The 112518-nt window shown below is 72.8% G+C and carries 104 protein-coding genes, 4 tRNA genes and 1 pseudogene (2 of these 109 only partly in view); 57 read left to right on the top strand and 52 right to left on the bottom strand.

Features of this window, described 5'->3' with window-relative positions; translation table 11 throughout:
- The 3 genes from GXW83_RS08050 to GXW83_RS08040 all read right to left on the bottom strand — a co-directional run.
- Positions 1-301, bottom strand: partial view of a Zn-dependent alcohol dehydrogenase gene (locus GXW83_RS08050; protein WP_182442312.1) — the 5' portion only. 776 nt of this gene lie to the left of the window's left edge; the window shows 301 of its 1077 coding nt (coding positions 1-301); its start codon is at positions 299-301; its stop codon lies off the left edge, out of view.
- 51 nt (positions 302-352) lie between these two features.
- The gene (locus GXW83_RS08045) at positions 353-1219 is read right to left on the bottom strand and encodes a MaoC/PaaZ C-terminal domain-containing protein (protein WP_182442308.1); all 867 of its coding nucleotides are present in this window, start codon (positions 1217-1219) and stop codon (positions 353-355) included.
- Between the two features lie 345 nt (positions 1220-1564).
- Entirely contained in the window at positions 1565-2761 is a 1197-nt protein-coding gene (locus GXW83_RS08040) for a Nonspecific lipid-transfer protein (protein WP_182442299.1), read from the bottom strand.
- 264 nt (positions 2762-3025) lie between these two features.
- Here GXW83_RS08040 and GXW83_RS08035 point away from each other — a divergent pair, with 264 nt between their 5' ends.
- Entirely contained in the window at positions 3026-5083 is a 2058-nt protein-coding gene (locus GXW83_RS08035) for a phosphocholine-specific phospholipase C (RefSeq protein ID WP_182442297.1), read from the top strand.
- Positions 5084-5163: 80 nt separating this feature from the next.
- On the opposite strand, the gene GXW83_RS08030 is transcribed toward GXW83_RS08035, so the two are convergent.
- Genes GXW83_RS08030 through GXW83_RS08020 form a run of 3 tightly spaced genes read right to left on the bottom strand, consistent with a single transcriptional unit; the run spans position 5164 to position 7194 of the window.
- Positions 5164-5784: a DJ-1/PfpI family protein gene (locus GXW83_RS08030; RefSeq protein WP_182442295.1), complete on the bottom strand. Its 621-nt coding sequence runs from the start codon at positions 5782-5784 to the stop codon at positions 5164-5166.
- A 59-nt stretch (positions 5785-5843) separates the two neighbouring features.
- A complete protein-coding gene (locus GXW83_RS08025; RefSeq protein ID WP_225446834.1) occupies positions 5844-6821 on the bottom strand; it encodes a GlxA family transcriptional regulator in 978 nt (325 codons plus the stop codon).
- 43 nt (positions 6822-6864) lie between these two features.
- Positions 6865-7194, bottom strand: a complete 330-nt coding sequence (locus tag GXW83_RS08020; RefSeq protein WP_182442291.1) for a putative quinol monooxygenase — start codon at positions 7192-7194, stop codon at positions 6865-6867.
- Between the two features lie 187 nt (positions 7195-7381).
- Here GXW83_RS08020 and GXW83_RS08015 point away from each other — a divergent pair, with 187 nt between their 5' ends.
- The 6 genes from GXW83_RS08015 to GXW83_RS07990 all read left to right on the top strand — a co-directional run bounded on the left by GXW83_RS08015 (position 7382) and on the right by GXW83_RS07990 (position 13209).
- A complete protein-coding gene (locus tag GXW83_RS08015) occupies positions 7382-8047 on the top strand; it encodes a class I SAM-dependent methyltransferase (RefSeq protein WP_182442288.1) in 666 nt (221 codons plus the stop codon).
- Positions 8048-8135: 88 nt separating this feature from the next.
- Positions 8136-9302, top strand: a complete 1167-nt coding sequence (locus tag GXW83_RS08010; RefSeq protein ID WP_182442286.1) for a hypothetical protein — start codon at positions 8136-8138, stop codon at positions 9300-9302.
- Positions 9292-10353: an N-acetylmuramoyl-L-alanine amidase gene (locus GXW83_RS08005; RefSeq protein ID WP_182442284.1), complete on the top strand. Its 1062-nt coding sequence runs from the start codon at positions 9292-9294 to the stop codon at positions 10351-10353. Before GXW83_RS08010 ends, GXW83_RS08005 begins: the two co-directional genes overlap by 11 nt.
- Positions 10354-10442: 89 nt before the next feature.
- Positions 10443-11693 (top strand): hypothetical protein, encoded by a 1251-nt coding sequence (locus GXW83_RS35280; RefSeq protein ID WP_182442282.1) that lies wholly within the window; start codon positions 10443-10445, stop codon positions 11691-11693.
- A gap of 131 nt (positions 11694-11824) precedes the next feature.
- Positions 11825-12835, top strand: coding sequence for an LLM class F420-dependent oxidoreductase (locus GXW83_RS07995; RefSeq protein ID WP_182442280.1), 1011 nt, complete (start codon positions 11825-11827; stop codon positions 12833-12835).
- A gap of 101 nt (positions 12836-12936) precedes the next feature.
- Positions 12937-13209, top strand: coding sequence for a hypothetical protein (locus GXW83_RS07990; protein ID WP_182442278.1), 273 nt, complete (start codon positions 12937-12939; stop codon positions 13207-13209).
- Here the strand turns inward: GXW83_RS07990 and GXW83_RS07985 are convergent.
- The 3 genes from GXW83_RS07985 to GXW83_RS07975 form a co-directional block, all read right to left on the bottom strand.
- Positions 13206-14294, bottom strand: a complete 1089-nt coding sequence (locus tag GXW83_RS07985) for a prenyltransferase (RefSeq protein ID WP_182442277.1) — start codon at positions 14292-14294, stop codon at positions 13206-13208. The genes GXW83_RS07990 and GXW83_RS07985 overlap by 4 nt on opposite strands.
- Positions 14291-15064, bottom strand: coding sequence for a class I SAM-dependent methyltransferase (locus GXW83_RS07980; protein WP_182442274.1), 774 nt, complete (start codon positions 15062-15064; stop codon positions 14291-14293). The genes GXW83_RS07985 and GXW83_RS07980 overlap by 4 nt, the downstream gene beginning before the upstream one ends.
- A gap of 98 nt (positions 15065-15162) precedes the next feature.
- Positions 15163-16500, bottom strand: coding sequence for a glycosyltransferase family 4 protein (locus tag GXW83_RS07975; protein WP_182442272.1), 1338 nt, complete (start codon positions 16498-16500; stop codon positions 15163-15165).
- Between the two features lie 290 nt (positions 16501-16790).
- On the opposite strand from GXW83_RS07975, the gene GXW83_RS07970 reads away from it, so the two are divergent.
- On the top strand, positions 16791-17384 hold the full coding sequence (locus tag GXW83_RS07970) for a TetR family transcriptional regulator (RefSeq protein ID WP_182442270.1): 594 nt from the start codon (positions 16791-16793) through the stop codon (positions 17382-17384).
- 38 nt (positions 17385-17422) lie between these two features.
- Here the strand turns inward: GXW83_RS07970 and GXW83_RS07965 are convergent, their stop codons facing one another.
- Entirely contained in the window at positions 17423-17656 is a 234-nt protein-coding gene (locus tag GXW83_RS07965) for a ferredoxin (protein ID WP_182442268.1), read from the bottom strand.
- Positions 17656-19167, bottom strand: coding sequence for an aldehyde dehydrogenase (locus tag GXW83_RS07960; protein ID WP_182442266.1), 1512 nt, complete (start codon positions 19165-19167; stop codon positions 17656-17658). Before GXW83_RS07960 ends, GXW83_RS07965 begins: the two co-directional genes overlap by 1 nt.
- 279 nt (positions 19168-19446) lie before the next feature.
- On the opposite strand from GXW83_RS07960, the gene GXW83_RS07955 reads away from it, so the two are divergent.
- The 4 genes from GXW83_RS07955 to GXW83_RS07940 all read left to right on the top strand — a co-directional run bounded on the left by GXW83_RS07955 (position 19447) and on the right by GXW83_RS07940 (position 22552).
- Positions 19447-20493, top strand: coding sequence for an MBL fold metallo-hydrolase (locus tag GXW83_RS07955; protein WP_225447453.1), 1047 nt, complete (start codon positions 19447-19449; stop codon positions 20491-20493).
- A gap of 180 nt (positions 20494-20673) precedes the next feature.
- Positions 20674-21006, top strand: coding sequence for a hypothetical protein (locus GXW83_RS07950; RefSeq protein ID WP_182442264.1), 333 nt, complete (start codon positions 20674-20676; stop codon positions 21004-21006).
- Positions 21007-21065: 59 nt separating this feature from the next.
- The gene (locus tag GXW83_RS07945) at positions 21066-21872 is read left to right on the top strand and encodes an alpha/beta fold hydrolase (RefSeq protein WP_182442263.1); all 807 of its coding nucleotides are present in this window, start codon (positions 21066-21068) and stop codon (positions 21870-21872) included.
- Positions 21869-22552: a hypothetical protein gene (locus tag GXW83_RS07940; protein WP_182442261.1), complete on the top strand. Its 684-nt coding sequence runs from the start codon at positions 21869-21871 to the stop codon at positions 22550-22552. Before GXW83_RS07945 ends, GXW83_RS07940 begins: the two co-directional genes overlap by 4 nt.
- A 41-nt stretch (positions 22553-22593) precedes the next feature.
- Here GXW83_RS07940 and GXW83_RS07935 read toward each other — a convergent pair whose 3' ends face one another.
- Positions 22594-23763, bottom strand: coding sequence for a steroid 3-ketoacyl-CoA thiolase (locus tag GXW83_RS07935; protein ID WP_182442259.1), 1170 nt, complete (start codon positions 23761-23763; stop codon positions 22594-22596).
- A 171-nt stretch (positions 23764-23934) separates the two neighbouring features.
- Here GXW83_RS07935 and GXW83_RS07930 point away from each other — a divergent pair, with 171 nt between their 5' ends.
- The 4 genes from GXW83_RS07930 (at position 23935) to GXW83_RS07920 (ending at position 28574) form a co-directional block, all read left to right on the top strand.
- The gene (locus GXW83_RS07930; RefSeq protein WP_182442257.1) at positions 23935-25167 is read left to right on the top strand and encodes a cytochrome P450; all 1233 of its coding nucleotides are present in this window, start codon (positions 23935-23937) and stop codon (positions 25165-25167) included.
- A gap of 138 nt (positions 25168-25305) precedes the next feature.
- Positions 25306-27111: an MDR family MFS transporter gene (locus GXW83_RS07925; RefSeq protein WP_225446833.1), complete on the top strand. Its 1806-nt coding sequence runs from the start codon at positions 25306-25308 to the stop codon at positions 27109-27111.
- Positions 27108-27326, top strand: a complete 219-nt coding sequence (locus tag GXW83_RS33870; protein ID WP_225446832.1) for a hypothetical protein — start codon at positions 27108-27110, stop codon at positions 27324-27326. The genes GXW83_RS07925 and GXW83_RS33870 overlap by 4 nt, the downstream gene beginning before the upstream one ends.
- Before the next feature lie 123 nt (positions 27327-27449).
- A complete protein-coding gene (locus GXW83_RS07920; protein WP_182442256.1) occupies positions 27450-28574 on the top strand; it encodes a peptidoglycan-binding protein in 1125 nt (374 codons plus the stop codon).
- Positions 28575-28619: 45 nt separating this feature from the next.
- Here the strand turns inward: GXW83_RS07920 and GXW83_RS07915 are convergent, their stop codons facing one another.
- Positions 28620-29204 carry a TMEM165/GDT1 family protein gene (locus GXW83_RS07915; protein ID WP_182442254.1) on the bottom strand — a complete coding sequence of 195 codons (585 nt, stop codon included), beginning with the start codon at positions 29202-29204 and terminating at the stop codon, positions 28620-28622.
- 310 nt (positions 29205-29514) lie between these two features.
- Between GXW83_RS07915 and GXW83_RS07910 the strand changes: the two genes are divergently transcribed.
- From GXW83_RS07910 to GXW83_RS07900, 3 genes are all read left to right on the top strand, one after another.
- The gene (locus tag GXW83_RS07910) at positions 29515-30501 is read left to right on the top strand and encodes an aldo/keto reductase (protein ID WP_182442252.1); all 987 of its coding nucleotides are present in this window, start codon (positions 29515-29517) and stop codon (positions 30499-30501) included.
- Between the two features lie 139 nt (positions 30502-30640).
- Positions 30641-32236, top strand: a complete 1596-nt coding sequence (locus GXW83_RS07905; protein WP_182442250.1) for a glycosyltransferase family 39 protein — start codon at positions 30641-30643, stop codon at positions 32234-32236.
- 46 nt (positions 32237-32282) lie between these two features.
- Entirely contained in the window at positions 32283-32900 is a 618-nt protein-coding gene (locus tag GXW83_RS07900; RefSeq protein ID WP_182442248.1) for a DUF1697 domain-containing protein, read from the top strand.
- Positions 32901-32941: 41 nt separating this feature from the next.
- Here GXW83_RS07900 and GXW83_RS07895 read toward each other — a convergent pair whose 3' ends face one another.
- Together GXW83_RS07895 and GXW83_RS07890 are read right to left on the bottom strand one after the other, a co-directional pair.
- The gene (locus tag GXW83_RS07895) at positions 32942-33490 is read right to left on the bottom strand and encodes a methylated-DNA--[protein]-cysteine S-methyltransferase (protein ID WP_225446831.1); all 549 of its coding nucleotides are present in this window, start codon (positions 33488-33490) and stop codon (positions 32942-32944) included.
- A 24-nt stretch (positions 33491-33514) separates the two neighbouring features.
- Positions 33515-34360 (bottom strand): patatin-like phospholipase family protein, encoded by an 846-nt coding sequence (locus GXW83_RS07890; protein ID WP_182442243.1) that lies wholly within the window; start codon positions 34358-34360, stop codon positions 33515-33517.
- Between the two features lie 168 nt (positions 34361-34528).
- Here GXW83_RS07890 and GXW83_RS07885 point away from each other — a divergent pair, with 168 nt between their 5' ends.
- The 3 genes from GXW83_RS07885 (at position 34529) to GXW83_RS07875 (ending at position 36188) form a co-directional block, all read left to right on the top strand.
- Entirely contained in the window at positions 34529-35137 is a 609-nt protein-coding gene (locus GXW83_RS07885) for a helix-turn-helix domain-containing protein (RefSeq protein ID WP_182442241.1), read from the top strand.
- Positions 35138-35162: 25 nt separating this feature from the next.
- Positions 35163-35309, top strand: coding sequence for a DUF6126 family protein (locus tag GXW83_RS07880; RefSeq protein WP_182442240.1), 147 nt, complete (start codon positions 35163-35165; stop codon positions 35307-35309).
- 147 nt (positions 35310-35456) lie between these two features.
- A complete protein-coding gene (locus tag GXW83_RS07875; RefSeq protein WP_182442238.1) occupies positions 35457-36188 on the top strand; it encodes a hypothetical protein in 732 nt (243 codons plus the stop codon).
- Positions 36189-36223: 35 nt separating this feature from the next.
- Here the strand turns inward: GXW83_RS07875 and GXW83_RS07870 are convergent, their stop codons facing one another.
- Positions 36224-36634, bottom strand: a complete 411-nt coding sequence (locus GXW83_RS07870; RefSeq protein WP_182442236.1) for a nitroreductase family deazaflavin-dependent oxidoreductase — start codon at positions 36632-36634, stop codon at positions 36224-36226.
- Positions 36635-36946: 312 nt separating this feature from the next.
- Here GXW83_RS07870 and GXW83_RS07865 point away from each other — a divergent pair, with 312 nt between their 5' ends.
- A complete protein-coding gene (locus GXW83_RS07865; RefSeq protein WP_182442234.1) occupies positions 36947-37918 on the top strand; it encodes a glycoside hydrolase family 25 protein in 972 nt (323 codons plus the stop codon).
- 289 nt (positions 37919-38207) lie between these two features.
- Here the strand turns inward: GXW83_RS07865 and GXW83_RS07860 are convergent, their stop codons facing one another.
- A complete protein-coding gene (locus GXW83_RS07860; protein WP_182442232.1) occupies positions 38208-38867 on the bottom strand; it encodes an alpha-ketoglutarate-dependent dioxygenase AlkB in 660 nt (219 codons plus the stop codon).
- A gap of 178 nt (positions 38868-39045) precedes the next feature.
- Positions 39046-39564 carry a methylated-DNA--[protein]-cysteine S-methyltransferase gene (locus GXW83_RS07855; protein WP_182442230.1) on the bottom strand — a complete coding sequence of 173 codons (519 nt, stop codon included), beginning with the start codon at positions 39562-39564 and terminating at the stop codon, positions 39046-39048.
- Between the two features lie 296 nt (positions 39565-39860).
- Between GXW83_RS07855 and GXW83_RS07850 the strand changes: the two genes are divergently transcribed.
- Together GXW83_RS07850 and GXW83_RS07845 are read left to right on the top strand one after the other, a co-directional pair.
- Complete coding sequence (locus GXW83_RS07850; RefSeq protein ID WP_304940983.1) at positions 39861-40376, top strand: SigE family RNA polymerase sigma factor; 516 nt, start codon at positions 39861-39863, stop codon at positions 40374-40376.
- A complete protein-coding gene (locus GXW83_RS07845; protein WP_182442225.1) occupies positions 40373-40975 on the top strand; it encodes a PASTA domain-containing protein in 603 nt (200 codons plus the stop codon). Before GXW83_RS07850 ends, GXW83_RS07845 begins: the two co-directional genes overlap by 4 nt.
- Here the strand turns inward: GXW83_RS07845 and GXW83_RS07840 are convergent.
- Positions 40938-42002 (bottom strand): LacI family DNA-binding transcriptional regulator, encoded by a 1065-nt coding sequence (locus GXW83_RS07840; protein ID WP_182442223.1) that lies wholly within the window; start codon positions 42000-42002, stop codon positions 40938-40940. The two genes, GXW83_RS07845 and GXW83_RS07840, sit on opposite strands and share 38 nt — an antisense overlap.
- Positions 42003-42230: 228 nt before the next feature.
- On the opposite strand from GXW83_RS07840, the gene GXW83_RS07835 reads away from it, so the two are divergent.
- The 4 genes from GXW83_RS07835 to GXW83_RS07820 all read left to right on the top strand — a co-directional run bounded on the left by GXW83_RS07835 (position 42231) and on the right by GXW83_RS07820 (position 46701).
- Positions 42231-44438, top strand: coding sequence for an RICIN domain-containing protein (locus GXW83_RS07835; protein WP_182442221.1), 2208 nt, complete (start codon positions 42231-42233; stop codon positions 44436-44438).
- Positions 44439-44559: 121 nt separating this feature from the next.
- The gene (locus GXW83_RS35040; RefSeq protein WP_182442220.1) at positions 44560-45363 is read left to right on the top strand and encodes a trans-aconitate 2-methyltransferase; all 804 of its coding nucleotides are present in this window, start codon (positions 44560-44562) and stop codon (positions 45361-45363) included.
- 103 nt (positions 45364-45466) lie between these two features.
- Positions 45467-46138, top strand: a complete 672-nt coding sequence (locus tag GXW83_RS07825; RefSeq protein ID WP_182442218.1) for a VOC family protein — start codon at positions 45467-45469, stop codon at positions 46136-46138.
- A gap of 101 nt (positions 46139-46239) precedes the next feature.
- Entirely contained in the window at positions 46240-46701 is a 462-nt protein-coding gene (locus tag GXW83_RS07820) for a GNAT family N-acetyltransferase (protein WP_182442216.1), read from the top strand.
- A 232-nt stretch (positions 46702-46933) separates the two neighbouring features.
- On the opposite strand, the gene GXW83_RS07815 is transcribed toward GXW83_RS07820, so the two are convergent.
- Positions 46934-47005: transfer RNA gene (locus tag GXW83_RS07815), tRNA-Val, on the bottom strand.
- Between the two features lie 134 nt (positions 47006-47139).
- On the opposite strand from GXW83_RS07815, the gene GXW83_RS07810 reads away from it, so the two are divergent.
- Together GXW83_RS07810 and GXW83_RS07805 are read left to right on the top strand one after the other, a co-directional pair.
- Complete coding sequence (locus tag GXW83_RS07810) at positions 47140-48390, top strand: hypothetical protein (RefSeq protein WP_182442214.1); 1251 nt, start codon at positions 47140-47142, stop codon at positions 48388-48390.
- A gap of 55 nt (positions 48391-48445) precedes the next feature.
- Positions 48446-48667 (top strand): zinc ribbon domain-containing protein, encoded by a 222-nt coding sequence (locus GXW83_RS07805; RefSeq protein ID WP_182442212.1) that lies wholly within the window; start codon positions 48446-48448, stop codon positions 48665-48667.
- A 92-nt stretch (positions 48668-48759) separates the two neighbouring features.
- Here the strand turns inward: GXW83_RS07805 and GXW83_RS07800 are convergent, their stop codons facing one another.
- From GXW83_RS07800 to GXW83_RS07790, 3 genes and pseudogenes are all read right to left on the bottom strand, one after another.
- Positions 48760-49599, bottom strand: a complete 840-nt coding sequence (locus tag GXW83_RS07800) for an HAD family hydrolase (RefSeq protein WP_182442210.1) — start codon at positions 49597-49599, stop codon at positions 48760-48762.
- Positions 49596-52175: a phosphoribosyltransferase gene (locus GXW83_RS07795; RefSeq protein ID WP_182442209.1), complete on the bottom strand. Its 2580-nt coding sequence runs from the start codon at positions 52173-52175 to the stop codon at positions 49596-49598. Before GXW83_RS07795 ends, GXW83_RS07800 begins: the two co-directional genes overlap by 4 nt.
- 65 nt (positions 52176-52240) lie before the next feature.
- Positions 52241-53421 (bottom strand): annotated as a pseudogene (locus GXW83_RS07790) (HpcH/HpaI aldolase/citrate lyase family protein).
- 232 nt (positions 53422-53653) lie between these two features.
- Between GXW83_RS07790 and GXW83_RS07785 the strand changes: the two are divergent.
- Positions 53654-54493 (top strand): TerD family protein, encoded by an 840-nt coding sequence (locus GXW83_RS07785; protein WP_182442205.1) that lies wholly within the window; start codon positions 53654-53656, stop codon positions 54491-54493.
- A gap of 62 nt (positions 54494-54555) precedes the next feature.
- Here the strand turns inward: GXW83_RS07785 and GXW83_RS07780 are convergent, their stop codons facing one another.
- Positions 54556-55284, bottom strand: a complete 729-nt coding sequence (locus GXW83_RS07780; protein WP_182442203.1) for a Tellurium resistance — start codon at positions 55282-55284, stop codon at positions 54556-54558.
- 376 nt (positions 55285-55660) lie between these two features.
- On the opposite strand from GXW83_RS07780, the gene GXW83_RS07775 reads away from it, so the two are divergent.
- The gene (locus tag GXW83_RS07775; RefSeq protein ID WP_182442201.1) at positions 55661-56656 is read left to right on the top strand and encodes a DUF2637 domain-containing protein; all 996 of its coding nucleotides are present in this window, start codon (positions 55661-55663) and stop codon (positions 56654-56656) included.
- Positions 56657-56689: 33 nt separating this feature from the next.
- A complete protein-coding gene (locus tag GXW83_RS07770) occupies positions 56690-57886 on the top strand; it encodes an ROK family transcriptional regulator (RefSeq protein WP_182442199.1) in 1197 nt (398 codons plus the stop codon).
- Positions 57887-57949: 63 nt separating this feature from the next.
- Here GXW83_RS07770 and GXW83_RS07765 read toward each other — a convergent pair whose 3' ends face one another.
- From GXW83_RS07765 to GXW83_RS07740, 6 genes are all read right to left on the bottom strand, one after another.
- A complete protein-coding gene (locus tag GXW83_RS07765) occupies positions 57950-59053 on the bottom strand; it encodes a DUF475 domain-containing protein (protein ID WP_182442198.1) in 1104 nt (367 codons plus the stop codon).
- Between the two features lie 99 nt (positions 59054-59152).
- The gene (locus GXW83_RS07760) at positions 59153-59731 is read right to left on the bottom strand and encodes a TerD family protein (RefSeq protein WP_182442197.1); all 579 of its coding nucleotides are present in this window, start codon (positions 59729-59731) and stop codon (positions 59153-59155) included.
- 164 nt (positions 59732-59895) lie between these two features.
- Positions 59896-60471, bottom strand: a complete 576-nt coding sequence (locus tag GXW83_RS07755) for a TerD family protein (RefSeq protein ID WP_182442195.1) — start codon at positions 60469-60471, stop codon at positions 59896-59898.
- A 234-nt stretch (positions 60472-60705) separates the two neighbouring features.
- Positions 60706-61164 carry a peroxiredoxin gene (locus tag GXW83_RS07750; RefSeq protein ID WP_182442193.1) on the bottom strand — a complete coding sequence of 153 codons (459 nt, stop codon included), beginning with the start codon at positions 61162-61164 and terminating at the stop codon, positions 60706-60708.
- A 136-nt stretch (positions 61165-61300) separates the two neighbouring features.
- On the bottom strand, positions 61301-62254 hold the full coding sequence (locus tag GXW83_RS07745; protein WP_182442191.1) for a hypothetical protein: 954 nt from the start codon (positions 62252-62254) through the stop codon (positions 61301-61303).
- Positions 62255-62477: 223 nt separating this feature from the next.
- Positions 62478-62924: a DUF3052 domain-containing protein gene (locus GXW83_RS07740; protein ID WP_182442188.1), complete on the bottom strand. Its 447-nt coding sequence runs from the start codon at positions 62922-62924 to the stop codon at positions 62478-62480.
- A 594-nt stretch (positions 62925-63518) separates the two neighbouring features.
- On the opposite strand from GXW83_RS07740, the gene aceE reads away from it, so the two are divergent.
- The 3 genes from aceE (at position 63519) to GXW83_RS07725 (ending at position 68272) form a co-directional block, all read left to right on the top strand.
- Positions 63519-66269: a pyruvate dehydrogenase (acetyl-transferring), homodimeric type gene (aceE, locus tag GXW83_RS07735; protein ID WP_182442186.1), complete on the top strand. Its 2751-nt coding sequence runs from the start codon at positions 63519-63521 to the stop codon at positions 66267-66269.
- Positions 66270-66550: 281 nt separating this feature from the next.
- Positions 66551-66727 (top strand): hypothetical protein, encoded by a 177-nt coding sequence (locus tag GXW83_RS07730; RefSeq protein WP_182442183.1) that lies wholly within the window; start codon positions 66551-66553, stop codon positions 66725-66727.
- A gap of 333 nt (positions 66728-67060) precedes the next feature.
- Positions 67061-68272: an alpha/beta hydrolase gene (locus GXW83_RS07725; RefSeq protein WP_182442181.1), complete on the top strand. Its 1212-nt coding sequence runs from the start codon at positions 67061-67063 to the stop codon at positions 68270-68272.
- A gap of 47 nt (positions 68273-68319) precedes the next feature.
- On the opposite strand, the gene GXW83_RS07720 is transcribed toward GXW83_RS07725, so the two are convergent.
- Positions 68320-69345 (bottom strand): aldo/keto reductase, encoded by a 1026-nt coding sequence (locus tag GXW83_RS07720; RefSeq protein ID WP_182442179.1) that lies wholly within the window; start codon positions 69343-69345, stop codon positions 68320-68322.
- Complete coding sequence (locus tag GXW83_RS07715; RefSeq protein WP_182442177.1) at positions 69342-69767, bottom strand: MerR family transcriptional regulator; 426 nt, start codon at positions 69765-69767, stop codon at positions 69342-69344. The genes GXW83_RS07720 and GXW83_RS07715 overlap by 4 nt, the downstream gene beginning before the upstream one ends.
- A 110-nt stretch (positions 69768-69877) precedes the next feature.
- Between GXW83_RS07715 and GXW83_RS07710 the strand changes: the two genes are divergently transcribed.
- On the top strand, positions 69878-70705 hold the full coding sequence (locus GXW83_RS07710) for a serine hydrolase (protein WP_182442175.1): 828 nt from the start codon (positions 69878-69880) through the stop codon (positions 70703-70705).
- A 34-nt stretch (positions 70706-70739) separates the two neighbouring features.
- Here GXW83_RS07710 and GXW83_RS07705 read toward each other — a convergent pair whose 3' ends face one another.
- Entirely contained in the window at positions 70740-71495 is a 756-nt protein-coding gene (locus tag GXW83_RS07705) for a pirin family protein (RefSeq protein ID WP_182442173.1), read from the bottom strand.
- Between the two features lie 235 nt (positions 71496-71730).
- Here GXW83_RS07705 and GXW83_RS07700 point away from each other — a divergent pair, with 235 nt between their 5' ends.
- The 6 genes from GXW83_RS07700 (at position 71731) to GXW83_RS07675 (ending at position 77582) form a co-directional block, all read left to right on the top strand.
- Positions 71731-72927: a CdaR family transcriptional regulator gene (locus tag GXW83_RS07700; protein WP_182447159.1), complete on the top strand. Its 1197-nt coding sequence runs from the start codon at positions 71731-71733 to the stop codon at positions 72925-72927.
- A 103-nt stretch (positions 72928-73030) separates the two neighbouring features.
- Complete coding sequence (locus tag GXW83_RS07695) at positions 73031-73975, top strand: ACP S-malonyltransferase (RefSeq protein WP_182442171.1); 945 nt, start codon at positions 73031-73033, stop codon at positions 73973-73975.
- Positions 73972-75036 carry a beta-ketoacyl-ACP synthase III gene (locus tag GXW83_RS07690; protein ID WP_182442169.1) on the top strand — a complete coding sequence of 355 codons (1065 nt, stop codon included), beginning with the start codon at positions 73972-73974 and terminating at the stop codon, positions 75034-75036. The genes GXW83_RS07695 and GXW83_RS07690 overlap by 4 nt, the downstream gene beginning before the upstream one ends.
- Positions 75037-75126: 90 nt before the next feature.
- Positions 75127-75369 (top strand): acyl carrier protein, encoded by a 243-nt coding sequence (locus GXW83_RS07685; RefSeq protein WP_182442167.1) that lies wholly within the window; start codon positions 75127-75129, stop codon positions 75367-75369.
- A 155-nt stretch (positions 75370-75524) separates the two neighbouring features.
- On the top strand, positions 75525-76790 hold the full coding sequence (gene fabF / locus GXW83_RS07680) for a beta-ketoacyl-ACP synthase II (protein ID WP_182442165.1): 1266 nt from the start codon (positions 75525-75527) through the stop codon (positions 76788-76790).
- Positions 76791-76943: 153 nt separating this feature from the next.
- Positions 76944-77582: a TetR family transcriptional regulator gene (locus tag GXW83_RS07675; RefSeq protein WP_182442163.1), complete on the top strand. Its 639-nt coding sequence runs from the start codon at positions 76944-76946 to the stop codon at positions 77580-77582.
- A 96-nt stretch (positions 77583-77678) separates the two neighbouring features.
- Here the strand turns inward: GXW83_RS07675 and GXW83_RS07670 are convergent, their stop codons facing one another.
- The 3 genes from GXW83_RS07670 to GXW83_RS07660 form a co-directional block, all read right to left on the bottom strand.
- A complete protein-coding gene (locus tag GXW83_RS07670) occupies positions 77679-79667 on the bottom strand; it encodes a protease pro-enzyme activation domain-containing protein (protein WP_182442161.1) in 1989 nt (662 codons plus the stop codon).
- Between the two features lie 451 nt (positions 79668-80118).
- Entirely contained in the window at positions 80119-80613 is a 495-nt protein-coding gene (locus GXW83_RS07665) for a DUF3145 domain-containing protein (protein WP_182442159.1), read from the bottom strand.
- Between the two features lie 304 nt (positions 80614-80917).
- Positions 80918-81940, bottom strand: a complete 1023-nt coding sequence (locus GXW83_RS07660) for an NADP-dependent oxidoreductase (protein WP_182442157.1) — start codon at positions 81938-81940, stop codon at positions 80918-80920.
- A 195-nt stretch (positions 81941-82135) separates the two neighbouring features.
- Here GXW83_RS07660 and GXW83_RS07655 point away from each other — a divergent pair, with 195 nt between their 5' ends.
- From GXW83_RS07655 to GXW83_RS07640, 4 genes are all read left to right on the top strand, one after another.
- Entirely contained in the window at positions 82136-82564 is a 429-nt protein-coding gene (locus tag GXW83_RS07655) for a MarR family winged helix-turn-helix transcriptional regulator (RefSeq protein ID WP_225447451.1), read from the top strand.
- Positions 82565-82692: 128 nt separating this feature from the next.
- Entirely contained in the window at positions 82693-84066 is a 1374-nt protein-coding gene (locus GXW83_RS07650) for a glycosyltransferase 87 family protein (protein WP_182442154.1), read from the top strand.
- Between the two features lie 119 nt (positions 84067-84185).
- Positions 84186-84259, top strand: a tRNA-Ile gene (locus GXW83_RS07645).
- A 151-nt stretch (positions 84260-84410) separates the two neighbouring features.
- The gene (locus tag GXW83_RS07640; protein ID WP_182442152.1) at positions 84411-84683 is read left to right on the top strand and encodes a DUF3253 domain-containing protein; all 273 of its coding nucleotides are present in this window, start codon (positions 84411-84413) and stop codon (positions 84681-84683) included.
- 29 nt (positions 84684-84712) lie between these two features.
- On the opposite strand, the gene GXW83_RS07635 is transcribed toward GXW83_RS07640, so the two are convergent.
- The 3 genes from GXW83_RS07635 to GXW83_RS07625 all read right to left on the bottom strand — a co-directional run bounded on the left by GXW83_RS07635 (position 84713) and on the right by GXW83_RS07625 (position 85472).
- Positions 84713-85225: a type II toxin-antitoxin system PemK/MazF family toxin gene (locus tag GXW83_RS07635; protein WP_182442150.1), complete on the bottom strand. Its 513-nt coding sequence runs from the start codon at positions 85223-85225 to the stop codon at positions 84713-84715.
- A gap of 73 nt (positions 85226-85298) precedes the next feature.
- Positions 85299-85371, bottom strand: a tRNA-Asn gene (locus GXW83_RS07630).
- 28 nt (positions 85372-85399) lie between these two features.
- Positions 85400-85472: transfer RNA gene (locus GXW83_RS07625), tRNA-Asn, on the bottom strand.
- Between the two features lie 348 nt (positions 85473-85820).
- On the opposite strand from GXW83_RS07625, the gene GXW83_RS07620 reads away from it, so the two are divergent.
- Positions 85821-86120, top strand: coding sequence for a YtxH domain-containing protein (locus GXW83_RS07620; protein WP_182442148.1), 300 nt, complete (start codon positions 85821-85823; stop codon positions 86118-86120).
- Between the two features lie 51 nt (positions 86121-86171).
- Positions 86172-87605, top strand: coding sequence for an FGGY family carbohydrate kinase (locus GXW83_RS07615; protein WP_182442146.1), 1434 nt, complete (start codon positions 86172-86174; stop codon positions 87603-87605).
- 15 nt (positions 87606-87620) lie between these two features.
- On the opposite strand, the gene GXW83_RS07610 is transcribed toward GXW83_RS07615, so the two are convergent.
- From GXW83_RS07610 to GXW83_RS07590, 5 genes are all read right to left on the bottom strand, one after another.
- Positions 87621-88865, bottom strand: coding sequence for an RNA polymerase sigma factor (locus GXW83_RS07610; RefSeq protein ID WP_225446829.1), 1245 nt, complete (start codon positions 88863-88865; stop codon positions 87621-87623).
- 90 nt (positions 88866-88955) lie between these two features.
- Positions 88956-90887 (bottom strand): DNA primase, encoded by a 1932-nt coding sequence (dnaG, locus tag GXW83_RS07605; RefSeq protein WP_182442144.1) that lies wholly within the window; start codon positions 90885-90887, stop codon positions 88956-88958.
- Positions 90888-90937: 50 nt separating this feature from the next.
- Positions 90938-92197 (bottom strand): NAD(P)/FAD-dependent oxidoreductase, encoded by a 1260-nt coding sequence (locus tag GXW83_RS07600; RefSeq protein WP_182442142.1) that lies wholly within the window; start codon positions 92195-92197, stop codon positions 90938-90940.
- Between the two features lie 142 nt (positions 92198-92339).
- Positions 92340-93596, bottom strand: coding sequence for a deoxyguanosinetriphosphate triphosphohydrolase (locus GXW83_RS07595; RefSeq protein WP_182442140.1), 1257 nt, complete (start codon positions 93594-93596; stop codon positions 92340-92342).
- 59 nt (positions 93597-93655) lie between these two features.
- On the bottom strand, positions 93656-94576 hold the full coding sequence (locus tag GXW83_RS07590; RefSeq protein ID WP_182442138.1) for a serine protease: 921 nt from the start codon (positions 94574-94576) through the stop codon (positions 93656-93658).
- Positions 94577-95052: 476 nt separating this feature from the next.
- Between GXW83_RS07590 and GXW83_RS07585 the strand changes: the two genes are divergently transcribed.
- Entirely contained in the window at positions 95053-96150 is a 1098-nt protein-coding gene (locus GXW83_RS07585) for an esterase family protein (protein WP_182442136.1), read from the top strand.
- 54 nt (positions 96151-96204) lie between these two features.
- On the opposite strand, the gene GXW83_RS07580 is transcribed toward GXW83_RS07585, so the two are convergent.
- A complete protein-coding gene (locus GXW83_RS07580; RefSeq protein WP_182442134.1) occupies positions 96205-97185 on the bottom strand; it encodes a proteasome assembly chaperone family protein in 981 nt (326 codons plus the stop codon).
- 413 nt (positions 97186-97598) lie between these two features.
- Here GXW83_RS07580 and GXW83_RS07575 point away from each other — a divergent pair, with 413 nt between their 5' ends.
- Complete coding sequence (locus tag GXW83_RS07575; RefSeq protein ID WP_182442132.1) at positions 97599-98282, top strand: GNAT family N-acetyltransferase; 684 nt, start codon at positions 97599-97601, stop codon at positions 98280-98282.
- A gap of 263 nt (positions 98283-98545) precedes the next feature.
- On the opposite strand, the gene ppdK is transcribed toward GXW83_RS07575, so the two are convergent.
- The 3 genes from ppdK to GXW83_RS07560 form a co-directional block, all read right to left on the bottom strand.
- A complete protein-coding gene (gene ppdK, locus GXW83_RS07570) occupies positions 98546-101299 on the bottom strand; it encodes a pyruvate, phosphate dikinase (protein WP_182442130.1) in 2754 nt (917 codons plus the stop codon).
- A gap of 392 nt (positions 101300-101691) precedes the next feature.
- A complete protein-coding gene (gene dusB / locus GXW83_RS07565) occupies positions 101692-102855 on the bottom strand; it encodes a tRNA dihydrouridine synthase DusB (RefSeq protein WP_182442127.1) in 1164 nt (387 codons plus the stop codon).
- Positions 102856-102971: 116 nt separating this feature from the next.
- Entirely contained in the window at positions 102972-103859 is an 888-nt protein-coding gene (locus GXW83_RS07560; RefSeq protein ID WP_182442126.1) for a helix-turn-helix transcriptional regulator, read from the bottom strand.
- 108 nt (positions 103860-103967) lie between these two features.
- Here GXW83_RS07560 and GXW83_RS07555 point away from each other — a divergent pair, with 108 nt between their 5' ends.
- On the top strand, positions 103968-105437 hold the full coding sequence (locus GXW83_RS07555) for an MFS transporter (RefSeq protein WP_182447157.1): 1470 nt from the start codon (positions 103968-103970) through the stop codon (positions 105435-105437).
- A 135-nt stretch (positions 105438-105572) separates the two neighbouring features.
- On the opposite strand, the gene GXW83_RS07550 is transcribed toward GXW83_RS07555, so the two are convergent.
- The gene (locus tag GXW83_RS07550) at positions 105573-106547 is read right to left on the bottom strand and encodes an isopenicillin N synthase family oxygenase (protein WP_182442125.1); all 975 of its coding nucleotides are present in this window, start codon (positions 106545-106547) and stop codon (positions 105573-105575) included.
- 331 nt (positions 106548-106878) lie between these two features.
- Between GXW83_RS07550 and GXW83_RS07545 the strand changes: the two genes are divergently transcribed.
- The 3 genes from GXW83_RS07545 (at position 106879) to GXW83_RS07535 (ending at position 108680) form a co-directional block, all read left to right on the top strand.
- A complete protein-coding gene (locus tag GXW83_RS07545; RefSeq protein ID WP_182442123.1) occupies positions 106879-107454 on the top strand; it encodes a TerD family protein in 576 nt (191 codons plus the stop codon).
- A 44-nt stretch (positions 107455-107498) separates the two neighbouring features.
- Positions 107499-108089 carry an NADAR family protein gene (locus GXW83_RS07540; RefSeq protein ID WP_182442121.1) on the top strand — a complete coding sequence of 197 codons (591 nt, stop codon included), beginning with the start codon at positions 107499-107501 and terminating at the stop codon, positions 108087-108089.
- Positions 108090-108206: 117 nt separating this feature from the next.
- Positions 108207-108680, top strand: a complete 474-nt coding sequence (locus tag GXW83_RS07535) for a hypothetical protein (protein ID WP_182442119.1) — start codon at positions 108207-108209, stop codon at positions 108678-108680.
- 141 nt (positions 108681-108821) lie between these two features.
- Here GXW83_RS07535 and GXW83_RS07530 read toward each other — a convergent pair whose 3' ends face one another.
- Entirely contained in the window at positions 108822-110210 is a 1389-nt protein-coding gene (locus GXW83_RS07530; protein ID WP_182442117.1) for a glycine--tRNA ligase, read from the bottom strand.
- 329 nt (positions 110211-110539) lie between these two features.
- On the opposite strand from GXW83_RS07530, the gene GXW83_RS07525 reads away from it, so the two are divergent.
- The gene (locus GXW83_RS07525; protein WP_225446828.1) at positions 110540-110959 is read left to right on the top strand and encodes a Fur family transcriptional regulator; all 420 of its coding nucleotides are present in this window, start codon (positions 110540-110542) and stop codon (positions 110957-110959) included.
- A 119-nt stretch (positions 110960-111078) separates the two neighbouring features.
- Here the strand turns inward: GXW83_RS07525 and GXW83_RS07520 are convergent, their stop codons facing one another.
- Positions 111079-111918 carry an isoprenyl transferase gene (locus GXW83_RS07520; RefSeq protein ID WP_182442115.1) on the bottom strand — a complete coding sequence of 280 codons (840 nt, stop codon included), beginning with the start codon at positions 111916-111918 and terminating at the stop codon, positions 111079-111081.
- Between the two features lie 74 nt (positions 111919-111992).
- On the bottom strand, positions 111993-112518 hold the 3' portion of the coding sequence (gene recO, locus GXW83_RS07515; protein ID WP_182442113.1) for a DNA repair protein RecO. Its footprint extends 221 nt past the window's final position; only the last 526 of its 747 coding nucleotides appear in the window; its start codon lies beyond the right edge, outside the window; it ends in the stop codon at positions 111993-111995.

The raw sequence follows: 112518 nt of genomic DNA, 5'->3' as shown, positions 1-112518 counted from the left end.
GGCCGCGCCGACAGCTGGGACAGGCCCCGCAGGGCGGCATCCAGCAGACGACCACGTGGTCGCCGACGGCCAGGCCCTCGACGTCGGCGCCGACCTCGGTGATCTCCCCCGCGCCCTCGTGGCCCGGGACGAACGGGGCGGGCTGCGGCAGGACGCCGCTCATCGCCGACAGGTCCGAGTGGCACAGGCTCGCGGCGCGCATCCGCACCCGGACCTGGCCCGGCCCGGTGGCCGGGAGTTCCACCCCGTCGTGTACTTCGAGCTTCTCCTGGCCGGTCTCGTGCAGGACTGCTGCGCGCATCTCGACTCCCTGTGCGGGTGGGCTGGTGTGCGGGCGTGCGGTTCGCCGGGGCTACTGCTGCCGGTGGGTGACGACGGTGTCGGCGAGGACGGGGGCGTCGGCGCGGTCCGCCGAGGTCGCGCTGACGAGAAGGCGCGCGCCCTCGTCCCAGATCCGCACGCGCAGCGTCTCCCCGGGGAAGAAGACCCCGGCGAAGCGGGCGGCACAGCTGAGGACGCGGTCGGCGTCGCCGCCGAGGACGGTGTCCACGACGGTCTTGAGGGTGATGCCGTAGGTGCACAGGCCGTGCAGGATCGGGGTGTCGAACCCGGCGAGCTTGGCGAAGTCCGGGTCGGCGTGGAGCGGGTTCCAGTCGCCGGAGAGCCGGTACAACAGGGCCTGGTCGTGCCGGACCGGGATCTCGCGCTGCCAGTCGGGGGCGCGCTCGGGCGGGGCGGTCCGGGTACTGGCGCCGCGCTCGCCGCCGAAGCCGCCCTCGCCGCGCGCGTAGATCTCGGTGTCGCAGGTCCACAGCGGTCCGTCGGCGTCGGCGGCCTCGCTGCGCATGATCAGCACCGCCGCCTTGCCCTTGTCGTACAGCCCGGCGAGCCTGCTGGTGAGGGTGGCGCGGCCGGATGCGGGGACGGGCCGGTGCAGGTCGATGCGCTGGCCGCCGTGCAGGACCCGGGCCAGGTCGATGTCGAGCCCGGGCAGGGTGAAGGCCCCCGCCTTGGCGAGCCCGCCGCCCGCGACGGTGACGAAACTGGGGAGGACCTGGAGGTCCTTCTCATAGGTGTAGCGCAGCTCATCGGGATCGGTGGCCGGGCGGTGCGCGCCCGCGCCCACGCCGAGGTGGTAGAGCAGGACGTCCTTCTGCTCCCAGGCGATGTCGGTGCTGCGGGGCGGGGCCGCGAGGGCGGCGGCGGGATCGATGGGCATCGCGGGTGTCTCCTTGCTGCGGCTCGGCGCGGAGGGGCTGCGGTCTGGTGGACCCCGACGCGGTCGTCCGCACAGCCGACTGCGCCGGGGCCGCTCGACGCGGGATCCGACTCAGCCGTACGGCCGGCCCCCGCGGGCTGGGTGGTGGAGCCGATGGGTGGTGAAGCTGGCGGATGGAGCGGAGCGGTAGAACTTGTTCTAGGTTTCTGCCCGACAGGTATAGCAAACCCCTCCGGCGTTGGCCATGCTTTCGGCACCGCGCGCCGCGCGCCGCGTCTCGACCCGCGGCCCCGCCGCACACAGCCTGCCGCCCGCGCAGCCCACCGCCCGCGCAGCGAGGCCGCGTTACGGCCGGACCAGCAGAGTGACCACGGCCGCGCCGCCGAGTCCGATGTTGTGCGCGAGCCCCACCCGCGCCCCGGCCACCTGCCGTCCCTCGGCCTCGCCGCGCAGCTGCCAGACCAGCTCCGCGCACTGCGCCAGGCCGGTCGCGCCGAGCGGGTGCCCTTTGGAGATCAGCCCGCCGGAGGGGTTCACCACCCAGCGTCCGCCGTGGGTGGTCGCCCCCTCGGCGACCAGCTTGCCGCTCTCGCCGTCCGCGCACATGCCCAGCGCCTCGTAGGTGAGCAGCTCGTTGACGGAGAAGCAGTCGTGCAGCTCGATCACGTCCACGTCCTCGATGCCCAGGCCCGACTGCGCGTAGACGGCCCGGGCGGCGGCCCGGCTCATGGGTTTGCCGACGACGTCGATGCAGGAGCCGGAGGCGAAGCTCTCCTCGGTGTCGGTGGTCATCGCCTGCCCGATGATCTCGACCGCGCGGTCCTCCAGGCCGTGCTCGCGGACGAAGCGCTCACTGGCGACCACGGCCGCCGCCGCCCCGTCCGAGGTGGGCGAGCACTGGAGCTTGGTCAGCGGCGCGTGGATCGTCCGGGAGCCGAGCACCTGCTCCAGGGTGTACTCGTCGCGGAACTGGGCGCGCGGGTTGGCGGTGGAGTGGCGGTGGTTCTTCACCCCGACCAGCGCCAACTGCTCGGCGGTGGTGCCGTAGCGCTCCATGTGCTCACGGGCGGCGTTGCCGAAGATCTGCGCGGTGGGCGGGGTCGCCGCGAAGCCGTGCCGGGCTGCCATCACGCCGTAGTGCCGCGCCACCGGGCTGGCGGCGAAGCCCTCGGCTCCGGCGCCGGAGCCGAGCGCACCCGGCCTCATCTGCTCGAAACCCAGCGCCAGCACGCAGTCGTTGAGCCCTCCGGCGACGAACTGACGGGCCATCATCAGGGCGGTCGATCCGGTGGCGCAGTTGTTGTTGACGTTGTAGACCGGGATGCCGGTCAACCCGAGCCCGTAGACCGCCCGTTGGCCCGCCGTGGACTGCTGCTGGCAGAAGCCCGCGGCGGCCTGCTCGACCAGGCCGTAGCCGATGCCGGCGTCGGCGAGGGCGGCTGCTCCGGCCTCCTTCGCCATGTCCCCGTAGTGCCAGTCCCGGGACTGCGGCTTCGCAAAACCGGTCATGCCGACGCCGACGAGATACGTTTTCTGAGCCATCGTCAACTCGCTCTCCCAGTGGGCGGACAGGGTTTTACTGACGCACCATCAGATTAGAACCTGTTCCACTCCTGCGACAGTCCCCGCCGCCGGGCCGCAGGCCGCACCCGGCACGCAAGATTCACCTGCTGATACCACGCAGCCTTGTTCCGTTCACGCCATCCATACGCCACAGTTTCCGGCATGGCACACCGTGCTACTGGCCCGTAACCACCTGGTTGCCGGGCTGCTCCTGCCTGCCCGCCCCCACAACCTGGAGACCGCGTGTCCCCCCTCTCACGCCGTACGTTCCTCGGCTCCGCCGCCGCTCTGGGCGCCACCCTCGGCCTTGAGGTCCTGCCCGGCAGTGCCCCCCGTGCCGCAGCCGCGACCGGCACCACCGGCACCATCGCCGACGTCAAGCACGTCGTGGTACTGATGCAGGAGAACCGCAGCTTCGACCACTACTTCGGGTCGCTCCAGGGCGTGCGCGGTTTCGCCGACCGCTCCGCGATCGCGGTGGCCGGCGGGTACTCGGTGTTCAACCAGGCCAACGGCTCGGGCAGGCAGTACCCGTGGCAGCTCAGCGCCACCGACACCTGGTACTTCGGGACCAGCGGCGAGACCCTGGCGCAGTGCGACGGCTCGCTGGACCACGGCTGGGCCACGCAGCACTCCGCCTGGAACAACGGCCTCATGGACAGCTGGGTCTCGGCCAAGGGCTCGGTCCGCACCCTGGGCTACATGAACCGGTCCGACATCCCGTTCCACTACGCGCTGGCCGACAACTGGACCATCTGCGACGCGTACCACTCCTCCATCATCAGCGCGACCGGCCCCAACCGGACGTACCTGTGGAGCGGCACGATCGACCCGGCCGGCACTGCGGGCGGCCCCGCCTACGACGGCGGTTCGGAGAGCGGACTGGGCTGGCAGACCTACGCCGAGGCGCTGCAGAACGCCGGCGTCAGCTGGAAGGTCTACCAGAACGCGAGCGACAACTTCGGCGACAACGCCCTGGCGTACTTCAAGCAGTTCGCCAACGCCTCCACCAGCAGCACGCTGTACCAGCGGGGCATGGCCTCGGTGCCGGGCAGCGGCGCCACCCCGGACGACATCGCCGCCGCGATCAAGGCCGACGCGCTCGCCGGAACGCTGCCCCAGGTGTCCTGGGTGGTCGCCGACCAGGCCCACTCCGAGCACCCCGACGCCCCTCCCGGCAACGGCGCGTACTTCGTCAACGAGGTGATCCAGGCGCTGGCCGCCGACAGCGACACCTTCAACTCGACCGTGGTGTTCCTGAACTACGACGAGAACGACGGCTTCTTCGACCACGTGCCGCCGCCGGTCGCGCCCGCCGGAACCGCCGGGGAGTCCTACGACAACACCGCCATCGGCCTGGGCTTCCGCGTCCCGATGGTGGTCATCTCCCCCTGGTCGCGCGGCGGTTGGGTCGACTCCCAGGTCTACGACCACACCTCGGTGATCCGCTTCCTGGAGACCTGGACCACCGCCCTGGGCACCCCCGCCGCCTGCCCCAACATCAGCGCCTGGCGCCGCCAGGTCTGCGGCGACCTCACCGGCGCCTTCGACTTCACCAAGCCGGTCTACGGCCTGCCGTCGCTGCCCGCGGCGCCCGCCACCACCTCGCAGGCCACCTGCAACGTCATGGTGAACCCCTCCCCCGGCAACAACGCCATGCCCACCCAGGAGAGCGGCACCCGCCCGGCCCGGGCCCTGCCGTACCAGCCCAACGGCAGCGTGGACCGGCTGGAGTTCGACGCCGACAACCAGATCCTGCTGTGGATCGACATGCAGAACCAGGGCGCCGCCGCGACCAGCGCCGCGCACTTCGCCATCTACGCCAACCAGTACCGCACCGGCGGCCCGTGGCAGTACACCGTCCCGGCCGGCGGCAGCACCAGCGACTTCTTCAACATCGGCAACGGCAACGGCAACGGCGCCTACGACCTGACCCTGATCGGCCCCAACCGCTTCCTGCGGCACTTCGCCGGCAACGCCACCACCATCGGCGCCAACCTGGAGGCCAAGAGCAGCTACGCGGTGGCCTCCGGCACCGGCAAGCTCGCGGTGTGGTTCACCATGACCAACGCCGCCGCCTCCGGCAAGACCGCCGTCTTCACCATCACCTCCACCAACTACCGCAGCGACGGCCCGTGGACGTACAGCGTTCCGGCAGGCGGCAGCACCAGCGACTTCTTCAACGCGGTCGCGTACGACAACGGCTGGTACGACTTCACCGTCACCAACAACCTGGACCCGGCCTGGTCCCGCCGCTTCACCGGCCACCTGGAGACCGGCAGCGCCAGCGTCACCGGCTGACCGGCCAGGACCCCGCACGCCGACCCGGACCGGAGGCTTCCCGGTCCGGGTCGGCGCACGTCCGGCCCCGGCCCGAGGGCCTAGCGCCGGGCCGCCACGTAGTCCCTGACCTCCTGCGGGGCCTTGGCGTACGAGCCGGAGTCGAACGGCGGCTGCGGGTCGTACTCGATGGCCAGCTGGATCGCCTCGGCGACCGTGCGCCCGGCGATCATCCCGGCCAGGGTGAGGGCCATGTCGATGCCGGAGGAGACCCCGGCCGCGGTGACCGTCGTGCCCTGCACCACCACCCGCTCGGCGGTGTAGCGGGCGCCGTACGCCTCCAACAGCTCGACCGCGCTCCAGTGGGTGGTGGCGTCCAGGCCCTCCAGCAGCCCGGCCGCCCCGAGCAGCAGCGAGCCGGTGCAGACGGACGTGGTCCAGGCGGTGGTCGCGTCGATGCGGCGGATCCAGTCCACCAGGGCCGGGTCGTCCACGCCGCGCCGGGCGCCCGGGCCGCCGGGGACCAGCAGGATGTCGGCGGAGTCGACGTCGGCGAAGGCGGCCCCGGCGGTCAGCGTCAGCTGCCCGGCCCCGTCCACCACCGGCCCGGGGGCGGCGGCGGCGAAGACCACGTCGGCGTCCGGCAGCATGCGGAGGACCTCGTAGGGGCCGACCGCGTCGAGTGCGGTGAGGCCGTCAAAGATCGGAATGACGATACGCATGGCGAAGTCCCTCTGTTCGGTTCGTGCACAACGGAGTTGGTGTGGGGACGGCGTCGGCTTCAGCCGGTGCCGGAGGAGGAGAAGCGGCGGCGGTACTCGGCCGGGGTCGCCCGGACGGTCCGCCGGAAGCTGCGGTGCAGGGTCTCCACCGTGCCGAAGCCGCAACTGCGGGCGATGGCCTCGATAGAGGTGTCGGTGGTCTCCAGCAGGCGGCGGGCGGCCTCGATCCGGGCGGTCTCCACGTAGGCGGCCGGGGTACGGCCGGTCTCCGCATGGAACACCCGGGCGAAGTTGCGCTCGCTCATGGCGGCGCGCGCGGCCAGCGCGGGCACCGTCAGATCGGCGTCCAGATGGTCCGCCAGCCAGGCCTGCAGCTCGCGCAGCGGGGCCCGGGGCGGGCGCTGCGCCGCCAGCTGGGTACTGAACTGGGCCTGTCCGCCCGGGCGTTGGACGAACATCACCAGCTGCCGGGCGACCGCCCGGGACAGCTCCGGCCCGTGGTCGGCCTCGGCCATGGCCAGTGCCAGGTCGATACCGGCGGTGATCCCGGCCGAGGTCCAGACGTCGCCGTCGCGGATGAAGATCGGGTCCGGATCGACCGTGATCCGGGGGTAGCGCTGCGCCAGCTCCCCGCACCTGGACCAGTGCGTGACCGCCCGCCGCCCGTCCAGCAGCCCGGCCTCCGCCAGCAGGAACGCCCCGCTGCAGACCGAGGCGGTACGCCGGGCCCGGGCGGCGGTCCGCCCGAACCAGCCCACCAGGCGGCTGTCCTCGCAGGCCGACAGCACGCCCCTGCCGCCGACCGCCACCAGGGTGTCCACCGGCCCGGTGACCTCGTCGATCGTCCCGGTCGGCAGCACCGCGATGCCGCCGGTGGCGGCGACCGGCCCGGGCGCGGCGGCCACGACGTGGATCTCCACGCCCCTGCCGCCGCCCTCGGTCAACCGTCCGACCTGCGCGAACACCTCGTGCGGACCGGTCAGGTCAAGGATCTGGAAGTCCGGGAAGACCACGAACACGATGCGTCGGCTGCTCACCCGTCCATCATCGGCCGCCGCGTCCCTGGCTGCCATGACACGCCTATGACGATTCCTGCCACCGCCCGCCCGAACCGGCCACCGCCTCCAGGAAGGTCACCTCCACGCCGCTCAGGTACTGCTCGCGCTCGGCCAGGAACCGCACGGTGTGCGGCTGCGCCTCGTGCGCGTCGAACGCCCGCCGATCCGCGTACAGCTCGTAGAAGATCCGCAGCAGCGGCTCACCGGGCACCGCGTGCACGGTGTAGACGAGCGTCCCCGGTTCGTGCGCCCCGATCTCCGGCAGCGTCCGCGCCACCAGCGCATCGAACCCGGCCGCCGCCTCCGCATCGCGCAGCGCGAACCGCACCACCAACCCGAACCCGCCACTCATCAGCTCTCCTCTCCCCCGACCGGACCTGTCGCCCAGCAGTATCCGTGACCAGGCCTGCTGCCGTGCTGCCGTCCACCGAGTCGGGCGGCTGGGGGAGATGTGGTGATCCGTACCGTCGAGTAGGGTCCACTCGGACGGCTACGTCCTCATGGCGTTCACAGGCGCACCAGACCAGGGAGAGCAGCGGATGACGGACACGGCGCAGGTGGCAGGGGTACCGGCGGCGCCGTCGCCGGGGGCCGGGGTGCTGGCGGCGTTCGAGGCGGCGACCGGTTTCATGCCCGTGGACGAGGGGCTGGCGCTGTACGCGGCGGCCGTCGAGGCCGCGCAGCGCACGGGCCTGCCGCTGCTGGAGGTCGGCAGCTACTGCGGGCGCTCCACGATCCTGCTCGCCGACGCCGCCCGGCAGGCCGGGACGCTGGCGCTGACCGTCGACCACCACCGGGGCTCGGAGGAGCAGCAGCCCGGCTGGGAGTACCACGACGCCTCGCTGGTCGACCCGGAGGTGGGCCTGATGGACACCCTGCCCCGGTTCCGCCGGACCCTGCACGCCGCCGGGCTGGAGCCGTACGTGATCGCGCTGGTCGGGCGGTCTCCGCAGGTCGCGGCCGTGTGGGGGGCGCCGCTGGGGCTGGTGTTCGTCGACGGCGGGCACACCGACGAGCACGCCACCGCCGACTACGAGGGCTGGGTTCCGCACCTGGCGCCGGGCGGGGTGCTGGTCGTCCACGACGTCTTCCCGGACCCGGCGGACGGCGGGCAGGCGCCGTACCGGATCTATCTGCGGGCGCTGGCCGAGGGCTTCACCGAGGTGTCGGTGCACGGATCGCTGCGGGTGCTCCGGCGGGACTGACCCCGACCTTGGGCCAACCCGGGGCCCCCGCACGCGCGGTTCGGTACCGTGGCCGGAACAGGGCGGGTAAGAGGGGTGAGGTCCAGTCGTGTCCGACACGGAAGACAGCACGCCGGCGGTATGGGATCCGTCGGCCCGCGACGGCGCGGGCGGCTGGGTGCGCCGCCGCGACCCGGCGCGGCCGGGCGTCCCCGCGCCGTCGCCCGCGCCTGCGCCCTCGCCCTCGGCGGAGCAGCCGTCGTCGTCGGAGAGCGCCGGCGGCCCGGTCGGCGGGGGCGACGAGGAGCCGACGGCGCTGCTGCCGAGGATCCCCGAGCCGCCGAGGGTCCGGCCGTACCTGTCGGCCTCGCCGTCGCTGCCGACGCCTCCCCCGGCTGCCGGGCCGCACGAGCCCGCCGGGGGCGGGCTGCCGCTGTTCCGCCCGGATCCGGCGCAGCCGATCCAGGCCGTCCAGCCGCAGCGACCGCCCCTCTACCCTCAGCCCGGCGGGTACCCGTACCCGCAGCCCGGGCCCGGACCGGTCCAGGCGGCCGAGGAGCCGGGGCGGCGGATCAGCAGGCCGCTGCTGGTGGCGGCCGTGATCGTGGCGGCTGCCCTGCTGGGCGGGGTCGCCGTGTGGGCGCTGGGGCCGAGCGGCTCGTCCGGGCACCCGGCCGCGAGCGGCTCCCGGCCGCCGGTCGGCGCGGCGACGGGCAGCGCCCCGGCCCAGGGCTCCCCGGGGGCGCCGGGCGGTGCGCCCGGCGGCGGCTCGGGCAGCGCCGCGCCCAGCGGCTCGGCGAACGCCTCCCCCGGCGGCGGTCAGGCCGAGGCCGCAGCGGTGGACCAGCTGCTGGCGCAGAGTTCGTCGTCCCGGCAGCAGGTGGTGGACGCGGTGGCGGCAGCGGCGCAGTGCGCTACCCCGGCCGACGTGTCGGCGGCGCAGACCGCCCTCACCCAGGCGGCGTCCGCGCGCCAGGCGCTGGTGAGCCGGCTGGACGCGCTGGACGTCACGCAGGTGCCGGGCGGGGCTGCCGCGGTGCAGGTGCTCGCCAAGGCGTGGACGGAGTCGGCCGCCGCCGACACGGCCTACGCGGCCTGGGCCGGTGACCTGGCCGCCTCCGGCTGCACCCCCGGCAACGCCCCGCAGAACGCGGACTACGCCAACGGCGGTACGCAGAGCGGTCTGGCGACCACCGACAAGAACACGTTCATCGACCTGTGGACGCCGATCGCCATGCAGTACGGCCTGCCGACGAGGACTGCGGATGCCATCTGACCAGCCCTTCGACTCTCCCCTCGATCCTCCCCTGGACCAGTCGTCCGACCGTCCGTCCGACCGCTACGACTCCGGTTCCGGCAGCGGGCCGGGCGGGCGGCAGCGCGGCATACGCGCGGCCACGCTGGTGATCGTCCTGGCCGCGCTGGTGCCGGTCTGCTTCGCCGGGTGGCTGGGCTGGCGGGCGCTGCACGGCGGGGGCGGCGGCTCGGGGACGGTCGCGGTGGCGTCCACGGCCGGGGCGTCGGCGAGCAGGCGGTCGGGCTCCGACGCGGCGGCCTCGGCATCCGCGTCGGCTTCCGCCAAGGCACCGGTGGCGGGAACGGCGTCCGGCGCGGCGTCGGCCTCGGCCGGTGCCGGGAGCGCCGCGCTGCCGCTGGCCGGGAAGGTCGTGGTGATCGACCCGGGCCACAACCCCGACAACTACCAGCACCCCTCGCAGATCAACGCGCTGGTGAAGGTCGGCAACGGCAGCAAGGCGTGCGACACCACCGGCACGGAGACCGACGCCGGATACCCGGAGGCGGACTTCACCCTGGACGTCGCCCGGCGGGCCCGTGCCCTGCTGGAGGCCGAGGGCGCGAAGGTGGTCTTCACCCAGGACGGCAACCTGCCCTGGGGGCCGTGCGTCACGCAGCGGGCGGCGATCGGCAACCTGGCCCACGCCGACGCGGCGATCTCCATCCACGGCGACGGCGCCGGGGCCGACCAGTACGGCTTCCATGTGATCCTGCCCGCGCTGGTGGACGCCGGCGGGGCCGACACCGGACCGATCGTCGGGCCCTCGCGCACGCTGGGCCTGGACGTGCGGTCGGCGTTCCACAGCGCGACCGGCGAGCCCTTCGCCACCTACATCAACAACGGGACCGGCCTGGACGTCCGCAGCGATCTCGGCGGACTCAACCTCTCCACCGTGCCGAAGGTCTTCATCGAGTGCGGCAACATGCGCAACTCCACGGACGCGGGCCGGATGACCTCGCCCGCCTGGCGTCAGCGCGCCGCCCAGGGAATCGCCTCCGGCCTCAGTGCCTTCCTGCTGCACCCGAACTGACACGCTTGCTCAGCTAGCACTATCTTTACCGCTCACGCCGTACGCTATGGCCGGTCTTACCATCATCACTCACGAGAGGGCTCGACTCGGTGAACCTCCGAACCGTTACCAGGGGGGACGCCGCGCTCGCGTTTGCGGCTCTCCTGCTGCTGATCTCCTCGTTCCTGCCCTACTACACGGTGAACTCGTCGCTGTGCTCCCTCGCCAACACCAGCTGCTCCGAGAGCGCGTGGAGCACGGACGGGATCACGCTGCTGGCGTCGGTGTTCCTGCTGGGGATCATAGGTGCGCTGCTGGTGCTCGCCGGTCGGCTGCGCCCGGTGGACGTCAAGGTCGTGGGCATCCAGGTGAGCCACTGGGGGACCGTGCTGACCGTCGCCGCGCTGTGGTCGGCGCTGTGGGGCCTGTTCAGCGGTAACGGCAACGTCGGCATCGGCGCGGGGGCCTTCCTCGGCTTCCTCGGCGCGCTGATCGCCGCGGGCGCGGCGGTGGCGACGCCGCTGGTCCCGGCGCTGGCCGTGCCGGTGGCGCCCGCGCAGAGCCAGCCGGGCGGTTACCCGCAGGGGCAGCCGGGGGCGTACTTCCACGGCCAACCGGTGCAGCAGGGCCAGCCCGGCCAGCCGTTCGGCGCGCCGCAGGCCGGGCACCCGGGCCAGGCCGGCGGCTACGGCTACCCGGCCCCGGGCGCCAACCAGCCCGAGGGGCAGCCGGGCGGCTACGGGTACGGCCAGCCGCAACAGGGGCAGCCGTTCGGCGGCCAGTTCCACGGCGGCCAGCCGTCGTTCGGGGGCCAGCCCGCCGCACAGTCCCCGGAGGCAGCCGCGCCCGCCGCACCCGCCGCCGCGGCGCAGCAGTCGGCGGCCCCGCAGGACGCCGCCCCGCAGGCCGACCGCCCGACGTCGCTGCTCAAGCCGGTGACGCCGGAGCCGGCGCCGGAGACCGAGGCCGCCGCCGAGTCCGGCGCCGAGCCTGCTGCCGACCGGGCCGCCGCCGAGCCCGCCACTGCCGAGCCGGTCCGCGCCGGGTCGCCGGACGAGCCCGCCGCCGAGCCGGTGTCCAACCCCACGGTGCAGTTGGCCGCGCAGCCGCAGGCCCAGCCGCAGCCCGCCGACGCCGCTCCGGCGGCAGCGGCCGCGCCCGCCTTCGCGCCGTTCTGGTTCGCCGTCCCGGCGGTCCGTTCGCTGGCCCCCGAGCAGGGCCAGGGCGGGGCGCCGGTCGGCGAACTCGTCCCGGGCACCTGGTACCTGGCGATCGCCCAGGCGGGCGACGCCCTGCTCACCCAGACCCAGGAGGGCAAGCGCGGCCTGCTCACCGACGTCTCGGGGATTCAGCGCGGCTGACCCCGCACAGCTGCCGCACGTGCGGGCCGGGACGGCAACCGTTCCGGCCCGCACGGCCGTTGTGGTCCGGCGGTGCGCGGCCTAGGCTCGACCCGGTGATCTGACACACCATCAGAAATGGGGTCTGCGCCATGCGCCTCGGACTCGCACTCGGCTACTGGGGCGCCGCGCCCACGCCCGGGTTCGTCGAACTCGCCCAGGAGGCCGAGCGTCTGGGCTACCACTCGGTGTGGACCGCCGAAGCCTGGGGCTCCGACGCCTTCACCCCGCTGACCTGGATCGCCGCCCACACCAGCCGCATCCGACTGGGCACCGCCGTGGCGCAGATGGCGGCCCGCACACCCACGGCCACCGCCATGCACGCGATGACCCTGGACCACCTGTCCGGGGGCAGGTTCATGCTGGGCCTGGGCCTGTCCGGGCCGCAGGTCGTCGAGGGCTGGTACGGCCGCCCCTTTCCGCGCTCCCCGCTCAGCTCGGTCCGTGCGTACGTCGATGTGGTCCGCCAAGTGCTGCGCCGGGAGCGACCGGTGGCCCTGGACGGCGCCTACCACCCGCTGCCCTACACCGGCGCCGACGGCACCGGTCTGGGCAAGCCGCTGAAGCCGATCCTGCACCCGCTGCGCGCGGACCTGCCGATCCTGCTCGGGGCCGAGGGCCCCAGGAACATCGCCCAGACCGCGCGCATCGCCGACGGCTGGCTGCCGCTGTACTTCTCCCCCGAGCACGCCGACGCGCACGCCGACGCCCTGGCCGCCGCCGGTCCCGGCTTCACCGTCGCCCCGTTGGTCCAGGCCCGGGTCTGCGACGACGTCGCGGCCGGACTGGCGCCGATCCAGGCCATGCTCGGCTTCTACATCGGCGGCATGGGCGCCCGCGGACGCAACTTCCACGCGGACCTGATGGCCCGGATGGGGTACGAGGCCGAGGCCCGCCGCATCCAGGAGCTGTTCCTGGCCGGGAGGCAGGCGGAGGCGGTCGCCGCCGTCCCGGCCGCGTTCGCCGACGAGATCTCCCTGGTCGGGCCGCGCGAGCGGATCGCCGAACGGCTGGAGGCGTGGCGGACCGGCCCGGTGACCGACCTGCTGGTCACCGCCCGCGACCCGGGCACTCTGCGCGCCCTGGCGGAGCTGGTGCTCTGACCGGACCGGCGTTGCGCCCCCGGCTGCCTGACGGACGTGAACAGCCGCCACTGACAGCCCCCGTACGGTTTCCGGCCGGTGGTGGCGGGCAAGCGACTGCCATGAGTGGACTAACCCGTCTGATCGCACTAGCAGCCAACCTGGCGGCACTGATACTGGTCGCCTGGATCGTCCTCTACCTCTTTGACGCCAGCACTGGGAACAGTGTCGTGCACTGGTTCCAGCAGGCGGCCGACTGGCTTGCGACGTGGTCGAGGAGCCTCTTCGACGGCGTCCACAACAACAAGCTGCACGCCCTGCTGGTCTTCGGCATCCCGGCGCTGGTGTATGCCGCTGTCGGCAACGGCATCCACCAGACCGCCAACCGGGCCTAGCCCTGGGCTTCCTGGACGCAGCAGTCGTCGGCCAGGCCCGCGGGCAGGCCGTCGCCGCCGAACACCGTGGTGGTCGCCTCGTCACCGCCGAGCGCGGCCACCGCGAGCAGCAGCGCGCCCGCCGTCCAGGTGGTGCGCTCCTCGGGCCAGACCGCGTCGTCCTCGAAGACGAAGCCCGTCCAGTAGCCGCCGTCCGTGTGGCGGAGGTGCTGGATGGAGCGGAGGATCTCCACGGCGCGGTCGGACTGGCCCACCGCCCAGAGCGCCAGGGCCAGTTCGGCGCTCTCGCCGCCGGTGACCCAGGGCCGGTCGTCCACGCAGCGCACGCCCAGGCCGGGGACGACGAAGCGGTCCCAGTCGCGCTCGATCCGCTCCTTGGCGGCGACCCCGCGCAGCGCCGTGCCCAGGACGGGGTAGTACCAGTCCATGGAGTAGCGGTCCTTGTCGAGGAACCGCTCGGGGTGGCAGGCGATCGCGTGGCCCAGCTGACCGGCCGCCAACTCCCAGTCGGGCTGCGGTTCTTCGAGGTAGTCGGCGATGGCCAGCGCGCAGCGCAGCGCGTGGTGGACGCTGGAGCTGCCCGTGAGCAGCGCCTCCTCGGGGGCGGTGCCGTCCTCGTCGCGGCGCCAGGCAACGGTGCCGTCGGTGCGCTGGAGGTCGACGACGAAGCCCATGGCGCGGACGACCGTGGGCCACACCTCCTCCAGGAAGGCGTCGTCGCCGGTGGTGAGGTGGTGGTGCCAGGCGCCGACGGCGATGTAGGCGCAGAAGTTGGACTCCCGGCTGCGGTCGGTCACCACGCCGTCGGTGTAGGCGGAGTACCAGGAGCCATCCGGGTTCTGATGACGCATCAGCCAGCGGTAGGCGGCTTCGGCGGCGGCGTGCTCGCCCGCGACGTCGAGCGCCATGGCGGCCTCGGTGTGGTCCCAGGGGTCGAGGTGCCCGCCGGTGAACCAGGGGATGGCTCCGTCGGCGCGCTGGTCCGCGAGGATGCTGCGGACGGTCGCGGCGGCCTGCCCGGCGTCCAGGACCCCGGGCAGGACCAGGACCTCGGGGACGGCGACGGGGCCCGTGCCCGCCGTCACCCGAGCCCCTCGGGGGCGTCGAGCCCGGCGGCCGTGCCGGACGCGCGGTTCTGCGGCTTGGTCGCGTAGGCCACGAAGCTCTTGCCGATCAGCGGGTTCAGCGCGGCCTCGGCGGCGCGGGTGAGCCGGCTGACGACGGGGGTGCCGACGATGTCCCAGACCAGCAGCTGGTGGTAGGCCTTCACCGGGAGCGCCTGGTCGTTGTCGACGCCCATGGCGCACTTGATCCACCAGTACGGCGAGTGCAGCGCGTGCGCGTGGTGCTGCCCGTAGGGGGTGAGCCCGGCCTCGCGCATCTTCTCGACCAGCTCGTCGCCGCGGTAGATGCGGATGTGGCCGCCCTCGACCTCGTGGTAGGCGTCGGAGAGCGCCCAGCAGATCTTCTCCGGGAGCCAGCGCGGCACGGTGACGGCGATGGATCCGCCCGGCTTGAGCACCCGGACCATCTCGGCCAGGACGCCCTTGTCGTCCGGGATGTGCTCCATCACCTCGGAGATGATGACCTTGTCGAAGCTGTCGTCCGGGAAGGGCAGCGCCAGCGCGTCGCCCTCCATGGCCACGGCGGCGGCGCCGGCCGGGGCCTCGCCCTCCTGCTCCATGGCCGCGAACCAGCGCTTGACCTCGCGGATCTCCTCGGCGCTGCGGTCCAGGGCGACGACCCGGCCGCCGCGCCGGTACACCTCGAAGGCGTGTCGGCCGCCACCGCAGCCCAGGTCGAGCACCCGGTCGCCGGGGGCGATCGGGAATCGGGAGAAGTCGACGGTCAGCACGGTCGTGGGACTCCATTCACTTCGACGGGCAAGGCGGTGCGGCTGCGGTCACGGCACGGAGGGGAGGGCGGACGGGCGCGGGGCTGCGCGGGCCGGGACTACACGTAGCGCCAGCCGTCGCCCGACCGGGCCCGTTGCCCGGCTCCGGTGGCGATCGCCTCGCGGTAGCGCTCGGCGGTGAGTTCCGCCGCCCGCTCCCAGGTGAAGCGGTCCAGGACGCGTTGCCGCCCGGCCGCGCCGATGCGGCGGCGCAGCCCGGGGTCGTCCAGCAGCCGTCCCAGGGCGGCGGCGAGCGCGCTCGGGTCGGCCGGGGGCACGGCCAGGCAGGTCTCGCCGTCGGGCCCGGCGACCTCGGGGATGGCCCCGCCGGTGCTGGCGACCAGGGGCGTGCCGGTGGCCATGGCCTCGGCGGCGGGCAGCGAGAAGCCCTCGTACAGGGAGGGGACGCAGGCCACCTGGGCGCTGCGGACCAGGTCGACGAAGGCCGCGTCGTCGATGCCGCCGCGGAACTCGACCGCGCCCTCCAGGCCCAGCCGCCGGATGGCCTCGGCGACCGGCCCGTCCTCGCGGCGCCTGCCGACGACGACCAGGTGCGCGTCCCGCTCGGTGCGGACCTTGGCGAGCGCCTCGACCAGGTGGATCAGGCCCTTGAGCGGGACGTCCGCGCTCGAGGTGGTGACGATCCGTCCGGGGACCTCGGCGACCGACGGGTCCGGCGACCACAGCCGTACGTCGGCGCCGATCGGCACCACGTGCACCCGCTCCGGGCGGACGCCGAGGTGTTCGGTGATCTCCCGGCCGGAGCTCTGCGAGACCGTCAGCACCGAGTCCAGCCGCCGGGCCACCCGCTTCTGCATCCGGGTGAAGCCGTACCAGCGGCGCACCGAGAGCTGCTTGGTGATGCCGTGGGCGGCGGCCAGCTCCAGCTCGCGGTCGACGGTGACCGGGTGGTGGATGGTGGTGACCAGCGGGAAGCCGATCCGGTCCAGGCCGAGCAGGCCGTAGCCGAGGGTCTGGTTGTCGTGGACGACGTCGAAGCGGCCGCGGTGCAGGGCCAGGTGGCGGCGGGCGCGCAGGCTGAAGGTCAGCGGCTCGGGGAAGCCGCCGGTGCGCATGGTGGCGTACTCCAGCAGGTCGACCGGGCCGCGGAACTCGCCCGGTCGCGGGTTGCGGAACGGGTCGGGGCTCCGGTAGAGGTCCATGCTGGCGATCTTGGTGAAGCCGAGGCGTCCGGACGCGTCGCCGTCGACCGGGTCCAGCACCGGGTAGGGCTGGCCGCCGAGGACCTCGACGTCGTGGCCCAGCCGGGCGAGTTCGCGCGACAGGTGGCGGACGTAGACGCCCTGGCCGCCGCAGAAGGGGTTGCCCTTGTAGGAGAGCAGGGCGATCCGCAGGGGCCGGTCAGCGGGCACCGAGTCCCGCGCAGCACTGGTCACCTAGGGTCGTCTCCTCTACAAAGTCCTGCAGGAACCGCTGAAAGCACTGCCGTCGTCCACCGCCACCAGCCCCACGTACTCCCGGCAGCCACCCCAGTCAGGGTAATCTAGAACACGTTCCAATGATGGAGCGCCGGAGACTTGAGGTTACCGGCACGTAGTGGAACGCCTGGTGGCAGGGCAGGTGATTCGCGCCACCCCGCCCTCCTGCGCCATCATGACGAACACCGGGCGGCCCGGGAGACCGGGCGCCCGTTCGTCCCAGGGCACCGGCAGACGGGGGATCGCACGTGACCACCAACCCCAGACCGTCCGCACCCCCGCTCACCGAGCGGCAGGAGGCCCGCCGCAGGCGCATCCTGCACGCCGCGGCGCAACTGGCCTCGCGCGGCGGCTTCGACGCCGTGCAGATGCGCGAGGTCGCCGAGCTCTCCGGCGTGGCCCTGGGCACGCTGTACCGGTACTTCCCCTCCAAGGTGCACCTGCTGGTGGCGACCATGCAGGACCAGCTCCAGCTCACCCAGGACGCGGTGCGCAAGCACCCGCCGCTCGGCGACACGCCCGGCGCCCGGGTCACCGAGACGCTCATGCGCACCTTCCGCAGCCTGCAGCGCGAACCGCAGCTGGCCGAGGCCATGGTCAGGGCGCTGACCTTCGCCGACCGCTCGGTGAGCGCCGAGGTCGACCAGGTCAGCCGGCTGACGACGGCACTGATCGCGGACGCCATGGGGCTCGACCGCCCGCCGACCCGCGAACAGCTCGCGGCCGTCCGGGTGATCGAGCACACCTGGCACTCGGCCCTGGTCACCTGGCTCTCCGGCCGGGCGTCGATCGCGCAGGTCCGGATCGACCTGGAGACCGCCTGCCGGCTCCTCGGGGAGTAGGCGGCGGCGCGGAGGCGTCGGCGGTCCTCGCTCAGCCGTCAGTCCTCCGGCGGGAAGACCGGCTCGCCGCTCCCGGCCAGCAGCAGCGTGATCGCCTCGACCGGGCAGCCCTCGGCGGCGGCCAGCAGCGCCTCCGAGGCGTCCGTCTCGGCCTCGGCCGGGTGCGACTGGCGGGCCCCGTCCAGCCGGAAGCCGTCCGGGGCGGCGGCGGCGCACAGGCCGGAGCCTATGCACACCGACCGGTCCACCTGCACCGTCCAGCGGTCGCCCATCAGACCCCCTCCCCCTCCCCCTCCGGCGCCGGGGCCTGCTCCGGGGCCTTCTCCGGAGCCTGGTAGCCCTGCGGGAGGTGCACGGTCTGGTACTCCAGGAACCCGGTCAGGCCCTCGGGGCCGAACTCGCGGCCGATGCCGGAGTTCTTGAAGCCGCCGAACGGGCCGTTGAAGTCCAGCCCGAAGGTGTTCACCGAGTAGGTGCCGGTGCGGACCTGACGGGCCACGTCGATGCCGTGCTCGACGTCGCTGCACCAGACGCTGCCGGACAGGCCGTAGTCGGAGTCGTTGGCGATCCGCACCGCGTCCGCCTCGTCCTCGTACCCGATCAGGCAGACGACCGGGCCGAAGATCTCCTCCCGGGCGACCCGCATCCGGTTGTCGACGCCGCCCAGCAGCGTCGGCTCGACGTACCAGCCGGTGGGCCGGTCGGCGGGCACCCCGCCCCCGGCGAGGACCTTGGCGCCCTCCTCCTGGCCGATCCGGATGTAGTCCAGGCTGCGCTGCTGCTGGCGGCGCGCCACCAGCGGGCCGACCTGGGTGGCCTCGGCCAGCGGATCGCCGACGACCAGCGCGTCCACCGCGGCGGCCAGCCGCTCGGCGGTCTCCTGGTAGCGGCTGCGGGCGACCAGGATCCGGGTCTGGGCCACGCACGCCTGACCGTTGTTCATGTAGGCGGAGCCCATGAGGCCGTCGACGGCGGCGTCCAGATCGGCGTCGGGCAGCAGCAGCGCGGCGGACTTGCCGCCCAGCTCCAGGGTGATCCGGGTGAGGTTGCGCGCCGCCACCTCCATGATCCGCTTACCGGCCGGGACCGAGCCGGTGAAGGAGATCTTGTCGATGCCGGGGTGCGCCACCAGGTACTCGCTGACCTCGCGGTCGGCGGGCAGGATGCTGAGCACCCCCTGCGGCAGACCGGCGTCACGGCAGATCTCGGCGAGGATGTAGGAGTCCAGCGGGGTCTCCGGCGAGGGCTTGAGCACGACCGCGCAGCCGGCGATCAGCGCCGGGGCGAGCTTGGCCGCCGCGACGAACTGCGGGACGTTCCACGGGATGACGGCGGCGACGACGCCGACCGGGGCGCGGCGCACCAGCAGCGGGTTCAGCACGCCGGCCCGGTGCTCCTCGAAGGCGAAGCCCCGGGCGGTGGCGATGGCCGAGTCCCAGATCATCATCGGACCGTATGCCTGGGCGAGGATGGACCAGGAGTAGGGCGAGCCGTTCTCGGAGCTGATACAGCGCGCTGTCTCCTCGGCGCGGGCCGCGATGCCGTCCTTGATCCGCCCGCACACGGCCAGCCGCTCCTCCAGCGGCATCCGGGGCCAGGGGCCGGAGTCGAAGGCCCGGCGGGCGACGGCGACGGCGCGGTCGACGTCGGCGCGGGAGGCGTGCGGAACCCGGCCGATGACCTCCTCGCTGTGCGGGGAGACCACCTCGATGACCTCCCCGCCGGCCGGGGCCACCAGTTCCCCGCCGATGACGAGCTGGCTGTACTCCACTACCTCGGTCATGCCCGGGCTCCCTACTGACGGGGTGTCAACTCTGACACTGCATAGAACTGATACCAGTTCTACTTATCGGGGGCAACGGCCATGCAGTAGGCTCCCCGACGAGTTGCACTGTGGACAGAACGCGTTCTCGTCGGCGTGGCGGGAGAGGACGGCACCGTGCCCACCCAGGACCAGCCCCCGCAGCAGAGCACGCAGCAGCCCCCGCCGCCGAGCACCCCCGGGGCGGCCCCCGGACGGCCGGCGGACCCGGCCCCCGTTCCGGGCGGGCCCGCCCCGGAGGTGCTCGCCTGGCGCTCCCGCGTCCTCCCCCGGGCCCGGGACCTCGGCGGCGGGGTGTGGAGCATCCCCGTCCCGATCCCGGACAACCCCCTGCGCTACACGCTGGTGTACGCGCTGGAGACCCGGCGCGGCCCGGTCCTGGTAGACACCGGCTGGGACGACCCCGGCGGGCGCACCGCCCTCGCCGACGGGCTCGGCGCGGCCGGATTCACCCCCGCCGACGTGCACGGCATGCTGGTCACCCACCACCACCCCGACCACCACGGCCTGTCCGGGCACGTCCGGGAGGAGTCCGGCGCATGGATCGCCATGCACGGCGCGGAGGCCGCCGTGGTCCGGGCGATCGGGAGCATCCCCGCCGCCCGCTGGGGCGACCGGATGGCGCACTCGATGCGCGGCGCGGGCGTGCCGGAGGAGCACCTGAGAGCCCTCAGGGGCCTCGGCGGCAGCCCGGGACGCACCGGCGTCGCCCTCGCCGGCGCCCTGCCCGACCGCGAACTCGTGCACGGCGAGTCCGCCGGCGTCCCCGGGCGCGAGGTACGCGTCCTGTGGACCCCCGGCCACACCCCCGGCCATGTCTGCCTCTACCTGGACGAACCCGGCCACCCCAGCCGTCTGCTGTCCGGCGACCACCTCCTCCCCACGATCAGCCCCGTGGTCAGCCTGTATCCGGAGAACCCCGGCGACGAGCCCACCGACCCCCTCGGCGACTACCTGGACTCGCTGGAACGCATCGCCGCCCTGGCGCCGGAGGAGGTCCTGCCGGCGCACCAGTACCGCTTCACGGACGCGCCCGCACGCGTCCGCGCGCTGCTCGACCACCACGCGGACCGGCTGGCCGAGCTGCACGCACAACTCAAGCACGGCCCACTGACACTCTGGCAGGCCGCACAGGGCATGCACTGGAACCGGCCCTGGGAGGAGCTGGGATTCCTGGCCCGCCACCTGGCCCTGTCCGAGGCCGCCGCCCACCTGCGGCGGCTGGTCAAGACCGGCCTCGCCGAGGAGGTCCCGGGCACGGACCCGGTCCACCACCGAGCACTCTGACCCGCGCCCGGCGCGGGAGCATCCGCAGGCCGAGCGTCGCCCGCGCCCGCCCGGACCGACCCGGGCGGCGCGCGCAGGGCGGCGTGCGGGGGGCGGCCAGTACAGTGACCGGGCGACCCGGTCGCGTCCGGCAGGGCCCCATGTCGAGGGCCCCACCGCTCCTGGAAAGGCTCACCCGCCATGCTCACCGCCGCCCGCCTGGGCGCTGTCGCGCTGACCGCCGCCCTGCTCGCGGTCCCGGCCGCGCCCGCCCTCGCCGCAACCGCAACCGCAACCGCGCCTGCCCGGGCCGCCACCGCTCCGGCGACCGCACCCGGTGCCGTCCGGCCCGCCGCCGCCCTCTCCGCCCCCAGCGCGAGCGCCGACAGCACCAGCCCCAGCCCCGGCGCCTCCGCGCCCGGCGTGGCCCCCGGGCCGCACAAGAACTCCAAGGCCGCCGGGTGGGTGCTCGGCGCGGTGATCATCGCCTTCGTCGCCGCCATCGGCTTCCTGCAGAGCCGCCGCAGGCGCTGAGGGGACAGCAGCCGCTGACCGTTTGGTCGGCACGCGCGGCCGTCCTTACGATGATCAGCATGGCCACCGCAGCAGTGAACGGCGTCACCCTCGCCTACGACGACCAGGGCGACCGCGACGGCGCCCCGGTCGTGCTGGTCCACGGCCACCCCTTCGACCGGACGATGTGGGCGCCGCAGGCCGCCCGGCTCACCGCGGCCGGCTACCGGGTGATCACCGCCGACCTGCGCGGATACGGCGAGAGCCAGGTCGTCCCCGGGGTCACCCCGCTGGAGGCGTTCGCCCGGGACACCGCCGCCCTGATGGATCACCTGCGGCTGGCGCGGGCGGTCGTCGGCGGCCTGTCCATGGGCGGCCAGATCGTCATGGAGTTCTACCGGCTGTTCCCGGAGCGGGCCGCCGCCCTGGTCCTGGCCGACACCTTCCCCCGGGCCGAGACGCCGGAGGGCAGGGCCGCCCGCAACGAGATGGCCGACCGGCTGCTGCGCGAGGGCATGGACGGCTACGCGGGCGAGGTGATCGACCGGATGGTCGCCCCGTACAACGTCGCCGAGCTGCCCGGGGTCGCCGAGCACGTCCTGCGGATGATGCGGTCCGCGCCGCCGCAGGGCGCGGCTGCGGCGCTGCGCGGGCGGGCCGAGCGCCCGGACTACTGCGCGCTGCTGGCCGAGGTGGCCGTGCCCGCGTTGGTCGTGGTCGGCGCGGACGACGCGTACACCCCGGTGAGCGACGCCGAGTACATGCACGAGCAGCTGCCGGACTCCACCCTGGTGGTGGTCGAGGGCGCGGCGCACATGCCCAACCTGGAGCGGGCCGATGCCTTCGATGCCGCGCTGCTCGCCTTCCTGGAGCGGCTGCCGGCATGAACGACAGCACGGCGACCACCGCATCCGGGCCCGGCGATCGCCCGCACCCGCTGCTGCGGCTGCTGCTGGACGCGGCGGACGGCCGGTTCCCGCCGGTGGACGGCGCGGTGACGGTGCTGCCGGGGCTGGGGCGCGGCATCGAGTGCTCGGTGGCGTTCACCGGTCACGCCGTGGTGGCCACCGACCTGCCCGAGGCGGCGGTGCGCGCCCAGGGCCCCAACGGCTTCGGCGGCTCGCTGGCGCCGGACTTCCTGCGCTGGCTGGCCGGGCCACAGGGCACCATCGGCGAGATCGACGTGGTCCTGGTCGCCCGTGGCACCCGAGTACCGCACAGCACAAGCAGATTGACGCTCCGTCGGGATGTCGAGCAACACCCCCGGGTACGCTATGCCCGCGCCGTGCGCACCCGGGTCGAGGTGTACGGGGACGCGCGCGGCTATGTCACGCTGGCCCAAGGGCTGGCCGGGCGGCGCGAGTTGAGCATCGAGGTGGACGATCCGGGCTCCGCGGCGGGCGCCGGCCGGTCGCTGCTGGCGGACGCCCTGGCGCTGGTCCCGCAGGGGGAGCCGGTGTTCGCCGCGGTCTCCCCCGGCAACGCCCGCTCGCTGCGGGCGTTCCTGGCAGCCGGCTTCGTCCCCGTGGGCAGCGAAACCCTGCTGCGCCCGGCCCGCACCAACTGACGGCCCGCACCAACTGGGCGCGGCGGCCCGGGCGGTGGCGGCTACAGCCGCTGCAGGATCGTCGCCGTCGCCAGCGCGCCCCCGGCGCACATGGTGACCAGCGCGAACTCCTTGCCCGTGCGCTCCAGTTCGTGCAGTGCCGTGGTGATCAGCCGGGCGCCGGTGGAGCCGACGGGGTGGCCGAGCGCGATGGCGCCGCCGTTGACGTTGACCCGGTCCATGTCGGCGTCCATGACCTGCGCCCAGGAGAGGACGACGGAGGCGAACGCCTCGTTGATCTCGACCAGATCCATGTCGGAGAGGCGCATCCCGGCCTTGCCGAGGACGGCCCGGGTGGCGTCGATCGGCCCGTCCAGGTGGAAGTGCGGGTCGGTGCCGACGACGGCCTGGGCGACGATGCGGGCGCGCGGGGTGAGCCCGAGGGCGCGCGCGGCGCGGCGCGAGGCCCACATGACGGCCGCCGCGCCGTCCGAGATCTGCGAGGAGTTGCCCGCGGTGTGGATGGCGGTGGGCATCACCGGCCGCAGCCCGGCCAGGGCCTCGGCCGAGGTGTCGCGCAGCCCCTCGTCCCGGTCGAACAGCCGCCACATGCCCTGCCCGGCGAGCTGTTCGGGCTCGGTCGTGGGCACCTGCACGGCGTAGGTCTCCCGCTTGAAGCGCTCCTCCGCCCAGGCCTCGGCGGCGCGTTGCTGCGACTGCAGGCCGAGCCGGTCGACGTCGGCGCGGGTGATGCCGCGGCGGCGGGCGATGCGCTCGGCGGCCTCGAACTGGTTGGGCAGGTCGACGTTCCACTCGTCCGGGAACGGCCGCCCGGGGCCGCCGGCCGAGCCGCTGCCCAGCGGCACCCGGCTCATGGACTCGACGCCGCAGGCGATGCCGACGTCGATGACGCCCGCCTGCACCATGTTGGCGACCATGTGGTTGGCCTGCTGCGAGGAGCCGCACTGGCAGTCGACGGTGGTCGCGGCCACCTCGTAGGGCAGGCCCATGGCGAGCCAGGCGTTGCGCGCCGGGTTCATGGACTGCTCGCCCGCGTGGGTGACCGTCCCGCTGACGATCTGCTCGACGACGTCGGGCTGGACCCCGGTACGGGCGAGCAGCTCGCGGAAGGTCTCCCCCAGCAGGTAGGCGGGATGGAGGTTGGCAAGGGCCCCTCCACGCTTGCCGATGGGGCTGCGCACTGCTTCGACGATGACGGGTTCAGCGGCCATGACTCGTCCTCCGGGCGCCCATTGAACTCAAGAGAACTGATACACGTTCTACTTCTGCACACCTTTCTATTCTCCGCACGCGGGCCCGCGCAAGGCTCTTGCACCGACTAGAACGCGTTATTACTGTCGAGCAGGACATCTGACATAGCGTCAGTTGACCGGAGGCCACCGATGACCTGCCCCGCGCTGCCCGAAGGCTTCGACTTCACCGATCCGGACATCAACCAGGCCCGGGTGCCGCTGCCCGAGTTCGCCCTGCTGCGCCGGACCGAACCCGTGCGCTGGATACCGCAGCAGCCGGGGACGACCGGTTTCGACGACGGCGGCTACTGGGCGGTGACCCGGCACGCCGACGTCAAGGAGGTGTCCGTCCACCCGGAGACCTTCTCCTCCACGCTCAACACCGCGATCATCCGCTTCCACCCCGACATGGACCGCTCCGGCATCGACGGCCAGCGGCTGATCATGCTCAACATGGACCCGCCCGAGCACACCCGGCTGCGGCAGATCGTCCAGCGCGGCTTCACCCCGCGCGCCGTCAACGCCCTGCAGGGCGCGCTGCGCGACCGCGCCCGGCAGATCGTCGCCGCCGCGCGCGCCGAGGGCAGCGGCGACTTCGTCCGCGACATCGCCTGCGAACTGCCGTTGCAGGCCATCGCCGAACTCATCGGCGTACCGCAGCAGGACCGCGCCCGGATCTTCGCCTGGACCAACATGATGATCTCCTACGACGACCCCGAGCTGTCGATCACACCACAGGCCGGAACCGAGGCCGCGATCGAACTGATGATGTACTCCATGGGCATCGCCGAGCAGCGCAAGAGCTGTCCGGCCCACGACATCGTCACCCAGCTGGTCAACGCCGAGGGCCAGGGCAACCTCAGCTCCGACGAGTTCGGCTTCTTCGTCCTGCTGCTGGCCGTCGCCGGGAACGAGACCACCCGCAACGCCACCAGCCACGGCATCCACGCCCTGCTCACCCACCCCGAGCAGTGGGAGACCTACAAGGAGCGCCGCCCGCAGACCGCGGCCGACGAGATCGTCCGCTGGGCCACCCCGGTGATGTCCTTCCAGCGCACGGCCACCCGGGACGTCGAACTGGGCGGCGCGGCGATCTCCAAGGGCCAGCGGGTCGGCATCTTCTACAGCTCCGCCAACAACGACCCCGAGGTGTTCGACCGGCCCGAGGAGTTCGACATCCTCCGCGACCCCAATCCGCACCTGGGCTTCGGCGGCGGCGGACCGCACTTCTGCCTGGGCGCCAACCTGGCCCGGCTGGAGCTCGACCTGGTCTTCAACGCCATCGCCGACGCCGTCCCCGGCATCCGGCTGCTCGGCGAGCCGCGCCGACTGCGCTCCGCCTGGCTGAACGGCATCAAGGAGCTGCGGGTCCAGTACGCCTGAAGGGCGCCTGAAGCACGCCTGACGCCCGCACAGCCCGGCAGCCCGGCCGCCCGCTCGCCCGTTCGGACCCGCCGGAAGGCACGCCGCACCCTCCGCTGAAACCCTGGGGACCAGTCCACCAGGCACCCGGAGGGGTCGATGGCCCAGCAGCAGGTAGCAACGGCAGACAGGGCACCCATCGAGGAGGAGGACGGCAAGGTCAGGCTGGTCTTCCTCGGCGTGATGCTCGGGATGTTCCTCGCCGCCCTGGACCAGACGATCGTCTCCACCGCCCTGCCGACCATCGTCGGCGACCTCGGCGGAGCCGCCCACCTGTCCTGGGTGGTCACCGCCTACCTGCTGGCCGCCACCGCCACCACCCCGCTGTGGGGCAAGCTCGGCGACCTCTTCGGCCGCAAGTACGTCTTCGTGGTCTGCATCATCGTCTTCCTGGTCGGCTCCGCGCTCTGCGGCATCTCCCAGAACATGATCCAGCTGATCTCCTTTCGGGCCCTGCAGGGCCTGGGCGGCGGCGGGCTGATGGTGCTGGCCATGGCCGTGATCGCCGACGTCGTGCCGCCCCGCGACCGGGGCCGCTACCAGGGCGTCATCGGCGCGGTCTTCGGCGTCTCCTCGGTCGTCGGCCCGCTGCTCGGCGGCTTCCTGGTGGACAACCTCAGCTGGCACTGGGTGTTCTACGTCAACCTGCCCATCGGCGCGGTCGCGCTGGCGGTGATCCTGGTCGCGCTCAAGGCCAAGAACCCAGAGACCCGCCCGCGGATCGACTACCTGGGCACCTTCCTGCTGGCCGCCGCGTCCACCTGCCTGGTGCTGATCGCCAGCCTCGGCGGCACCACCTGGCAGTGGAACTCGATCGAAGTCTGGGGCTGCGGCATCGGCGCCGTGCTGCTCATCGGCGCCTTCATCGCGGTCGAGGGCCGGGTCGAGGAGCCGGTGCTGCCGCTGCGGCTGTTCCGCAATCCGGTCTTCAGCATCTGCTCCGGCATGGGCTTCGTGGTCGGCCTGTGCATGTTCGGCGCGCTCTCCTACATCCCGCTGTACATGCAGGTCGTCAACGGCAACTCGCCCACCACCTCCGGGCTGCGGCTGCTGCCGCTGATGGCGGGCGTGCTGGTCACCTCCATCGGCACCGGCCAACTCATCAGCCGCACCGGCAAGTACAAGATCTACCCGATCGTCGGCACCGCGCTGATGGCCGCCTCCCTGGTGCTGCTGGCCCAGGTGGACGAGAAGACCAGCTCCACCGTGATGGGCCTGTACATGCTGGTGTTCGGCCTGGGCCTGGGCCTGGTCATGCAGGTGCTGATCATCGCGGTGCAGAACTCCTCGGACTTCGCCGACCTGGGCACGGCCACCGCCGGCGTCACCTACTTCCGCTCCATCGGCGGCGCCTTCGGCGCGTCCATCTTCGGCACCGTGCTCAACAACCGGCTCAGCTCGAAGATCAGCACCGCGCAGGCCAACGGCACGCTGTCGCCCCGGTTCCCGGTGAAGCAGGTGCTCGCCGACCCGACGATCGTGCAGAAGGCCCCGACCGCCGACAAGCCGCTGATCCAGCCCTTCCTGCACCTGTACGCGGTCTCGCTGCAGACGGTGTACCTGGTCGCCGCCGGCATCGCGGTGATCGCCTTCGTCCTGTCGCTGTTCCTGCGCGAGGTACCGCTGCGCACCTCCAACCGCTCAGCCGAGCCGGGCGAGGCGGCCGGGCTACCCACCTTCCGCAGCTCGGCGGACGAGATCGAGCGCATGGTCACCCGGCTCTCCAGCCGGGAGAACATCTGGGAGCGCTACGGCAGGGCGATCGACAAGGCGGACGTGGACATCAGCGTCCCGCAGGCGTACGGACTGTTCCGGCTGCACCAGGCCGGGCCGATCACCGAGGCGGACATCTGCCGCCGCATCAAGACCACCCCGAGGAGGTCCGGCCCAAGCTGGACGCGATGATCGCGTCCGGACGCATCCAGGAGGACGCCTCCGGGCTGATCACGCTCACCCCGGCCGGGCAGGAGGTCATCACCAAGCTGACCGAGGCCCGGATCGCGCTGCTCAACCAGAAGCTGGAGGGCTGGTCGCCGGAGCAGCACGCCGTCCTGGTGCAGATGCTGCGGGAGCTGGCGGACAACTCCATGGACGCCCCCGGACGCGTCATGTCGCTCTGACCCCGCCGCACCGGGCCCCAGCCGAGCCCCACCCGGGTCCTGCCCGGGCGCGGACACCCCTGCACAAGCGGACGATCTTCCTGCATAATCGTCCACCGTTCGACCAACGGTGGGGGCAGAGAGATGACGGGTCAGCACTGCGGCCGCTGCGGCGAGCCGCGCACCCCGGCGGGGTGCGCCTGCGGCTGGGCCGACGGGCCCGGCGGCAACGACGAGGAGACAGCGGTCATCCCGGTCGTCGGCGGCCCCGAACTGGTGCGCCCCTACTTCCGACCCGGCGACGCCCAGGGCGCGGAGCAGGACCCCCTCGAGGTCGAGGTGCTGGACGCCGAGGTGCTGGACAGCACCACCGTCCTGCGGACCGTCGCGCCCCACAGCGCCCACAGCCCCTCCGGCTCCCCGGGCTCCCCCGGTTCCCCCAGCTCTCCCGGCTTCTCCGGCCCGACGGCCTCCCCGCCGGGCGGGTACGGACCGGCCGCGGCGCAGACCCGGGTCCTGCCCGCGCACCTCGGCGCGCACCTTCCGGCGCAGCGCCCCGCCGAGCAGCTCGGCAGCCTGGTCGTCACCGGCGGGCGCGGCGGCGCAGGCAGCGGCCGGCGCCGCAGGCCGTCGCGCGGGGCGGTGCTGATCGGCGCGGGCATCGCGGTGATCGCCGGGATCGGGGTCGCCGCCGCGCTGGTGCCGCAGCTGCTGGGCGGCGGGCCGGTGGACGTCTCGCTGCCGCAGCCCGGCGTGACCGCGCCGCTGCCCACGCAGAGCAGCGTCAGCGCCGAGCCCAGCTCCGCCGTCAGTGCCACCCGCACCCACCCCGCCCCGGTCGTCCGGCCCACGCGGACGGCCCCGCCGTCCAGCCCGCCCGCGTCCGCCCGGACCAGCGCCCCGCCGACGGCCGCGCCCACGACCGCCGCGCCGACCGGCTCCGCCCCGCCCGCCTCGGCCAGCGGCGCCCCGACGGCGACGGCCTCCCCCGACAGCACCGCCGCGGCCGGCGGCGACGGGTCGCTCTCCCTCGGCGACAGCGGCCCGGCCGTGGTGACGCTCCAGCAGGAGCTGAGCGACCTCTACATCGACCCCGACCTCGACGCCAACGGCACCTACGGCCGCCGCACCGAGAACGACGTGGCGACGTTCCAGATGTGGTACGGCGTCGAGGGCGACCCCACCGGCGTGTTCGGCCCCAACTCGCAGGCCAGGATGGATCAGCTGATGAACCAGCAGGGCGACGACGGCGGTGACGACGACCAGTGACCGCCGCCGCCTGACTCCCCCGCCGTCCCCCGCAGGCCCTGCGGCTCAGCCGGTGATCGCGCCGACGATGCTCACCCCGGCCATCACCAGCATCACCACCGCCGCGATCCGGGTGATCAGCCGCAGCGGCACATGCTTCATCAGCTTCTTGCCGCCGACGATGGCGACCCCGGCGACCGCGCACAGCGCCAGCCAGGAGCCCAGCCCGACCGCCAGCGGATCGGTGTACTTGGCGGCCAGGTTGGCCGTGGTGATCTGGGTCAGGTCGCCGAACTCGGCGATCAGCACCGTCACGAAGCCGGTGGCGGCGACCCGCCAGAAGCCCGTGGAGGCGGGCTCCCGGACCTTCTCGCCGTCCTCGTCCTCGTCCTTCTGCAGCAGCAGCATCAGCGCGCCGCCGAGGAACAGCAGCCCGACGACCGCCTCCACCCAGCGGTGCGGGAGCAGCGACAGCAGGCTGCCCGCCGCGATGGCCAGGGCAACGTGGACGGCGAAGGCGGCGGCGATCCCGGCGAAGACGTAGCCGGCCCGGTAGCGGGTGCCCAGGACCAGGCTGGCCAGCGCGGTCTTGTCGGGCAGTTCGGCCAGGAAGATGATCCCGAAGGTGATCGCGGCGACGGTGATGCTCACGTCTGGGTTTCCTCAAAGGTCGGTGGCACCGCCGCGCCTCGGGAACCCGGCTGCGGGGACGCCTCGGCACGTCAGTGCTCGGGCGGCTTGCGGGCAAGCTGGAGCAACTGCGGCCGAAGGTCTCACCAGCACCGCCACTGCGGTGCCCCGGGCGCCGGGCGGACCTCGCGTGAACGAGGGACGCCAGCATGTCGACGGTCCGGTGGGGGCTACTCCCCTTCGCTGCCCGCCAGCCTACCGCATGCTTCATGTCGGGCCGACGATATGGGTCGCCCTCGACAACGGCACCTCCGAGGAGAAGGCTGGGGTCATGGAGTACACCTCTCTCGGCCGTACCGGCCTGTCCGTATCCCGCCTGTGCCTGGGCACGATGAACTTCGGCCCGCTCACGCACGAGGCCGACGCCCACACGATCATGGACACCGCACTGCAGGAGGGCATCAACTTCTTCGACACCGCCAACGTCTACGGATGGGGCGAGAACAAGGGCCGCACCGAGGAGATCATCGGCACCTGGTTCGCCCAGGGCGGCACCCGCCGCGAGCGCACCGTGCTCGCCACCAAGCTGAACGGGGCCATGCCCGGCTACGGCGGCGAGTCCTGGCCCAACAGCGGCAAGCTGTCGGCGCTGAACATCCGCCGCGCCTGCGACGCCAGCCTCAAGCGGCTGCAGACCGACTACATCGACGTCTACCAGATGCACCACGTGGACCGGGCGACCCCCTGGGACGAGATCTGGCAGGCCATGGAGGTGCTGGTCGCCCAGGGCAAGATCCTCTACGTGGGCAGCAGCAACTTCGCGGGCTGGCACATCGCCGCCGCGCAGGCCGCCGCCGAGCGCCGGCACTTCCTCGGCCTGGTCGCCGAGCAGTCGCTGTACAACCTGCTGGCCCGCACGGTCGAGCTGGAGGTGCTGCCCTCGGCGAGCCACCACGGCCTGGGCGTCATCCCCTGGTCGCCGCTCCAGGGCGGCCTGCTCGGCGGGGCGCTGCGCAAGGCCGGCGAGCAGGGCGGCCGCAGCGCGGGCCGGGTCAAGGACCTCACCGCCGCCCAGCGCGAGCAACTCCAGGCGTACGAGGACTTCTGCGACAAGCTCGGCGAGGAGCCCGGCACGGTCGCCCTGGCCTGGCTGCTGCACCAGCCCGCGGTGACCGCGCCGATCGTCGGCCCGCGCACCTCGGGACAGCTGGACACCGCGCTGAAGGCGCTGGATGTCAAGCTCGACACGGACGCCCTCACCCGTCTGGACGAGATCTTCCCGGGCCACAAGACCGCCCCCGAGGACTACGCCTGGTAGTCCCGGCCTGATCCGGGCGGCCGCGCCGGGCTCCGGCCCGTGCGCGGCCTCACCCCGCTCACACCCTGCTCCTGCCGTCTGCCTGTACCATCCGGTTGCGCTCTCAGCACCCGGAACTGTGACGGATCAGTAGGTAGACGTGACCCCCTCGGCCCAGCTCCAGCCGTCCGCACCCGTGTCGGGGAGGCCCGCGGCCACGGCCCCGGCCGGGCGCCGCGCCGGCTGGCTCTGCCTCTGGCCCGGCCTGCTCACCCTGGCCCTCGGCCTCTACCAGGCCGGACGCCCGCAGCTGTGGCGGGACGAGTTCGCCAGCGCAAGCGCCGCCTCCCGCAGCTTCGGCCAGCTGTTTGACCTGCTCGGCAAGGTCGACGCCTCCACCGGCTTCTACTACCTGCTGCTGCACCTGTGGATCTCGGTCTTCGGCAGCTCGCCGACCGCCCTGCGGACCCCCTCCGCGCTGGCCATGGCCGGGGCGGCGGCGCTGATCACCCAGATCGGCGTCCGGCTGTACGGCAGGGCCGCCGGGGTGGCCGGCGGCCTGGTCTTCGCGCTGATCCCGGCCGTCTCCCGGTACGGCCAGGAGGCCCGGGCCTACGCGCTGGCGCTGTTCGCGGTGGCGCTGGCCACCCTGCTGCTGCTGCGCGCACTGGACCGACCGGGCCGGGCCCGCTGGATCTGCTACGCGGCCTCGCTGGTCCTGGTCTGCGCCGCGCACGTGATCGCCATCAGCTGCCTGCTCGGGCACGGTGTCGCGGCGCTGCTGCGCTGGCGCAGGCACCGCGAGCGCGCGCCGCTGCTCTGGTTCTCCGGCGCCGCGCTGCTCGGCCTGGCCGTCGCCGCGCCGCTGATGCTGCTGGCCCACTCCCAGGTGAACAGCCAGCTGTCCTGGCTCGGCCCGCCCGACCTGGCCAACCCCGTGCACATAACGCTCGACCTGTGGATCGACCTGTACGCCTCCCGGGTGGCGGCGCTGATCGCGGGCGTCCTGGTGCTGGCGGCGCTGGTGGTCCCGCTGCTGCGCAAGGAGCAGCGGGAAGCCACGGTGTTCCTGCTGGCCGCCGGGGTGCTGCCGGTGATCGCGGTGGCGGTGGTGTCGCAGTTCGGCACCTCGTACTTCCTCGGCCGGTACCTGCTGTTCACCGACATCGCCTGGTCGGTGCTGGCCGGGGCCGGGGTGGCGGGCGCGGCCCGGCTGCTGGGCGAGCGGGTCCGGCTGCCGCGCCCCGGACTGCTCGTCCCGGTGGCCGCGGTGGCCGCCGCCGCGCTGGGGCTGCTGGCGGTCCTGCCCAACCAGCAGGGCGTGCGGACGTACGGCGCGCACGAGTGGACCCATTACCCGCGCGGCAAGAACCCGGGCTACTACTCCTACCAGGGCGCGGCCGACCTGCTGGTCAAGCAGGCGCACCCCGGTGACGGCGTGGTCTACCTGGGCTACAAGCCGATCATGCTCGACCTGGGCGTCCAGTACTACCTCGGCGCCCGGATGCCGCTGGACGAGGTCTTCGTCACCCGGACGGCCGTGCAGAACGACAGCTACTTCCCCACCTTCTGCGGCGCCCCGGCCGCCTGCCTGGCCAAGGCGCCGGAGCGGGTCTGGGTCGTCGAGCTGGTACCCGCCAACGGCGAGCCGTCGGCGGAGCGGAAGCAGAAGAAGCTGCTGCGCGCCCAGTACCGGGCCGCCACCGAGTACCGGCTCTCCCAGGTCGAGGTGACGCTGATGGTGCGCAAGAGCTGAAGGTGCACAAGAGCTGATGATCCGCACGCGCTGAGGAGCCCCGCCGATGGCACGCACATCGCAGACACCGCCGACACCGCCGACGACGACTCCCGCGTCGCCGCCGGAGGGCGGGCAGACCTGGATCGCGTTCCTGCGCGCCGTCAACGTCGGCGGACGCAAGGTCGAGATGGCCCGGCTGCGGGAACTCCTGGGCGCCATGGGCCTGGGCCGCGTACGCACCTACATCGCCAGCGGCAATGTCTTCTTCGACGCCGCGCTGGACACGCCCCAGCAGCGCGCGGAGCTGACCGGGGCGATCCAGGCCCGGCTGCGCGAGGAGTTCGGCTTCGAGGTGCCGACGATCCTGCGCAGCATCCCCGAAGTCGAGGCCGCGCTCGCAGCCGCGCCCTTCGACCAGGTGGAGATCGATCCGGACGTCCGGCTGAACATCGTCTTCCTCTCCGGACCGCTGACCGGCCTGAAGCCGCCGCTGCGCTCGCCCAAGGACGACTGGGAGTTGCTGGACGCCACCGACGGCGAAGCGTTCGTGGTGGCCTGGCGGCTGAACGGCCGGGTGGGCAGCAACCCGGTCGCGGCCATCGAGAAGGCGTACGGGGTCCAGGCCACCGGTCGGTTCTTCCACACCACCGCGAAGATCGTCGAGGCAGCCAAGAAGCCCTGACTGGCTGACCGGGCCCGGTCAGCCCCACCTCGTCACCCCGCTCAGCCCGGACCGTTCCAGTCGAAGGTCGGCGGCAGCACGCCCTCCAGGGTGAGCAGCCAGCGCTTGACGTCCATCCCCCGCGCCCCGCCGCCGTAGCCGCCGAGGCCGTCGGCGGCCACCACCCGGTGGCAGGGCACCAGCAGGAACAGCGGGTTCGAGCCCATGATCGAACCCACAGCCCGCGCCGCCTGCCCCAGCTGCCCGGCCGCGATCTCGGCGTCGAAGACCCCGCTGCGCACCGCCAGCTGCCCGTAGGCCAGGGTCTGCCCGTAGCCGACCGTGCGCTGCAGGGTCTGCAGCACGGTGCGCTGCGGGCCGGCGACGGTGCGGCTCCAGTCCAGCGGCAGGCCGAGATCGCGGCGGGTGCCCGCGAAGAACTCGGCGAACCGCTGCGCCACCAGCTCCGCCTTGGGCTCGTCGCCCGGCCGTACCGCGTCCGGGGTGGTGCCCTCCGCCCCGACGGCGTGCTCCGCCCCGAAGCCTGCGGACACCACGCCGTCAGCGGTGATCCCGACCCGGACCGGGCCGGTGGGCAGGGGTGTGGGCACGGTGAACCAGGAGACCGGCACGCGTCAGCCCGCCTCCGCCGGGAACAGCGGGGCTATCCGCCCGGCGGCGGCCAGCCCCTGCCTGCGGCCCTCACGACCGGCCGGGGTGCGGGTGCCGGGGGCCAGCGGATCGGCGCCGAAGGCCGCCAGCGCGCCCTCGTCCGGCACGATCAGCTCGACCCGGCCGCTCGCGGCCAGCGCCGCCACCTCCGCGTCGAGCGCGGGATCGCTCCAGGGCGCGATCACCAGCACCCGGGCGTAGCCCGCCGCCAGATCGGCATTGCTGCCGCTGCGGGCACCGCCGTCGACGTAGCGGGCGCCGCCGATGGTGACCGGCGGCCAGATCCCGGGCACGGCGCAGCTGGCGGCGACCGCGTCCACCAGGGCCACTCCTGCTTCCCGGTCGAACACCCGGGCCTCACCGCTGTCGGCCTGCACGGCGGTGACGGCCAGTCGGCGCCCGGGCCAGTCGTGCACGGGCAGCCGCCCGGCGATCACCGCGCGCCGCGCCGCCTCGGGCACGGTGTCGGCGGCCAGACCCAGCGCCCCCATCCGGCGGCGGCGTTCCAGCGGATCGGCGACGGTGGTGGCGAGCAGCACCATCTGCTCCATCACCGCGGCGACCGCCTCGGACGACGGCGTCAGCTCGGCGCACTGCAGCTCCGGCTCCACCTGCCGCCGGTACAGCTCGGCGATCGGCAGCCCGCTGCCGATCTGCGCGGCGACCGTGGCACCGGCCGAGGTGCCGAGCAGGAAGTCCGCCCCGGTGGCGTCCGCCCCGGCCTCCGCCAACCCGGCCAACACCCCGGTCGTCCAGGCGATCCCGGCCAGCCCGCCGCCGCCCAGCACCAGCGCACTCTCTCCGGACATACCGCTCACCTCGTCCTCCCCCGGGCCACCCCGACGCCTCGTGATGCAGAGTGCCGCAACCCTATCCCCGGCCACTGACAATCCCCCGGGCCCCGATCACCGACCCTGCGATTTGCCTCTGAGGCAAACTTCTTGCCCCAGAGGTTGGAGGGGGTGTGGACTGAGGCCATGGAGAACCATCCCGACCTTCCGGCCGAGGATCTGCCCGGGCTCGGCGCGCGCCTGCGCGAGCGCCGCCTGAGCAGCCACCTCACCCTGGAGGCTGCCGCCGCCCGGGTCGGCCTGTCGCCCGCGCACCTCTCCCGCCTGGAGACCGCGAAGCGCCAGCCGTCCCTGCCGGTGCTGCTGGGCCTCTCCCGAGCATACGGCGTCCCGGTCGAGTCGCTGCTGCTCGGGCCGGAGGCGCCCGGGGCGGCCTCGCCGGTCGTCCGGGGCCAGTCCGGGCCCAGCGGCGGCGAGGAGGGGCTCGCGGGCGGCTGGACCTACCGGCCGGCCGGCGCCCCGGGGCGGGCCATGCAGGCGCTGCGGGTGCACATCCCGGTACGGGTGCAGGACGACGTCGTCCGGGTGCACCCCGGCGAGGAGTGGCTGTACGTCCTGCACGGGCAGCTGCAGTTGACCCTCGACCGGGAGCAGTACCGGCTCGACCCCGGCGACGCCGCCCACTTCGACTCCATGCGCCCGCACCGCCTGGTCGCGGTCGACCGGCCGGGCGTGGACCTGCTGTTCCTGCACACCCTGCTGCAGACCCCGACCGCCGATCTCTTCCCCCACTGACACGTCCCCACCCGAGGAGCCAGCCATGGCAGTACTCCACCAGCCCACCGAGGACGGCAGCACCCTCACCGAGCGCCGCGTCAACATCCGCGTCTTCATCTACGTGATCGGGCTGCACCTCTTCGCGGCCTTCGTGATGCTGCTGATCCTCCTCGGCCACCGCGGGTCCTGACCGCCCCGGCGCGGCGGATCGCGCAGGCGTGCGGGCGGATCGAACGCCGCGTCACCATCCGGCAAACCCCGCACGGCCTGTCAACCGGCGGTGACATGGTGTGCCCATCCGGACCGCCATCGCCACCGTCGCAGGGGGAGCACCGCCATGCCGCAGCACACAGCCGAGCCCGAGCCGCCGTCGGAGCAGCAACAGCCCCATGGCAGCGCGCACAGGCCCAGGTCGCGCGTCCTGTGGATCGGCGGCGGGGTCGCCCTGCTGCTGGCCGTGGGCGGGGCCACCGCGGCGGTCGTCGTCCCCTCGGCGAAGGCCGGTGCCACGGCAGGCGCGGCCTCCTCCGCCGCCGCGCCGTCCGCCCGTGCCTCGCGGGCCGCCGGGGGCGGTGCGGTCGGCCGCGCCCACGGCGCGGGCGCGGGCGGCGGTTCGGCGGCGGGCGGCGTGCACATCGCCGCCACGGCGGTCGCCTCCGCCGGGACGGTCGCGCTGGTCCACCCCTCCGTCCGGTCGGCCCCGGCGGCGGCCAGGAGCAGCGCCGCAGCCGTGCTGGCGGCGGACGACAGCCACTACCGGCAGCAACTCGCCACCGGCGAGGGCCTGGTGGGAAAAACCGGCTTCGCCGCCTGGGCGGCTCGGGCGCTGGCGGACACGGCCGACCAGTCCGACTTCACCAAGGCCCAGGGGGACTTCACCGCCAAGGACCAGCCCCCGGCGCTCATCGCCTGGCGCGCCGACGAGGCCCAGGCCGTGGACGCGGTCCAGCAGTTCGCCCGGGACAGCAGGGGCGGCCCCAGCATCGCCGGGCGCACCGACGCCGCCAACGCCCTGACCTACCTGGACGACGCCGACCAGCTGGCCCGGCAGGTGGACGCGGGCCAGTAGCCCGGCGTCCCGACGTCCTTGCCGCGCAGGGGAGTTCAGGCGCTGCGGCGTTCCAGGGCGACCACCGGGATGACCCGGCTGGTCTTGTCCTGGTACTCGCCGAACCCGGGGTACCGGCGTACCTGCTCGGCGAAGACCCGGTCGCGTTCGGCGGCGTCCAGGACGGACGCCGTGACCTCGACGGTCTCGGCGCCGACCTCGATCACGACGTCCGGGTGGGCGACGGCGTTGTGGTACCAGGCCGGGTTGGCGGGCGCCCCCGCATAGGAGGCGAACACCAGCCAGCGGTCGCCGTCCGGCATGTACATCAGCGGAGTGGTGTGCTGTCGGCCGGACTTGGCCCCGGTGGTGGTCAGCAGGAGCAGCGGGGCCCCTTCGAAGGTGCCGCCGACCTTGCCACCGTGCGACCGAAACTCGGCGATGATCGCATCATTGTACGAACTCATCCCTGACTCCATCCCTGTGACACCCCATCAGTTCGCCTGCATCGCCAGCCTAGGCCGAGGGAACCGCCGGGCACCCGACCCCGCCCGCCGTGTCGGCCGCCCGCCCCGGGCGCGACCCAAGCGCGGCAGCCGCCGTCCTCCGATCGCCCGGCCAAACATCCGACCGGTTGCATGCGAACCGACGCGCAACCGATTCCATCGCGGCCCTCGGACGCCATGCCGGGCGAAGGGGCTACCGTTTTCCCAGGGGCGCCCACCCGGCACGACGGCGGGCGCCCGCACCAGCACGACCCGGCAAGGACGGAGGCTCAGGTGGGCATCTACGGTCAGGACTGGTCGTCCTACCAGTCAGCGGCTCCCGACACGTCAGGGCTGGCCTTCGCCTTCGTGAAGGTCACCCAGGGCCTCGGATACACCAACCCCAACTGGCAGGCCCAGCGTGCGCACGCGGCATCGGCCGGACTGGTCGTGGGCCTGTACCACTACCCGGACATGGCCAACTCGGCCCAGGCGGAGGCAGAACACTTCCTCTCCGTGGCCCAGCCCCGGGCCGGGGAGGTGCTGGCACTGGACTGGGAGGGCTACGACACCGCCAACCTCAGCGTGCCCAAGGCCCAGCAGGCGAGCTTCAAGGACGCCTGGATCTCTTACGTGCAGAGCGCCATGACGCAGCATCAGGTCGGCCTGTACTGCAACAAGGACTACTGGCTGAACGTCGACACCACCTCGGACTGCGGCGACTTCCTCTGGATCGCCACCTCCGGACTGCCCGCAGGCCAGCCCGGCATCCAGCACCCGTGGATGTTCCACCAGTTCAGCGCCACTCCGGTGGACCAGGACTACTGCGCCCTCGCCGATCAGCAGGCCCTCAAGCAGTGGGCGCTCGCCAAGGCCGCCCCGACCCCGACCCCCCAGCCACCGGAGGAACCCGTGACCCCCGCAGACGCCGAACTCTTCGTCGAGACCCTGATGGGCCACGTCCTGCCCGACATGGGCATCACCAACGCGGACGGCTCCCAGGCGACCCGCACCGTCGCCGACTTCTTCGAGTACCTCGACCTGCACAACCGCACCCTGCTGAACCAGATCTCGGCCCTCTCCGCCCAGGTCACCGCGCTGTCGGCGGCAGTCACGGCGCTCTCCCAGAGCGGCGGCACCGGCACCACCCCGGAGCAGGTGCACGCGGCCGTCAGCGCCGCCCTCACCGCCGCCGGGCACACCCCGGCGCCCGCCGTCGGCGGCACCGCGACCGTACCCGCGCCCAGCAGACCGGCCGGCGCCTGACCGGCGGCGCGGCCTACTCCGGCCGCGCCGCCGCGTCCAGGTGCGCCGACAGCGCCTGGACGCTGTTGCTGACGGACGAGGGGATCGGGGCGGACGCCCCGACCGCCGCGGCGTACGACGCTCGGAGCCGAGCGGGTCGAGCCGGAAGGCCGGTCCGGCGGACGCGGCCGATGCCTGTGGTGTCCCGCCTGCCATACCGACCCCCGTAGCAGAAGCAGCTGTTGATCGTGCGTCAGCATTCTTCCGCCGCAATGGCGCTACCGCGCCCCCGTGCGCGGAGCCGTGGGCCTCAGCCGGTCAGGCCGGTGACCCGCAGGGTCAGGTTCAGTCGGCCGCCCGCCATGCCGGTGGCCGGATCGCCGCTTCCGGCAAGGACCTTGGGGACGCCGTGGTACGCCAGGCGGGAGGGCCCGCCGAAGACGAAGAGGTCCCCGGAGGCGAGCTGCACATCGGTGTAGGGCCGACCACGGTTCTCCGTGTTGCCGAACCGGAAAGTGCAGGTGTCGCCGATGCTCAACGAGACCACGGGAGCGCCGGAGTGCTCGTCCTTGTCCTGGTGCATGCCCATTCTGGCGTCGCCGTCATAGAAGTTGATCAGCGCGGTGTCCGGGGTGTATGCCTCGGCCGCCGCCCGGTCCCGGTAGGCGTCGGCGAGCGCGCGCCGCCCCAGCGCGAGCAGCCACTCCGGGAACTCCGCCACCCGGCGGCCGTTCACGTCACCGGCGGTGCGGGTGTACGCGTACGGCTGCCAGTGCCAGCCGACGCACACCGTCTGCACCGACATGACCCCGCCCCGGGGGAGCCGGGTGTGCCGCATCGGCACCGGCCCGGCCGCCCAGCCCCGGCACGCCCGGACCAGCTCCCGCTGCTGCTCCGGGGACAGCCACTCGGGCACATGCACCGCGCCGGGGGCGACCTCCAGCCGCGGCCGCGGCAGCAGCGCGCTCACTGCGGCGCCCCGGGTGCCGACGGCCTCGGTTCCGGCCGGGCCGGCGCCCGGCCGTGTCCGCGCGGCTGCGCAATCATCCGATCTCCTCCGCCTCTCCCGACTGCGCCGACCCCTCCATCCTGCTCCGGTGCGCGGCGCACCGCCGCCGGAGCGTGCGGCCTCCAGCTGCCCGGTCGCCTCAGCCGTGGTGCGCGCCCTCGTGCGCGCCCTCGTGGCGGAGCAGGTAGCGCTTGCGGTCCAGGCCGCCGGCGTAGCCGGTGAGCGCACCGTCCGCGCCCACCACCCGGTGGCACGGGCGCACCACCAGCAGCGGATTGGCGCCGACCGCCGTCCCCACCGCCCGGACCGCCGTACGCGGCGCCCCGATCCGCCGGGCCAGCTCGCCGTAGCTGACCGTAGCGCCGCTGGGAATGGCGTCGACCGCCCGCCAGACCCGCTGCTGGAACGCGGTGCCACCGGAGGAGAGCTCCAGATCGAAACCGGCCGTGGCAGCGTCGTCGAAGTACGCCCGGAACTGGCGGACGATCTCGGCGAACGCCTCCGGATCGCGCCGCCAGCCGGGCCGGACGACGGCGGCGTTGCGCTGCCCTGTCATCGACACCGACGCCAGCGCCGCCCCGCCCCCGGCGGTCGCCGACTCCTCACCCACCAGCAGCAGTGCGCCCAGCGGGCTCTCCATGGTCATGTGGACGGTCATCGGACGTGCCCCTCTCCGTGTGATTCCGCTCGACGGCTGTCGTGCTCCCTTCCCCACGATTCTGCTGCGTCCGCCCGGGCCGTACCGGCGGGCATCGGACACGGCCCTCACCCGCGCTGCCGGCCTTTCGCTGAAATCCTGTCAGCGAGAGTGATGCCCGTCACATTCATGCGGTCCGTGCAGCATCGCTCCGGCAGCGGCAGTCAAAGGGACAAGAACCATCCAGGGGAGGACATCATGAGCGGATCGACGGTCGGCGGGTGAGGGCGCACCGAGCCGGTACCGGCACCGAGGAGATCGACTTCGTGGAGTTCGTGCGGCAACGGTCCGCCACCCTTTTCCGCACCGCCTATGTACTGACCGGCAGCCAGGACGCCGCAGAGGACCTGGTTCAGGAGGCATTGGAGAAAGCATGTCGACACTGGCGCCGGATCTCGGACGCCGAATCACCGGAGGCCTACGTGCGCCAGATCCTGGTGAACCTGGCCAACGACCGCTGGCGGCGGCTCGGCAGGGTCCGGGAGACCTCGGCCCTGCCGGACCGCGCCGATCCGGGTGACGCCTATCAGCGGGTCGATCTGCACGACGAGGTGATCCGAGCCCTGCAGACGCTGCCCATGGGCATGCGCACGGTGGTGGTCCTGCACTACCTGCACGACATGGGCGACCAGCAGATCGCCGGCATGCTCGGCGTCTCCCCCAACGCCGTGCGCTCACAACTCGCCCGAGGGCTGGCCAAACTGCGCGCGAACGCCGGCCCGAAAGGCCGGGCGGCCCTCCTTCCGCTTCCCCAGATCGAAGGTACGCGATGACCGCGCTCCCCCCCGAAGGCCGCCATGACGACCTCTCCGACGACCTGCTCTTCGCAGCCGTCGGCACCTCCGGCATCACCGATTTCGAACAGCGGCTGGTCCAGGCGATGGAGGACTTCGCCGACCGTTCGCAACCCCCGATATACGACGGCAGCAGCATCCTGCGGCGCGCCCGACGCCGCCGGGCCGGGTTCGTCCTCACGACAGCGACGGCGGTAGTCCTGGCCTGCGCGGGCGCGGCCGTCGCCCTGCGTCCGCCGGACCGCTGGCACGAGTCGTCCCCGGCGACGGTGACGACCCGGTTCTCCACCACCGTCCACCAGCCCGCCTCGCCGACTGCCCCGTCGTCCGCCTCGCCGCCCGCTCCGGTGTCGATGGAGCCCCGCACGGCCGTCGTGCCGTCCGTCTCCGCCGTGAGCGTGGGCCGCGCCGTCCAGGAGTTGTCCGCGGCCGGTCTGGCGAACGGGCCGGTACGGCTCGCCCACTCGCGCACCGTCGCGGCCGGCCTGGTGATCTCCCAGACGCCCGGGCCAGGCACCGCCGTGGCGCCGGGGTCCACAGTCACGCTGCTGGTGTCCCAGGGCCCGTCCCAGCGCTGACTCCGGAGCCGGGCACAGGGCCGGTGGAGTCGCGGGCGACGAGGTGGGTGGCGAGCTCCACGTGAAGGGTGTCCACGGTGTGCGCGTCCAGCAGCCGGACCAGCAGGGAGACGGCCATCCGGCCCATCTCCTCCAGCGGCTGGCGGACGGTGGTGAGCGTGGGGAGGGTGCTCCGGCTGAGGTCGCTGTCGTCGAAGCCGGTGACGGACAGGTCCTGCGGGACGCGCAGCCCGCGCTCATGGGCAGCGCGCAGGATGCCGACGGCGACCTTGTCGTTGAAGGCGACCAGCGCGGTCGGCCGGTCGCCCAGATCGAGCAGCTCGCAGGCGGCCCGGTAGCCGTTCCCGGTGGTGGGCTCGACGCTGCGGCGCAGCTCCGGCGTGGACAGCAGGCCGGTGTCGGCGAGCGCCGAGACATGCCCGACCATGCGCGATTCGCTGGTGAGCCACTCGGTGGGGCCGCCGATGACGCCAATGCGCCGATGGCCGAGCGCGGTGAGATGAGCGGTGACGCTGCGCGCCCCGGCGACGTTGGCGGCCGAGACGGAGGCGATCTCCCGGGGCAGTGCCGTCCGGGGATCGACCACGACGAAGGGGAAGCCGGCGGTCCGCAGCCGCTCGATCTCCTCTCCCGGCTCGGGCGGAAGGATCAGCACGGCACCGGCGATCGAGCGGTCCTGCGCCAGCGCCGTCAGCACGTCCCCCTCCCGGGCGGACTCCCCCGCCCCGAGCACCAGGCCGCGCCCGTGCAGGGCGAGGGTGTCGGCGACCGAGGTGACGATGACGCCGAAGTAGTCGGTCAGCACATACGGGCAGTAGACGTACACCGCCCCCGGTCGGGCGGGGCGTGGCGCACCCGCCCGGGCGGCGGGCGGCTCCAGCCGCTCCAGCGCCCGGCGCACCAGTTCCCGGGTCTGCGGGGCGACTTGCGCGTGCCCGTTGATGACCCGGGAGACAGTGGCGATGGAGACACCGGCCTCCGCCGCGACCGCCCGGACGGTGACGTGGTTCGCCCGCGGTCTAGCCATGCGTTACAGGGTTTTGTTTCATCGGCCGATCTGCCCCCTCGACAGCGCGCCAGTTCCGGAACCCAGCCAATCCCTTGACAGTGTACAGCCGTTGACGTTTACCTGTGAGGCGCGAATGCGGCGTTTGTTTCCTTTTGTTTCAGCCCTGCCGAACCGGACGCCGCGCCCGCCGCACGGACGACGGGCCCGCCACGGGCCCGGACCACCTCACTCAGGGAGGGGCACCCCATGTCCCGCATGTCCCGCACCACCTTCGTCCCGGCCTCGCTGGCAGCGGCCGCGCTGCTGTCCGGCTCGCTGCTGGGGTTCGGCCCCGCCGCCCATGCCGCGACCGGCGGCGCCGCCGTCTCGGTCTGGGAGACCACCGCCGACCAGAGCCGGCTCCTGGCGCCCCAGACCGGCGCGGTCTTCGCCCCCGGCGCAGGCAGCGGCAGCCAGACGATCACCGTGGATCCCACCACCAGCTACCAGAGCATGACCGGCTTCGGGGCCTCGCTGACCGACTCCTCGGCCTGGCTGATCGCCAACTCCCCGCAGCGCAACGCCATCATGACCAAACTGTTCGACCCCAGCCAGGGCATCGGCCTGGACTTCCTGCGCCAGCCGGTGGGGGCCTCCGACTTCGCCCTGTCCAGCTACAGCTACGACGACATGCCCTCGGGCCAGACCGACCCGTCCCTGGCCCACTTCTCCACCGCCCACGACAACGGCTACATCCTGCCGCTGCTGCAACAGGCCCTGAAACTCAACCCGTCCACCACCGTCATGGCGACCCCGTGGAGTCCGCCCGGCTGGATGAAGACCAGCGGCTCCATGGTCGGCGGCACCCTCAACACCGCCGACTACCAGGTGTACGCCGCCTACCTGGTCAAGTTCCTCCAGGCGTACCAGGCGGCGGGCGTCCCCGTCTCCCTGCTCAGCCCGCAGAACGAGCCCGAGTACTCCCCCTCGAACTACCCGGGCTCGACGTTCACCGCGGCCCAGGAGTCCGACTTCATCGCCGACGACCTCGGCCCCGCGATCAAGGCGGCGGGCCTCGGCACCGGCATCCTCGACTACGACCACAACTGGAACGACACCGGCTTCCCCGAGACCGTCCTCGGCGATCCGTCGGCGGCCCAGTACGTCGTCGGCACCGCCTGGCACTGCTATGCGGGGGACCCCAGCGCGCAGACCACCGTCAACAACGCGTACCCCGGCAAGGGCACGTACTTCACCGAGTGCTCCGGCAGCCAGTCCGCGAACACCGCGAACACCTTCTCCGACACCCTGGACTGGGAGACCGAGAACCTCATCATCGGCGCGACCCGCAACTACGCCAAGTCGGTGGTGACCTGGAACCTGGCGCTGGACCCCAGCGGCGGGCCGTCCATGAACTGCACCACCTGCACTGCCGTGGTCACCGTCGACAACAGCGCCGACACCGCCGGCTACAACGCCGAGTACTACGCGCTCGGACAGGCGTCGAAGTTCGTCAAGCCCGGCGCGGTGCGCATCGGCTCCAACACCTTCGGCTCCGGCAACATCGAGGACGTCGCCTTCCGCAACCCGGACGGCACCGTCGCCCTGGACGTCCTCAACGCCGACGCCTCCAACGCCCACACCTTCAACGTCTCCGAGAACGGCCAGGCGTTCACCTACACCCTGCCCGCCAAGGCCGTCGCCACCTTCACCTGGAACCCGTCCTCGACCGGTGACACCACCCCGCCCAGCGCACCGACCGGGCTCACCGCCGGCGGCACCACCGCAAGCTCCACCACGCTCTCATGGAGCCCGTCCACCGACAATGTCGGCGTGACCGGCTACGACATACTCCGCGACGGCGTCCAGATAGCCACCACCGCCACTACCGGCTACACCGACACCGGCCTGAGCGCCTCGACGGCCTACAGCTACACGGTCAAGGCGTTCGACGCGGCCGGCAACGTCTCAGCGGCCTCCAACACGGTCACCGTCACCACCGGCGCCGCCGGTTCGGGCGGCGGGATCAACCCGAGCAGCTGGTACGAGGTGGTCAACGCCAACAGCGGCGCCTGTGTCGACGCCACCAACGGCGGCACCGGCGACGGCACCGCCGTCCAGCAGTGGGCATGCGGCAGCGGCAACACCAACCAGGAGTGGCAGTTCCAGCCGACCGACAGCGGCTACTACAAGGTGGTCAGCCGCAACGCCACCACCGAGGCCTGGGACGTGACCGGCGGTGCGGGCGCAACCGGCAACGGCGTCCCGATCCAGCTGTGGACCTACGGCGGCGGCACCAACCAGCAGTGGAAGCCGGTCCAGAACGCCAACGGCAGCTACACCTTCAACCCGCGCAACAACACCGGTGAATGCCTGGACGTCACCGGGCAGTCCACCGCCAACGGCGCCCGCCTGCAGCAGTGGAGTTGCACCGGCGGCAGCAACCAGAGCTTCACCCTGACCCCGCAGAGCTGACCCGGCAGCGCCGAACGCAGCCGCCCCCATGCGCTGTCCCCCACGCGCCGGGGACGGCTGCGCCCCGGCCCCCGCCACGGATATCGTTGGCCTCCGATCATTCCCGACGTGATGGGTGACGATGACTGAGATACGAGAGCGCCGCGGCGTGTTCGGCGAAGCAGTGGACGCGTACGAGGCCGCCCGCCCCGGCTACCCCGACCAACTCGTCACCGACGTCATCGAGTTCGCCCGACTGGACGGAGCGCCCGTCCTCGAGGTCGGTGCGGGGACGGGCAAGGCCAGCGTGGCCTTCGCCCGCCGCGGCCTGGCCCTGACCTGCGTCGAGGCCGATGCACGGATGGCCGCCGTCCTGGCCCGCACCTGCGAGGGCTACCCGAACACCTCCATCGTGGTCTCCGGTTTCGAGCAGTGGCGTCCCCCCGCCGACCGCTTCGGCCTGCTCTTCTCCGCCCAGGCATGGCACTGGATCGACCCGGCGTCCCGCTGGTCCCTGGCGTTCGAGGCCCTGCGGCCCGGTGCCGCGATCGCCCTATTCTGGAACCGCTTCAGCGTGGCCGACCCGGCCCAGCACGCAGCGCTGACCGACGTCCACGCCCGGCACGGCGCGGCAGACCTCGCCCCGGCCACCCTGGGCGAACCCGCCTCACCCGACGACGACCCCTCCGCCCACTGGCCGGAGCCCGACGTCTCCGCCGACGGCCGCTTCCAGGACTTCGAGACCCGCACCTACTCCACGGCCCACACCTTCACCGGCGCCCGCTACGCCGACCTCCTGGCCTCCATCTCCGCCTACCGCCTCCTCCCGGAAGCCCAGCGCACCCCCCTCCTCACCGACATCGCCCACACCGTCGACGCCCTCCCCACCCCCTTCACCCTCACCACCCACCCCCTCCTCCACCTGGCCCGCACCCGCACCCCCTGACCCACCAGGTCACGGTCTACAGCTGCCGTGCGGCCACCGCGCCTCGACGAAACGACCGAGTAGGGTGCAGGGAAGCCACGACGACACTGGAGAGCATGGCCGCATGGCTGACACGATTCTGACCGAAAGCGAAGCGTCGCTGGCAGTTGAGGACCTCGGCTGGCGGTACCTCCTCGACTGCCTCACCACCGCGGTCACGGTCGACTCCCTCCTCGACGCGTGCGAAGTCATCCGCACTGCGGTCGACGTCGCCGGCCCGCACGCCAACGACCATCTGCGCCTGCGCGCGACCGCCGACCGTGTGGAACTCACTCTGGAGACGCGTGGCACATGTCGAGTGACCACGCAGGACGTCGAACTGGCCCGCTCTATCACGAAGGCTGTTCGCGCGGCCGGTTACCAGACGGTCGCGCACCCTGCTCATCATGCGGTTCAGTCGCTTGCAATCGCCATCGATGCGATGGACATCCCCGCAGTGCGTCCGTTCTGGAAGGCGGTACTCGGGTATGACGACGTCACTGCGCCCGCCGACCTCATGGACCCGTCCTATGGCGGTCCGTCTCTCTGGTTCCAGCAGATGGACGAACCGCGCACGCAGCGCAACAGAATCCATCTTGACCTGACTGTTCCGCACGACGATGCCGTTGCCCGGGTCGAAGCCGCCCTCGCGGCCGGCGGTCGGCTCGTCAGCGACGACCGTGCGCGAGCTTTCTGGGTCTTGGCAGACTCCGAGGGCAATGAAGTCTGCGTGTGCACATGGCAGGACCGTGACTGACGCGACATAGGCGGCAGAACGCGGGGCCGGCGCGGTGACCGCGCAGGTTCACCGGGTTCTGGCTATGTCAGTCGTGAGCCCGGCCCCGTAGCCTCGGCCCCATGACTGACCATGCCCATGCCCTGGTCCCGGACGACTTCGTCGTCCCCACTGAGTTCAACACCGCACAGTTCCGGTTGGAGCCTCTGGGGCCTCAGCACAACGCCGCCGACCACGCCGCTTGGACCAGCAGCATCGAGCACATCCGGGCAACGCCGGGCTTCCAGGGGAAATGGCCTCCTGCCGACGGGATGACCCCGGAGGCCAACCTCATCGACCTGCAGCGTCACGCGGACGACTTCGTCCAGCGTCGCGGATTCACCTACACCGTCATCGAGCCCGTCGGCGGCGAGTTGATCGGGTGCGTCTACATCTACCCGTCCCGCAGCGATGGCCACGACACCGACGTGCGCTCCTGGGTCCGTGCGGACAGAGCCGAGCTGGACGTGCCCTTGCACGTGGCCGTCAAGGGCTGGCTGTCCGCACACTGGCCCCTGAGCGGCGTCAACTACCCGCTTCGCTGAAGCCCTCTGTCCAGCAGCCCCCCGGGTCGGGACCGCGCCGTCGCGGACAGGCTCGGCGAGATGATCCGCAAGGAGCACCAGCCGAAGCATTCGCCGGGGGAGACACCCGACGATTGCGTGGCACGGCGGTGACCAGCGGCTTGGTCGTCGCCGGGAACGACGAAGGCCCAGTTCGCGGGATCACCCCCGCTGAACTGGGCCTTCGTCGTACTCTGCGATCACTCGCAGCAGGTGGGCACAGACGGTTTCGAACCGCCGACATCTGCTTTGTAAGAGCAGCGCTCTACCGCTGAGCTATGCGCCCTGGGCGAGCTAACAATACCCGCTCGCGGAAGTGATCCGGGCCGGGCTGGGTGCGCTGGGGCTGGGCGTGGTGCGAGGATGAGGTCACGGGGGCCGTGGCGGCCCGGTGGTGCGGGCTGTGGAGCGGGAGACGACGTGGCGGCGGGATCGGCGCGGTGGCGGCGCAGCGAGGGGGTGCGTGCGGACGCGCAGGCCGCCAAGGACGCTGCTGCTCAGGCGTTCTACGAGCTGGACATGGTCCAGCGCGATGTGCGGATCTCGGTGGAGGCGGTCACGGCGGCGGACGGTTCGCCCGGCGCGCAGCGGGCCATCGCGGATTTCGCCGCGCTCGGCACCCGTATCGACCAGATCAGCAGCGCGTACATCAGTGCCTTGGACGCCACCGATCTGGACGCGGCGGAGCTGGACACCGGGGCGGCCGCGCGGGCCCGGCAGCAGCTGGAGCAGTCACGGCAGCAGCTGCTGGCCGCCAAGGCGGATCTGGAGCGGTTCGCCTCGTTCCTGGAGCCGCTGGTGGCCGCCGCCGAGACCCAGCTGGCGCAGGTCGGCCCGGCGGTGGCGCGGGCCAAGCAGTCCTGGCTGGAGGCGAGCAACGCGCTGGACGCCGTGCGCGCCGCCCGGCTGAGCGCGGACGACCTGCGGCGGCGGCTGGCGGCACTGTCGCCGCAGCTGACGGTGCTGGGCGAGGGCGCGGGCAGGCACGGGGTGCAGAAGCTGCTGCAGACCTCGGCGGAGGTGCAGCGCGCCGCCGAGGCGATCCGCGCCGAGGCCGAGCGGCTGCCGGAGCAGGCCCGGGAGATCGACCAGCGGCTGTCGTCGCTGCGCACCCGCACGCAGGGCCTGGAGACCAAGGCGGGCGGGGTCGAGCCGACCCTGAGCGAGCTGCGCCGGCGCTTCAGCGCGGCGTGCTGGCAGGACCTGCAGCAGGTCCCGCAGCAGACGCAGGACGCGGTGCGCGACGCCCGGACCCGGATCGCCGAGGCTGAGAAGGCCCGGAACGAGCAGCGCTGGCAGGACGCCGTGGGCATCCTGGCGAGCACCCGGACGCTGCTGAACACCGCCGACGGCGCCCTCTCCATGGTCAATGACCGGCTGCACTCGCTGAACGAGGCCCAGCGCGCACCGCAGGCCGAGATCGAGCGCACCCGCTTCGCGCTGCGCGACGCCCAGCGCTTCGCCATGGCCGGCCGCAGCGCCCCGGAGCCGCGTCACGCCGCCCCGCTGGACGCCGCGCTGGCCCGGCTGGACCGGGCCGCCGAGGCGTTGACCGGCCGCCACCCGGACTACTGGCTGTTCCTGACCGAGATGGCGGCGGTCCGGGAGACGGCGGCGCGGGTGGTGCAGCAGATCCGCGAGGAGCGCGGCGGCCCGGCGGCGACCCGCTGACCGGCCCGTCGATCCAACCGCTGACGCCACGCTGATCTGCCCGTAAGCTTCGGGCATGCCTCGCTATGACTACCGCTGCCGTTCCTGCGGAACCACGTTCGAACTGCGTCGTCCGATGTCCCAGGCCAACGCCCCGGCGATGTGCCCGGCCGGGCACGAGGACGCCGTGAAGCTCATGTCCATGGTCGCCGTGACCGGCGCGGCCGGGGCAGGCGCGCCCGCCCCCAGCCAGGGCGGCGGCGGGGGCGGTTGCTGCGGCGGCGGCTGCTGCGGCTGAGCAGCCGGACGGGCTGAGCAGCCGGGCGTGCCCGGCAGGGCAGGCACCGGCCGGGCGGTGCTGCGCCGGGCGCCGCGACCGCCCGGACGCTGCTAGCGCACGGCCGTGGGGACCTGGACGCGGGCCAGCAGGCGGCGGACGATCTCCTCGCCTGCCGCGACGCCCACCTCCGTCAGGGCGGTGACGCCCGGCGCGGCCCAGCCGGTGTCGGCGAGTTCGCCGTGTCCGGGGCGGTAGCCGCCGTCCGCCGCCAGCAGGAGTTCCGCGTCCAGCAGCGAGTCGCCCGCGGTGAGCACGGTCGAGGCGCCGGTGCGGCGTTCGACCTCGGCGAGCGCCGTGGACTTGGTCAGCGGCTGCGGCACCAGGTAGACCTTGCGGCCCTGGAGCGACAGGGTGTAGCCGCGCTCCGCCGCCCAGCCGGTCAGCTCCTCGATCCAGCCGGCCGGCAGCTGCTCGCGCTCGACGACCAGATAGGCGAACAGATCCTCGGCGACACGGCGCTTGAGCGTCCATTCGGGGTCGGCCGCCAGCGCCAGGTGGTGCACGATCTCGTCCAGCGGGGCGCAGTTCTGCGCCAGGGTGGCCTGGATCTGCGCGTGCCAGTCCTGGTCGGTGACGCCGTCGACCAGCAGGTGGCCGCCGTTGGCGCAGATCGCGTAGCGCGGTGCCCAGCCGGGGACCGGTCCGGGCAGGTGGACCCGCTGGTACTGGCTACGGGTCCGAGTGGTGACCGGGACGAACTCGGCCGCCGCGATCAGCCGCACCAGCAGCTCCGCGCAGTGCTCGGTCATGAACGACAGCGGCCTGCCGTGGTGCACCTCCACCGTCAGCAGCCGCGGCGCCAGCTCGTCCGCCATGTCCAGGGCGAGCGCGCGCGGTGAGTAGATGAGCGTGCGGTCCAGGTCGCTGCCGACCAGGAAGCGTTCCTTCATACGGCCGTGCCCTCGTCTCCGGTAGCCCCGCGGGTGTACTGGGGGTGGATCAGCCCGACGCAGCTGTACGGCAGCTCGTCGACGGTCTCGACGGGTACGCCGCGCTGCTCGGCGAGCAGCCGCACGTGCCCCAGGTCGGCGTCGGCGCCGCGGCGGACCAGGACCCGCCAGGGGACGCGGCGCAGCAGCACCCGGGTGGTCTCGCCGACGCCCGGCTTGACCAGGTTGACGCTGTGGATGCCGTACTCCTCGCTGATGCGTTCGACGGCGGCCCAGCCGGACCAGTCGGGTTCGCGGCCGGAGTCGTCCAGCGCGGTGCGGGCGTCGGTCCGGACGTCCGGGAAGCGGGCGGTGACGGCGTCCAGGAACTGCCCGGACACGTCGGTGGGGGCCAGGTCGCGGTAGTACTTGGCGCCGTGAAAGTCGTCCGGGCCGATCAGGCCGGGGCGCAGGACGGTGCGCGAGATCAGGCCGGAGACGGTGGAGTTGAGGCAGGCCGAGGGGATCAGGAAGTCCTCGCGGGTGCCGAAGGTGCGGACGCAGTGGGCGGGGTCGGCCAGGACCGCCATCTCCGGGTTGAAGCCGGGCGGGTTGGCGCCGGTGTCGGCCAGGGCCGCGGCCAGCTCCCGGGTGATCGCGCCCTTGCCGGTCCAGCCGTCGACGAACAGCACGTCGGCGGGGTCGTGGTGGGCCGCGAGGTAGCGCAGGGCGACGCTGTCGATGCCGCGGCCACGGACGATGGACACCGCGTAGTGCGGCAGCTCCAGGCCGTGCGCGTACTGCGCCCAGCGGCGCATCAGGATGCCGACGGGCGTACCGGCCCGGGCCAGGGAGGTGAGGACGACGCCCGGCCCGCGCTCGGCGAGGACGGTCTCGGTGACGGTGGCGACGGCCTCGGCGATGCGCCCGGCGGAGTCGCGCAGCGCCTGCTGGAACAGCTCCTGGTAGGCGGCGGTGGGCTGGTACTCGACCGGCAGCGACTCGGCGTAGTGCGCGCCGCCCTGCTGGACGGCCTCCTCCCGCTCCTCGGTGGGGGCCTCCAGGGCCACCCCGGAGAGGTCCTTGAGCAGCCAGGACACCTCGTCGGCGGCATAGGACGAGAACGCCGGGCCGTACAGCGGCGCAGGCAGCGGCCGGCCGGGGGCCGGAGCGGACACCGGCCCGACGGCGGCGGCCCGGTCGGGGGCGGCGGCGCGGTCGCGGGGGGTGGGGCGGCTGGGGGTGGGGCGGTGTGCGGGGACGGCGGCGAGGAGGACCAGGTCGGTGATGGCGCGCAGTCGGTCCAGCAGGCCGCGTCCGGGGGTGTGCAGCTGCGGCCGGTCGCCCTCGGAGTCCACGACCAGGACGACGGCGTCGAAGCGCCGGTCGGCGTCGCGGCCGGGCGCGATGTTGTAGGCGTAGCGGGTGCCGTCGCCGTCGGCGGGCGCGTCGTGCGCGGGGAAGGCGAGGCGGGTACGGATGGCGTACCCGGGGTCGTCCACGGCCAGCACGGGCGAGCGCGTGGTCGTCGAGAACAGCACCTCAGCGGTGGCCTCGACGCCGTCGAGGGCGGTCTGGAGCGCGGCGGCGAGGCGGAGCGGGGTGTACATCAGCTCCTCCGTGCCGAGGACCAGGACGCGGCGCGGCCGGTCCGTCCCGGTCGCCGGGGCGCCGAGGGCGCCGAGGCCCTCGGCCAGGCGGTGGGCCATGCCGGGCAGGGCGGCGTCCAGGCGGGCGCGGTCGGCGGAGGTGTAGCCGTGGCGGCCGCCGTCGGGCAGGCCGAGCGGCCAGCCGAGGTCGATCCGCCGCAGCGGGGCGGGGGCGGCGGCAGTCGGCGAGCCGCAGGGCTGGCGGGCCTGCTCGGCGGCGACCAGGGCGGCGCCGCGCGCGAGGCCGTCGTCCGGCAGGCCGACGGTCCCGGTGACGGTGGCGACGACGTCGATGCGCGCGCCCAGCTCCGCGGCGGTCTTGGCGAGCTGCTCGCGGTCCCGCTCGTCGCGCAGGTCGACCAGGGCGGCGACCACGTAGCGGGCGCGCGGGTGGCGGGCGTGCAGGTCGGTGATGGTGTTGACGACGGTCCGGCCGGTGGACAGCTCGTCGTCGACCAGGACCAGCGCGCCGTCAGTGGCCAGGAAGGCCGGGTCCTCGGGAAGCAGCAGGTGCGTGGTCGCGTGCGAGTGCTCCTCCTCGAAGCCGCCGACCGGCTCCAGCCCCGGCACCGGGCGGCGGGTGGAGTGCAGGTACGGCGCGGGGGCGTCGCCGCCGAGCCCGTCGGCGACGCAGTGGCCCAGGCCGGTGGCGGTCTCCGCGTACCCCAGCACGACCGCCGAGGCGGCCTCCGCGCCGAGCAGCTCGCGCACGGCGCGGCCCAGCTCGTACCCGGTCCGGTAGACGGTGGCGGGGCGCTGCGGCACGTGCTTGCCGAGCACCTGGGAGACCAGCAGGTGCGCCCGGCGCGGGTTGCACCGCAGGGCCAGGCCGAGCAGCTCCCGGGCAGGGCCTTCCGGCAGCCGGACGCCGAGCCGGGTCTCGACCCACTGCCAGGGCGCCGGGCCGGCCGGGGTCGCTGCTGCCGGTGCCGGGTACTCAGCGGTCATGATGCTGCTTTCGTCAGATCTCGATCGGTTTCAGGACACCAGCCGCAGATGACGGCCGGGTGTCCTCATTCGCACAGGCAGGCGGCCAACAGCTCCGCGAAGGTGACGTCCTCGCGGGCCACGCCGAAGACCGAGGCCCGCAGCATCACCCGCTGCGCCCAGGCCCGGTGCGGCTTCACCTCGTTCATCTTGTTGGTGTAGGCCGAGCGCAGCACCCCGCCGCCGCTGCGGTCCTGGTGCAGGATGTCGGCGGCGTCCGACCACTCCTCGTGCGTGGCGACGGCCAGGGCGTGCACGGCGGGGACGTGGCTGGGGTGGATGCAGGTCTTGCCGAGCAGGCCGTTGGCGCGGTCGAGCTCGATCTCGCGGATCAGGCCGTCCAGGTCGTGGGCTATCAGTCGGCGCCGGACCTCGTCGGTCGGCGGCTCGGTCTCGGTGAACGGCGAGCTGCGCAGCTGGGGCTTGAACTTGCGCTCCTGGACCGGGAAGTACTCCCAGACCGGGCCGGTGATGGTGTAGCCGCTGCCGTCGGAGCGGCCGAGGACGTTGACGACGTCGCCGATGACCGAGGCGACGATCTGGACGTCGTACGCGGTCAGGTCGGGCGGGCGGCGCAGTCCGTAGCCGGAGGACAGGTCGGTGACGCCGAGCCGGACGGCCAGGACCAGCTCGCGGTACTTCTCCAGCACGCGGGCGATGCCGGCCAGGGTGTCGGCGCGGCTCTCCAGGTGGGCGAGTTCCGGCGATTCCAGTACCGGCATGGCGAACAGCCGCAGCCCGGTGGCCGCGCGGACGGCGGTCAGCGCCTCCAGGAAGGGCAGACCGCTCTCCTCGGTGAACTTCGGTACGACGAATCCGGTGAGCATGCCCAGGGCGGGGCCGAGCCGGGCGGCGAGGTCGGTGATCTGCCCGGCGTGCCGGACTCGGACGAACAGCAGCGGCCAGGCCCCGGTGTCGGCGCAGTCGGCCGCGGCCAGCTGGGTGAGCTGGGCCACGATGTTGGCCTCGGCGGCCTCGACCTCGCGGTCGTCTATGGCGTCCTCCAGGCACAGCACCATGGAGGCCACGCCGCGCGCGGCCTGCTTGCGGATGTCCTGGAGCAGGTGCGGGCGGGTCGCCGGGGAGTAGAGGGTGGCGCCCAGCGCGGTGGAGAGCACCTCGGGGGGCTGTTCCGGTCGAAGTGCGCGGGCTCGCGCAGGAACAGGCGGTGCCGGGTCTCGGCGTCCAATTGGCTGAAATGGTGCACTGGCCCCCCTGGGTGTGGTGTGCTGCTGGGGCACGGCGAGCTGAGGGTTGTGGAACGTCCGGGATCCACCGGGGCCGTTGGCTGATCATCGTACGTAAGAATGAGCCATAAATCAGCGCGGAAACCTGACGTTTTCGGAAGCGTGGTCTCCGCTTAACATGGGGTTCCGGCCGGGGCTGCGGCCCGGCCCCCCGCATTGTCTCCGATGTCGACGTGACGGCAGGATGAAGCCATGACCCGGGTGATGCCCAAAGGCTCGAACATCCCTCTCGCCGCCGTCGACGCGGTGCGCGCCGTGCTGCGCTGGCGCGTCCGTCCGGGCGGGCCGGACATCGACGTGGTCGCACTGCTGCTGGGCGCGGAGGGGCGGGTCCGCAGCGACGAGGACTTCGTCTTCTACAACCAGCCCCGGCACCCCACCGGCCGGGTGCGGCACCGCTCCAAGACCCGCCGCGGCGAGGACCTCAGCGACACCCTGGACATCGACCTGTCCGAGCTGCCCGCCGAGGTCGAGCGGGTGGTCGTCGGCGGAGCCGCCGAAGGCGGGCACTTCGGGCAGCTGACCGATCTGTGCGTGCTGCTGTACGACATCGCCAAGGGCCCGGACGCCGAGCCGCTGGCACGCTTCGACATCACCGACGCCACCCAGGTCGGCGCGCTGCTCTGCGGGGAGATCTACCGCAGGTCCGGCGGCTGGAAGTTCCGGGCGATCGGGCAGGGCTACGCGTCCGGGCTGGTCGGGCTGGCCACCGACTTCGGCGTCACGGTGGACGACGAGGACGAGGACTCCGCCGCGGCAGGCGCCACCGGCGCTCCGGGCCCGGGCCCGGGCCCGACGGCGGATCCCGGCATGGCAGCGGGCACGGGCAGCGCGGGCGCGGGCACGGCGGGGGCCGTCACCGCCCCACCCGCCCAGGGCTACGACTACCCCCAGCCGCAGTCACAGCCGCCCGTGCAGCCGCAGCCCCAACCGCACGCCCAGCCGCCCGTGCCGCAGTACCCGCCGCTGCTGCCGGAGCCCGAGGGCTTCACCCTGCCGCTCCAGGGCCCGCAGTTCCTGCACGCCGGCTGACGCCCGCCCCCACCGCACGCCCGCCCCGCAGAACCCGCAGGCCCCGCCCCGTGCAACCCCGCTCAGCTCACCGGCTTGTACCCGCGCTGCCACTGGAGCCCCCAGCCGTACAGCCGGTCCAGCTCCCCCTGGAAGCCGTACACGTAGCGGGCCTCGCGGCGGACCTTCAGCACCCCGTTGTGGTTCTCTATCAGCGCCACCGCGCAGGAGCGCGCCTGCGCGGCCTGCTGGTCGAGCTTGACCTCGATCGGCTTGCTGCCCGGCGGAAAGAGCGTCACCAGGGCGTGGGTGCGGTCGAACGCGGGGGTCTCGTCGTAGATGTAGACGAAGATCAGCAGCCGCCGGAAGTGGTCCTTCTTGGACAGGTCGATGTACATGGTCTCGCCCGAGGGCGCGCCGGAGCGGTCGTCCCGGCTGAGCCTGATGTACGGCGAGTGCTGCAGGTCGCCGTACAGCTCGCCGAGCGGCTGCACCACGCCCTTGCTGCCGTCCGCCAGTTCGTACATGCAGCCGAGGTCGAGGTCGACCGCGAGCGGCTGGCCGCCGGCCTGCGGCAGCGGCATGGGTTTGAACAGGCTGGGGTGGAGCAGCCCGCTCCAGAACTGCCTGCCGCCGCGCCGCTCGCGGTCGGGCTCCCGGTTGGTCCAGTGCAGATTGATCTGCATGGTGCCCGCCATGACGCCCTGTTCGGTGATCGCCACCTCCGGGGAGCCCTTGGTGAGGGTCACCCGGTCGACGCCGTTGTCGAAGCCCTGCTCGGCCTTCCGCAGAAAGTCCTTCAGTCCCGCCATCACTCCCCCTGTCCGCAGCCGCTCCGGGCCCGCGCCCGGCCGCTGCTGGAGCCCTGACCATCAGTCAACACCTCCGGGCTACCCATCCGCAGGCCCCGCATCACCACTCTCCCGCACGGGTACGACAAGCCGCAGACCGGGGCGTTCCGGTGCTCCGCACGCTCCGCCCGCGCCCGCGCGCACCCACCTCACGGGTGACAACTGACTCACCCGTACGATGTACGGCCCCGCGACGCGATATCGTCTCCCCGCACGCGTGTCGCGGCGTCAACTTCGCCGCCGCCGGGGGGCCGCAGTCGCACCGGTGCCGCAAGGCACCACGTCCGGTACCGCCCGCCCTCCCTGCCGCCTGAACCCGAAGCCGAGGCCCTACCGCATGAACCTATCCTCCATACAGCTGGTGTGGCTGGTCATCGCCTGCGCGACCGCCCTGGCCATCGCAGTGATCATGGGCCTGCTGCGTTCCAAGAAGCCCAAGCACGCCGCCGACTCCAGCGACTCCTGGGAGCGCTCCGAGGAGCGCCGCCGGCGCAAGGAGGCGCTCTACGGCAGCGCCTCGTACGTCCTGCTGTTCGCCTGTGCGTCGGTCGCCGCGGCGCTGTCCTTCCACGGGCTGGTCGGCTTCGGCCGCGAGAACCTGAACCTGTCCGGCGGCTGGGAGTACCTGGTGCCGTTCGGGCTGGACGGCGCGGCCATGTTCTGCTCGGTGCTGGCCGTGCGCGAGGCCAGCCACGGTGACGCGGCCTTCGGCTCGCGGCTGCTGGTGTGGCTGTTCGCCGGGGCCTCCGCCTGGTTCAACTGGGTCCATGCGCCGCGCGGCGGCGACCACAACGGCGCCCCGCAGTTCTTCGCCGGCATGTCGCTCTCGGCCGCGATCCTGTTCGACCGGGCGCTGAAGCAGACCCGCCGGGCCGCGCTGCGCGAGCAGGGCCTGGTGCCCCGCCCGCTGCCGCAGATCCGGATGGTCCGCTGGCTGCGCGCCCCCATAGAGACCTACCGCGCCTGGTCGCTGATGCTGCTGGAGAACGTCCGCTCGCTGGACGAGGCGGTCGAGGAGGTCCGCGAGGACAAGCGCGACCGCGAGGCCGCCGCGCAGCGCCAGCGCACCGAGAACCGGCGCGAGCGCGCCGAGTTGAAGGCGCTGTCGCGGTCCGCGCCGCTGCGCGAGCTGACCACGCTGGACGCCTCCGGCGGCGCCGAGAGCGCGGCCTCGCTGGAGCCCGCCGCCACCCGGGGCGTGCTGCCGCACCGGCGTCGCCGCGAGGTCTCCCCGGTCACCCCCGAGGTGCAGGGCGAGGAGGAGCCGAATGCCATGCCGCGGCTGGACTCGCTGGAGAAGAAGCTGAAGGATCTGGAACAGCAGTTTGGCTGAGTGGGGTCCAGCCCGCACACGTACAGTGTCCTCATGATTGCCAGGCCAGCGACCTCCTCCACGCTGAAGGAGATCAATCTCCGTACCGTCCTCGAGGTGATCCGGACCGCGCCGCCGGTCTCCCGCGCGGAGATCGCGCGGCGCACCGGGATCTCCAAGCCGACCGTCTCCGCCCTGCTCCAGGACCTCCTGGAGATGGGCCTGGTCTCCGAGACGGTCCGCGAGGAGCTGGGCCCCACCTACGGCGCGCTGTTCTTCGCCCCGCGCCCGGAGGCCGCCCATGTGCTGGCCCTGGACGTCGGCGCGCGCCGGCTGCGCGGCGCGGTGGCCGACCTGGAGGGGGCGGTGCACATCCGCCGCGACGTCCCGGTCGAGGGCATGGACGCCACCCAGGTGGTGGCCGCGGCCACGGCCCTGGCCGAGGAGCTGTGCGCCGAGGCCGGCATCGACCGGTCCGCGCTGCAGCACGCGGCCGTGGGCGTCCCCGGGGTGGTGGACCGGCGGGACGGCCGGATCTGGCAGGCGACCAACGTGCCCGCGCTGGACGGCTTCCGGGCCAGGGACGCGTTCGAGGCGGCGCTGTCGCTGCCGGTCACGGTGGAGAACGACATCCACCTGGCGGCGCTGGGCGAGCAGCGGCACGGCACCAAGAACCCGGCCGGGGCGGACGCGGAGAGCTTCGCCTTCCTCTCGGTGGGCACCGGCGTGGGCGCGGGCCTGATCCTGCACGGCGAGCTGCACCGGGGCTTCGCGGGCGCGGCGGGCGAGCTGGACTGCGCGGTCGATCCGGAGACCTTCGACGACAACGATCCCGGCGCGGGCGCGCTGCTGCAGTTCGCGGCGCGGCGGCTGAGCGGGCACCAGGAGTTCGGCGACGGCCGGGAGATCAGCACCGAGCAGGTGTTCGCCCTGGCCCGCTCGGGTGATCCGGACGCCTGCGCGGTGGTGGACGAGGAGGTCCGGCGGATCGTCGCCTACCTGGCGACGCTGGCCGCGGTGGTGGACGTCGAGCTGGTCGTCCTGGGCGGGGGCATCGGCCTCAACGGCGATCTGCTGCTGCCCCGGGTGAACCAGCGGCTGGCCACCCGGGTGCCCTACCCGCCGCGGGTGGAGGTCTCGGCGCTGGGCGACGCCGCGGTGCTGAGCGGCGCGGTGGCCGTGGCCACCCGCGCCGCCCTGGAGCAGATCCTCAGCGTGCGCTTCGGCGTCTCCGGGCGGCGCCGGGCCTGAACGCCGCGCCGGGCCTGACGCGGTGCCCGGGCCTGAGGCGGCGCCGGGCCGCACCCCTCCGGGTCAGGAGGAGTCGGCGGCCGCGAGACGGCGGTTGCGGGCCAGGGAGGACAGCAGTGCCAGGCCGATGAAGGCGACGCCGATGAGCCCGGTGACCACCTCCGGGATGCTGTACTTGATGGAGACCATCAGGATGATCGCCAGCGCGCCGATGGCGTAGTGCGCCCCGTGCTCCAGGTAGATGTAGTCGTCCAGGGTGCCCTGCCGGACCAGATAGACCGTCAGCGAGCGGATGTACAGGGCGCCGATGCCCAGGCCCAGGGCGATCTGGAAGATGTCCTGGCTGATGGCGAAGGCTCCGACGACGCCGTCGAAGGAGAAGGAGGCGTCCAGCACCTCCAGGTAGAGGAAGAGGAAGAACGCAGCCTTGCCGGCCACCAGCAGGGCGGACTTGCCGCCCTCGGTACGCGCCACGGCGCCGTCGGCGGCGCCGTCCTCGTCGTCGCCGTCCTCGCCGTCGTCCTCGCCCGCCTCCTCGAAGAGGTCGGAGAGGCCGCTGACGGCCAGGTAGGTGGTGAGCCCGGCGACGCCGGCCAGCAGCACCGTCTCGGCGCGGCCCTCGGCGAAGAAGCGCGCCGAGAGCATCAGCACGATCATGGACGTGACCACGGACAGCTGGTCGAGCTTGCCGATCCGCTCCAGCGGGCCCTCGATCCAGCTCAGCCAGCGGACCTCCTTCTCACCGAGGATGAAGTCCAGGAAGATCATCAGCAGGAACATCCCGCCGAAGGCGGCGATCGCCGGGTGCGCGGCGTCCAGGTGCTGGGCGTAGGTGAGGCCGCCCGAGGTCTTGCTGGAGTCCAGGGCGAGCGAGATGACGGTCTGCGGCCCGATGTGCGCGGTGAGCGCCACCACGAGCAGCGGGAAGACCAGCCGCATCCCGAACACCGCGATCAGCACGCCGACGGTCAGGAAGATCCGCTGCCAGAACGGAGTCATCCGCTTGAGGATGGTGGCGTTGATGACCGCGTTGTCGAAGGAGAGCGAGATCTCCAGGACGGAGAGGATCAGGACGACGCCGAAGCCGTCCGCCCCCCAGAAGTACGCGGCAGCCGCCAAGCCGAGCACGGTGATCCCCATGGACCAGCCGAAGGTACGCAGGAGCACAGGGATCTGTCCTTTTCGGTAGCGAGCGGCAGCCGCAGGGCGGGACTCGCCAGGCGTCCCCGCCTGCGGATGCGATCCCCGCCCTGCTCGCATCTTTTCTTACTGAACGTTAACCCCAAAGTCTAGGGCGATACCACGCAGTCCGGATGCATACCCCTGCCCGACCGCGCGGAACTTCCACTCGTTGTTGTAGCGGTACAGCTCGCCGAAGATCATGGCCGTCTCGTTGGACGCGTCCTCGGACAGGTCGTAGCGGGCGAGTTCGCTGCCGTCCGCCTGGTTGAGCACCCGGATGTAGGCGTTGCGGACCTGGCCGAAGCTCTGCAGCCGGGACTCGGCGTCGTAGATCGAGACCGGGAAGACGATCTTGTCGACCTGCGGCGGAACCATCGTCAGATTGACCTTGACGACCTCGTCGTCGTCCGCACCGGTGCCGCCGACCAGTTCGTCGCCCATGTGCTCGACCGAGCCCTCGGGGCTCTTGAGGTTGTTGTAGAAGACGAAGTACTCGTCGCCCAGCACCCGGCCGTTCGAGCAGAGCAGCGCGCTCGCGTCCAGGTCGAAGTCGGCGCCGGTGGTCGCCCGCGCCTGCCAGCCCAGGCCGATCTGCACGGCCGTCAGGTTGGGTGCGGCCTTGGACAGTGAGACATTGCCGCCCTTGGCGAGCGTGACACCCATCGGAATCTCCCCTTCCATGGACAGCCCGGCCGCCGACCTGGCCCGGGCTCTGCGCCGAGTGTAGGCGTCGACCGCCGCGGCCGTGCATGGTGGCGGGGCCCGGCGGACGCGAACGGGCCGCCCCGGTGCGGGGCGGCCCGTTCGGCGGTGTGCGCGCGGTCCGGTCAGACGTTGACGCCGAAGTCCTGGGCGATACCGCGCAGGCCGGAGGCGTAGCCCTGGCCGATGGCGCGGAACTTCCACTCGGCGCCGTTGCGGTACAGCTCGCCGAAGACCATGGCGGTCTCGGTGGAGGCGTCCTCGGTGAGGTCGTAGCGCGCGATCTCCTGGCCGTTGGCCTGGTTGACGATGCGGATGTACGCGTTGCGGACCTGGCCGAAGCTCTGCAGCCGCGACTCGGCCTCGTAGATCGAGACCGGAAAGACGATCTTGGCCACGGTGGTCGGGACGGCCGCCAGGTTGACCTTGATCACCTCGTCGTCGCCCTCGCCCTCACCGGTGAGGTTGTCGCCGGTGTGCTCGACGGAGCCGTCGACGGACTTGAGGTTGTTGTAGAAGACGAAGTCCTTGTCCGAGACGACCTTGCCGGTCTCGGCCGTGAGGATCGCGCTGGCGTCGAGGTCGAAGTCGGCGCCCGTGGTCGTGCGGGCCTCCCAGCCCAGACCCACGAGCACCGCCGTCAGGCCCGGCGCCTCCTTGGTGAGCGAGACATTGCCACCCTTGCTGAGGCTGACACCCACGAGTCCTCCAGTTGCAGGGGGAGCACTGCGGCGTGCCCCCGTCGGTGCGGTTCTATTGCGGTCGAGCCAGTCACTGTCAAGCCAACGGACCGATCGTAGTGTCGGGTTCCCCCCGGGCGCAGCCCCACGCACCGAGGGGTGTGCCGTGCGTCACCGCCCCGGCGCACACCAGGGCGCGCGCCGGGGCGGCGGGAGGAGGCGTCGGCGTACGCCCGGCCGACGGCCGGGGCGGCGTCAGAGCGCCGCGAGGGCCGCCAGGTACTCCTGCTGGTCACGGGCGTCCGGCAGGCCGTTGACGACGGTCCAGCGGACCACGCCGGCCTTGTCGATCACGAAGGTGCCGCGGACGGCGCAGCCCTTCTCCTCGTCGAACACGCCGAAGGCGCGGGAGGCCGCGCCGTGCGGCCAGAAGTCCGAGAGCAGCGGGTACTCCAGGCCCTCCTTCTCGGCGAAGACCCGGAGCGTGAACGGCGAGTCGTTGGAGACCGCGAGGATCTGCACGTCGTCGTTCTGGAAGTGCGGCAGCTCCTTCTCCAGGCTGCACAGCTCGCCGGTGCAGACGCCGGTGAAGGCGAACGGGTAGAAGACCAGGACGACGTTCTTCTCGCCGCGGAAGTCCGAAAGCCTGACCAGCTCGCCGTGCTGGTTCTTCAGCTCGAAGTCCGGAGCCTCGGTGCCGACCTCGATAGCCATGGTGGTAACCCCTCGTAATCGCGGGCCGTCACGCATCCGTGCGTGTGCGGCCGTGCCGGTCGTCGTGCCCGGGGACATCCTGCCACCTCGGGGGGACGGGCGGGTGGGCGATGCCGGTGCCGGTCGGCGGGGCCGGTCAGCGCATCCCCGGCAGCCGCCCGAGCAGGCCGACCACCCCGACCGCGCGGCGCAGCAGCGCGCCCCCGGGCAGCCCGGGCACCTGCTCCACCAGCGGGGCGAGCGCCATCAGCCCGCCGATCCGGTGCAGCCGGACGTCGCCCCGGGCGAGCAGCGCGGGCAGCGCGGTGCGGCCCGCGGGCACCCCGAGGACGACGGCGGCCCGGCCCTCGATCCCGGGCACGCCGGTCGGGGCGGCCCCGGCGCAGGAGGCGGTGGTCCAGCCGGAGGGGTCGGCCCGGAACTGCCAGCCGCTGCTGCCGGGGCCCCAGACGGCGGCCCGGGCCCGCAGCCCCTGCCGGTGCGCCAGCGCGCCGACGACGTCCACCAGGGCGGCGACCCCGGCCTCGGTCACCGGCAGCGGGGCCTCGGGCCCGGGCGCGCCGGGCCCGGCGGGGAGCCGCAGGGCGGCGAGGGCGAGCTCGTGGCACATGGCGTGGATCTGGGTGAGCAGCGGCAGCGGGCCCAGCGGCGAGTCCAGCGGCGCCAGGGCCGGGCCGGGCAGCCGGGCCGCCTCGTCCAGCGCGGCGGCCACCCGCTCGCGCGCCTCGGCCAGCGCGGCCCGGATGGCCTGCGGCCCGTCCCCGGAGTGGTCCGGCCGACCCGCCGCCTCCGCCGACCCGCCGGACGCGGGTCCGGGCCCGGACCCGGACGCGGCGCCGGGCCCGGACCCGCGTCCGGCGTCGGCGGCGGTGTCGGTCGCGCGGGCGCGGGCCTGGGCGAGCAGGCGTTCCAGGACCGGCCGCTCGGGCCAGGAGCCCAGTTCGGCCAGCGGGCCGAGGTCGTCCCGGGCCGCCGCCAGTTCGAGCAGGGCGTCCCAGGCACCGAGGACGCGGGCCGTCAGCTCCGGTCGCGGACCGGTGGCCACCCCTCGCTGCTCGCCCGGGTGAGAAGGGCCGCCCTGTTCGTCCATACGGGCATTCTGCCCATGCCCGGGGCCTGCGGCAGCACCGGTTGGCCGCACCCGGACGCACCGGACCGGCCGCGAGGACGGCCCCGGCCGCGTCACGACCGGCGCCCCTGCCACGCCCCGCGCCCGCGAGGCCCGCGCCCGTCTCGGCGCAGCGCGGCCCTCCGCGCGCCGTCGGGGGCGGGCGGAGGGCCGGTCCGTCTCTGCGGTGTCGCCGGTCAGCCGGTCAGCGCTGGCCTGCCTTGGCGGCCTTGGGCGTGGCGAGCCGCACGGCCTGCCAGTCCTTGCTGACGCCGACGGTGCTGGTCTGGGAGAGGCCGGCGGTCTGCGCCGCTTCGGCGATGTCGCTGGCCTCGACGTGCCCGGTACGCCCGGTCTTGGGGGTGAGCAGCCAGACGAGGCCACCTTCCACCAGGTACTCCTGGGCGTCCACGAGGGCGTCGGTGAGATCGCCGTCCTCGCTGTCCTCGCGGAACCACATCAGCACGGCGTCCGCGACGTCGTCGTAGTCCTCGTCGACGAGTTCGCTGCCGGTGAGGTCCTCGACGGCCTCACGCAGGTCCTGGTCGACGTCGTCGTCGTAGCCGAGCTCCTGGACCACCTGTCCGGGCTGGAAGCCCAACCGGTTTGCCGGGTTGGGCCTGTCCTCCGCGGGGTCCGCGGTCGCGCTCACGGGAATTGCCTCCTATATCCGACCCTGTCTCCTGAAGTCAGGGCTGTGGCGGTAGTCCACACGGGCGGGACGCTCAGCGCAAGTACCCCGTGGGCGTTCCCGCTCGTTCGATGATGTCCCACAACGCGACTCGCCGCCGCGCGTGACATACATCACGCCTGTTTGCCCCAGTATCGCCATATGCAGCGACTTCGCACAGCGGATCGACGGCGCCGCCGTCCTTTCCCTTTCCTTCCCCTGCCCGCTGCGCGGCGCGGTCACTCCCCGCATGCGCCCGGGCCTCCTGCGCGACCGCATGCCGGACCGGCAGCCGGAGCACTGCCCCGGCGGGCGTAGAGTTCCTGCTTGGCCCTCCCCAGCCCACTCACCACAGCGTTGTGGCGACGGTCGGGCCACCTCGTCGTAGCGGGGCCCCCATCCCGGGCCTTCCGCGCAGGGCGGGACCGGTTTCACCCGAAAGGGGCCCTGATGTCCGAAAGGCCACCGGGTACAAACTGGTTACCCATGGGTAGAGATGACGTTTCTCAACCTGCGGTCCACGATGGAGGCGGCGCGACACCACCTCTTAGTGACGACCGACAGTGAAGGAACAGCGTGGCTTCCGGATCCGATCGCAACCCGATCATCATTGGCGGCCTGCCCAGCCAGGTCCCGGACTTCGATCCCGAGGAGACCAGCGAGTGGCTGGAATCGCTCGATGCGGCCATCGACGAGCGGGGGCGTGAGCGCGCCCGCTACCTGATGCTGCGCCTCATCGAGCGCGCCCGCGAGAAGCGTGTCGCCGTACCCGAGATGCGCAGCACCGACTACATCAACACCATTGCGACCAAGAACGAGCCGTTCTTCCCCGGCAACGAGGAGATCGAGCGCAAGGTCCTGAACGCGACCCGCTGGAACGCGGCCGTGATGGTCTCCCGGGCGCAGCGCCCGGGCATCGGCGTGGGCGGCCACATCGCCACCTTCGCCTCCTCAGCGTCGCTGTACGACGTCGGCTTCAACTACTTCTTCCGCGGCAAGGACGCCGACGGCGAGTCCGGCGACCAGATCTTCTTCCAGGGCCACGCCTCCCCCGGCATCTACGCCCGCGCCTTCCTGCTGGACCGGCTCAGCGAGCAGCAGCTGGACTCCTTCCGGCAGGAGAAGTCGAAGGCCCCCTACGGCCTCTCCAGCTACCCGCACCCGCGGCTGATGCCGGACTTCTGGGAGTTCCCGACCGTCTCCATGGGCCTCGGCCCGCTGGGCGCGATCTACCAGGCCCGGATGAACCGCTACCTGCACGACCGCGGCATCAAGGACACCAGCAGCTCGCACGTGTACGCCTTCCTCGGCGACGGCGAGATGGACGAGCCGGAGTCGCTGGGCCAGCTGTCGCTCGCCGCCCGCGAGAACCTGGACAACCTGACCTTCGTGGTCAACTGCAACCTGCAGCGCCTGGACGGCCCGGTGCGCGGCAACGGCAAGATCATCCAGGAGCTGGAGTCGCAGTTCCGCGGCGCCGGCTGGAACGTCATCAAGCTGATCTGGGACCGCAACTGGGATCCGCTGCTGGCCCAGGACCGCGACGGCGTGCTGGTCAACAAGCTGAACAGCACCCCGGACGGCCAGTTCCAGACGTACGCCACCGAGTCCGGCGCGTACATCCGGGAGAACTTCTTCGGCGGCGACCTGCGGCTGCGGAAGATGGTCGAGGACCTCACCGACCAGCAGATCCAGCACCTGGGCCGCGGCGGGCACGACCACGCCAAGGTCTACGCGGCGTTCAAGGCGGCCCGCGAGCACATCGGCCAGCCGACGGTGATCCTCGCCCAGACCGTCAAGGGCTGGACGCTGGGCCCCAACTTCGAGGGCCGCAACGCGACCCACCAGATGAAGAAGCTCACCACCGAGGACCTCAAGCGCTTCCGCGACCGGCTGCACCTGCCGATCACCGACAAGCAGCTGGACGAGGGCTACCCGCCCTACTACCACCCGGGCCGCGACTCGGAGGAGATCCAGTACATGCACGACCGCCGCAGCGAGCTGGGCGGTTACGTGCCCACCCGCAAGGTGCGGCCGCGCAAGCTGGAGCTGCCCGGCGACGACGCCTACAAGGCGCTGAAGAAGGGCTCCGGCCAGCAGGAGATCGCCACCACCATGGCCTTCGTCCGGCTGCTCAAGGACCTCATGCGGGACAAGGAGATCGGCAAGCGCTTCGTGCCGATCGCCCCCGACGAGTACCGCACCTTCGGCATGGACTCGCTGTTCCCCTCGGCGAAGATCTACAACCCGCAGGGCCAGCTGTACGAGTCGGTCGACCGCGAACTCCTGCTCGCCTACAAGGAGTCGCCGACCGGTCAGATGCTGCACGACGGCATCTCCGAGGCCGGCTGCACCGCCTCGCTGATCGCCGCCGGGTCGTCCTACGCGACCCACGGCGAGCCGCTGATCCCGATCTACGTCTTCTACTCGATGTTCGGGTTCCAGCGCACCGGCGACCAGTTCTGGCAGATGGCCGACCAGCTGGCGCGCGGCTTCGTGCTCGGCGCCACCGCCGGCCGCACCACCCTGACCGGTGAGGGCCTGCAGCACGCCGACGGCCACAGCCACCTGCTGGCCTCGACCAACCCGGCCGTGGTGGCGTACGACCCGGCCTACGGCTTCGAGATCGCGCACATCGTCCAGGACGGCATCCGGCGGATGTACGGCAGCAGCGCCGAGCACCCGAACGGCGAGGACGTCTTCTACTACATGACGGTCTACAACGAGCCGATGCGGATGCCCGCCGAGCCCGCCGAGGTGGACGTCGACGGCATCCTCAAGGGCCTGCACCGGTACGCCCGGGCGACCGGCGGCCAGATCCCGGCGCAGATCCTCGCCTCCGGCGTGGCGGTGCCCTGGGCGCTGGAGGCGCAGCGCATCCTGGCCGAGGAGTGGAACGTGGCGGCCGACGTCTGGTCGGCGACGTCCTGGACCGAGCTGCGCCGCGACGCCATCGCGGTGGAGGAGTTCAACCTGCTCCACCCGGACGAGGAGCAGCGCGTCCCGTACGTCACGCGCAAGCTGTCCGGCGCGCAGGGGCCGTTCGTGGCGGTGTCGGACTGGATGCGCGCGGTGCCGGACCAGATCTCGCGCTGGATCCCGGGCCAGTGGCAGTCGCTGGGCGCGGACGGCTTCGGCTTCGCCGACACCCGCGGCGCGGCCCGGCGCTACTTCCACATCGACGCGCAGTCGGTGGTCCTGGCCGTGCTCACCGAGCTGGCCAAGCAGGGCAAGGTGGACCGTACGGCGCTGAAGGCGGCCGTCGACCGCTACCAGCTGCTGGACGTGGCGGCGGCCCACCCGGGCGCCGCGGGCGGCGACGCCTGAGCGGTAGCGCGGCCCGGCCGACCGGGCCCGCAGCCTGACCGGCCCGGCGCCGGGGAGATCCCCGCCCGGTGATGATCCGTCACCGGGCGGGGATCCGGCGTCTCCGCCCGGTTTCGCCGGTGCCTCCCCTCCGGGGCACGGGGGAATGCGCCATTTTGATAGGACGCAAACAAGCCTGGCAAGCCCCAGGGGCCCCTCGTTTCCCGCGCCGCACGGCCCCCTATGCTGTGGCCCGATTCCGTCGGCACAGGGCAGGCGGGTGTCGGGAGGATTCACCGCACATGGACAACCAGATCATCCACAAGGCCGCTTTCCTGCTGCACGAGTGCCACGAGCCGGAGCAGGTCGTCGTGGAGCGGCTCAAGGACTACTTCCCCGACCTGACCCTGATCGAGCGCGAGCGCTACGTCTCCGAGGCCTGGGACCAGGTCCACGGCAAGCAGGTCGAAGAGGTCTGACGGGGAGCGGGCCGTCCCGTCCGCCGCCCGGCCGCCGGGGCCGGGGCAGCTGTCGCGCGCGCGGCTGTTGCCCCGGCCCGCTGTTCTCACACGGCTCCGCATGTGAACGACCCGTGAAAGTTACTCCCCCTCCGGGGTGATTTGTGACAGTTGTCGCAGAAAAAGTCACGGTTGGGCGTCGTACAGATCGCGGATCTGCGTTTACGCTTGCGCAGAACACACCACCGCACGAACCATCGCACCACCCCGACGCTCAGCCCCACCGCACCCCCGCATGACCTCCGGGCCCGGCCCGTTCGACGGTCGCCGGACACCCCGAGGAGACACACGCGTATGCGGTTCAGGCGCTCGCTGATAGCTGCCATGGTCTCCATCACCGTCCTCGCCGGAACCGGGGCAGCCGCCGCAGGCGCCGCCGTCTCCGACGAGCAGATCGCTATCACCACGCCGCCCGCGGGCACCGGCGCCTGGCTGCACGACCACTCGCTGGGCCGGGCCATGCCCGACCCGGCCACCGCCACCGCCGAGCAGGCCGCCCGGTTCTTCGCCGGGCTCACCCCCGCCCAGCAGCAGCAGCTGGTCCGGCAGTACCCGCTGGTGGTCGGCAACTTCGACGGCGCCCCGCCGGCCCTGCGCTACCAGGCCAACCAGCTGGCGATGCGCCAGGAGCTGGCGCTGCAGCAGGGCCGGGCCTCGGACACCGGCGCCTCGCCCGGCTCCCGGGCCACGGCCGCCGGCCGGGTCTCCGCGCTGCAGCTGCTCACCGCCCCCGGCCACCAGGTGCTGGCCTTCGACCCGCGCGGCCGCGGCCTGGTCGCCGAGGTCTTCGGCGACCTGACGACCGCCCAGCGGGTGTCGGTGCTGGTCCCCGGCTCGGACATGGACCTGGAGCACTTCTACAACGCCGGCGACCCGCTCAAGAGCACCTCCGGCATGGCGCAGTCGCTGCGGACCGAGGAGGCCGCGCTGGCGCCCGGCACCAGCACCGCGGTCGTAGCGTGGTCCGGCTACGTCACCCCGGTCGGCCTCGGCGCGGACGCCGCCACCGCCCGGCTGGCCGAGGCGGGCGCGCCGCGGCTGGAGAGCCTGATGGCGGGCCTGTCCGTGACCACCGACCCGGAGGCCGCGCCGACCCTGCTGTGCCACTCGTACGGTTCGGTGGTCTGCGGCATCGCCGCGCCCGAGCTGCACGCCGCCGAGGGCGTCAGCGACATGGTGGTCCTCGGCAGCCCCGGCATGGACGTCCCGGACGCCTCGGCGCTCGGCGACGGCGTCCGGCTGTGGGCCACCGCCCGCAACCCCGGGGACTGGATCGGCGACGTGCCCTACCTGGAGGTCGCCGGGCTGGGCCACGGCGCCGACCCGACCAGCTCCGACTTCGGCTCCCGGGTGATCGCCTCCACCGGCTCGTACGGCCACACCGGCTACTTCGCCCCGGGCACGGCCAGCCTGCGCAACTTCGCCGACATCGCACTCGGCCACTACGGCGACGTCGCCTGCGCCGGGGACGCCACCGCCGCCGGCGGCTGCCTGAACGGCCTGTAGGCCGGCCCGCCAGGACCGGCTCACAGGGCGTCGGCACCGCCCGCCCGCTACTCCCGGGCGGCCGAGGTGCCGGACATGTCCGGGTAGCGGTCCCCGGCGACCTGCGCGGCGATCGGCTCCAGCTGCGCCAGCTCGTCCGCGCTCAGGTGCAGCGCGGTGGCGGCGGTGTTCTCCTCCAGCCGGCTGCGCTTGCGGGTGCCCGGGATCGGCACCACCGCCAGCCCGTGCACCTCGGCCTGCTGCTGCACCCAGGCCAGCGCCACCTGCGCCGCGGTCGCGCCGTGCGCCGCCGCGATCTTGTGGACGGGGGTGAGCAGCGCCGCGTTGCGGGCGGCGTTGTCGCCGGTGAAGCGCGGCTGGTACTGCCGGAAGTCGTCCTGGCCGAGCTCCGAGGCGTTGCTGAAGGCGCCGGTCAGGAAGCCGCGCCCGAGCGGCGAGTACGGGACGAAGGTCACCCCCAGCTCGGCGGCGGCCGGAACCGCGCTGCGCTCGACGTCGCGGGAGAACAGCGACCACTCCGACTGGATCGCGGTGATCGGGTGCACCGCGTGCGCCTCGCGCAGCTCCGCGCCGGTCACCTCGGACAGGCCCAGGTACGTGACCTTGCCGGCCTGGACCAGCTCGGCCATGGCCCCGACCGACTCCGACAGCGGCACCTGCGGGTCGCGGCGGTGCATGTAGTACAGGTCGATGACGTCCACGCCCAGGCGGCGCAGGCTGGCGTCCACGGCCTTCCGGATGTAGGCCGGGTCGTTGTTGACGCCCCGGTAGGCCGGGTCGTCCGCGCGGCGCTCGATGGCGAACTTGGTGGCCAGCACCACCTGGTCCCGGTTGGCCTGGACGAACGGGCCGATCAGCTCCTCGTTGTGGCCGCTGCCGTAGATGTCCGCGGTGTCGAACAGGGTGACGCCCAGCTCCAGCGCCCGGTCCAGGGTGGCCAGCGCCTCGGCGGTGTCGGTCTCGCCGTAGAACTCGCTCATGCCCATGCAGCCGAGGCCCTGGACGCCGACGACGGGGCCCGCTCCGGGGCCGCCCGCGCCGAGGGTGGTGGTCGGGATGACGTTGCTGCTCATAGCTGCTGCTGCCTCTCCGCGTACATGTCGATCTTGCAGTCGATGATCAGAAGGGTGGCCTGGAGGTCGGCTATCCGCTGCCGGACCTCCTCGCGGTGCGCCTCCAGCAGCGCCCGCCGCGCGGCGGCGGTGTGCTCGCCCTCGCGCCGCAGCTCCGCGTAGCGCACCATGTCGGCCACGGGCATCGCGGTCAGCCGCAGCTTCCCCAGGAACTGCAGCCAGGCCAGGTCGCGGTCGCTGAAGCGGCGCTGCCCGGAGTGCGAGCGCGCCGGGTGCTCCAGCAGGCCGATCCGCTCGTACCAGCGCAGGGTGTGCGCGGTCAGCCCGGTGCGGGCGACCACCTCCCCGATGGTGTAGCGGGGGGTGCCGTCGGGCGCGTCCGGCTCGGCCGGTTCCTGCGGCAGTGCGACCGCCAGTGACATCCGCTGCTCCTCTCCGTGCCTCTGCCATCGAACCTACCGAGTTGGAGTGCACTCCAAGCAAGCGCTGCCCGGTGCGTCGGCGGATTCGGACGATTGGATAGGTTGTCCGCATGGACAGCCTGCGGATGATCGAGAACTGGCCGGTGCCCACCGCGGCGGCCGCGGTGGTACGGCGCGACGGCTCGCTCGCGGGCAGCCACGGGCCGCAGGCGCACGCCTTCCGGCTGGCCTCGGTCACCAAGCCGCTCAGCGCCTACGCCGTGCTGGTCGCGGTGGAGGAGGGCGCGCTGGAGCTGGACGACCCGGCCGGGCCCGAGGGCTCGACCGTGCGCCACCTGCTGGCGCACACCTCCGGCCTGGCCTTCGACGAGCACCGCGCCATGGCCGCCCCCGGCAACCGGCGGCTCTACTCCAACGCCGGCTTCGACGTCCTGGCGCAGACCGTGGAGAAGGCCACCGGCATCCCCTTCGCGCAGTACGCGCAGGAGGCCGTCTTCGCGCCGCTCGGCATGGCCGACACCCTGATCGACGCCTCGGGGCGCAGCCCGGCCGGGGCCGGGGGCGTGTCCACCGCCGCCGACCTGGCCCGCTTCGCCGCCGAGCTGCTGGCCCCCCGGGTGCTGGACCGCTCGACCCTGGCCGAGGCGACCTCCGTGGCCTTCCCCGGGCTCAGCGGCGTGCTGCCGGGCTTCGGCCACCAGCGCCCCAACGACTGGGGCCTCGGCTTCGACCTGCGCGACCACAAGGCCCCGCACTGGATGGGCGGCCGCAACTCCCCCGAGTCGTTCGGCCACTTCGGCCAGGCCGGCACCTTCCTGTGGGTGGACCCGGTCGCGGGCGCGGCCTGCGTCGCGCTCACCGACCGCGACTTCGGCCCCTGGGCCGCCGAGCTCTGGCCGCCCTTCAGCGACGCGGTGCTGGCCGAGCTGGACCACTGACCGGGCCGGGCCCGACCGGGGCCGTGCCCACGGTTCAGCCGTGGCGCAGCGGGGAGTGCATCTCCCACAGCAGCGCCTCGACGCCGCCCGGCCCGGCCGTGGGCTGGTGCGGCTCGGCGTCGCCGGTCATCCGCAGGCTGTCGCCCGGCTCCAGCTCCCGGCCGACGCCGTGCGGCCCGGGCCGGGTGCGGAAGCCGAAGCCGCCGCGGACCACGTGCAGGTAGCGGTAGGGCGCGGCCGGGAACGCCGGCAGCTGCTCGTACGCGCCGGCCCGGACCAGGTGCAGCACGGCGTCGCCGCGGCGCAGCTGCCCGGCCCCGGCGAGCACCGTCGTCCCGTCCACCACCTGCCGCAGGCCGTAGCCGGGCTCGGTGCCGAACTCGTCCGGCTGGAGCCAGAACTGCAGGAAGCGCACCTGCTCCCGGGCGCCGCCGACGTTGGCCTCGCGGTGCTGCACGCCGCTGCCCGCGCTCAGGAGCTGGACGTGCCCGGGGCGCACCACGGTGGCGTGCCCGCGGTCGTCGCGGTGCGCCAGCGCGCCCTCGACCACCCAGGTGACGATCTCGGTGTCGCGGTGCAGGTGCCGAACGAAACCGGCGCCGACCGCCAGCGTCTCCTCGTTGCAGGCCAGCAGCGCGCCGAAGTGGGTGTTGGCCGGGTCGTAGTGGCCGGAGAAGGAGAAGGCGTGCCGGGTGTCGATGCCCGGCTCCGGCTCGGAGCGGTAGCGCTCGGCCGCCCGGTGGACCGTCAGGGCGGACTGCGGCGGCTCCGCCGTGTGCTGCTCGTCCATGCCGCAGACGCTACCGTGCGCGGCGGCTGTGACCGTTGCCACGCACCGTCGGCGCGCTGCCCGGCGCACACACGGCTCCCGGTAGGGCAGGCTTAAGGCTGTGCCAGCTGCCCCGAAGAAGTCCGCCTCGAAGTCCGCCTCGAAGCCTGCGGCGATCTCCGCCGACGGGCAGCCGCCGACGCCGCCCGGCGAGCCGGCCGACACGCCGCGCCGGGGGTCGCCGCGCGGCACGGCCATAGAGCGGCGCACCGCCGCCGAGCGGGCCGAGCGCCACGCCGCCACGCTGAAGCGGCTGGAGCGCGCGGCCGGGAAGCTGTCCACCGCGGCCATCGCCCGCATGGACGAGAACCTCTCCTGGTACCGCAACATGCCGCCGGAGCACCGCTCCTGGATCGGCCTGGTGGCGCAGGCCGGTATCGCCGCGTTCACCGAGTGGTTCCGCCACCCGGAGGCCCCGCAGGCGATCAGCACCGACGTCTTCGGCACCGCGCCGCGCGAGCTGACCCGGGCGGTGACGCTGCGGCAGACGGTGGAGATGATCCGCACCACCATCGAGGTGGTCGAGGAGGCCATCGACGAGGTGGCCTCGCCCGGCGGCGAGGACGGCCTGCGTGAGGCCGTGCTGGTGTACGCCCGGGAGATCGCCTTCGCCACCGCCCAGGTGTACGCGCAGGCCGCCGAGGCGCGCGGCGCCTGGGACGCCCGGCTCGAGGCGCTGGTGGTCAACTCGCTGCTGTCCGGCGACGCCGACGAGGGGGTGCTCTCCCGGGCCGCGGCGCTGGGCTGGGGGTCGCCCGATCGGGTGATGGTGGTGATGGGCAGCGCGCCGTCCGGCGACAGCGAACTGGTGGTCGAGGCGATCCGCCGGGCCGCCCGGCACGCCAAGCTGCACGTGCTCACCGGGGTGCTGGGGGCGCGGCTGGTGGTGGTCGTCGGCGACGGCGGCCGCAAGCCCGACCGGGTCTTCGACCCGGTGCCCGCCGCCCGCTCGCTGATCGGCCAGTTCGCGGCCGGACCGGTGGTGATCGGCCCGACCGTCGGCGACCTGCTGTCGGCGACCCGCTCCGCGCAGGCCGCCGCCGCCGGGTTGAAGGCGTGCGCCGCCTGGCCGGACGCGCCGCGCCCGGTGCTGGCGGACGACCTGCTGCCGGAGCGGGCGCTGGCCGGGGACGCGGCCGCGCGGCGGCAGCTGGTCGAGGAGATCTACACGCCGCTGGACGAGGCCGGTTCGGCGCTGCTGGACACCCTCTCCGTCTACCTGGAGCAGGCGTCCTCGCTGGAGGGCGCGGCCCGGATGCTGTTCGTCCACCCCAACACCGTGCGGTACCGGCTACGGCGTGTGACCGATGTCACCGGCTACGCTCCGTCGGACGTCCGTTCGGCGTTCACCCTGCGGATCGCCCTGGCCCTGGGACGACTCCAGGCGGGGTGAACTGCGCAAACGTACCGCTGTAGAGACTCCACAACTGAAGCTGCGGTTCTTCGTCTCCCTCCCCACCCGCGCCCGGTGCTCCCGGCGAGAGAAGGTTGGTTTCGTGCTCGTTATCGTTGCTCCCGGACAGGGCGCCCAGACGCCAGGATTCCTCGCTCCGTGGCTGGAGGTCGACGGTGTGGCCGACAGGCTGCACTGGTGGTCCGCCGTGGCCGGGCTGGACCTGGTGCACTACGGCACCGAGGCGGACGCCGAGGCGATCAAGGACACCGCCGTCGCCCAGCCGCTGCTGGTCGCCGCCGGGCTGACCGCCGCCCTCACGCTGTTCCCGGAGCCGCAGCAGCTGGGCCGGGTCGGCGCGGTCGCCGGGCACAGCGTCGGCGAGATCACCACCGCCGCCTTCTCCGGCGTGCTCTCCGCCGAGTCGGCGATGGCCTTCGTCCGCCAGCGCGGCCTGGCCATGGCCGGTGCCGCGGCCGAGATCGCCACCGGCATGTGCGCGGTGCTGGGCGGCGAGCCGGACGAGGTCGCCAAGAAGATCGCCGAGCACGGGCTGACCGCTGCCAACAACAACGGCGGCGGCCAGATCGTCGCCGCCGGGACGCTGGAGCAGCTGGCGGCCTTCAAGGAGGACGGCCCGGCCAAGAGCCGGATCGTCTCGCTGTCGGTCGCGGGCGCCTTCCACACCGAGCACATGGCGCCGGGTGTGGAGCGGCTGGCGCGGATCGCCCCGGGCGTGCCGGTGGCCGCCCCGGCGACCGCCTACCTCTCCAACGCCGACGGCCAGGTCCTGGACTCCGGCGAGCAGGTGCTGGCGCGGCTGGTGTCGCAGGTCTCCAACCCGGTCCGCTGGGATCTGTGCATGGAGACCCTGGAGCGCCTGGGCGCCACCTGCGTCATCGAGGTCCCACCTGCTGGGACGCTGACCAACCTGCTGAAGCGGAACCTCAAGGGGGTGGCTACGCTCGCCCTGAAAACTCCGGCAGACCTGGACAGGGCCCGTGAGCTGATCGCCGAGCACGCCACACCCGAGGGGGTAGTCGTATGACCGCAGAGCCTTCCGACGCGTCGGAGTCCGTCGACGTACCCCGGATCACGCCGAGCACCGGCGCGCCGTACGCGCGCATCATGGGCGTGGGCGGCTACCGCCCAGTACGGGTGATCCCCAACGCCGAGGTACTGAACTGGATCGACTCCTCGGACGAGTGGATCCGCACCCGCAGCGGCATCACCGAGCGCCGCTGGGCCGGGCCCGAGGAGACCGTCGCGGAGATGTCCGTGCAGGCCGCCAGCAAGGCCATCGCCCAGTCCGGGATCGCCCCCGAGCAGGTCGGCGCGGTGGTCGTGGCCACCGTCTCGCACCTGAAGCAGACCCCGGCCATCGCCACCGAGATCGCCCAGCGCCTGGGCTGCGGCACCGCGCCGGCCTTCGACATCTCCGCCGCCTGCGCCGGCTTCGGCTACGGCCTCGCCCTGGCCGACGGCATGGTCCGCACCGGCAGCGCCGAGTACGTCGTGGTGATCGGCGTCGAACGGCTGTCCGACCTGACCGACGTGAGCGACCGCTCCACCGCCTTCATCTTCGGCGACGGCGCGGGCGCGGCCGTGGTCGGGCCGTCGCAGACCCCCGGCATCGGCAAGCTGGTCTGGGGCTCGGACGGCTCGCAGCGGGACGTCATCAGCCAGACCGAGGCCTGGGACACCGCCTTCGGCAAGCCGGACGCGGTCAACGGCGTCGGCGACGGGACCAAGTGGCCGGCCCTGCGGATGGAGGGCCAGGCGGTCTTCCGCTGGGCCGTCTGGGACATGGCCAAGGCCGCGCAGAAGGCCCTGGACGCCGCCGGGATCACCGCCGACCAGCTCGGCGCGTTCATCCCGCACCAGGCCAACATGCGGATCATCGACGCCATGATCAAGGCACTGGGACTGCCCGAAACCGTCCCGGTGGCCCGGGACATCGCGGTGACCGGCAACACCTCGGCGGCCTCCATCCCGCTGGCCATGGAGCGGATGCTGCAGACCGGCGAGGCCAAGAGCGGGGACCTGGCCCTGATCATCGGCTTCGGGGCGGGTCTGGTGTACGCCGCGGCAGTCGTTACCCTCCCCTAGTACACCGCGCACCCCCTGCACGGAGCACAGACGACCGGGGCCCGCATTCCGGCGGGTCACGGAGAGCGCACAACACGAAGGAGTGCCGACATGGCAACCAAGGACGAGGTCCTTACCGGTCTCGCGGAGATCGTCAACGAGATCGCCGGGATCCCGACCGAGGACGTCGAGCTGGACAAGTCGTTCACCGATGACCTGGACGTCGACTCGCTGTCCATGGTCGAGGTCGTCGTGGCCGCTGAGGAGCGCTTCGACGTCAAGATCCCGGACGACGAGGTCAAGAACCTGAAGACGGTCGGCGACGCGGTGGACTACATCCTCGCCCACGCCTGACCTCGGGCCGCGGCCTTCACGCTCGCTTCGGGGCACCTCGTCCGCGGGGTGCCCCGTCCCGTAGCAGTTCCTTCCCTAACCTGGAGTCATCGGCTCCGGTACCAGTTTCTAAGTTCCAGCCTTCCGGGGCATGCGCAGACGTGGGAGACACAGCAGTGACCAACGACAACCGCACCGTGGTCGTCACAGGGATCGGCGCTTTCACGCCGCTCGGCGGCGACGCCGCGTCCACCTGGGAGGGCCTGACCAGCGGCCGCTCCGGCGTCCGCGTGCTGACCGAGGCGTGGGCGGCGGACCTGCCGGTCCGCATCGCCGCGCGCACCGCCGTCGAGCCGGGCGAGATCATCCCCCGGCACCAGACCCGGCGGCTGGACCGCTCGGCGCAGTTCGCGCTGATCGCGGCCCGCGAGGCCTGGGCAGACGCCGGCTTCGAGGTCTCCGCGACCGACGAGGGCTCGGCGGTCGACCCGGACCGGCTGGGCGCGGTCGTCGCCTCCGGCATCGGCGGCGTGACCACCCTGCTCGACCAGTACGACGTGCTGCGGGAGAAGGGCGTCCGCAGCGTCTCGCCGCACACCGTCCCGATGCTGATGCCGAACAGCCCGGCGGCCAACGTCGGCCTGGAGATCGGCGCGCGCGCGGGCGTGCACACCCCGGTGAGCGCCTGCGCCTCCGGCGCCGAGGCCATCGGCTACGCCGTCGAGATGATCCGCACCGGCCGCGCCGACGTGGTGGTGGCCGGCGGCACCGAGGCCGCCATCCACCCGCTGCCGGTGGTGGCCTTCGCCAACATGATGGCGATGTCCAAGAACAACGAGCACCCCGAGCAGGCGTCGCGCCCGTACGACAAGGCCCGGGACGGCTTCGTCCTCGGCGAGGGCGCGGGCGTGGTGGTGCTGGAGTCCGCCGAGCACGCCGCCGCGCGCGGGGCCCGGGTGTACTGCGAGGCCGTCGGCCAGGGCCTGTCCTCGGACGCGCACCACATCGCCCAGCCCGAGCCGACCGGCGCCGGCATCGCCCGCGCGCTGGCCCACCTGTTCGAGTCCACCGGGCTGGACAAGGCCGAGGTGGTGCACCTGAACGCGCACGCCACCTCCACCCCGCAGGGCGACGTCGCCGAGATCAAGGCGCTGCGCAAGGAGCTGGGTGACCACGTCGACCACATTGCGATCTCCGCGACCAAGTCGATGACCGGCCACCTGCTCGGCGGCGCGGGCGGCATCGAGACCGTCGCCACCGTGCTGGCGCTGCACCACCGGCTGGCCCCGCCCACCATCAACGTGGAGGACCTGGACCCGGAGGTCGAGGCCGACATCGTCACCGGCGAGGCCCGCAAGCTGCCCGAGGGCCCGATCGCGGCGCTGAACAACTCGTTCGGCTTCGGCGGCCACAACGTGGTGCTGGCGTTCCGCCGGGACTGACGCCCGCCGCCGTCCAGGGGCCGCCCCGCGCCGCACGCGCCGGGGCGGCCCCTTTTCGGCTCTTTGTGCCGACGGCCGGCCCGGCGTCATGATGTGAGCGTTCGCTCGATCCATCCACGAGGCAGCTGAGGCACGAGGGACGGCGGTGGGGGCATGGCCAAGGCCGGGAGCAGGCGCTCCAGCGAGAGCGCGGGGGCGCGCAGTTCGGCGCAGACCCGGGCGGCGCTGGTCGCCGCGGCCGTCGCGGAGCTGCGGGAGAGCGGCTTCGCCGGGGCCAGTGCCCGGGCGATCGCGGCCCGGGCCGGGTGCAACCAGGCGCTGGTCTTCTACCACTTCGGCTCGGTCGCCAAGCTGCAGCTGGCCGCGCTGGACGCGGTCAGCAGCGCCCGGGACGAGCGCTACCGGGCGATGGTCGCGGCCTCCGGCAGCCTGGGCGACCTGGTCCGCGCCGCCCGCTCGGTCTTCGAGGAGGACCTGGACCAGGGCCATGTGACGGTGCTGGTCGAGATGATCGCCGCGGCCCAGTTCACCCCCGAGCTGCGGCCCGAGGTCGCCGCCCGGATCCGCCCCTGGCGGGCCTTCGCCGCCGAGTCGATCCAGGAGGCGCTGGCGGGCTCCCCCGCCGCCCGGCTGCTGCCGCCGGACGAGGCCGCGCACGCGGTGGTCGCGCTCTACCTGGGCCTGGAGATGCTGGCCAACCTCGAAGGCGAGCGCGGGCCCGCGCTGGCCCTGTTCGACCGGGCCGGCCGGGTGGCCTCACTGCTGGACGTCTTCCGCCGCCGGCGCAGGTGAGCCCGACAGTGCCGGACGACAGGCCGGGGCCCGGCGGGGATCGCTCCCCGCCGGGCCCCGGCGTCGCGCTGTGCTGCTGTGCTGCTACTGCCTGCCTCAGTGCTTCTTGTACGAGTTCAGGTAGTTGACGTTCGGCGAGCCGACGCCGGTGGCGTCGTCGAAGCCGCGGGTGGCCACCAGGCCGTAGTCCCGGCCGAAGGCGACCAGGGCCGCGTTCAGCGAGCCGTCCTGCAGGCCGTTGTCGAAGATCGCGCTGAGCGGGGGCTGGCCCTTCACCGCGGTCTCGTTGACGACGTCGTTGAAGTCCTTGGTCCCGGCCCGGTCGTAGATCTCCGGGTTGGCGAAGCCGAACGGACGGCCGCCGCGCGCCTGGATGGCGTCGGCCTGCAGCGCGGTCCACTCCGGGGAGGAGACGCTGGTGCCGCCGTAGCCGCCCTCGCTGTAGGGGTTGCCGTCGGAGATGCCGACCCACACCGAGGTGAACAGGTCACCGTTCATGGCGACGTCGGGGGTGACGCGCTGGGCGGTGCTGCTGGTCGCGCCGGTCATCAGGGTGTGCGACAGCGCGTCCGGGACGATCCCCTTCTGGTAGAAGGGCTGGGCGAAGTAGTCGCTGGTGCCGCCGCCGCCGCCGAAGTAGAAGGAGCCCGGGAGCGGGTTCCAGCCGGTTCCGGCCGCGTTCAGGGTGGACAGCAGGGTGCCCATGTCCGTCTCGAACTTGTAGTCGCCCTTCTTGTCCGAGATGGCCAGCGCGGTGCCGCCGACGTCGGTCACGAGCGGGTCCGAGGACGGGAATCCGGCCTGGGCCTTGGTCGTGCTCGGGTCGCAGTTGACGCCGGTCGCCGCGGCGCCCGGGGAGTTGTTGCCGCAGTCGCCGGCGGAGAAGTCGAAGCCGATGCCCTCGACCGCGCCCTGCTCGAAGATCTGCTCGTAGGCCGCGATGGAGATGGCCGACTCGCCGTCACCGGCAGCGTTGGAGTACATCAGGCCGGACCACGAGTTGGACACGATGTCCGCGAGGTGGTTGTCGACGATGTCGGCCAGCGCGGCCTGCAGGTCGTTGTCGTTGCAGGAGTTGGCGCCGACGTAGACGACGTCGGCGGCCGGGGCGAGCCCGTGCGACATCTCGACGTCCAGGGCCTCCTCGGGGGCCCATCCGGCCGGACCGCCGCAGGCGGCCTGGCTGTTCCACTGGTCGGGGGTGACCACCTCGGTGTACTGGCCGGCCGCGAACGGCTGGTCGCCGTGGTTGGTCGAGTACTGGTCGGCGTCGGCCAGCATGGTGGAGGAGCCGTAGGCGTCGACGATGGCGATCTTGACGCCCTTGCCGGTCAGCCCGCTCTTGGTGATGCCGTACGCCTGGCGCAGCTGCGAGGGCTGGAAGGAGCACTCGTCGTAGTACGTGTTCTTGGTGTAGCCGGCGGGCGCGCCGGTGACCTTCTTCTGGTCCCAGGAGGTCGAGCAGGTGGGCGTGGGGGCGATGCCCTTCTTCGCCGAGGCGCCGGTGCTCTTGGCGACCTCGCTGACCGGGACGTAGGTCGGCTTGACGGTCGGGGCCGAGGAGGCCAGACCGGAGACGCCGAGCACGACCGAGGAGACCGCGGCCGGGACGACCGCGTTGGTGGTCGGGGCGTGCAGCAGGTGGCCCTTGACGCTGTACTGGTGCAGCGTGGTGCCGAAGGCGCGCTTGATCGCCGCGGCGTCGCCGCTGACCTGGATCTGGTGCTCGCTGCTGCTGGTGATGTGCAGGCCGGCTCCGGTGAGCCAGGTCTGCACGGCCTTGATCTGGGCCGGGGTGGCCAGGAAGCGCGCCTTCGCCTGGGCGGCGGTGAGGAACTTCCCGTAGAGCGCGTTGCCGGGCGTCGACACGGCCATGGCGTACTGCGCCAGGGCGGCGGCGTTCTGGCTCTGGAGGTACACCGTGACACTGGTCTGCGCCGAGGCCGAGACCGCGCCCTTGTCCGCGGCGGCCGTGGCCCAGGAGGGATGGCTGCTCGTGATCACCTTCGCCTGCGGGGCGGGGGCGACGGCCTGCGAGGGCGCGGCGAGGGCGAGGGAGCCCGTGGCCAGCGCGAGAGAGGACACCGCGACGGTGGCTATGCGCGTCCGCCGCCCACGGGAAGACTTGTTTTCGGAAATGACGACTCCTGGAGTGAAGGTCCGTCAGGACAGGGGTGCGAGGCAACCCGTGTGAACGCCCGGTGGGAGCGCACGAGTGATGTGTACACGGGGGGCGAATTCGTGCGCAAGAGCCCGGGGCAAACTGATGGCCTATCTGTCACCACGGCCAGTGGATGCAACACGGCGTTCATCTCGGTGTGATCCTGAGCCCTGCCAGGTGGGACCCCTCAGGACGTTTGCGATCGATTTCCGGAAGGTTGTGGAACGGCTGTCCGAACACTTTCGGGCAGCCCTCGGCGGACGGCGCGCAAGGGCGCCGGATGTCGTCGCCGACGGCCTTGAAGAAGTGAACGCGACGGCGCCGGCCCGCGCCTCATGGCTGACGGGGTGTCATGTACAGCTCGGCCGAAGGGCCTCAGACGACCTGGTGCAGCCAGCGCACCGGGGCTCCCTCGCCGGCGTGCCGGAACGGCTCCAGCTCGTCGTCCCAGGGCTTGCCGAGCAGCCGGGAGATCTCCGCCTCCAGCGGGCCCTCGCCCATCCGGGCCCGCAGCAGCGCCGAGCGCAGCCGGTCCTCCGGGATCAGGATGTCGCCGTGGATGCCGGTGACCGCATGGAAGATGCCGAGTTCGGGCGTGCTGCTGTAGCGCTCGCCCTCGCAGCCCGCGCCGGGCTCCGCGGTGACCTCGAAGCGCAGCAGCTGCCAGCCGCGCAGCGCGGAGGCCAGCCGGGAGGCGGTGGCGGCCTCGCCCTGCCAGGAGAGTTCGGCACGCCAGCTGCCGGGCGCGGCGGGCTGGCGAGTCCAGTCGAGACTGACGCGCGTGTCGAGCACGCCGCCCACGGCCCACTCGACATGCGGGCAGAGCGCGCGCGGCGCGGAGTGCAGGTAGAGAACTCCACGAGTCGTCACCGGGACCTCCAGTGTGGTGCGAGGGGCGCCTTCCCCAGCGGCCTCGTGCCACGTCCGGTCATCCATGCCCGCAGTGACTTCGTGCAAACACTATTCACTCAGCACTATCAACAACCATGCATCAAGCGTGTGGCTGAGGAAACGGTACCGCGCCGGGGACCGCTGTGGGGGGTCGTCCAGCGGAACCACCCGAAAGCACGCACTTCCCGCCCGTACGGGCGGGAAGTGCGTGCATATCAACCCATAAATGGGAACCCTATCCGGCCATGACGCACCATCAGTGACGCGTCGGCTGCAACGGGTGTCAGCCGCCCACGTGCACCAGCATCTTGCCGGTGTTCTCACCGCGCAGCAGCCCGAGGAAGGCGTCCGCGGTCCGGTCGAAGCCCTCGACCACGGTGTCCTCGAAGGTCAGCCGGCCCTCGGCCAGCCAGCCGCCGACCTCGGCCGTGAACTGCGGCTGCAGCGCGTAGTGGTCGCCGACCAGCATCCCCTCCAGCCGCAGCCGCTTGCCGATGGCCAGCGCCAGGTTGCGCGGGCCGGTCGGCGGCGCGGTCTCGTTGTACTGGGCGATGGCGCCGCAGAGCACCGCGCGGCCGTGCAGCCGCAGCGCGCCGATGGCCGCCTCCAGGTGCTCCCCGCCGACGTTGTCGAAGTAGACGTCGATGCCGTCCGGGGCGGCCTGGGCCAGCTGCTGGGCGACCGGTCCGTCCTTGTAGTTGAAGGCCGCGTCGAAGCCGAACTCCTCGGTCAGCCTGCGCACCTTCTCCGGCGAGCCGGCGCTGCCGACCACCAGCGAGGCCCCGCGCAGCTTGGCGATCTGGCCGACGACGCTGCCGACCGCACCGGCCGCGCCGGAGACGAAGACCGCCTCGCCCTCCTTGAAGCCGCCGACGTCCAGCAGACCGGCGTAGGCGGTGAGCCCGGTCATGCCCAGCACCCCGAGGTAGGAGCGCAGCGGCAGCGAGTCGTCCACCTTGACGGCCCCGGCGGCGTCCAGGGTGGCGTACTCGCGCCAGCCGAGGCCGTGCAGCACGGCGTCGCCCACGGCGAAGCCCTCGGCCTGCGAGGCGACCACCCGGCCGACCGCGCCGCCGTCCATGACCGCCCCGAGCCGGAACGGGGGGACGTACGACTTGACGTCGTTCATCCGGCCGCGCATGTAGGGGTCGACCGAGAGGTACTCGTTGCGGACCAGGATCTGCCCGGCGCCGGGGGCCTGCACGGGGGCCTCGACCAGAGCGAAGTCCTCGGGGACCGGCCAGCCGTCGGGCCGGGCCGCCAGGTGCCACTCGCGGCCGGTGCTGGGGAGGTGCTGCTCGCTCATGTCCATATCCTTTAGCTCATCGTTCATTGACCATCTCAAGCAACCATGGAACAGAAAGGTTCACCATGTCAAATATTCAGGTACCCTGAGAGCATGTCGCAACCGCAGGAGCAGCAGCAGGTACAGGTGCGCGAGCCCGTCCCGGGGCAGGGGCGCGAGCAGGAGGACCCGGTCACCCTCGAAGTGGTCGACCTGATGGCCCGCATGGTCGCGCTGTTCCACAAGGAGTACGAGGAGGCCGCCGCCGCCCGCTCGCTCACCGGCGCCCAGGCCAAGGTCCTCGGGCTGCTGCGGCTCGGCCCGCTGCCGATGCGCCAGATCGCGCAGACCCTGAGCTGCGAGCCGTCCAACATCACCGGCATCGTGGACCGGCTGGAGGTGCGCGGGCTGGTCGAGCGGCAGGCCGATCCCGGCGACCGCAGGATCAAACGGGTGGTGGCCACCGAGGCCGGCCGGGCCGCCTCCTCCGAGCTGCGCGCCTCGCTGCACTTCGCCCGCGAGCCGCTGGCCGCCCTCGGCCAGGAGGAGCGCGCCGACCTGCGCGACCTGCTGCGCCGAGTGGTCGACGGCGCGGCCGGGCCGACGACCGGGGGCTCCGCCCGCTCCTCTCATCCGTCCGGATGAACCCCCTACGCCGCACCGGCGAGGAGAGCCACCCCCCGGTGGGGGGCGCACGAAGCGATCAGCCCCGATAGGCTCGGCCGCCGGACGGCCGACACTGGGGGCGGGCGTGAGGGCGGTAGCGGGGGCACGTGGCGGTTGGCAGTGGTGAGCGCAGTGCGGTCGTGCCCGAGCAGGCCGGGGAGCACCCCGGCAGACGCACCGGGGAGCACGCCGAGGGGGTGACCGCCGCGGTACCCGGACGGCTGCGCGCCCTGCTCGGCGACCGCCCCGGGCGGGCGGCGCTGCTGCTGGCGGTGGGAGTGCTCTCGCTGCTGGCGTACGAGACGGTGCGGCAGCTGGAGCACTTCCAGATGGTCGACATGGTCGTCTACCGCGACGAGGGCGAGACCGTCCGGCACGGCCAGAACCTCTACACCATGATCGTCCCGCACTGGAAGCTGTACGCGACCTACCCGCCGTTCGCGGCGCTGGTCTTCACCGCGACCACGCTGGCGCCGGTCCCGCTGCTGCGGGCCGTGGTCACCTGCGCCAATCTGGCCCTGCTCGCCGCGCTGGCCTGGCTCTCCTTCCGGCTGGTCGGTTGGCCCCGGCAGCGCAGCCGCCCGCTGGCGGTCGCCCTGGCGCCGCTGGCGGGCGTCTGGCTGGAGCCCGTCTACACCACCCTGCGCTACGGGCAGATCAACCTGCTGATCGTCTGCCTGGTCCTGGCCGACCTGAACCGGCCGGACCGGGCCCGCAGCAAGGGCCTGCTGATCGGCATCGCCACCGGGCTGAAGCTCACCCCCGGCGTCTTCGGCCTCTACCTGCTGCTCACCGGACGCCCCCGGGCCGCGCTGGTCTCCTTCGCCGGGTTCGCCGGGACGGTGCTGTTCGGCTGGCTCGCGCTGCCCCAGGCGTCCTGGAGCTTCTGGACCGACTACCTCTACGACTCGCACCGGGTGGGCGCGACCGGGATCGTCGACAACCAGTCGCTGCGCGGGGCGCTGGCGCGGCTGCTGCACGAGCACAACCCCAACCTGTCCTGGGTCCTCGCCGCGGGCCTCACCGCCGCCGCCGGGCTGGCCGTCGCCGCCCGGACCGCGCGCGTCGGCCCCCGCCTGCCGCGCGCCGACGCCTGGGGCGCGGTCTGCGCGGCGCTGACCGCGCTGCTGGTGTCGCCGATCAGCTGGACCCACCACTGGGTCTGGTGCGTGCCCATCCTGGTGCTGCTGGCGGCCGAGGCCGCCGCCGAGCAGGCCCGCCCGCGCGCGGCCCGCCGACTGCGCTGGCGCCCGCTGCTCGGCCTGGGTCTGCTGGCCTTCGCCGGGTACGGCATGTGGCTGGTCCCGCACCGACTCCCGCAGGACAGCCTGCATCTGGCGCTGTGGCAGCAACTGCCCGGCTCGGTCTACCCGGCCTTCGGCCTGCTGCTGCTGGGCGTCGCCGTCGTCCGCACCGCCCGGCGCCGCCGCCGGGAGGAGCCCCCGCCACCCGCGCCCGCAGCGCAGGAGAGATCCAGATGATGGAACCCGCCGCGCGAACGGCACCCCTCACCAGCTATGCTGCGGCGAGTGGCCCATCAGTGGGCCACTCGTGCTGATGTACGACGATCAGTCAGAATGATCGCCCGTTCACGCGGCACGGGGCGGTAGCTCAGCCGGTTAGAGCAGGGGACTCATAATCCCTTGGTCGTGGGTTCGAGTCCCACCCGCCCCACTCGCAGGGCGTATGTGTTGACCAGCACATACGGTAGAGGAACGGCCTGTCGACACGTGTGTCGACAGGCCGTTGTTCACTCGATCGGGCGCGTACCGCCCCGCGCCCGGCAGCCGGGGCCCCTTGCTGGCGGCGGTGCCACACTTGTGGGGTGGCGAAGGATCAGCAGAGGGTCGATCAGCTTGTCGAGCAGGCCATTCTGGATCTGCTGGAGCGTCGCGGGCCGACCTCGTCGATCTGCCCCTCCGATGCCGCCCGGGCGGCGTACGCGGGCGAGGGCGACGGATGGCGGGCCCTGATGGAGCCGACGCGCCAGGCCGCATGGCGTCTGGCGGCGGCGGGCGAGGTCGAGGTCACCCAGGCCGGCCGCCCGGTCACTCCGGCCGAGGTGCACGGCCCGATCCGGATCCGCCGAGCGCGGTGACGGCGCAGCGCGGTGACGGCGCGGCGCGGTCAGGGGCGGGCCTTGCGGACGCGGGTCCAGAGCTGGGGGTCGACCGCGCCGACGCGGCGGCGGAAGTCGGCGAAGGGGACCTCGCGGGCCTCGTCCGTCTCCAGCCAGCTGGCGCGGTGCTCGCGGTCGCCGACGGTGCCGGGCGGGAGCGGGATGACGCCGGGCAGTTCGGCGTGGTGCTTGCTGGTGATCTTCAGCACCGTGGCGGTACGGGCGCCCCGGTGCAGCACCAGGCAGGGGCGGTCCTTGGAGCCGGTGCCGTCCTCGAACGGCACCTGGGCCCACCAGATCTCGCGCGGCTGCGGCAGCCGCGCGGGCGCGCCGGAGGTGCCGGGGGTGCCGTCGGACGGACGCGAGGACGGGCGGGACGGTGGGCGGCGCGTCGCCGGACGGGAGGCGCGCGGCGGGCGGGTGGGGCGGCGCGAGCGGCTCCGGCCCAGGACGGCCCCGACGGCGACCACCGCCGCCAGCACCACGGCCGCCACCACCGCGTCCAGCGTCTCCCCGGCCATCCCTGCCCCCTGTCCCCCGGTCGCCCCAGGTACGCCGAAAGCCCCGGCATGTGCCGGGGCTCTGCGGGCTGTGCTCCTCCAATTGGACTCGAACCAATAACCTGCCGATTAACAGTCGGCTGCTCTGCCAATTGAGCTATGGAGGATCGTTCCGGCCGGGGCTGGCCCCGGGCGCTCCCCCAATTGGACTCGAACCAATAACCTGCCGATTAACAGTCGGCTGCTCTGCCAATTGAGCTATGGGGGAAGGTGCCGCCTCGTCGTCCCGGCTCCGTCGAGCGCGGGGCCGGTGTCGGCTGCGGGACATACATTAGCGCACGTAGGGGGGTGCTCCGCCAATCGATTGGCCGGGCCCTGGTCGGGGCGGGGTCGGCCGGTGCGGGGTTCGTCGCAGCAGGCCGGGGGTAGGCGTGACCGGATGGCGCTCGGACGCCTCCGGTACCGGCGCGGCAGGTTCGCGTGCCGGGGGGACGGCCTTAGGCTCCGGACCAGACAGACCGGAGCCCGCGCGACCGTTGTGGGACAGATGTGGGACAGCAAACGGCGCGGGCACGGGGAGGCACGTGCACGGCCGCTGACATGAGGTGGAGGCGACATGCGCAAGCTCACTTTCCTCGCTGGAGTTGCCGTCGGCTACGTGCTGGGCACGCGCGCCGGGCGGGAGCGCTACGAGCAGCTCCGCAAGACCGCCCGCGACCTGGCGCAGACCCCGGCGGTGCAGTCGGCGACCCGCAACGCCAAGCAGGCGGCCGGGGCGGCGGCGGGCAGGGCGGCGGACGCGGTGGCGGGCAAGGTCGGCGACCGGCTGCCCAGCTCGTTCACCGACCGCGTCCCCTATCTGCGGGAGCGCACCGGAACCGCCTCGGCGGACGGCTGGGGCACCCCGGGGAAGTAATCCCGGCCGAACCGGGTGTGGGAATCCCACCCCATCAGGCATGATCTCAATATGGCGATATCGGCTGGCCTTGACTGCTCCGCCCAGAACACCAGGATCGTCGTCTGCGACAGCGACACGGGTGAGGTGCTGCGGGAGAGCCGCGCACCGCACCCGGGTGTGGCCGCCGGCAGCGCCCTCGCCGAGATCGATCCGCAGTCCTGGCTGCGCTCCCTGGGCGCGGCGGCCGACGGCGGCATGCTGGAGGGGGTCCGGGCGATCGGGGTCTCCGCCCAGCAGCAGGGAATGATCGGACTGGACGCGGGCGGGGTGCTGGTGCGCCCCGCCCTGCTGCGCGGCGACCCGCGCTCGGCCGGGGCCGCCGCGCAGCTGGTGACGGAGCTGGGCGGCCCGGCCGCCTGGGCCGAGGCCGTGGGCAGCGTCCCGAACGCGGGCTCGACGGTGGCCAAGCTGCGCTGGCTGGCGGAGCACGAGCCGCAGCACGCCAAGCGCGTCGCCGAGGTGGTGCTGCCACACGACTGGCTGGTGTGGCAGCTGCTGGGCCAGTCCGCGCGGCGGACCACCGACCGGGGCGACGCCTCCGGCACCGGCTACTGGTCGCCCATGAGCGGCCAGTACCGCTCCGACCTGCTGACGCTGGCGCTGGGCCACGCCCCGGCCGTGCCGGAGGTGCTCGGCCCGGCCGAGGCCGCCGGGCACAGCCCCGAGGGCCTGCTGATCTCCGCGGGCACCGGCAGCACCATGGCCACCGCGCTGGGCCTGGGGCTCGGCCTCGGCGACGCCGTGGTCTCGCTGGGCACCAGCGGCACCGTGTACGCCGTCCACGACGAGGCGCTGCTGGACCCGGGCGGCACCGTGGTCTCCCTCGCCGACGCCACCGGACGCCATCTGCCGCAGGTCGGCACGCTGAACGCGGCCCGGGTGCTGCGCGCCACCGCCGAGCTGCTGGGCACCGACGCCGAGGGCCTGAGCGATCTGGCGCTGCGCTCCACCCCGGGCTCGTACGGGCTGGTGCTGCTGCCGTACCTGGACGGCGAACGCACCCCCCACCTGCCACAGGCGGCCGGGACGCTGGCGGGCCTGCGGGTGGACTCGATGCGCCCCGAGCACCTGGCCCGGGCAGCGGTCGAGGGCATGCTGTGCGGCCTCGCGGACGCCCTGGACGTGCTGCGGGACCGCCAGGTGACGGTGCGCCGGATCTTCCTGACCGGCTCCGGCAGCAGGCTGGCGGCGGTGCAGAGCATCGCCCCGCTGATCTTCGGCGTCCCGGTGGTGATCCCGGAGCCCGGCGACTACGCCGCCCTGGGCGCCGCCCGGCAGGCCGCCTGGGCGCTGGCCGGCAGCGCCGAGCCGCCGGCCTGGGAGCTGCGGGACTCGGTGACCGTGGACCCGGGAGAGGACGTCGCCGTGGGCGAGGCCGTCCGGCAGCAGTACGCGGCGCTGCGCGAGCAGATGCACCCGCAGGCGGGCCGGCAGTCGGCCTAGGTCCGGTCGGCCCGGCTAGTCGAGGTAGCCGCGGAGCTGGTCGGCGAAGGCGTGGTCGCGCAGCTTGTTGAGGGTCTTGGACTCGATCTGCCGGATGCGCTCGCGGGTGACCCCGAACATCCGCCCGATCTCCTCCAGGGTGCGCGGACGGCCGTCCACCAGGCCGTAGCGCAGCTGCACCACCCGGCGCTCGCGCTCGCCCAGGGTGGACAGCACCGCCTCCAGGTGCTGCCGCAGCAGCATGAACGCGGCGGACTCCACCGGTGAGGCGGCGTCGCCGTCCTCGATCAGGTCACCGAGCGCGACATCGTCCTCCTCGCCGACCGGGGCGTGCAGCGAGACCGGCTCCTGGGCCAGCCGCAGCACCTCGCTGACCCGCTCCGGCGTCAGCTCCAGCACCGCCGCGACCTCGGCCGGGGTGGGCTCGCAGCCGCGCTCCTGGAGCAGCCCGCGCTGCACCCGGGCCACCCGGTTGATCAGCTCCACGACGTGGACCGGCACCCGGATCGTCCGGGCCTGGTCGGCCAGGGCCCGGCTCATCGCCTGCCGGATCCACCAGGTGGCGTAGGTGGAGAACTTGTAGCCCCGGGCGTAGTCGAACTTCTCGACCGCGCGGATCAGGCCCAGATTGCCCTCCTGGACCAGGTCCAGCATGGTCAGGCCGCGTCCGACGTAGCGCTTGGCGACGGAGACCACCAGCCGCAGATTGGCCTCGATCAGCCGGCGCTTGGCGATCCGGCCGAGGACGACCAGCTGGTCCAGCTCGTCGGCGAGGAGGTCGTCGGCGGGCTCCCGGCGGGTGTTCAGGTACTCCTCGGCGAACAGCCCGGCCTCGACCTGCCGGGCCAGCTCCACCTCCTCCACCGCGGTGAGCAGCGGGATCCGGCCGATCTCGCGCAGGTACTGCCGGAACAGGTCGGCGGAGGGCCCGGCGGGGTCGTCCAGCGAGGCGGCCGGCGGCGGCTCGGCGTCGTCGGCGGCGGGGTCCGCATCGGGGTCGGGGGCGGCGTCGGCGTCGGGGCCGTCGGCATCGGGGTCAAGCCCGGTGTCCGGGTCGGCCAGGGGGTCGGCGGGCGCGGCGGCCGGAACTGCGCGGTGGGCGTCGTCAGCGTCCGGAGTCGGCGCGGGGCCGCCGGGGGCGGGGTGCGGGGCGCGCGTGAGTGGAACGGGGGCGGGGACCTCGTCGCCGCCGTTCGGGGTCGTGGGCGGCGAGGCACCGTCCGGTTCGACGGTTCCTCGCTCGGGGGAGTGCGGCACCATCACCCAGTGTGCGCCTCATCTGACGCTGCGGCAGAGACGTGTGCGGGCACTTTCTCGGCGGCGGCCCCGGCCGGGCGGCGGGCGGCACGCTCAGAGCGCGGCGGCGCCCCGGTCCCGCAGCGCCTGCCGGTACTGCTGGAGCTGCCACAACTCGCCCCGGACGGCGGCGAGCTGCTCCTCCCCGGCGTTCGCCCCGAGCCGCTGCATGTGGCCGCGGCAGTCGGCGATGCGCCGGTCCACGGCCTGCAGCCGCAGCTTGACCAGGAAGTCCCCGGCGTAGACGGCGTCGGCGGCGCGGCGGGTGCGCACCGGCTCCACGGTCAGCTCGGTGATCAGGCCGCGCACCGCGTCGTCGGGGGCGGCCTCGCGCACCCGGGGCGACCAGGCGTCGGGCGCCGCGGCGCCCGCAGCCACTCCCCCGGCCCCGGCGATGGCCTCGCGCACCATGGCGTACGGCGGGGTGGGGAACTCCGCCACCGCGTAGGCGTCGAAGGTGGGCGCGACCAGGGCCGGGTACTGGAGCGCCAGCTTCAGCAGCTCGCGTTCGACGAACTGGGCCGGGTTGCGCGGGTCGAGCCGGAAGGCGGGGCGCCGGGGCGCGGCCGGGGCCGGGGCGGCGGCGGTCTGGCGGCGGTCGCCGGGGCGCTGCTGCGCGGCGCGCTCCCGCTGCTGCTCGCGTTCGCGCTGCCAGCGGGCGAGCTGCGACACCCGGCGGACGACGAACTGTTCGTCGCCGGGGAGGATGCCCAGCATGCCGGCCAGCTGCACGGCGTAGTCGTGCTGGATCGAGCCGTCCTTGATCGAGGCGACGATCGGGGCGGCCTGCTCCAGCGCGGCCGAACGGCCCTCGGCGGTCTCCAGGTTGTGCTGGGCGACGGCGGCGCGGATGGCGAACGCGAACAGCGGGACGGGGTGCTCGATCAGGTTGCGCACGGCCTCGTCGCCCTGGGCGAGCCGCAGTTCGCAGGGGTCCATGCCGCCGGGGCTGACCGCGATGGAGGTCTTGGCGGCGAACTTCTGGTCGTCCTCGAACGCCCGCAGCGCCGCCTTCTGCCCGGCGGCGTCGCCGTCGAAGGTGAAGACGACCTCGCCGCGGTACTGGGAGGTGTCCATCAGCAGTCGGCGCAGGATCTTGATGTGGTCCTCGGCGAAGGCGGTGCCGCAGGTCGCCACGGCGGTGGTGATCCCGGCCAGGTGGCAGGCCATGACGTCGGTGTAGCCCTCGACCACCACGGCCCGGCCGGTCTTGGCGATCTCCTTGCGGGCCAGGTCGATGCCGTAGAGCACGTGGGACTTCTTGTAGAGCGGGGTCTCCGGGGTGTTCAGGTACTTGGGGCCGTTGTCGTCCTCGCGGAGCTTGCGCGCGCCGAAGCCGATGACCTCGCCGGTGGTGTCCCGGATCGGCCAGATCAGCCGGCCCCGGAAGCGGTCCATCGGGCCGCGCCGGCCCTCCGAGCAGATGCCGGAGAGCATCAGCTCGCGGTCGGTGAAGCCGCGGCCGCGCAGGAAGCGGGTGAGGTTCTCGAAGCCGCCGGGGGCATAGCCGATGCCGAAGTGGGTGGCGGCCTCGGACTCGAAGCCGCGCTCCTTGAGGAAGCGGCGGCCGATCTCGGCCTCGGGGCTGCCCAGCTGCTCGGCGAACCAGGCCGCGGAGACCTTGTTGATCTCCAGCAGCCTGGTCCGTTCGCCCTGCTGGCGGCCGGGCATGTAGCTGCCGCCCTCGTAGCGCAGGGTGATGCCGAGCTGGGCGGCGAGCCGCTCGACCGCCTCGACGAAGGTCAGGTGCTCGATCTTCATCACGAAACCGAGGGTGTCGCCGCTCTCCTGGCAGCCGAAGCAGCTGAAGACGCCCTTGCTGGGGCTGACGTAGAAGGAGGCCGACTTCTCGTCGTGGAACGGGCACAGGCCCTTCAGCTGCCCGCCGCCGCCGTTGGTGAGCTGGACGTACTCCCCCACCACCGCGTCGATCCGCGCAGCGGTCCGCACCGCCTCGATGTCCTCGTCCCTGATCCGCCCTGCCACGTCGTGCAGTGTATGCCCGGGGACGGAGGGGCCGGTGGGTTCCGGGGCGGCTACAGGTCGCCGAGCGGCACGGAGGGGTCGGCGAGGCGGTCGGGGTCGACCGGGCGGGCGGAGCGGATGAGCTGCTGGATGGGGTCGGTGACGTCCCAGACGTTGACGTTCATTCCGGCCAGGACCCGGTTGTCCGGCCCCTGCCAGAAGGCGATGAACTCGCGCTTGCCGGCGTCGCCGCGCACCACGACGTGGTCGTAGGAGCCGGGGGCGGCGTAGCCGGAGTACTCCATGCCGAGGTCGTACTGGTCGGAGAAGAAGTACGGCACGCGGTCGTAGACGACGTCCTGGCCGAGCATGGCGCGGGCGGCGGCCGGGCCGCCGTTGAGGGCGTTGGCCCAGTGCTCGACCCGCAGTCTGCGGCCGAACAGCGGGTGCGCGGCGGAGGCGACGTCCCCGGCGGCGAAGACGGCCGGGTCGGAGCTGCGCAGCGAGGAGTCCACGGCGATGCCGCCGCCGTCCTCGCGCGGGGCGATCTCCAGCCCGGCGGCGGCGGCCAGCTCGGTATTGGGTGCGGCGCCGACGCCGACCAGGACGGCGTGGGCCGGGTGCTCGTCGCCGTCGTCGGTGTGGGCGGCCAGGACCATGCCGTCCTCGCCCTCGATGGCGGTGACGGAGGCGCCGAAGTGGAAGCGGACCCCGTGGTCCTGGTGCAGCCGGGCGAAGAACTCGCCGACCTCGGGGCCGAGCGCGCCGTACAGCGGGGTGGGCTGCGGCTCGACGACGGTGACCTCGGCGCCGTAGGTGCGGGCGGCGGCGGCCGCCTCCAGGCCGATCCAGCCCGCGCCGACCACCAGCAGCCGGCCGTTCTCCCGGCCGAGGGTCCGCAGGGTCGCCCGCAGCCGCTCGGAGTCGGCGAGCCGGCGCAGGTAGTGGACGCCGCCGAGCCCGATGCCGGGGACGTCCAGCGGGCGCGGGGCCGAGCCGGTGGCCAGCAGCAGCCGGTCGTAGTGGAGGACGGTGCCGTCGGCCAGCTCGACCACGCGGTCGGTGCGGTCCAGCCGGGTGACCGGCGAGCCGAGCCGCAGCTCCACCTCGTGCGCGGCGTACCAGGGCGAGTCGTGGACGAAGAGTTCGGAGCGCTCGCTGGTGCCGGCCAGGAAGCCCTTGGACAGGCCGGGCCGCTCGTACGGGTGCTCGCGTTCGTCGCCGACCAGGATCACCCGGCCGGTGAAGCCCTCGGCGCGGAGGGTCTCCGCCGCCTTGGCCCCGGCGAGCCCGGCTCCGACGATGACATGGGTCTCGTGTGCGTCCACCACGTGCGCTCTCCTGACGGCTCTGCGGATGCTGTTGTCTGCTCTGCTGTGCCCTGGTCGGCTGTGCGCTGCCCGGTACGGCGGGCAGCTCGGCGTCTCGCACCGGCGGGTGGGCGTGAAGGGCGTCTGCCCGGGCGCGGCGGGTTCACCGGGCCAGCACCCGGTGCCGGGCCGCGGCCGAGGCGTCGGTGAGGGTGGCGATCTGGTCGACGATGGCGCGCAGCCGCCCGGCGTCGTCGGGGGCCTCCTCGTACAGGGCGCGGAAGACCGGGTCCAGGCCGTCGGGGGCCTTGCGGACCAGGGCCTCGGCCAGCTCGCCGATGACCGTGCGCTGCCAGGTGCGGAGCTTCTCCTGGTCGGCGCGCTGCATGACGTAGCGGGCGGCGACGGCCTTGAGCACCGCGCACTCCAGCCGCACCTGGTGCGGGACGATCAGGTCGGCGTGGTAGCGGGTGAGCCTGCCCGGACCGTACGCGGACCGGGTGGCCTGTTCGGCGGCGGTGCAGAAGCGGCCGATGAGCTGGCTGGTGGCGTCCTTGATCCCGGCGCGGTCGCGGGCGGAACCGTCGTAGCTGTGCGGCCACCACTCCTCGGCCAGCAGCCGGTCCAGCGCCTCGGCGAACTCCTCGGGCTCGGCGGTGGGGGCGTAGCCGGCGGCGACCTGGAACAGGTCGGCGCGCTCGGGCCGGGAGCGCAGCACGGCCGGGTCGACATGGCCCGCCTGCAGGCCGTCCTCGACGTCGTGGACGGAGTAGGCCACGTCGTCGGACCAGTCCATGACCTGGGCCTCGAAGCAGCGGTGGTGGTCGGGGGCGCCCTGCCGCAGCCACCGGAAGACCGGCAGGTCGTCCCGGTAGACGCCGAACTTGTGCGGGAGCTCGGGGTGACTGCCCCTGGTCCAGGGGTACTTGGTGGCGGCGTCGAGCGCGGCCCGGGTGAGGTTGAGGCCGACGCTGCGGGCGTGGCCGTCGCCGCCGGCGGTGAAGCGCTTGGGTTCGAGCCGGGTGAGGATGCGCAGGCTCTGGGCGTTGCCCTCGAAGCCGCCGCAGGCGGCGGCGGCCTGGTCCAGGGCCTCCTCGCCGGTGTGGCCGAAGGGCGGGTGGCCGATGTCGTGGGACAGGCAGGCGGTCTCGACCAGGTCGGGATCGCAGCCGAGGGCCGCGCCCAACTCCCGGCCGACCTGGGCGCATTCCAGCGAGTGGGTAAGCCTGGTCCGTGGGAAGTCGGCCGCCAGCGGTGCGACGACCTGGGTGGTGCCGGCGAGCCGGCGCAGCGCGGCGGAGTGCAGCACCCGGGCGCGGTCCCGCTGGAAAGCGGTCCGGCCGGGGCGCTTGTCCGGTTCCGCCACCCAGCGATCCTGCGCGGCGGCGCTGTACTGCGTGCTCTCCGTGGTGTCGTCCATATTCCCCCAGGGTAGGCGGCGGGTACGACAGGCCGGTCCAGACACGCTCCGGTGCGGCGTCAGCCGCCCGCGGGGACGGCGACGGCCTGCTGGTAGAGGTTCCTGACGGTGTCTCCGAAGACGGCGGCGTAGGAGACCTCGGGGGTCAGCCCGCCCTCCTCGTAGCCCCCTATGACGCCGACCAGGCTGCCGCGCCCGGTGTGCGGGTCGAGCCCGAGCAGCAGCGGGCCGCCGCTGCTGCCGTCGGCGAATCCGGCGCAGTCGAACTCGGACTGGGTGGGCTGGAACGGCTTGAGGGTGTTCAGGCAGGCGATGGGCTGGTCGCTGGTGGCGGGGTAGCCGATGCCGCTGACGACGGCCGGCAGCCGGGTGCCGAAGGCGATGTTCTCGTAGCCGACCAGGCTGGACAGCCGGGCGCGGGGGTTGCCGGGCTGCTGGACGACGGCGAAGGCGATGTCGTCGTCGGGGTCGGCGTCGGCGGTCCAGTGCGGGTCGATCAGCACCTTGACCGGCGTCCACTCGCCGTAGGGCTCCTTGCCGTCGTGGTAGCCGGGGACGAAGACGAAGGAGGCGGGGGTGTTGCTGCCGTTGGAGGGGTCCTCCAGGCAGTGCGCGGCGGTGGCGATGACGTTGCCGCCGGGGCTGTCCACCACGCTGGCGGTGCAGAAATGGTCGCCGGGGCGGCCGCCCTGTCCGGCCAGGAAGACCGCGCCGACCATGGGCATGCCGACGAAGGGCGAGCTGTCGGTGCCGGGCGAGGCGTCCGGTCCCGCCAGCACCGGAGGGACCTGGGCGGGGGCGGCCTGCAGCGCGGGGGCGAGGGCGGGCACCGGATCGGCGCGGCGGTTGGCCGACAGCGGGGTGGAGGAGACCCGCGCGGGGTGGCCGCCGGTGGAGCGGTCCAGCACCAGGGCGAAGCAGATCCCGAAGGCGAGCACACCGAGGGTGCGGGCGAGCATCCGCAGTCGGGCTTGTGTCACGTCCCCATGCCTCTCCCGGCGCCACTGCCTGTGGACAGTGATCCCCAACCAGTTACATCGTCGGATGATATGCGCGGTGAGCTTGTGCGTATACCGCCCTGCACTCCCGCCGTACTGCTCGCCGGGTGGGGCCTGGTGATGCTCCGGGCTATCGGCAAGGGCGACCATTTCCGCAATTGTGCCGCATAAACCTGCACGGATACGGGCAAATTCAAACGAGTCCGCGTCATTGCCGTCACGCACCTCACACCTTCACGCTCATGGCTCACACCGAGCGCCCCGGTGCGCGTGGCGCCGGTCATGGCGGGGCAAGAGAAGGATCACACCGGCTCCGGGCCGGGCAGAACGGGCACAGTCCTCAGTTAGGGTGATTAGCGGACATACGCTCCCGCGGCACCGGAAGGAGCGGCAGAGCACCGCAGACGCCGGGGCCCGCCAGGGCCGCACGCGCCGAGGAGAGCAGGAGAGACCGACCCGTGAGCCTGACCGGGAGCGCCTTCTTCTACGTGCTGATCGCCGCGACCGTGCTGGCGGTGGCGGCCACGCTGCTGCTGTGGGGCCGGGTGCCGGGCCCGCCCAGCGTCCGCTGGCTGCCCCGGGTGGTCATGATCGCGCTCTGCCAGGCCACCGCCATCGCCGTGGTCGCGGTGTGGATCAACAACAGCTACGGGCTGTACTCCTCCTGGAACGACCTGCTGGGCGACGACAACGGCAGCGTCACCGCCGCCATGCCCGGCCCGCCCGCCGACCGGGCGATGTTCACCAAGGCCAGCGACGGCATCCTGGAGACCTACTTCCGCGGCAAGGACTCCAAGCTCTCGGGCGAGGTCCTGGTGTGGACCCCGCCGCAGTACGACGAGCCGCAGTACCGGAACTACCGGTTCCCGGTGATGGTGCTGCTGCACGGCGTCCCCGGCTCGCCCAGCTCCTGGGTGGAGGGCGGCAGCCTGCCCGGCTCCATCGCCTCGCTGATGGCCTCGGGCGCGGTCAAGCCCGCCATCGTGGTGATCCCGGTGATCGACCCGGGCGGGGTGGACACCGACTGCAGCGACACCGCCGACCACAAGAACGCCACCTGGCTGGCCAAGGACGTCCCCGACCTGGTGGACGCGCAGTTCCGGACCCTGACCGAGGCCAAGGCCTGGGGCATCATCGGCTTCTCCACCGGCGGGCTGTGCTCGGTGAAACTGGCCATGCAGTACCCGCAGACCTTCGCCTCGGCGGTGGCGATGGACCCGGACCCGTTCGCCGGCGATCCGGGCGTGCTCTCCGACCCGCGGCTGCGCCAGGCCAACAGCCCGCTCTGGCTGGCGCAGAAGCGGCCCGCGGTGTCGCTGTTCGTGGCGACCAGCGCCCAGGACAGGTTCAGCCCGGTCTCCAACATCACCGCGCTGCAGCAGGCCGTGCAGTACCCGACGACGCTGGCGGCACCGCTGGTGCTGGCCCAGGGCGGGCACAACTGGGGCACCTGGCAGCGGATGTTCCCGACCGTCTTCCCCTGGCTCAGCGACCACCTGGACGACGCCCGGGCGGTGGCCGGGAAGCCCGGCAGCACCACCAAGATCGGCCGCTGAGACCGCTGAGGCGGCGCAGCCGGGACCGCCGGGGCCGCCCACGCCGCCGGGGGCTCAGTCGTTGGTGCCGTCGCCCTGCTCGGCCAGGAACGCCTCGAAGGCCCGCCCCAGCTCGTCGGCCGAGGGCAGGTCGGCGGGCTCCGCCATCAGGTTCTCCCGGTCCACCGCGCCGGCCACCGCGTCGTACTGCTGCTCCAGGCCGGCCACGGCGCTGCGCAGTTCCCCGTCGCCCTCGGCGATCTGCAGGTCGACGTCGGCCCGCACCTCGTCCTGCCGGGCCCGTACCGGCGCGCCGGGCAGCACCAGGCCGGTGGCCGCCTGGACGGCCTCCAGCACCGCCACGGCGGCCTGCGGGTAGGGCGTGCGGGCGAGGTAGTGCGGCACGTGCACGGCGAAGCCCAGGACGTCGTGCCCGGCCTCGGCCAGCCGGAACTCCAGCATGGCGGCGACGCTCGCGGGCACCTGCACCTTCTCGAACCAGCGCGGGTACAGCGCGATCAGGTCCTCCCGGCTGCCGTGCGGGGTCAGCCCCACCGGCCGGGTGTGCGGGACGCCCATGGGGATGCCGTGGAAGTTCACCGTCAGCCGCACCCCGAGCCGCTCCACGACCTGGCGCACGGCGGCGGCGAAGCGCTCCCACTCGACGTCCGGCTCCGGGCCGCTGAGCAGCAGGAACGGCGCGCCGACGGCGTCGTGCAGCAGGTAGAGGTCGATCGCCGGGGCGTCGTAGGAGGTCCACTTGTCCCGGTCGAAGACCATCGCCGGGCGGCGGGCCCGGTAGTCCACCAGCCGGTCGGCGTCGAAGCGGGCCAGCAGCACCCGGCGGCTGTCCTCCAGCAGGTGCGCGACGACCTGGCCGCCGGCCTCGCCGGCGTCCATGAAGCCCTCGAAGAAGTGCAGCAGCACGGGCCCGTCGGTGCCGCCGGCCGCGCTACCGCCCGGGTTTCCACCGGCGTCCGCGCCCGGGCCGAAGGCGGCCTCGACGGCGGACAGAGCCTGCGGCTCGTATGCGTACAGCGCTTGCGGATCAAGCACGGTCTACCCAATCTTCCGAGGTCCGCACCCGACCGTCGGCGGACTCCACTCCCCAGCACCAGCGTCCCCGACCAGCGGTTCATTCCCGTTGCCCCGGGTCCTGCCGGCAGTGCCGAAACTCGCGGGCGCGGCGCGGGATGACTTGGCCCCGCGCTGCGGGTATGGTCCTCTCGCTGCCCGCATCGCTGCCGTCAGCAGACCATGGCACAGTTCTACTCTCGCACGTACCCTCGCATCGCACCTTGCCTTCACCTGGCCGCCCGCTGTCCTTCGCGCTCTCGTTCCTTCCTCGGCCATCTTCCGGACACAAACTGTCCCCCGCTCCCTGCGCCGCCTCGGCTGACGCGCTCCGTCGCCGTACCCGGAACCTGCAGGGCGCACCCTCCTGTCCCGACCGCTGAAGGATCAGGCCCGTGCCCGAATCCGTCTTCCTCCACGGCCGCACCGTGCGGCTGGAGCCCCTCGCGGAGCGCCACATCGAGGCGCTGGCCGCAGCGTCCGCCGAGGACCGCAGCAGTTACGCGTTCACCCCGGTCCCCTCCGGCCCCGAAGCCACCGCGCGCTACGTCGCCGAGGCCCTGGCCGCGCAGGAGGCGGGCCGGGCCCTTCCGTTCGCCACCGTCAGAGCCGCCGACGGGCTGGTCGTCGGCTCAACCCGGTTCTGCGAGCTGGACTACTGGCAGGGGCCGGTGATCTGGCCGCCCGCCCCGCGCGGCCCGGTCGGCGATCCGCTGTCGGCCATCCCGGACGCCGTCGAGATCGGCGCCACCTGGCTCTCCTCCCGCGCGCAGGGCACCGGGATCAACAACGAGGCCAAGCTGCTCATGCTCCGCCACGCCTTCGAGAGCTGGGGAGTACGGCGGGTGTCGATGCGCGCGGACGCCCGCAACTCCCGCTCCCGGGCGGCGATCGAGCGCCTCGGCGCGGCCCTGGACGGCGTCCACCGGGCGCACACCCGGGGGCTGGACGGCCTCGTCCGGGGCACGGCCTTCTACTCGATCCTGGACGAGGAGTGGCCGGCCGTCCGCTCGAACCTGGAGCAGCGGGTGCACGCACCGGCGCGGGTCGCCGAGGTGCGCCCGCTGATCTCGGCCTAGCGCCGGGGCCGGGCCCCGGGGGAAACACCGGGGAAAGCCCTGCGGACATGGGGCCGGGGCGGTGGATCGGACGCCATTGTCCGTTCCACCGCCCCGGTTCGGTACACGGCGGTTGCTCTGCGCCGAGCGCCGCCGCGACTTGGTGCGGGCAGCCCTCCCTCCGACCCGCCCGCTTGCGGGGGCGGGGGTGCGGGGAGGGAGGTGGTCCCGCGCTGACACCGGGTGAGGGTCGCCCGTGAGGGAGGGGCCCCGGTGAGGGTGTGTCAGCGCGAGTCGCTGCCCGCCGTCTCGATGGCGGCACGGCCTGCTTCCAGGCGTGCCACCGGGATCCGGAAGGGCGAGCAGGACACGTAGTCCAGCCCGGCCTCGTGGAAGAAGTGGACCGAGTCGGGGTCGCCGCCGTGCTCGCCGCAGACGCCCAGCTTGAGGTCGGGGCGGGTGGCCCGGCCCTCGCGCACGGCGTGCTTGATCAGGGCGCCGACGCCGTCGCGGTCGATGGTCTCGAAGGGCGATACCCCGAAGATGCCCTTCTCCAGGTAGGCGGTGAAGAAGCTGGCCTCGACGTCGTCGCGGGAGAAGCCCCAGACCGTCTGGGTCAGGTCGTTGGTGCCGAAGGAGAAGAACTCCGCGGCCTCGGCGATCTGCCCGGCGGTGACGGCGGCGCGCGGCAGCTCGATCATCGTGCCCAGCTTGATGTTCAGCGCCACCCCGGTCGCCGCGGCGACCTCGGCCAGCACCTGCTCGCACTCGTCGCGCACTATCTCCAGCTCCTGGACCGTGCCGACCAGCGGGATCATCACCTCGGGGCGCGGGTCGCCGCCGCCCTGGCGGCGCTCGGCCGCGGCCTCGGCGATGGCCCGCACCTGCATGGCGAACAGGCCGGGGATGACCAGGCCGAGGCGTACCCCGCGCAGGCCCAGCATCGGGTTCTGCTCGTGCAGCTTGTGCACGGCCTGGAGCAGCCGCAGGTCGTTCTCGTTGGGGTCCTTGCGGGCCTCGGCGAGGGCGACGCGCACCGACAGCTCGGTGATGTCGGGCAGGAACTCGTGCAGCGGCGGGTCCAGCAGCCGCACGGTGACCGGGAGCCCGTCCATGGCCTGGAACAGCTCGACGAAGTCGCCCTTCTGCAGCGGCATGAGCACCGACAGGGCCGCCTCACGGTCCTTGTCGTTGTCGGCCAGGATCAGGTGCTCGACCTCGCGGCGGCGCTCCTCGCCGAGGAACATGTGCTCGGTGCGGCACAGCCCGATGCCCTGGCCGCCGTAGCGGCGGGCGCGGTTGGCGTCGTCGGCGTTGTCGGCGTTGGCGCGGACGACCAGCCGGCGGCGTACGTCGGCGTGGGCCATCAGCCGGTGCACGGCCTGGACCAGGCCGCCGTCCTCGTCGGCCCCGGCGTGCAGGGTGCCCTCGAAGTACTCGACGACCGGGGAGGGCACGACCGGGACCTCGCCCAGGTAGACCCTGCCGGTGGAGCCGTCGATCGAGATCAGGTCGCCCTCCTCGACGACCCGGCCGTCGGCGGTGGTGAAGCGCCGCTTCTTGGTGTCGACCTCCAACTCCTCGGCGCCGCAGACACAGGTCTTGCCCATGCCGCGGGCGACCACGGCCGCGTGCGAGGTCTTGCCGCCGCGCGAGGTGAGGATGCCCTCGGCGGCGATCATGCCGTCCAGGTCGTCCGGGTTGGTCTCGCGGCGGACCAGGATGACCTGCTCGCCGGAGCGGGACCACTTGACCGCGGTGTACGAGTCGAAGACGGCCTTGCCGACGGCCGCGCCGGGCGAGGCGGCGATGCCCCAGGCCACCCGCTCGGCCTTGGTGGACTCGTCGAAGCGGGGGAACATCAGCTGCGCCAGCTGCGAGCCGGTGACCCGGTGCAGGGCCTCGTCCAGGTCGATGACGCCCTGGTCGACCAGCTGGACGGCGATCCGGAAGGCGGCGGCGGCGGTGCGCTTGCCGATCCGGGTCTGCAGCATCCACAGCTTGCCGCGCTCGATGGTGAACTCGATGTCGCAGAGGTCCCGGTAGTGGCCCTCCAGCGTCGCCATGATCGACATCAGCTGGTCGTAGGAGGCCTTGTCCAGGCCCTCCAGGTCGGCCAGCTGGACGGTGTTGCGGATGCCGGCGACGACGTCCTCGCCCTGGGCGTTCTGCAGGTAGTCGCCGTAGACGCCCTGGTGGCCGCTGGCCGGGTCGCGGGTGAACGCGACGCCGGTGCCGGAGTCGGCGCCGAGGTTCCCGAAGACCATCGAGCAGATGTTGACGGCGGTGGCCAGGTCGCCGGGGATGCGCTCCTGGCGGCGGTAGAGCTTGGCCCGGTCGCTGTTCCAGCTGTCGAAGACGGCGTGGACGGCGAGGTCCATCTGCTCGCGCGGGTCCTGCGGGAACTCCCGACCGGTGTGGCTGCGGACGATGCCCTTGAAGGTGTCGACGACGGCCTTGAGGTCGGCCGCGTCCAGGTCCAGGTCGTCGCTGGTGCCCTTGGCGGTCTTGGCCGCCTCCAGCGCGTCCTCGAACAGCTCGCCCTCGACGCCCAGCACGGTCTTGCCGAACATCTGGATCAGCCGGCGGTAGGAGTCCCAGGCGAAGCGGTCGTTGCCGGCCTGCGCGGCCAGGCCGCTCACCGAGGCGTCCGAGAGGCCGATGTTGAGGACGGTGTCCATCATGCCCGGCATGGAGAACTTGGCTCCGGAGCGGACCGAGACCAGCAGCGGGTCGGCGGAGTCGCCGAGCTTCTTGCCCATCTGCTGCTCCAGCGCGGCGAGGTGCGCACTCACCTCGTCGCGGAGCTGCGCGGGCTCGTCGCCCGTCTCCAGGTAGACCTTGCACGCCTCGGTGGTGATGGTGAATCCCGGAGGGACGGGAAGCCCGAGGTTGGTCATCTCAGCGAGGTTCGCGCCCTTGCCGCCGAGCAGATCCTTCAGGTCCTTGTTGCCCTCGGTGAAGTCGTAGACGAATTTCTGCTCTGCCGACACGGTATTGGTCTCCTGCCGCACGGTTGCCCTGACGCCGGAGAACATACCCAGATCGAAGGCCGTTCAGCTCACCCAATCGGCTGTCGATGGCTTGTACCCATGGGTAACCCGATAGATCGAAAGCCTCGGATCGGCGTTCGCCTGTGAAATCAAAATCGTCGGGGTGACGCTAGCCCGTGTTCACTAGGTGAACGCACGGAAACCACAAGATCATAGGATCATGACGTTCCGCATCCGCAGCGTGGCGAACGGGTTGCCTTGCCTCCATGACCTGCACGGACAAGGCCCCGGATGACGCGTGCACGTTAGGAAGCTGATCCACCCTCCCGGCCACCCGCGGTTTTACGTCCGACTGACGCAAAGTGAGCGGCAATGTGGCCAGAGTCACGTGCCCCGGCAGGGCCCGTCTCGCCCGGTCGGCGTAGGAATCCTCAGCCTCAGCCGCCGGAGGTGTCCATCTCGGCGTCGGCGCCGGGCACGGCGCAGTCGTACGGGTCGTCCAGCCAGCCCTCGGGGAGCACCACCCGGTGGGCGCCGGAGGTGCGGCCGCGCGGGCCGTCCGCGCCCAGCGGCCACTGCTGCTCCTGGTCCACGGCGGCCAGCAGCTCGGCCAGCTCCGCCAGCGAGGAGGCCAGGCCCAGGCCGCGGCGCAGGTCGGAGCCGACCGAGAAGCCCTTGGTGTACCAAGCGACGTGCTTGCGGAAGTCCACGACGCCGTGCTTCTCGTCGCCGATCCACTCCCCCAGCAGCTGCGCGTGCCGCAGCATCACCTCGGCGACGTAGCCGAAGGAGGGCCGTGCGTACTGCGCGTCGCCCTCGAAGACCGAGACCAGCTCCTTGAACAGCCACGGCCGCCCCAGGCAGCCGCGGCCGACCACCACCCCGTCGCAGCCGGTCTCCCGGACCATCCGCACCGCGTCGCCGGCCGACCAGATGTCGCCGTTGCCCAGCACCGGCACGTGCGCCGGCACCGCCTCGCGCAGCCGGGCGATGGCGGACCAGTCGGCGACGCCGCTGTAGTGCTGGATGGCGGTGCGGCCGTGCAGCGCGATGGCGGCGACGCCCTCCTCCGCGCCGATCCGGCCGGCGTCCAGGTAGGTCAGGTGGTCGTCGTCGATGCCCTTGCGCATCTTCATGGTCACCGGCAGCCCGCCCGCCCCGGCGACCGCCTCACGCAGGATCTGCCGCAGCAGGTTCCGCTTGTACGGCAGCGCGGAGCCGCCGCCGCGCCGGGTGACCTTGGGCACCGGGCAGCCGAAGTTCAGGTCGATGTGGTCGGCCAGGCCCTCGTCGGCGATCATGCGCGCGGCCCGGCCCACGATGGCCGGGTCCACGCCGAACAGCTGGATGGAGCGCGGCTGCTCGGTGGGGTCGAACCGGATCAGCCGCATGGTCTTGCTGTCCCGCTCCACCAGCGCCCGGGTGGTGATCATCTCGGAGACGAACAGCCCCTTGCCGCCGCTCTGCTCCCGGCACAGGGTGCGGAACGGGGCATTGGTGATCCCCGCCATCGGCGCCAGCACGACCGGCGGCCAGACCTCGATGCTCTCGCCCAGGCGCAGCGGGGCGATCGTGGCGGGGGCTTCGGCGGTCGTGGTCATGGAGCGGCTCTTCCCGGTCGTTCGCGGTGCGGTCGCGGATGCGGCCGCGGTGGAGGCGGACCACTCATTCTCCCACCCGCGCCCGCCCGGTCCGCCGGAGCCGGGCGCCCGCCGGGTCAGACCCGGGTGAGCGCGTAGGCGTGCAGCCGCTCCACCCGCTCGGCGGTCTCCTCGTCGGCCGGGGTGTAGGTGATCAGCCGGGTGCTCTGCCGCGGGCCCAGCCACAGCGTGGTGAACTCGAAGTGCAGCAGCCCCACCTGCGGGTTCAGGAAGCGCTTCTCGCCGTTCGAGGTCAGCCCGACCTCGTGCCGCTGCCACTGCTCGTCGAACTCCGGCGAGGCCAGCCGCAGCCGCTTGAGCAGTGCCTTCCAGGCCGGCTCGGCGACGTGGTCGGCCATGGCGCTGCGGAACTTGGCGACCATGGAGGCGGTGGCGTCCTCGTAGTCGACCAGCACCTTGCGCCACAGCGGGTCGGTGAAGGCCATCCACAGGAAGTTGCGGTCGGCGGTGGGCACCGCGTCCAGGTCGGTGATCAGGTGGCGGTAGGTGCGGTTGTACGCGAGCACGTCGCAGCGGCTGTTGGCGGCGACCACCGGCAGCGGCTCCAGCTGCTCCATGATCGCCAGGATGGCCGGGGTGATGGTCGGGCACATGGCCACCGGCGCCGGGTCCGGGGTGTCGGCGAGCGAGAACAGGTGGGCGCGTTCGTTGGTGTCGAGCAGCAGGGCGCGCGCGATGGCGTCCAGGACCTGCGGGGAGACCTGGATGTCCCGCGACTGCTCCAGCCAGGTGTACCAGGTGACACCGACAGCGGCGAGCTGCGCGACCTCCTCGCGGCGCAGCCCCGGCGTCCGGCGGCGGCCGCCGGCGGGCAGGCCGACCTGCTCGGGCGAGATGCGCTCGCGGCGGCTGCGGAGGAAGCCGGCCAGCTCACGGCGGCGGACCTCGTCGGGCTTGACCGAGGTCGAGTGGACTAGCGCGAGAGGGGCGGCTGCGGTACTCATGTCCACCAGGATGCCTCAGCGACTGTCCCCGTGCCAGGTACTTCCAATACCCGGATAACCACACACTGGTACCAGGCTCAGTGGCAGCGGATCGTAGAACCCGTGACCATGACTCGCCCGTCCTCAGCAGCAAGCGTCCTGCCGCGCGTGACCCGCATCGGCAGCACGAAAGCCCCCTCGGACACACCACCCGCTCCACCCCGGCTCAGCACCCTGGGCCTGATCACCGTCCTGCTCGGTGCGTTCCTGCCGATGCTGGACTTCTTCATCGTCAATGTCGCGCTGCCCACCATCGACCGCGACCTCGCCGCCGGCCCGGCCACGCTGGAGCTGTTCGTCGCCGGGTACGGCGTGGCCTACGCCGTCCTGCTGGTCCTCGGCGGACGCCTCGGCGACCTCTTCGGACGCCGCCGGCTGTTCATCGTCGGCTCCATCGCCTTCGGCCTCACCTCGCTGGCCTGCGGACTGGCGCCGACCGCGCTGGCCCTGGTCGCGGCCCGGGTCGCGCAGGGCGCGTCGGCCGCGCTGATGCTGCCGCAGGCGCTGGCCACCATCCAGTCCGCGACCCAGGGCGAGCGCAAGGCCCGGGCCATGGGCATCTACGGCGCGGTCGGCGGCATCTCCGTCGTCATCGGGCAGGTGCTGGGCGGCGTGCTGCTCTCGGCCAACCTGTTCGGCACCGGCTGGCGGCTGATCTTCCTGGTGAACGTGCCGGTCGCGGCCGCCGCCGCGCTGCTGGCGCTGCGCTCCGTGCCGGAGACCCGCTCGGCCAACCCGGCCCGGGTGGACCTGCCGGGCACCGCGCTGCTGGCCGCCTCGCTGCTGGCGCTGCTGGTCCCGCTGATGGAGGGCCGCGCGGTGGGCTGGCCCTGGTGGACCTGGGCGCTGCTGGCCGCCTTCCCCTTCCTGGCCGCCGCGTTCGTCGCGGTGGAGCGGCGGGTGGAGCGGTCCGGGGCGGTCCCGCTGATCCCGTTCTCGCTGCTGCGCATCCACGGGCTGCGGACCGGGCTGACGCTGTCCGTCCCCTTCTTCGCCGGCTTCGGCGGGTTCATGCTGGTCATGGCCGTGGCCCTGCAGCAGGGGCTGGACGAGGGCCCGATCGCGTCCGGCCTGGCCATGGTGCCGATGGCGGTGGGCTTCTTCGCCGCGTCGCTGGCCGGGCCGCGGCTGCTGAACCGCTACGGCAGCAAGGTGATCCGGACCGGCGCGGTGATCCAGGCCGTGGGCCTGCTGGTGCTCACCCTCACCGTGTTCGACGACTGGTCCGGGCTGAGCCCGCTGGTGCTGCTGCCCGGCATGGCCATCGCCGGCACCGGGCAGGGCCTGGTGATGCCCCCGATGATCCGGCTGATCCTCTCGGAGATCCCGGCCGAGCGGGCCGGGGTCGGCGGCGGCATCTTCGCCACCACCCAGCAGTCCAGCCTGGCCCTGGGCGTGGCCACGCTGGGCACGCTGTTCCTCACCCTCGCTTCCAGCCACGGGATGCACGACGCGCTCGCGCTGGTGCTGGCCCTGCAACTGGTGCTGACGCTGGGCGTGATCGCTCTCTCCACCCGGCTGCCCAGCCGGGTCGGGTAGCCCCCGGGCGGTCACCGGTCGGCGTGCGACCGACGAGCCCCCCGCAGCCGATCGGCTGCGGGGGGCTCGCGGCTTGTCCGGGGCGGGGCGGGCTCGCGCCGGGTCCGGGGTCCTGTGGTCGGGCTCGGCCGGGCCTCAGCCGACCAGGTCCGGGTGGTACTTGTGGGCGACCTCCGGGTGGGCGCGCAGCCAGCCCTTGAGCGAGTTGCGGCCGTACTCGGCGAAGAGCGGATTGTCCGGGTCCTGGGTGACCCCGGTGGCCTGCACCGCGTGCGGGAAGGGCAGCGGCGCGATCCGGGCGTCCAGGCGCGGGTTGTAGAAGAACGGCGCGGAGAAGCGCTCGCGCGCCCCGGGCGGGCTGACCACCCGGTGGTTGGTGGCCCTGAGGTAACCGTCGGTGGCCACCTCCAGCAGCTCCCCCAGATTGACCACGAACGCCCCCGGGATGTGCGGGACGTCCTGGAACTCCCCGTCCGGGCCCTCCACCTGCAGCCCGCCGACGCCGTCGGTCAGCAGCAGGGTCAGGAAGCCGTAGTCCTTGTGCACGCCGACGCCCTGGTCGTCGCCCTCCGGAGCCCGGCCGGGGTAGCGGATCAGCTTGAGGTTGGTGTGCGGATGGCCGGAGAAGGCGTCGTCGTAGAAGTCCTCGGGGGCGCCGATGGCGTCCAGCAGCGCGTGCAGCAGCCGGTGGGCGACCGCGCTCAGCCGGTCGATCCAGTCCAGGGTGATCCGCCGCAGCTCGGGCTGGGCACCGGGCCACTGATTCGGCCCCTGCAGCCACCAGTAGTCCGGCTCGCCCGGACCGGGCACGTGCGCGGGCAGCTCGGCGCCTATGTCCAGCTGGTCGCGCCAGTCGCGGGTGCCCCGGGTCAGCTCGTTGCCCGTGCGGGTGTAGCCGCGGAAGTGCGGGGAGTTGATGTTGTCGATCGCCAGCCGCTCGGCCTCGGGCAGGGCGAAGAACGCCCGCGCGGCCCCGAGCAGGGCCTCGCTCTCCTCGGCGGTCACGCCGTGGCCGGTGAGCTGGAAGAAGCCGACATCGCGGACGGCCCGGTGCAGGGCCTCGCGGTCGATGCGGGAGAGGTCGATCAGGGGGAGCTGATGCTGGGACATGACACGTCCTGGAGGGTGTGACGCCGGTGGGGGAACGTTCTGAGAGTCAGACGTTGGCGCGACAGGACATGCTCGTAACGCGGAGCAGGTCCACGTACAGACGGGCTACGAGCATTGGCATACCGCAAGGCTACCTCGGAATCCCCGTTCCAAAGAGCCCCCGGACGCGCACATCATCGGCCGAACCCCTCCCCCGCCTGCATTCCGCAGCCCCCGCACCGCCACCCCCGGTGCGGTCCGAGCGGCGCGCGGGGCCGGCTGCGGGGAACCGCGGGGGTGTCGTCGGCGTTCTTACCCGCGACAGCGGGAACGGAGCAGGGAGGGGACAGCCATGCCGGTCAGTCTTACCAAGGGCGGAAACGTCTCTCTTACCAAGGAGGCCCCGGGGCTGAGCGCCATCACCGTGGGCCTCGGCTGGGACGTCCGCACCACCACCGGGGCGGACTTCGACCTGGACGCGTGCGCCATCGTGCTCGACGCCACCGGGAAGGTCCTCAGCGACAAGCACTTCGTCTTCTTCAACAACACCTCCACCCCGGACGGGACGGTCGTCCACACCGGCGACAACCTCACCGGCGCGGGCGACGGCGACGACGAGCAGATCAAGGTGAACCTCGCCGGGCTGCCGGCCGAGGTCGAAAAGGTGGTCTTCCCGGTCTCGGTCTACGAGGCCGACAACCGCAACCAGAGCTTCGGCCAGGTCCGCAACGCCTTCATCCGGGTGGTCAACCAGAACGGCGGGGCCGAGATCGCCCGCTACGACCTGAGCGAGGACGCCGCGACCGAGACCGCCATGGTCTTCGGCGAGCTGTACCGCAACGGCGCCGAGTGGAAGTTCCGCGCCATCGGCCAGGGCTACGCCTCCGGACTGGTCGGCATCGCCCAGGACTTCGGCGTCCACATCTGAGGCGGCCCGAAACGCCGGGGCGGTTGTCAGTGCCGGGTGGCACGATGCGGGACATGACGACGACCGAGCAGCAGGACCCGGCACTGGCCCGCAGCCGGGAGGAGTTGGCGGCCATGACGGCCGCCGGGGCCCGCCCCAAGTGGCTGATGTTCTGGGGGCATCGGCCACAGCGGGACGGCAGTGCGGGGGCGGGATCGCTCAGCCAGTGGTGGCCCGCGCCGTTCCTGGTGGACGGCGTGCGGTACGCCACGGCCGAGCACTGGATGATGGCCGGCAAGGCCCGGCTGTTCGGTGACGAGGCGTCGGTGCCGCCGATACTCGGGGCCCGCACCCCGGCCGAGGCCAAGAGCCTCGGCCGACTGGTGCGGGGCTTCGACGACGAGCGCTGGCGGACGGAGCGGTTCGAGCTGGTGGTGCGCGGCAACGTGGCCAGGTTCGGACAGGACCCAGCGCTGCGCGAGTACCTGCTGGGCACGCGCAACCGGGTGCTGGTCGAGGCCAGCCCGCGCGACCGGGTGTGGGGCATCGGCTTCGGCGCCGCCCACGAGCATGCCACCGTGCCCGAGCGGTGGCGTGGGCTGAATCTGCTGGGGTTCGCGCTGATGGAGGCGCGGGAGCGGCTTGCCCGGCAGTAGCGGGGTGGGCCTGGCACCACCCCGGGCCGGGGGCCTGCACTACCGACGCGGTGGGGCGCGGTGCAGCAGGGTGGTTCCCGGCGCCCGAGAGCCGGGAGGCCATGACGGGGGAGCACCATGGCCGCGCAGCAGCAGACGCCCGGGCAGAGGCAGCAGCAGACGCAGGAGCGGTGGCGGCGGCCGGGGCACGCGTACCTGGACGGGGTGCCGCTGCTGGAGCCGCCGTGGTCGGTGCGGCTGGGCAGCGGCCCCCGGGGGCGCCCGGCGCTGGAGGTGCACAACCTCGGGCTGCTGCTCGACGTCCTGGTCGCCGAGCCGCGCGCGGGGCGGGTGCTGCGCGGGGCGCGACGCGACGGCGGGCGGGGCGGCGGACGGGAGTCGGTCCTGGTCTGGGGGCGGATGCCGACGGACGGGGTGCCGCCGGGGCTGGTGCTCAGCCGGCGCGGCCGGGGGCTCTGCGCGGCCGAGGCGTCGGGCATCGCCGGGCTGTTCTGGGTGGCGTCGGCCGGGGGCCGCTACGACCGGGTCACCGCGGCCCGTGCGGACGGCGGCACCGAGAGGCTGCGGGTCCGCGCGGGGTGGTCCCGCTGACCGTCCGCCGCCGGCAGGCCGCCGCCGGTGGAACGCCGCCGACGCGGCGCCGCCCGGCGCGGGGTGCGCGACGGGCGGCGGCGGTGGCACAGCGGGCGGCCGTACCAGGGGAGTTGCGGGTGGTGCAGGTGTGGCGGCGGGTCAGCAGCCGATCAGCTTGCCGGCCAGGAAGCCCTCGACCTGGTCGAGCGAGATCCGCTGCTGCTCCATGGTGTCGCGCTCGCGCACGGTCACCGCGTTGTCGTCCAGGGTGTCGAAGTCGACGGTGATGCAGAACGGCGTGCCGATCTCGTCCTGGCGGCGGTAGCGGCGGCCGATCGCGCCCGCGTCGTCGAACTCCACGTTCCAGTGCTTGCGCAGGTCGGCGGCGAGGCCGCGGGCCTTCGGGGAGAGCGCGGCGTTGCGCGACAGCGGCAGCACGGCGACCTTGACCGGGGCCAGACGCGGGTCGAGGCGCATGACTACGCGCTTCTCCATCACGCCCTTGGCGTTGGGGGCCTCGTCCTCGCGGTAGGCGTCGAGCATGAACGCCAGCATCGCGCGGTTGACGCCCGCCGCGGGCTCGATGACGTACGGGAACCAGCGCTCGCCGGACTCCTGGTCGAAGTACTTGAGGTCCTGGCCGGAGTGCTCCGAGTGCTGCGTCAGGTCGTAGTCGGTGCGGTTGGCCACGCCCTCCAGCTCGCCGAACTCGTTGCCGCCGAACTGGAAGCGGTACTCGATGTCGACCGTGCGCTTGGAGTAGTGCGAGAGCTTCTCCTTGGCGTGCTCGTAGTAGCGCATGTTCTCCTCGCGCAGGCCGAGGTCGCGGTACCAGTTCCAGCGCTCCTGCAGCCAGTACTCGAACCACTGGTCGTCCTCGCCGGGCTTGACGAAGAACTCCATCTCCATCTGCTCGAACTCGCGGGTGCGGAAGATGAAGTTGCCGGGCGTGATCTCGTTGCGGAAGCTCTTGCCGGTCTGGGCGATGCCGAACGGCGGCTTCTTGCGCGAGGTCTGCTGCACGGCGGCGAAGTTGACGAAGATGCCCTGCGCGGTCTCCGGGCGCAGGTAGGCGCGGCCGGCCGGGTCGCCGGCGTTGAAGGCGCCGAGGTGGGTCTCGAGCATGCCGGACATCGGCTTGGGCTCGGTGAAGCCGCCCTTGTTGCCGCAGTTGGGGCAGTTGATGTCGGCCAGGCCGTTGGCGGGCACGTGGCCGTGCTTGGCCTCGTACGCCTCCTCCAGGTGGTCGGCCCGGTAGCGCTTGTGGCAGGAGGTGCACTCGGTGAGCGGGTCGCTGAAGGTGGCGACGTGGCCGCTGGCCTCCCAGACCTCGCGGGCGAGGATCACCGAGGAGTCGAGCCCGACGACGTCCTCACGGCCGATGACCATGTTGCGCCACCACTGCCGCTTGACGTTCTCCTTCAGCTCGACACCCAGCGGTCCGTAGTCCCAGGCGGCCTTCTGGCCGCCGTAGATCTCACTGCACGGGTAGACGAAGCCACGGCGCTTGCTCAGGCTGACGATGGTGTCGATCTTGTCGGCGGCCACAGTGCTCTCTTCAGTACGACGAATGCGGTCAGTGATGGATTTCATTGCACGCGGGAAACGCGTCGGCACGGAGCCGACAGCGCGACCGAATACCTCAGGTTACCGGCCCACGCCGCCGAGGTTTCACACCGTTTCGGACCGGGGGCGGACGTCCGGGGCGGGGGTCGGACGGATCGCCCGAAAGTTGACAACGATTTCCATTTGCCATGAAAATGGTTGTCACAAGCATACTGCGATCGGCGGTCGGCCACAGTGACGCCTCGGACTGGCACAATGGCGGCGGAGACAGCAAGCACAGGCCCACGCACCCCAGACCTAGAGGAGACCCGGTGACGCCGCCCGCGAACCAGTCGTCCCCCGCGCGGTCGACCCGGCAGCGCACCGCTGTCGCCTCGCTGCTCGCGGAGGTCGACGACTTCCGCAGCGCCCAGGAACTGCACGACCTGCTCAAGCACCGGGGCGACTCGGTCGGGCTGACCACCGTGTACCGCACCCTGCAGTCGCTCGCCGACGCCGGGGAGATCGACGTCCTGCGCACCGACGAGGGCGAGGCCGTCTACCGCCGTTGCAGCAGCGGCCACCACCACCACCTGGTGTGCCGCCGGTGCGGGCGCACGGTCGAGGTCGAGGGTCCGGCGGTGGAGCGCTGGGCCGAGGGCGTCGCCGGCGAGCACGGCTTCGTGGACATCGCGCACACCCTGGAGATCTTCGGCACCTGCGCGGAGTGCGCGGGCGCGGCAGCCGAGTAGCGGCAGCCGCGCAGGGACAGCCGACCAGGGGCAGGCGCAGGGGCGCGGGGGCCGCGGCGGACCGGGCACCGTCGCGGTGGCCGGTCGCGCGGCTCCCCCGCCCCTGGAGCCGCCGCAGGCTAGCGGACGGCCTGCTCGGGGAGCGCGGTCTCGTTGGGCAGCGCCCCGCCGTAGCGGCGGTCGCGGGAGGCGTACTCCTCGCAGGCCCGCCACAGGTCGCGGCGGTCGAAGTCGGGCCAGAGCACGTCCTGGAAGACCAGTTCCGCGTAGGCCGACTGCCACACCAGGAAGTTGGAGGTGCGCTGCTCGCCGCTGGGCCGGATGAACAGGTCCACGTCGGGCATGTCGCGGTGGTACATGTACTTGGCGAGGGTCTTCTCGTTGACCTTCTTCGGGTCGAGCCTCCCGGCCGCGACGTCGGCGGCCAGGGCCGCGGCGGCGTCGGCGATCTCGGCCCGGCCGCCGTAGTTGACGCACATGTACAGCGTCATGGCGTCGTTGTCGCGGGTCAGCTCCTCCGCGACCTGCAGCTCCTGGACGACGCTCTTCCACAGCTTGGGCATGCGCCCGGCCCAGCGGACCCGGATGCCCATCTCGTGCATCTCGTCCCGGCGGCGGTGGATCACGTCCCGGTTGAAGTTCATCAGGAAGCGCACCTCCTCCGGCGAGCGCTTCCAGTTCTCGGTGGAGAAGGCGTACAGCGAGAGGTTCTTCACGCCCAGCTCGAGGCAGCCCTTGAGGACGTCCAGGACGACCGACTCGCCGACCTTGTGGCCCTCCGTGCGCGGCAGGCCGCGCTCCTTGGCCCAGCGGCCGTTGCCGTCCATGACGATGGCGACGTGCTCGGGGACCAGCTCGCCCGGGATCTTCGGCGGGCGGGCGCCGCTGGGGTGGGGGGGCGGAGGCAGGTACGCGCGCTGCTTGTCGCCCCCGAACAGTCCACGTCGTGCAGTTGCCATGAGCCTTCGGTTCTCCACTCGGTCCAGTGTCCAGCGTCCTCGGCGGGCGATCGGCCGGCGATCAGCCGCGGACGTCAGCGGTCGACGTACTTCAGCGAGCGCAGGCCCCGCTCCAGGTGCCACTGCACGTAGGCCGCGACCAGTCCGCTGCCCTCGCGGCAGTGGCGCGGCTCGCCGGCGTCCGCCGTCTCCCAGTCGCCGGAGAGCAGGGCCCCCAGCAGTTCCATCGTCTCAGGGGAGGGTACGACACTGCCGGGAACCCGGCAGTCGTGGCAGAGTACCCCGCCGGTCTGCACCGAGAAGAAACGGTTCGGGCCGGGCAGCCCGCATGTGGCGCAGTCGTCGAAGCTGGGCGCGTAGCCGTTCACCGAGAGCGAGCGCAGCAGGAAGGCGTCCAGCACCAGCGGCGGGGCGTGCTCGCCGCCGGCCAGCGTCCGCAGCGCGCCGACCAGCAGCAGGTACTGCTGGACGGCGGGCTCGCCCTCGTTCTCGGTGAAGCGCTCGGCGGTCTCCAGCATCGCCGTGGCGGCGGTGTAGGCGGGGTAGTCGGACGCTATCCGGCCGCCGTACGCGGAGATGGTCTCCACCTGGGTACAGAGC

Source organism: Streptacidiphilus sp. PB12-B1b (genome assembly GCF_014084125.1).
In the GTDB taxonomy this organism is placed as follows: Bacteria; Actinomycetota; Actinomycetes; order Streptomycetales; family Streptomycetaceae; genus Streptacidiphilus.
Note: the sequence above shows the minus strand (reverse complement) of the source record. Positions and strands in the feature narration are given on the sequence as shown.

Bases quoted from the DNA above. Each gene is read 5' to 3' on its own strand.
- dusB (WP_182442127.1), bottom strand. From the start codon at position 102,855: ATGACCACGACCGCCGAAGCCCCCGCCACGATCGCCCCGCTGCGCCTG.
- GXW83_RS07750 (WP_182442193.1), bottom strand. From the start codon at position 61,164: ATGGCTATCGAGGTCGGCACCGAGGCTCCGGACTTCGAGCTGAAGAAC.
- GXW83_RS07940 (WP_182442261.1), top strand. From the start codon at position 21,869: ATGAACGACAGCACGGCGACCACCGCATCCGGGCCCGGCGATCGCCCG.
- GXW83_RS07560 (WP_182442126.1), bottom strand. From the start codon at position 103,859: ATGAGTACCGCAGCCGCCCCTCTCGCGCTAGTCCACTCGACCTCGGTC.
- ppdK (WP_182442130.1), bottom strand. From the start codon at position 101,299: ATGTTCTCCGGCGTCAGGGCAACCGTGCGGCAGGAGACCAATACCGTG.
- GXW83_RS07950 (WP_182442264.1), top strand. From the start codon at position 20,674: ATGCTCACCGCCGCCCGCCTGGGCGCTGTCGCGCTGACCGCCGCCCTG.
- GXW83_RS07825 (WP_182442218.1), top strand. From the start codon at position 45,467: ATGGCTGACACGATTCTGACCGAAAGCGAAGCGTCGCTGGCAGTTGAG.
- GXW83_RS07545 (WP_182442123.1), top strand. From the start codon at position 106,879: ATGCCGGTCAGTCTTACCAAGGGCGGAAACGTCTCTCTTACCAAGGAG.
- GXW83_RS07635 (WP_182442150.1), bottom strand. From the start codon at position 85,225: ATGGCCGGGGAGACGCTGGACGCGGTGGTGGCGGCCGTGGTGCTGGCG.
- GXW83_RS07615 (WP_182442146.1), top strand. From the start codon at position 86,172: ATGGCGATATCGGCTGGCCTTGACTGCTCCGCCCAGAACACCAGGATC.
- GXW83_RS07885 (WP_182442241.1), top strand. From the start codon at position 34,529: ATGGAGAACCATCCCGACCTTCCGGCCGAGGATCTGCCCGGGCTCGGC.
- GXW83_RS07780 (WP_182442203.1), bottom strand. From the start codon at position 55,284: ATGGCGGGACTGAAGGACTTTCTGCGGAAGGCCGAGCAGGGCTTCGAC.
- GXW83_RS07960 (WP_182442266.1), bottom strand. From the start codon at position 19,167: ATGACCGAGGTAGTGGAGTACAGCCAGCTCGTCATCGGCGGGGAACTG.
- GXW83_RS07930 (WP_182442257.1), top strand. From the start codon at position 23,935: ATGACCTGCCCCGCGCTGCCCGAAGGCTTCGACTTCACCGATCCGGAC.
- GXW83_RS07875 (WP_182442238.1), top strand. From the start codon at position 35,457: ATGCCGCAGCACACAGCCGAGCCCGAGCCGCCGTCGGAGCAGCAACAG.
- GXW83_RS07835 (WP_182442221.1), top strand. From the start codon at position 42,231: ATGTCCCGCATGTCCCGCACCACCTTCGTCCCGGCCTCGCTGGCAGCG.
- GXW83_RS07890 (WP_182442243.1), bottom strand. From the start codon at position 34,360: ATGTCCGGAGAGAGTGCGCTGGTGCTGGGCGGCGGCGGGCTGGCCGGG.
- GXW83_RS07595 (WP_182442140.1), bottom strand. From the start codon at position 93,596: ATGGACGACACCACGGAGAGCACGCAGTACAGCGCCGCCGCGCAGGAT.
- GXW83_RS07965 (WP_182442268.1), bottom strand. From the start codon at position 17,656: ATGGGCGACCGCTGGACGGTGCAGGTGGACCGGTCGGTGTGCATAGGC.
- GXW83_RS07770 (WP_182442199.1), top strand. From the start codon at position 56,690: ATGATTGCCAGGCCAGCGACCTCCTCCACGCTGAAGGAGATCAATCTC.
- GXW83_RS08040 (WP_182442299.1), bottom strand. From the start codon at position 2,761: ATGGCTCAGAAAACGTATCTCGTCGGCGTCGGCATGACCGGTTTTGCG.
- GXW83_RS07910 (WP_182442252.1), top strand. From the start codon at position 29,515: ATGGAGTACACCTCTCTCGGCCGTACCGGCCTGTCCGTATCCCGCCTG.
- GXW83_RS07550 (WP_182442125.1), bottom strand. From the start codon at position 106,547: ATGTCCCAGCATCAGCTCCCCCTGATCGACCTCTCCCGCATCGACCGC.
- GXW83_RS07720 (WP_182442179.1), bottom strand. From the start codon at position 69,345: ATGAGCAGCAACGTCATCCCGACCACCACCCTCGGCGCGGGCGGCCCC.
- GXW83_RS07795 (WP_182442209.1), bottom strand. From the start codon at position 52,175: ATGACCGCTGAGTACCCGGCACCGGCAGCAGCGACCCCGGCCGGCCCG.
- GXW83_RS07945 (WP_182442263.1), top strand. From the start codon at position 21,066: ATGGCCACCGCAGCAGTGAACGGCGTCACCCTCGCCTACGACGACCAG.
- GXW83_RS07555 (WP_182447157.1), top strand. From the start codon at position 103,968: ATGACTCGCCCGTCCTCAGCAGCAAGCGTCCTGCCGCGCGTGACCCGC.
- GXW83_RS07610 (WP_225446829.1), bottom strand. From the start codon at position 88,865: ATGGTGCCGCACTCCCCCGAGCGAGGAACCGTCGAACCGGACGGTGCC.
- GXW83_RS07725 (WP_182442181.1), top strand. From the start codon at position 67,061: ATGCGGTTCAGGCGCTCGCTGATAGCTGCCATGGTCTCCATCACCGTC.
- GXW83_RS07840 (WP_182442223.1), bottom strand. From the start codon at position 42,002: ATGGCTAGACCGCGGGCGAACCACGTCACCGTCCGGGCGGTCGCGGCG.
- GXW83_RS08015 (WP_182442288.1), top strand. From the start codon at position 7,382: ATGACGGACACGGCGCAGGTGGCAGGGGTACCGGCGGCGCCGTCGCCG.
- GXW83_RS07870 (WP_182442236.1), bottom strand. From the start codon at position 36,634: ATGAGTTCGTACAATGATGCGATCATCGCCGAGTTTCGGTCGCACGGT.
- GXW83_RS07655 (WP_225447451.1), top strand. From the start codon at position 82,136: ATGGCCCGCATGGTCGCGCTGTTCCACAAGGAGTACGAGGAGGCCGCC.
- GXW83_RS33870 (WP_225446832.1), top strand. From the start codon at position 27,108: ATGATCGCGTCCGGACGCATCCAGGAGGACGCCTCCGGGCTGATCACG.
- GXW83_RS07520 (WP_182442115.1), bottom strand. From the start codon at position 111,918: ATGGCAACTGCACGACGTGGACTGTTCGGGGGCGACAAGCAGCGCGCG.
- GXW83_RS07730 (WP_182442183.1), top strand. From the start codon at position 66,551: ATGGACAACCAGATCATCCACAAGGCCGCTTTCCTGCTGCACGAGTGC.
- GXW83_RS07675 (WP_182442163.1), top strand. From the start codon at position 76,944: ATGGCCAAGGCCGGGAGCAGGCGCTCCAGCGAGAGCGCGGGGGCGCGC.
- GXW83_RS07880 (WP_182442240.1), top strand. From the start codon at position 35,163: ATGGCAGTACTCCACCAGCCCACCGAGGACGGCAGCACCCTCACCGAG.
- GXW83_RS07785 (WP_182442205.1), top strand. From the start codon at position 53,654: ATGACCCGGGTGATGCCCAAAGGCTCGAACATCCCTCTCGCCGCCGTC.
- GXW83_RS08005 (WP_182442284.1), top strand. From the start codon at position 9,292: ATGCCATCTGACCAGCCCTTCGACTCTCCCCTCGATCCTCCCCTGGAC.
- GXW83_RS07935 (WP_182442259.1), bottom strand. From the start codon at position 23,763: ATGGCCGCTGAACCCGTCATCGTCGAAGCAGTGCGCAGCCCCATCGGC.
- GXW83_RS07920 (WP_182442256.1), top strand. From the start codon at position 27,450: ATGACGGGTCAGCACTGCGGCCGCTGCGGCGAGCCGCGCACCCCGGCG.
- GXW83_RS08030 (WP_182442295.1), bottom strand. From the start codon at position 5,784: ATGCGTATCGTCATTCCGATCTTTGACGGCCTCACCGCACTCGACGCG.
- GXW83_RS07620 (WP_182442148.1), top strand. From the start codon at position 85,821: ATGCGCAAGCTCACTTTCCTCGCTGGAGTTGCCGTCGGCTACGTGCTG.
- GXW83_RS07820 (WP_182442216.1), top strand. From the start codon at position 46,240: ATGACTGACCATGCCCATGCCCTGGTCCCGGACGACTTCGTCGTCCCC.
- GXW83_RS08045 (WP_182442308.1), bottom strand. From the start codon at position 1,219: ATGCCCATCGATCCCGCCGCCGCCCTCGCGGCCCCGCCCCGCAGCACC.
- GXW83_RS07900 (WP_182442248.1), top strand. From the start codon at position 32,283: ATGGCACGCACATCGCAGACACCGCCGACACCGCCGACGACGACTCCC.
- GXW83_RS07800 (WP_182442210.1), bottom strand. From the start codon at position 49,599: ATGAAGGAACGCTTCCTGGTCGGCAGCGACCTGGACCGCACGCTCATC.
- GXW83_RS07540 (WP_182442121.1), top strand. From the start codon at position 107,499: ATGCGGGACATGACGACGACCGAGCAGCAGGACCCGGCACTGGCCCGC.
- GXW83_RS07710 (WP_182442175.1), top strand. From the start codon at position 69,878: ATGGACAGCCTGCGGATGATCGAGAACTGGCCGGTGCCCACCGCGGCG.
- GXW83_RS07690 (WP_182442169.1), top strand. From the start codon at position 73,972: ATGACCGCAGAGCCTTCCGACGCGTCGGAGTCCGTCGACGTACCCCGG.
- GXW83_RS07760 (WP_182442197.1), bottom strand. From the start codon at position 59,731: ATGGGTGTCACGCTCGCCAAGGGCGGCAATGTCTCACTGTCCAAGGCC.
- GXW83_RS07745 (WP_182442191.1), bottom strand. From the start codon at position 62,254: ATGGACGAACAGGGCGGCCCTTCTCACCCGGGCGAGCAGCGAGGGGTG.
- GXW83_RS07990 (WP_182442278.1), top strand. From the start codon at position 12,937: ATGAGTGGACTAACCCGTCTGATCGCACTAGCAGCCAACCTGGCGGCA.
- GXW83_RS08020 (WP_182442291.1), bottom strand. From the start codon at position 7,194: ATGAGTGGCGGGTTCGGGTTGGTGGTGCGGTTCGCGCTGCGCGATGCG.
- GXW83_RS07715 (WP_182442177.1), bottom strand. From the start codon at position 69,767: ATGTCACTGGCGGTCGCACTGCCGCAGGAACCGGCCGAGCCGGACGCG.
- GXW83_RS35040 (WP_182442220.1), top strand. From the start codon at position 44,560: ATGACTGAGATACGAGAGCGCCGCGGCGTGTTCGGCGAAGCAGTGGAC.
- GXW83_RS07660 (WP_182442157.1), bottom strand. From the start codon at position 81,940: ATGAGCGAGCAGCACCTCCCCAGCACCGGCCGCGAGTGGCACCTGGCG.
- GXW83_RS07535 (WP_182442119.1), top strand. From the start codon at position 108,207: ATGGCCGCGCAGCAGCAGACGCCCGGGCAGAGGCAGCAGCAGACGCAG.
- GXW83_RS07995 (WP_182442280.1), top strand. From the start codon at position 11,825: ATGCGCCTCGGACTCGCACTCGGCTACTGGGGCGCCGCGCCCACGCCC.
- GXW83_RS07845 (WP_182442225.1), top strand. From the start codon at position 40,373: ATGACCGCGCTCCCCCCCGAAGGCCGCCATGACGACCTCTCCGACGAC.
- GXW83_RS07805 (WP_182442212.1), top strand. From the start codon at position 48,446: ATGCCTCGCTATGACTACCGCTGCCGTTCCTGCGGAACCACGTTCGAA.
- GXW83_RS07685 (WP_182442167.1), top strand. From the start codon at position 75,127: ATGGCAACCAAGGACGAGGTCCTTACCGGTCTCGCGGAGATCGTCAAC.
- GXW83_RS07925 (WP_225446833.1), top strand. From the start codon at position 25,306: ATGGCCCAGCAGCAGGTAGCAACGGCAGACAGGGCACCCATCGAGGAG.
- GXW83_RS07855 (WP_182442230.1), bottom strand. From the start codon at position 39,564: ATGACCGTCCACATGACCATGGAGAGCCCGCTGGGCGCACTGCTGCTG.
- GXW83_RS07775 (WP_182442201.1), top strand. From the start codon at position 55,661: ATGAACCTATCCTCCATACAGCTGGTGTGGCTGGTCATCGCCTGCGCG.
- GXW83_RS07705 (WP_182442173.1), bottom strand. From the start codon at position 71,495: ATGGACGAGCAGCACACGGCGGAGCCGCCGCAGTCCGCCCTGACGGTC.